General features: G+C 61.6%; 105 protein-coding genes, 2 tRNA genes, 1 other RNA gene and 1 pseudogene (1 of these 109 running past the window's edge). 47 read left to right on the forward strand and 62 right to left on the reverse strand.

Annotated features, from left to right (window positions below):
- The 3 genes from FBY03_RS11890 to FBY03_RS11900 all read right to left on the reverse strand — a co-directional run.
- Positions 1 to 136, reverse strand: partial view of an osmoprotectant NAGGN system M42 family peptidase gene (locus FBY03_RS11890; protein ID WP_147172546.1) — the start only. Its footprint begins 1,058 nt before the window's first position; only the first 136 of its 1,194 coding nucleotides appear in the window; its start codon is at positions 134 to 136; the stop codon falls past the left edge of the window.
- Between the two features lie 212 nt (positions 137 to 348).
- On the reverse strand, positions 349 to 2,088 hold the full coding sequence (gene ngg / locus FBY03_RS11895) for an N-acetylglutaminylglutamine synthetase (RefSeq protein WP_147172547.1): 1,740 nt from the start codon (positions 2,086 to 2,088) through the stop codon (positions 349 to 351).
- Positions 2,089 to 2,296: 208 nt separating this feature from the next.
- On the reverse strand, positions 2,297 to 4,066 hold the full coding sequence (locus FBY03_RS11900; protein ID WP_147172548.1) for an N-acetylglutaminylglutamine amidotransferase: 1,770 nt from the start codon (positions 4,064 to 4,066) through the stop codon (positions 2,297 to 2,299).
- A 113-nt stretch (positions 4,067 to 4,179) separates the two neighbouring features.
- Here FBY03_RS11900 and FBY03_RS11905 point away from each other — a divergent pair, with 113 nt between their 5' ends.
- Complete coding sequence (locus tag FBY03_RS11905; RefSeq protein WP_147172549.1) at positions 4,180 to 4,653, forward strand: MarR family winged helix-turn-helix transcriptional regulator; 474 nt, start codon at positions 4,180 to 4,182, stop codon at positions 4,651 to 4,653.
- A gap of 2 nt (positions 4,654 to 4,655) precedes the next feature.
- On the opposite strand, the gene FBY03_RS11910 is transcribed toward FBY03_RS11905, so the two are convergent.
- From FBY03_RS11910 to mnmC, 3 genes are all read right to left on the reverse strand, one after another.
- Positions 4,656 to 5,348, reverse strand: coding sequence for an MBL fold metallo-hydrolase (locus tag FBY03_RS11910; protein WP_147172550.1), 693 nt, complete (start codon positions 5,346 to 5,348; stop codon positions 4,656 to 4,658).
- Between the two features lie 45 nt (positions 5,349 to 5,393).
- The gene (locus tag FBY03_RS11915; protein WP_147172551.1) at positions 5,394 to 5,591 is read right to left on the reverse strand and encodes a hypothetical protein; all 198 of its coding nucleotides are present in this window, start codon (positions 5,589 to 5,591) and stop codon (positions 5,394 to 5,396) included.
- A gap of 111 nt (positions 5,592 to 5,702) precedes the next feature.
- Positions 5,703 to 7,685: a bifunctional tRNA (5-methylaminomethyl-2-thiouridine)(34)-methyltransferase MnmD/FAD-dependent 5-carboxymethylaminomethyl-2-thiouridine(34) oxidoreductase MnmC gene (gene mnmC, locus FBY03_RS11920; protein WP_147172552.1), complete on the reverse strand. Its 1,983-nt coding sequence runs from the start codon at positions 7,683 to 7,685 to the stop codon at positions 5,703 to 5,705.
- A gap of 123 nt (positions 7,686 to 7,808) precedes the next feature.
- On the opposite strand from mnmC, the gene pap reads away from it, so the two are divergent.
- Positions 7,809 to 9,296, forward strand: a complete 1,488-nt coding sequence (gene pap, locus FBY03_RS11925) for a polyphosphate:AMP phosphotransferase (RefSeq protein ID WP_147172553.1) — start codon at positions 7,809 to 7,811, stop codon at positions 9,294 to 9,296.
- Between the two features lie 548 nt (positions 9,297 to 9,844).
- Positions 9,845 to 11,029, forward strand: a complete 1,185-nt coding sequence (locus tag FBY03_RS11930; protein ID WP_147172554.1) for a thiolase family protein — start codon at positions 9,845 to 9,847, stop codon at positions 11,027 to 11,029.
- A 63-nt stretch (positions 11,030 to 11,092) separates the two neighbouring features.
- On the opposite strand, the gene FBY03_RS11935 is transcribed toward FBY03_RS11930, so the two are convergent.
- A complete protein-coding gene (locus FBY03_RS11935; RefSeq protein WP_147172555.1) occupies positions 11,093 to 11,302 on the reverse strand; it encodes a DUF6316 family protein in 210 nt (69 codons plus the stop codon).
- Positions 11,303 to 11,595: 293 nt separating this feature from the next.
- Here FBY03_RS11935 and FBY03_RS11940 point away from each other — a divergent pair, with 293 nt between their 5' ends.
- Positions 11,596 to 12,558 carry a DMT family transporter gene (locus FBY03_RS11940; protein ID WP_147172556.1) on the forward strand — a complete coding sequence of 321 codons (963 nt, stop codon included), beginning with the start codon at positions 11,596 to 11,598 and terminating at the stop codon, positions 12,556 to 12,558.
- Positions 12,559 to 12,701: 143 nt separating this feature from the next.
- Here FBY03_RS11940 and FBY03_RS11945 read toward each other — a convergent pair whose 3' ends face one another.
- The 3 genes from FBY03_RS11945 to FBY03_RS11955 form a co-directional block, all read right to left on the reverse strand.
- The gene (locus FBY03_RS11945) at positions 12,702 to 13,322 is read right to left on the reverse strand and encodes an NAD(P)H-dependent oxidoreductase (protein ID WP_147172557.1); all 621 of its coding nucleotides are present in this window, start codon (positions 13,320 to 13,322) and stop codon (positions 12,702 to 12,704) included.
- On the reverse strand, positions 13,315 to 14,709 hold the full coding sequence (locus FBY03_RS11950) for a class II fumarate hydratase (protein WP_147172558.1): 1,395 nt from the start codon (positions 14,707 to 14,709) through the stop codon (positions 13,315 to 13,317). Before FBY03_RS11950 ends, FBY03_RS11945 begins: the two co-directional genes overlap by 8 nt.
- Before the next feature lie 239 nt (positions 14,710 to 14,948).
- Positions 14,949 to 15,959 carry a DUF2804 domain-containing protein gene (locus FBY03_RS11955; RefSeq protein WP_147172559.1) on the reverse strand — a complete coding sequence of 337 codons (1,011 nt, stop codon included), beginning with the start codon at positions 15,957 to 15,959 and terminating at the stop codon, positions 14,949 to 14,951.
- Between the two features lie 266 nt (positions 15,960 to 16,225).
- On the opposite strand from FBY03_RS11955, the gene FBY03_RS11960 reads away from it, so the two are divergent.
- From FBY03_RS11960 to FBY03_RS11980, 5 genes are all read left to right on the forward strand, one after another.
- The gene (locus FBY03_RS11960; RefSeq protein ID WP_147172560.1) at positions 16,226 to 16,726 is read left to right on the forward strand and encodes a DUF2059 domain-containing protein; all 501 of its coding nucleotides are present in this window, start codon (positions 16,226 to 16,228) and stop codon (positions 16,724 to 16,726) included.
- Positions 16,727 to 16,738: 12 nt separating this feature from the next.
- Positions 16,739 to 17,038 (forward strand): BolA family transcriptional regulator, encoded by a 300-nt coding sequence (locus FBY03_RS11965; RefSeq protein WP_147172561.1) that lies wholly within the window; start codon positions 16,739 to 16,741, stop codon positions 17,036 to 17,038.
- Positions 17,039 to 17,194: 156 nt separating this feature from the next.
- Complete coding sequence (locus FBY03_RS11970) at positions 17,195 to 18,133, forward strand: rhodanese-related sulfurtransferase (RefSeq protein WP_147172562.1); 939 nt, start codon at positions 17,195 to 17,197, stop codon at positions 18,131 to 18,133.
- 3 nt (positions 18,134 to 18,136) lie between these two features.
- Positions 18,137 to 18,769, forward strand: coding sequence for a DsbA family protein (locus FBY03_RS11975; RefSeq protein WP_147172563.1), 633 nt, complete (start codon positions 18,137 to 18,139; stop codon positions 18,767 to 18,769).
- Entirely contained in the window at positions 18,762 to 20,540 is a 1,779-nt protein-coding gene (locus FBY03_RS11980; protein ID WP_147172564.1) for an ABC transporter ATP-binding protein, read from the forward strand. Before FBY03_RS11975 ends, FBY03_RS11980 begins: the two co-directional genes overlap by 8 nt.
- Before the next feature lie 140 nt (positions 20,541 to 20,680).
- Here the strand turns inward: FBY03_RS11980 and FBY03_RS11985 are convergent, their stop codons facing one another.
- Positions 20,681 to 21,265, reverse strand: coding sequence for a hypothetical protein (locus tag FBY03_RS11985; protein ID WP_147172565.1), 585 nt, complete (start codon positions 21,263 to 21,265; stop codon positions 20,681 to 20,683).
- 449 nt (positions 21,266 to 21,714) lie between these two features.
- Between FBY03_RS11985 and hppD the strand changes: the two genes are divergently transcribed.
- From hppD to FBY03_RS12020, 8 genes and pseudogenes are all read left to right on the forward strand, one after another.
- Positions 21,715 to 22,797 carry a 4-hydroxyphenylpyruvate dioxygenase gene (gene hppD, locus FBY03_RS11990; protein WP_147172566.1) on the forward strand — a complete coding sequence of 361 codons (1,083 nt, stop codon included), beginning with the start codon at positions 21,715 to 21,717 and terminating at the stop codon, positions 22,795 to 22,797.
- Positions 22,798 to 23,027: 230 nt separating this feature from the next.
- Positions 23,028 to 24,167 carry a homogentisate 1,2-dioxygenase gene (locus tag FBY03_RS11995; protein WP_147172567.1) on the forward strand — a complete coding sequence of 380 codons (1,140 nt, stop codon included), beginning with the start codon at positions 23,028 to 23,030 and terminating at the stop codon, positions 24,165 to 24,167.
- A 107-nt stretch (positions 24,168 to 24,274) separates the two neighbouring features.
- Positions 24,275 to 25,258, forward strand: coding sequence for a fumarylacetoacetate hydrolase family protein (locus FBY03_RS12000; RefSeq protein ID WP_147172568.1), 984 nt, complete (start codon positions 24,275 to 24,277; stop codon positions 25,256 to 25,258).
- The gene (maiA, locus tag FBY03_RS12005; protein ID WP_147172569.1) at positions 25,248 to 25,898 is read left to right on the forward strand and encodes a maleylacetoacetate isomerase; all 651 of its coding nucleotides are present in this window, start codon (positions 25,248 to 25,250) and stop codon (positions 25,896 to 25,898) included. Before FBY03_RS12000 ends, maiA begins: the two co-directional genes overlap by 11 nt.
- 87 nt (positions 25,899 to 25,985) lie before the next feature.
- A complete protein-coding gene (locus FBY03_RS12010) occupies positions 25,986 to 27,446 on the forward strand; it encodes a sodium-dependent transporter (protein ID WP_147172570.1) in 1,461 nt (486 codons plus the stop codon).
- A 1,255-nt stretch (positions 27,447 to 28,701) separates the two neighbouring features.
- Positions 28,702 to 28,887, forward strand: a pseudogene (locus FBY03_RS23485) (HAMP domain-containing protein); the annotation flags it as partial.
- Positions 28,882 to 29,745, forward strand: coding sequence for a methyl-accepting chemotaxis protein (locus FBY03_RS23490; RefSeq protein WP_371920772.1), 864 nt, complete (start codon positions 28,882 to 28,884; stop codon positions 29,743 to 29,745). The pseudogene FBY03_RS23485 and the gene FBY03_RS23490, both read left to right, overlap by 6 nt.
- 275 nt (positions 29,746 to 30,020) lie before the next feature.
- Complete coding sequence (locus FBY03_RS12020; protein ID WP_147172572.1) at positions 30,021 to 30,308, forward strand: hypothetical protein; 288 nt, start codon at positions 30,021 to 30,023, stop codon at positions 30,306 to 30,308.
- Between the two features lie 140 nt (positions 30,309 to 30,448).
- On the opposite strand, the gene FBY03_RS12025 is transcribed toward FBY03_RS12020, so the two are convergent.
- The 5 genes from FBY03_RS12025 to FBY03_RS12045 form a co-directional block, all read right to left on the reverse strand.
- A complete protein-coding gene (locus tag FBY03_RS12025) occupies positions 30,449 to 31,843 on the reverse strand; it encodes a HAMP domain-containing sensor histidine kinase (protein WP_147172573.1) in 1,395 nt (464 codons plus the stop codon).
- Positions 31,830 to 32,507, reverse strand: a complete 678-nt coding sequence (locus FBY03_RS12030; RefSeq protein ID WP_147172574.1) for a response regulator transcription factor — start codon at positions 32,505 to 32,507, stop codon at positions 31,830 to 31,832. The genes FBY03_RS12025 and FBY03_RS12030 overlap by 14 nt, the downstream gene beginning before the upstream one ends.
- Positions 32,508 to 32,614: 107 nt before the next feature.
- Positions 32,615 to 33,694 (reverse strand): metal-dependent hydrolase, encoded by a 1,080-nt coding sequence (locus FBY03_RS12035; protein ID WP_147172575.1) that lies wholly within the window; start codon positions 33,692 to 33,694, stop codon positions 32,615 to 32,617.
- 153 nt (positions 33,695 to 33,847) lie between these two features.
- A complete protein-coding gene (locus FBY03_RS12040) occupies positions 33,848 to 34,189 on the reverse strand; it encodes an EAL domain-containing protein (protein WP_218570778.1) in 342 nt (113 codons plus the stop codon).
- Positions 34,190 to 34,279: 90 nt separating this feature from the next.
- Entirely contained in the window at positions 34,280 to 35,122 is an 843-nt protein-coding gene (locus FBY03_RS12045; RefSeq protein WP_147172576.1) for a helix-turn-helix domain-containing protein, read from the reverse strand.
- Between the two features lie 582 nt (positions 35,123 to 35,704).
- Here FBY03_RS12045 and pqqA point away from each other — a divergent pair.
- From pqqA to FBY03_RS12095, 10 genes are all read left to right on the forward strand, one after another.
- Complete coding sequence (pqqA, locus tag FBY03_RS12050) at positions 35,705 to 35,776, forward strand: pyrroloquinoline quinone precursor peptide PqqA (RefSeq protein WP_083491836.1); 72 nt, start codon at positions 35,705 to 35,707, stop codon at positions 35,774 to 35,776.
- A gap of 46 nt (positions 35,777 to 35,822) precedes the next feature.
- Positions 35,823 to 36,737 carry a pyrroloquinoline quinone biosynthesis protein PqqB gene (gene pqqB / locus FBY03_RS12055; RefSeq protein WP_147172577.1) on the forward strand — a complete coding sequence of 305 codons (915 nt, stop codon included), beginning with the start codon at positions 35,823 to 35,825 and terminating at the stop codon, positions 36,735 to 36,737.
- A 12-nt stretch (positions 36,738 to 36,749) separates the two neighbouring features.
- A complete protein-coding gene (pqqC, locus tag FBY03_RS12060; RefSeq protein WP_147172578.1) occupies positions 36,750 to 37,502 on the forward strand; it encodes a pyrroloquinoline-quinone synthase PqqC in 753 nt (250 codons plus the stop codon).
- Complete coding sequence (pqqD, locus tag FBY03_RS12065) at positions 37,499 to 37,777, forward strand: pyrroloquinoline quinone biosynthesis peptide chaperone PqqD (RefSeq protein ID WP_147172579.1); 279 nt, start codon at positions 37,499 to 37,501, stop codon at positions 37,775 to 37,777. The genes pqqC and pqqD overlap by 4 nt, the downstream gene beginning before the upstream one ends.
- On the forward strand, positions 37,749 to 38,897 hold the full coding sequence (gene pqqE, locus FBY03_RS12070; RefSeq protein WP_147172580.1) for a pyrroloquinoline quinone biosynthesis protein PqqE: 1,149 nt from the start codon (positions 37,749 to 37,751) through the stop codon (positions 38,895 to 38,897). Before pqqD ends, pqqE begins: the two co-directional genes overlap by 29 nt.
- Before the next feature lie 19 nt (positions 38,898 to 38,916).
- Positions 38,917 to 40,797, forward strand: a complete 1,881-nt coding sequence (locus FBY03_RS12075) for a S9 family peptidase (RefSeq protein WP_147172581.1) — start codon at positions 38,917 to 38,919, stop codon at positions 40,795 to 40,797.
- Positions 40,798 to 40,991: 194 nt separating this feature from the next.
- A complete protein-coding gene (gene ercA / locus FBY03_RS12080) occupies positions 40,992 to 42,155 on the forward strand; it encodes an alcohol dehydrogenase-like regulatory protein ErcA (RefSeq protein ID WP_147172582.1) in 1,164 nt (387 codons plus the stop codon).
- Positions 42,139 to 43,878 carry a NahK/ErcS family hybrid sensor histidine kinase/response regulator gene (locus FBY03_RS12085; protein ID WP_147172583.1) on the forward strand — a complete coding sequence of 580 codons (1,740 nt, stop codon included), beginning with the start codon at positions 42,139 to 42,141 and terminating at the stop codon, positions 43,876 to 43,878. The genes ercA and FBY03_RS12085 overlap by 17 nt, the downstream gene beginning before the upstream one ends.
- A gap of 185 nt (positions 43,879 to 44,063) precedes the next feature.
- Positions 44,064 to 44,465 (forward strand): PA2779 family protein, encoded by a 402-nt coding sequence (locus FBY03_RS12090; protein ID WP_147172584.1) that lies wholly within the window; start codon positions 44,064 to 44,066, stop codon positions 44,463 to 44,465.
- The gene (locus tag FBY03_RS12095) at positions 44,450 to 45,421 is read left to right on the forward strand and encodes a PA2778 family cysteine peptidase (protein ID WP_147172585.1); all 972 of its coding nucleotides are present in this window, start codon (positions 44,450 to 44,452) and stop codon (positions 45,419 to 45,421) included. Before FBY03_RS12090 ends, FBY03_RS12095 begins: the two co-directional genes overlap by 16 nt.
- Positions 45,422 to 45,479: 58 nt before the next feature.
- On the opposite strand, the gene FBY03_RS12100 is transcribed toward FBY03_RS12095, so the two are convergent.
- Complete coding sequence (locus tag FBY03_RS12100) at positions 45,480 to 46,763, reverse strand: FAD-binding oxidoreductase (RefSeq protein WP_147172586.1); 1,284 nt, start codon at positions 46,761 to 46,763, stop codon at positions 45,480 to 45,482.
- A 183-nt stretch (positions 46,764 to 46,946) separates the two neighbouring features.
- Between FBY03_RS12100 and FBY03_RS12105 the strand changes: the two genes are divergently transcribed.
- The 10 genes from FBY03_RS12105 to FBY03_RS12150 all read left to right on the forward strand — a co-directional run bounded on the left by FBY03_RS12105 (position 46,947) and on the right by FBY03_RS12150 (position 54,715).
- Positions 46,947 to 47,023: transfer RNA gene (locus tag FBY03_RS12105), tRNA-Val, on the forward strand.
- 241 nt (positions 47,024 to 47,264) lie between these two features.
- Positions 47,265 to 49,187, forward strand: a complete 1,923-nt coding sequence (gene thrS, locus FBY03_RS12110; RefSeq protein WP_147172587.1) for a threonine--tRNA ligase — start codon at positions 47,265 to 47,267, stop codon at positions 49,185 to 49,187.
- The gene (infC, locus tag FBY03_RS12115; RefSeq protein WP_178090655.1) at positions 49,187 to 49,738 is read left to right on the forward strand and encodes a translation initiation factor IF-3; all 552 of its coding nucleotides are present in this window, start codon (positions 49,187 to 49,189) and stop codon (positions 49,736 to 49,738) included. Before thrS ends, infC begins: the two co-directional genes overlap by 1 nt.
- A 60-nt stretch (positions 49,739 to 49,798) precedes the next feature.
- Positions 49,799 to 49,993, forward strand: coding sequence for a 50S ribosomal protein L35 (gene rpmI / locus FBY03_RS12120; RefSeq protein ID WP_010489097.1), 195 nt, complete (start codon positions 49,799 to 49,801; stop codon positions 49,991 to 49,993).
- A gap of 26 nt (positions 49,994 to 50,019) precedes the next feature.
- The gene (rplT, locus tag FBY03_RS12125; protein WP_025167768.1) at positions 50,020 to 50,376 is read left to right on the forward strand and encodes a 50S ribosomal protein L20; all 357 of its coding nucleotides are present in this window, start codon (positions 50,020 to 50,022) and stop codon (positions 50,374 to 50,376) included.
- Between the two features lie 95 nt (positions 50,377 to 50,471).
- The gene (gene pheS, locus FBY03_RS12130) at positions 50,472 to 51,488 is read left to right on the forward strand and encodes a phenylalanine--tRNA ligase subunit alpha (RefSeq protein WP_025167767.1); all 1,017 of its coding nucleotides are present in this window, start codon (positions 50,472 to 50,474) and stop codon (positions 51,486 to 51,488) included.
- Between the two features lie 39 nt (positions 51,489 to 51,527).
- Positions 51,528 to 53,906 (forward strand): phenylalanine--tRNA ligase subunit beta, encoded by a 2,379-nt coding sequence (gene pheT, locus FBY03_RS12135; protein WP_147172589.1) that lies wholly within the window; start codon positions 51,528 to 51,530, stop codon positions 53,904 to 53,906.
- 3 nt (positions 53,907 to 53,909) lie between these two features.
- Entirely contained in the window at positions 53,910 to 54,212 is a 303-nt protein-coding gene (gene ihfA / locus FBY03_RS12140; RefSeq protein WP_025167765.1) for an integration host factor subunit alpha, read from the forward strand.
- Positions 54,193 to 54,549 (forward strand): MerR family transcriptional regulator, encoded by a 357-nt coding sequence (locus FBY03_RS12145; RefSeq protein WP_147172590.1) that lies wholly within the window; start codon positions 54,193 to 54,195, stop codon positions 54,547 to 54,549. Before ihfA ends, FBY03_RS12145 begins: the two co-directional genes overlap by 20 nt.
- Before the next feature lie 89 nt (positions 54,550 to 54,638).
- Positions 54,639 to 54,715, forward strand: a tRNA-Pro gene (locus FBY03_RS12150).
- A gap of 171 nt (positions 54,716 to 54,886) precedes the next feature.
- Here the strand turns inward: FBY03_RS12150 and FBY03_RS12155 are convergent.
- The 8 genes from FBY03_RS12155 to FBY03_RS12185 form a co-directional block, all read right to left on the reverse strand.
- Positions 54,887 to 55,159: a hypothetical protein gene (locus FBY03_RS12155; protein WP_147172591.1), complete on the reverse strand. Its 273-nt coding sequence runs from the start codon at positions 55,157 to 55,159 to the stop codon at positions 54,887 to 54,889.
- A 196-nt stretch (positions 55,160 to 55,355) separates the two neighbouring features.
- Positions 55,356 to 55,520 carry a hypothetical protein gene (locus FBY03_RS22970; protein ID WP_156088615.1) on the reverse strand — a complete coding sequence of 55 codons (165 nt, stop codon included), beginning with the start codon at positions 55,518 to 55,520 and terminating at the stop codon, positions 55,356 to 55,358.
- 74 nt (positions 55,521 to 55,594) lie between these two features.
- The gene (locus FBY03_RS12160; protein ID WP_147172592.1) at positions 55,595 to 56,305 is read right to left on the reverse strand and encodes a hypothetical protein; all 711 of its coding nucleotides are present in this window, start codon (positions 56,303 to 56,305) and stop codon (positions 55,595 to 55,597) included.
- 9 nt (positions 56,306 to 56,314) lie between these two features.
- Positions 56,315 to 57,997 (reverse strand): hypothetical protein, encoded by a 1,683-nt coding sequence (locus tag FBY03_RS12165; RefSeq protein ID WP_147172593.1) that lies wholly within the window; start codon positions 57,995 to 57,997, stop codon positions 56,315 to 56,317.
- The gene (locus FBY03_RS12170; protein ID WP_147172594.1) at positions 57,994 to 58,326 is read right to left on the reverse strand and encodes a hypothetical protein; all 333 of its coding nucleotides are present in this window, start codon (positions 58,324 to 58,326) and stop codon (positions 57,994 to 57,996) included. The genes FBY03_RS12165 and FBY03_RS12170 overlap by 4 nt, the downstream gene beginning before the upstream one ends.
- Positions 58,323 to 60,053 (reverse strand): hypothetical protein, encoded by a 1,731-nt coding sequence (locus FBY03_RS12175; RefSeq protein ID WP_147172595.1) that lies wholly within the window; start codon positions 60,051 to 60,053, stop codon positions 58,323 to 58,325. The genes FBY03_RS12170 and FBY03_RS12175 overlap by 4 nt, the downstream gene beginning before the upstream one ends.
- On the reverse strand, positions 60,053 to 60,577 hold the full coding sequence (locus FBY03_RS12180; protein ID WP_147172596.1) for a hypothetical protein: 525 nt from the start codon (positions 60,575 to 60,577) through the stop codon (positions 60,053 to 60,055). Before FBY03_RS12180 ends, FBY03_RS12175 begins: the two co-directional genes overlap by 1 nt.
- Complete coding sequence (locus FBY03_RS12185) at positions 60,574 to 63,861, reverse strand: phage tail tape measure protein (protein ID WP_147172597.1); 3,288 nt, start codon at positions 63,859 to 63,861, stop codon at positions 60,574 to 60,576. Before FBY03_RS12185 ends, FBY03_RS12180 begins: the two co-directional genes overlap by 4 nt.
- Between FBY03_RS12185 and FBY03_RS22975 the strand changes: the two genes are divergently transcribed.
- Together FBY03_RS22975 and FBY03_RS22980 are read left to right on the forward strand one after the other, a co-directional pair.
- The gene (locus tag FBY03_RS22975; RefSeq protein ID WP_156088616.1) at positions 63,860 to 64,030 is read left to right on the forward strand and encodes a hypothetical protein; all 171 of its coding nucleotides are present in this window, start codon (positions 63,860 to 63,862) and stop codon (positions 64,028 to 64,030) included. The two genes, FBY03_RS12185 and FBY03_RS22975, sit on opposite strands and share 2 nt — an antisense overlap.
- A gap of 7 nt (positions 64,031 to 64,037) precedes the next feature.
- Positions 64,038 to 64,196 (forward strand): hypothetical protein, encoded by a 159-nt coding sequence (locus tag FBY03_RS22980; protein WP_156088617.1) that lies wholly within the window; start codon positions 64,038 to 64,040, stop codon positions 64,194 to 64,196.
- 69 nt (positions 64,197 to 64,265) lie between these two features.
- On the opposite strand, the gene FBY03_RS12190 is transcribed toward FBY03_RS22980, so the two are convergent.
- From FBY03_RS12190 to FBY03_RS12240, 11 genes are all read right to left on the reverse strand, one after another.
- Positions 64,266 to 64,613, reverse strand: coding sequence for a hypothetical protein (locus tag FBY03_RS12190; protein WP_147172598.1), 348 nt, complete (start codon positions 64,611 to 64,613; stop codon positions 64,266 to 64,268).
- 48 nt (positions 64,614 to 64,661) lie between these two features.
- Positions 64,662 to 65,399 (reverse strand): hypothetical protein, encoded by a 738-nt coding sequence (locus tag FBY03_RS12195; RefSeq protein WP_147172599.1) that lies wholly within the window; start codon positions 65,397 to 65,399, stop codon positions 64,662 to 64,664.
- 3 nt (positions 65,400 to 65,402) lie between these two features.
- A complete protein-coding gene (locus tag FBY03_RS12200) occupies positions 65,403 to 65,606 on the reverse strand; it encodes a hypothetical protein (protein ID WP_147172600.1) in 204 nt (67 codons plus the stop codon).
- Positions 65,607 to 65,614: 8 nt separating this feature from the next.
- Positions 65,615 to 66,082 carry a hypothetical protein gene (locus tag FBY03_RS12205; RefSeq protein ID WP_147172601.1) on the reverse strand — a complete coding sequence of 156 codons (468 nt, stop codon included), beginning with the start codon at positions 66,080 to 66,082 and terminating at the stop codon, positions 65,615 to 65,617.
- Positions 66,075 to 66,518, reverse strand: coding sequence for a phage virion morphogenesis protein (locus FBY03_RS12210; RefSeq protein WP_147172603.1), 444 nt, complete (start codon positions 66,516 to 66,518; stop codon positions 66,075 to 66,077). The genes FBY03_RS12205 and FBY03_RS12210 overlap by 8 nt, the downstream gene beginning before the upstream one ends.
- The gene (locus tag FBY03_RS12215) at positions 66,515 to 66,925 is read right to left on the reverse strand and encodes a gp436 family protein (RefSeq protein ID WP_147172604.1); all 411 of its coding nucleotides are present in this window, start codon (positions 66,923 to 66,925) and stop codon (positions 66,515 to 66,517) included. The genes FBY03_RS12210 and FBY03_RS12215 overlap by 4 nt, the downstream gene beginning before the upstream one ends.
- Positions 66,926 to 66,928: 3 nt before the next feature.
- A complete protein-coding gene (locus FBY03_RS12220; protein WP_147172606.1) occupies positions 66,929 to 67,306 on the reverse strand; it encodes an HI1506-related protein in 378 nt (125 codons plus the stop codon).
- A gap of 12 nt (positions 67,307 to 67,318) precedes the next feature.
- Positions 67,319 to 68,227, reverse strand: coding sequence for a Mu-like prophage major head subunit gpT family protein (locus FBY03_RS12225; protein WP_147172607.1), 909 nt, complete (start codon positions 68,225 to 68,227; stop codon positions 67,319 to 67,321).
- The gene (locus FBY03_RS12230; protein ID WP_147172608.1) at positions 68,227 to 69,222 is read right to left on the reverse strand and encodes a phage protease; all 996 of its coding nucleotides are present in this window, start codon (positions 69,220 to 69,222) and stop codon (positions 68,227 to 68,229) included. Before FBY03_RS12230 ends, FBY03_RS12225 begins: the two co-directional genes overlap by 1 nt.
- 32 nt (positions 69,223 to 69,254) lie before the next feature.
- Positions 69,255 to 69,992: a hypothetical protein gene (locus FBY03_RS12235; protein ID WP_147172609.1), complete on the reverse strand. Its 738-nt coding sequence runs from the start codon at positions 69,990 to 69,992 to the stop codon at positions 69,255 to 69,257.
- Positions 69,993 to 70,137: 145 nt separating this feature from the next.
- Positions 70,138 to 70,935: a DNA adenine methylase gene (locus tag FBY03_RS12240; protein ID WP_147172611.1), complete on the reverse strand. Its 798-nt coding sequence runs from the start codon at positions 70,933 to 70,935 to the stop codon at positions 70,138 to 70,140.
- Positions 70,936 to 71,295: 360 nt separating this feature from the next.
- Here FBY03_RS12240 and FBY03_RS12245 point away from each other — a divergent pair, with 360 nt between their 5' ends.
- Positions 71,296 to 72,117: an RES family NAD+ phosphorylase gene (locus FBY03_RS12245; protein ID WP_178090652.1), complete on the forward strand. Its 822-nt coding sequence runs from the start codon at positions 71,296 to 71,298 to the stop codon at positions 72,115 to 72,117.
- A 262-nt stretch (positions 72,118 to 72,379) separates the two neighbouring features.
- Here FBY03_RS12245 and FBY03_RS12250 read toward each other — a convergent pair whose 3' ends face one another.
- The 5 genes from FBY03_RS12250 to FBY03_RS12270 form a co-directional block, all read right to left on the reverse strand.
- Positions 72,380 to 72,730 carry a hypothetical protein gene (locus FBY03_RS12250; protein ID WP_256677924.1) on the reverse strand — a complete coding sequence of 117 codons (351 nt, stop codon included), beginning with the start codon at positions 72,728 to 72,730 and terminating at the stop codon, positions 72,380 to 72,382.
- Positions 72,730 to 73,125, reverse strand: a complete 396-nt coding sequence (locus FBY03_RS12255) for a hypothetical protein (RefSeq protein WP_147172614.1) — start codon at positions 73,123 to 73,125, stop codon at positions 72,730 to 72,732. Before FBY03_RS12255 ends, FBY03_RS12250 begins: the two co-directional genes overlap by 1 nt.
- A gap of 218 nt (positions 73,126 to 73,343) precedes the next feature.
- Complete coding sequence (locus tag FBY03_RS12260; RefSeq protein ID WP_147172616.1) at positions 73,344 to 74,141, reverse strand: phage minor head protein; 798 nt, start codon at positions 74,139 to 74,141, stop codon at positions 73,344 to 73,346.
- Complete coding sequence (locus FBY03_RS12265) at positions 74,138 to 75,721, reverse strand: DUF935 domain-containing protein (protein WP_147172618.1); 1,584 nt, start codon at positions 75,719 to 75,721, stop codon at positions 74,138 to 74,140. The genes FBY03_RS12260 and FBY03_RS12265 overlap by 4 nt, the downstream gene beginning before the upstream one ends.
- Positions 75,721 to 77,274 (reverse strand): hypothetical protein, encoded by a 1,554-nt coding sequence (locus FBY03_RS12270; protein ID WP_147172619.1) that lies wholly within the window; start codon positions 77,272 to 77,274, stop codon positions 75,721 to 75,723. The genes FBY03_RS12265 and FBY03_RS12270 overlap by 1 nt, the downstream gene beginning before the upstream one ends.
- 62 nt (positions 77,275 to 77,336) lie before the next feature.
- Between FBY03_RS12270 and FBY03_RS12275 the strand changes: the two genes are divergently transcribed.
- Positions 77,337 to 77,834 carry a hypothetical protein gene (locus FBY03_RS12275; RefSeq protein WP_147172621.1) on the forward strand — a complete coding sequence of 166 codons (498 nt, stop codon included), beginning with the start codon at positions 77,337 to 77,339 and terminating at the stop codon, positions 77,832 to 77,834.
- Between the two features lie 6 nt (positions 77,835 to 77,840).
- On the opposite strand, the gene FBY03_RS12280 is transcribed toward FBY03_RS12275, so the two are convergent.
- The 21 genes from FBY03_RS12280 to FBY03_RS12380 form a co-directional block, all read right to left on the reverse strand.
- Positions 77,841 to 78,353 (reverse strand): DUF3486 family protein, encoded by a 513-nt coding sequence (locus FBY03_RS12280; protein ID WP_147172622.1) that lies wholly within the window; start codon positions 78,351 to 78,353, stop codon positions 77,841 to 77,843.
- Positions 78,354 to 78,356: 3 nt separating this feature from the next.
- Entirely contained in the window at positions 78,357 to 78,668 is a 312-nt protein-coding gene (locus FBY03_RS12285; protein ID WP_147172624.1) for a hypothetical protein, read from the reverse strand.
- Positions 78,661 to 79,032 (reverse strand): hypothetical protein, encoded by a 372-nt coding sequence (locus tag FBY03_RS12290; protein ID WP_147172626.1) that lies wholly within the window; start codon positions 79,030 to 79,032, stop codon positions 78,661 to 78,663. The genes FBY03_RS12285 and FBY03_RS12290 overlap by 8 nt, the downstream gene beginning before the upstream one ends.
- Positions 79,032 to 79,658: a hypothetical protein gene (locus FBY03_RS12295; RefSeq protein WP_147172628.1), complete on the reverse strand. Its 627-nt coding sequence runs from the start codon at positions 79,656 to 79,658 to the stop codon at positions 79,032 to 79,034. Before FBY03_RS12295 ends, FBY03_RS12290 begins: the two co-directional genes overlap by 1 nt.
- Positions 79,655 to 80,110, reverse strand: a complete 456-nt coding sequence (locus FBY03_RS12300) for a lysozyme (protein WP_147172630.1) — start codon at positions 80,108 to 80,110, stop codon at positions 79,655 to 79,657. The genes FBY03_RS12295 and FBY03_RS12300 overlap by 4 nt, the downstream gene beginning before the upstream one ends.
- Positions 80,107 to 80,442 carry a hypothetical protein gene (locus FBY03_RS12305; protein ID WP_147172631.1) on the reverse strand — a complete coding sequence of 112 codons (336 nt, stop codon included), beginning with the start codon at positions 80,440 to 80,442 and terminating at the stop codon, positions 80,107 to 80,109. The genes FBY03_RS12300 and FBY03_RS12305 overlap by 4 nt, the downstream gene beginning before the upstream one ends.
- A 67-nt stretch (positions 80,443 to 80,509) precedes the next feature.
- Positions 80,510 to 81,313, reverse strand: coding sequence for a hypothetical protein (locus tag FBY03_RS12310; RefSeq protein ID WP_147172632.1), 804 nt, complete (start codon positions 81,311 to 81,313; stop codon positions 80,510 to 80,512).
- 88 nt (positions 81,314 to 81,401) lie between these two features.
- Positions 81,402 to 81,863, reverse strand: coding sequence for a Mor transcription activator family protein (locus tag FBY03_RS12315; RefSeq protein ID WP_256677925.1), 462 nt, complete (start codon positions 81,861 to 81,863; stop codon positions 81,402 to 81,404).
- On the reverse strand, positions 81,860 to 82,264 hold the full coding sequence (locus tag FBY03_RS12320; RefSeq protein ID WP_147172636.1) for a gp16 family protein: 405 nt from the start codon (positions 82,262 to 82,264) through the stop codon (positions 81,860 to 81,862). The genes FBY03_RS12315 and FBY03_RS12320 overlap by 4 nt, the downstream gene beginning before the upstream one ends.
- 15 nt (positions 82,265 to 82,279) lie before the next feature.
- An RNA gene (locus tag FBY03_RS12325) (hammerhead ribozyme type II) lies at positions 82,280 to 82,351 on the reverse strand.
- Entirely contained in the window at positions 82,350 to 82,562 is a 213-nt protein-coding gene (locus FBY03_RS12330) for a hypothetical protein (protein WP_147172638.1), read from the reverse strand. The genes FBY03_RS12325 and FBY03_RS12330 overlap by 2 nt, the downstream gene beginning before the upstream one ends.
- Positions 82,563 to 82,570: 8 nt before the next feature.
- Positions 82,571 to 82,987 (reverse strand): hypothetical protein, encoded by a 417-nt coding sequence (locus tag FBY03_RS12335; RefSeq protein WP_178090654.1) that lies wholly within the window; start codon positions 82,985 to 82,987, stop codon positions 82,571 to 82,573.
- The gene (locus tag FBY03_RS12340; RefSeq protein WP_147172640.1) at positions 82,984 to 83,604 is read right to left on the reverse strand and encodes a DUF3164 family protein; all 621 of its coding nucleotides are present in this window, start codon (positions 83,602 to 83,604) and stop codon (positions 82,984 to 82,986) included. Before FBY03_RS12340 ends, FBY03_RS12335 begins: the two co-directional genes overlap by 4 nt.
- Positions 83,605 to 83,614: 10 nt before the next feature.
- Positions 83,615 to 83,941, reverse strand: a complete 327-nt coding sequence (locus FBY03_RS12345; RefSeq protein WP_147172642.1) for a hypothetical protein — start codon at positions 83,939 to 83,941, stop codon at positions 83,615 to 83,617.
- On the reverse strand, positions 83,925 to 84,305 hold the full coding sequence (locus FBY03_RS12350) for a hypothetical protein (protein ID WP_147172644.1): 381 nt from the start codon (positions 84,303 to 84,305) through the stop codon (positions 83,925 to 83,927). The genes FBY03_RS12345 and FBY03_RS12350 overlap by 17 nt, the downstream gene beginning before the upstream one ends.
- A complete protein-coding gene (locus tag FBY03_RS12355; protein ID WP_147172645.1) occupies positions 84,302 to 84,904 on the reverse strand; it encodes a hypothetical protein in 603 nt (200 codons plus the stop codon). The genes FBY03_RS12350 and FBY03_RS12355 overlap by 4 nt, the downstream gene beginning before the upstream one ends.
- Positions 84,904 to 85,626, reverse strand: coding sequence for an AAA family ATPase (locus FBY03_RS12360; RefSeq protein ID WP_147172647.1), 723 nt, complete (start codon positions 85,624 to 85,626; stop codon positions 84,904 to 84,906). Before FBY03_RS12360 ends, FBY03_RS12355 begins: the two co-directional genes overlap by 1 nt.
- A gap of 17 nt (positions 85,627 to 85,643) precedes the next feature.
- Positions 85,644 to 87,686, reverse strand: coding sequence for a Mu transposase C-terminal domain-containing protein (locus FBY03_RS12365; RefSeq protein ID WP_147172648.1), 2,043 nt, complete (start codon positions 87,684 to 87,686; stop codon positions 85,644 to 85,646).
- A complete protein-coding gene (locus tag FBY03_RS12370) occupies positions 87,679 to 87,882 on the reverse strand; it encodes a hypothetical protein (RefSeq protein WP_147172650.1) in 204 nt (67 codons plus the stop codon). The genes FBY03_RS12365 and FBY03_RS12370 overlap by 8 nt, the downstream gene beginning before the upstream one ends.
- Positions 87,879 to 88,316: a hypothetical protein gene (locus FBY03_RS12375; protein ID WP_147172651.1), complete on the reverse strand. Its 438-nt coding sequence runs from the start codon at positions 88,314 to 88,316 to the stop codon at positions 87,879 to 87,881. The genes FBY03_RS12370 and FBY03_RS12375 overlap by 4 nt, the downstream gene beginning before the upstream one ends.
- A 2-nt stretch (positions 88,317 to 88,318) precedes the next feature.
- Entirely contained in the window at positions 88,319 to 88,732 is a 414-nt protein-coding gene (locus FBY03_RS12380; protein WP_306102479.1) for a helix-turn-helix domain-containing protein, read from the reverse strand.
- A gap of 231 nt (positions 88,733 to 88,963) precedes the next feature.
- On the opposite strand from FBY03_RS12380, the gene FBY03_RS12385 reads away from it, so the two are divergent.
- From FBY03_RS12385 to FBY03_RS12410, 6 genes are all read left to right on the forward strand, one after another.
- Positions 88,964 to 89,554: a S24 family peptidase gene (locus FBY03_RS12385; RefSeq protein WP_371920771.1), complete on the forward strand. Its 591-nt coding sequence runs from the start codon at positions 88,964 to 88,966 to the stop codon at positions 89,552 to 89,554.
- A gap of 15 nt (positions 89,555 to 89,569) precedes the next feature.
- On the forward strand, positions 89,570 to 89,824 hold the full coding sequence (locus FBY03_RS12390) for a hypothetical protein (protein ID WP_147172657.1): 255 nt from the start codon (positions 89,570 to 89,572) through the stop codon (positions 89,822 to 89,824).
- Positions 89,825 to 90,135: 311 nt separating this feature from the next.
- The gene (locus FBY03_RS12395) at positions 90,136 to 90,513 is read left to right on the forward strand and encodes a transposase (protein WP_218570779.1); all 378 of its coding nucleotides are present in this window, start codon (positions 90,136 to 90,138) and stop codon (positions 90,511 to 90,513) included.
- Positions 90,510 to 90,854: an IS66 family insertion sequence element accessory protein TnpB gene (tnpB, locus tag FBY03_RS12400; protein WP_020723502.1), complete on the forward strand. Its 345-nt coding sequence runs from the start codon at positions 90,510 to 90,512 to the stop codon at positions 90,852 to 90,854. The genes FBY03_RS12395 and tnpB overlap by 4 nt, the downstream gene beginning before the upstream one ends.
- Positions 90,855 to 90,891: 37 nt before the next feature.
- On the forward strand, positions 90,892 to 92,355 hold the full coding sequence (locus FBY03_RS12405; protein ID WP_147172660.1) for an IS66 family transposase: 1,464 nt from the start codon (positions 90,892 to 90,894) through the stop codon (positions 92,353 to 92,355).
- Between the two features lie 45 nt (positions 92,356 to 92,400).
- Positions 92,401 to 92,994, forward strand: coding sequence for a plasmid pRiA4b ORF-3 family protein (locus FBY03_RS12410; RefSeq protein WP_147172662.1), 594 nt, complete (start codon positions 92,401 to 92,403; stop codon positions 92,992 to 92,994).
- Positions 92,995 to 93,421 lie beyond the last annotated feature (427 nt).

Consider the following 93,421-nt stretch of genomic DNA (forward strand, 5'->3'; position numbering starts at 1 on the left):
GGATGCCGAGCTCCTCCAGGCGTTCTGCGACGTAGCGTACGATGGTGTCGGTGAAGCCGGTCGGGCTGGGGATGGCGAGCATCTCCAGCAGTACTTTCTGCAGGTAGTCGAGATCGGGTTCGGGGAGTTGCGGCATAGAGGGCTCCTTGTGGACGGTAGGATTGAGCGTTTAGGTGCCAGCCAAAACCGGGTGGGCTGAAGCCCACCCTACAAATAGCATCGGCGCAACCCGTAGCCCGGATGCAATCCGGGGAATCGCGGTCCCGGATTGCGCCAAGGCTTATCCAGGCTACGGGGCTGCGACTGGATATCGCCAGCAAGCTGGCTCCTACAGCGGTGGTGATACAGTCAGCCGACCACCTGGCTCAGCGGAAAAAGCAAGTCGATAAAGCGTTCAGCCGTCGGTTGGGGTTCATGGTTGGCCAGGCCGGCACGCTCGTTGGCCTCGATAAACACGTGTTCGGGACGATCCGCCGCCGGTACCAGCAGGTCGAGACCGACCACCGGGATGTCCAGCGCCCGCGCCGCTTTGACCGCGGCATCGGCCAGTACCGGGTGGAGCATCTCGGTGACGTCCTCCAGGCTGCCGCCGGTGTGCAGGTTGGCGGTCTTGCGCACCGCGAGGTGCTGCCCCTGCGGCAGGATGCTGTCGTAATCGAGTCCGGCGGCATGCAGGGTGCGCAGGGTTTCCGCGTCCTTGGGAATGCGGCTTTCGCCGCCGGTGGCCGCTTGCCGGCGGCGGCTTTGCGCGTCGATCAGGTCGCCGATGCTATGCCGGCCATCGCCGATCACCTCGGCCGGACGGCGGATGGCGGCGGCGACCACCTCGAAGCCAATCACCAGGATGCGCAGGTCGTGTCCTTCGTGAAAGCTTTCGAGCAGGACCCGGCTGTCGAACGGTTTGGCGCGCTCGATGGCGTCCTGCACCTCGGCTGGAGTGTGCAGGTCGACGGCCACGCCCTGACCCTGTTCACCGTCCACCGGCTTGACCACCACCTGGCCATGTTCGGCGAGGAAGGCGGCGTTCTCTGCGGCGCTGCCGGCCAGCTGCTGCGCCGGCACGCTCAGGCCGGCGCGGACCAGGGCGCGATGGGTCAGGCGTTTGTCCTGACACAGGGTCATGCTCACGGCGCTGGTCAGGTCGGTCAGCGATTCGCGGCAGCGAATGCGTCGGCCGCCGTTGCTCAAGGTGAACAGCCCGGCGTCAGCATCGTCGACATGCACTTCGATGCCACGGCGCAAGGCCTCGTCGACGATGATTCGCGCATAGGGGTTGAGCTCGGCTTGCGGGCCGGGGCCGAGGAACAGGGTCTGGTTGATGCCGTTCTTGCGTTTGATGCTGAAGGTTTGCAGCTCGCGAAAGCCCAGCTTGGAATAGAGCCCCTTGGCTTGACGGTTGTCGTGCAGCACCGAGAGGTCGAGGTAACTCAGGCCGCGGCTCATGAAGTGCTCGATCAGGTGGCGCACCAACACCTCACCGACGCCTGGGCGGCTGCACTGCGGGTCGACCGCCAGGCACCACAGGCTGCTGCCATTTTCTGGGTCACGGTAGGCTTTCTGGTGATTGAGGCCCATCACGCTGCCGATCACCGCGCCGCTGTCTTCATCTTCAGCCAGCCAATAGGTGGGGCCGCCTTTATGGCGCGGAGTCAGCTTGGCCGGGTCGATCGGCAGCATGCCGCGCATTTGGTACAGGCAGTTGATCGCCTGCCAGTCCGCAGCGTTTTGCGCGCGGCGGATGCGGTAGCCGCGAAAGCCGCGGCGCGCCGGACGGTAGTCGCTGAACCACAGGCGCAGGGTGTCCGAGGGGTCGAGAAACAGCTGTTGTGGCGCTTGCGCCAGCACCTGTTGGGGCGCTGCGACGTACAGGGCGATATCGCGCTCGCCGGGCTGTTCGGTCAGCAGCTCCTGAGCCAGTACCGCAGCGTCAGGGAAGGTGTGGCCGATCAGCAAGCGGCCCCAACCGCAATGCACCGCCAAGGGCTGACAGAGCTCTGCGTCGCGATCTTCGGCGAAACGCGCCTGCAGGCGTTCATAAGAGGGGGGCTGGCCGCGCAGCAGGCGTTGATTGAAGGCATTGGCGCGCATGGGTGTGCTTCCTTAGCGTTCAGCTGCGCCCGGACAGTGCCCGGGCGCGTGAATGTAGTCGTGATATCCCCGGACTCGGTCCGGGCTGCGACCCTGGTCGAACAATTGCTTAGGCCGTAGGATGGATTAGCGGAGCGTAATCCGTCGTTCACTCGCGGCATTTCGCGGTAAACGGTGGAAGCCCCTGCGGGGATTCCACCCTACAGTGTTACAGGCCTTGCTCACTGAGCCACAGGTTGAGCGCCGCCATTTGCCACAGCTTGGATCCGCGCAGCGGTGTCAGTTGGCCGTGTGGGTCGGTCAACAAGCGGTCGAGCATGGCCGGGTTGAACAGGCCGCGGTCCTGGCTCGGGTCGACTAGCAGGTCGCGTACCCAACCCAGCGTCGCGCCTTCCAGGTGCTTGAGGCCGGGCACGGGGAAGTAACCTTTGGGCCGGTCGATCACCTCGCTGGGGATGACCTTACGCGCGGCCTCCTTGAGCACGTGCTTGCCGCCGTCTGGCAGCTTGAAGCGCCCGGGAATCCGCGCCGACAGCTCGGCCAGGCGGTAATCGAGGAACGGTGTGCGCGCCTCCAGGCCCCAGGCCATGGTCATGTTGTCGACGCGTTTGACCGGGTCGTCGACCAGCATCACCGTGCTGTCCAGGCGTAGCGCCTTGTCCACTGCGGCTATGGCGCCAGGCTGAGCGAAGTGCTGACGGACGAAATCGCCGGCATGGTCGTTGGTCAGCCATTCGGGCTGTACGCACTCGGCGTATTCGTCGTGCTCGCGGTCGAAGAAGGCCTTGCGGTAAGCGCTGAAGGCATCCTCGGCACCGTCCACCAGTGGGTACCAGTGATAACCGGCAAACAGCTCGTCGGCGCCCTGGCCGCTCTGCACCACCTTGCAGTGCTTGGCCACTTCCCGCGAGAGCAGGTAGAAGGCGATGCAGTCGTGGCTGACCATCGGTTCGCTCATGGCGCGGAAGGCCGCCGGCAGCTGTTCGAGAATCTCGTGCTCGCCGATGCGCAGCTGATGGTGCTGGGTGTTGAAGCGCTCGGCGATCAGGTCGGAGTACTGGAACTCGTCACCGCGTTCGCCGCCGGCATCCTGGAAGCCGATGGAGAAGGTCGAGAGGTTTTCCACTCCGGCTTCACGCAGCAGGCCGACCAGCATGCTCGAGTCGACACCGCCGGACAGCAGCACACCGACATCCACCGCCGCGCGCTGACGAATCGACACCGCCTCGCGCATGCCATCGAGCACCTTGTCGCGCCATTCATCCAGGCCAAAGGAGATTTCATCGCGCTGCGGGCCGTAGTCGAGCTGCCACCAGCTCTGCTGCTCGCAGTTGCCCTGGGCGTCGAAGCGCATCCAGCTGGCCGGTGGCAGTTTTTCGACGCCAGCCAGGATGGTGCGGGGTGCCGGTACTACGGCATGGAAGTTCAGGTAATGGTTCAGCGCGATCGGGTCCAGCGCCTTGCTGATGTCGCCGCCTTGCAGCAGTGCCGGCAGGCTGGAGGCGAAGCGCAGGCGTTGGCCGGTGCGCGACAGGTACAGCGGCTTGACGCCGAGGCGGTCGCGGGCAATGAACAGTTGCTGCGTGTCGCGCTCCCACACCGCGAAGGCGAACATGCCGTTGAGCTTCGGCAGCAAGTCGGTGCCCCAGGCGTGGTAGCCCTTGAGCAGCACCTCGGTATCGCCGCCGGAGAAGAAGCGGTAGCCGAGGGCTTCCAGCTCGCTGCGCAGTTCCGGGTAATTGTAGATGGCGCCGTTGAACACCATGGACAGGCCGAGATCGCTGTCGATCATCGGCTGGCCGGACGCTTCGGCGAGATCCATGATCTTCAGCCGACGGTGGCCGAGGGCAACTGGCCCCTGACTGTGGAAGCCATGCGCGTCTGGACCGCGCGGGGCTAAATGATGGGTGATCCGCTCGACTGCAGCCAGGTCGGCCGGTCGTTGATCAAAGCGTAGTTCTCCAGCTATTCCGCACATAGGGTTCCTTACCGGTGTTGCCGTTGGGGAGTGGTCCGGGCTTGCCGAACCGTGTACATGTGAACAAAAAAATGCTTTCATGTCAAAGTTAAATAGTTACTGTGTATAGGCTTATGGACAATAAAATAGTTTCTACTGAAATAGATTTGTCATCTGTCATCGCATTTGAAATGCCACTGTTTCAGGCCATGCGGCGACTGCAGCAAGCTGGGGAAGTACATGCCAAGCGCCTGAGCCGCTTCGGCGGGCTGACCCCCATGCAGTTGATGATCTTGCGCGTGCTGGCCGGCGAGGCGCGGCTGACCGCGAGCGACCTCAGTGGTCGGGTCAGCCTGACGGCCGCGACCCTGTCGGGAATGCTCGACCGTCTGGAGGAGCGTGGGCTGCTGCAGCGCCAGCGTGACGATAAGGATCGCCGCCGCCACTGGTTGCTACTCAGCGATGCCGGGCGCGAGCTGATGCAGCAGGCGCCAACCTTGCTGCCGCCGGAATTTCGTCAGCACTTTGCCAGCCTGAGCGATTGGGAGCGGCACAGCCTGACCGCCGCGCTGTTGCGCGCGGCGGAACTGTGCGGTGAAGTCGAGTAGTTTTATTTCTGCCCGCAGGCGCGGTTGGCCGGCACGGCGATGTCCATCAGTTTCGGGTCGGGCAGTTTCAGCTCCGCCATCAGCGCGGCATAGGCACGGGCGTTGGTAACTTGCAGGCGTGGGTTGTGCGCTGCTTCTTCGGCGATGCTCGAACGGGTCCAGCCGTGATAGTCATGGGCCGGCCACACCTCGGTGTCGCCGGGCAGTCCCAGTAAGCGTTGCAGGCTGGCCCATTGCTCGCGGGCGTCGCCGTTCTGCAAGTCGGTGCGGCCAGTGCCGCGGATCAGCAGGGTGTCGCCGCTGAACAGTTTGATCGGCCGGCCATTTGCCGCGGGTAGCAGAAAGCAGTAGGAGTCATCCGTATGGCCCGGGGTGAACCAAACCGTCAGGACGTAATTGCCGAATGGCAGGTGATCGCCGTCGGTGAAGACAAAGCTGGCGCAGGTGCTGGCGCTCTGCTCGCCAAGGCCGCTGCGGCAACCGGTTGCGCTGCGCAGATCACCCAGCGCGGTGATGTGATCGGCATGGGTGTGGGTGTCCAGGGCCAGAGTCAGGCGCAGATTGAGTTCGCCGAGCAGGCGCAGGTAATCGGCCTGTTTATCCTTGACCGGATCAATCAGTACGGCTTCGCCTGCATCTGCCAGCAGGTAGGTGTAGGTCGAGCTGGTGCTATCGAATAACTGTCGAAAGAGCATTTCAGGCACCTCCAAAGCGCTTCTGGCTGGTCAGTTGGAGTCTGATTAGGACCAGCGGGGCGAATCAGGGTTGCAGCCAATGATCGCCCGAAATTGAGCCAGATTGTTGCCGAGCAAGACGCCTAATGCGCCGCCAGCACTCAGGCCGGTGAGCCGTTGCGGCGAAAGGTGCGCGTGCTGAAGATGGCGCGCCACCGCCAGCAACACCGGCATGGCGGTGGCCATACCGGCGAGTTGGGCCATTGAGATGAACCATAGCAAAGTCAGTGTGCTGAAAAACCTACCGCGTTGCCTGTCAGCCTTGATCAGCCGATGCCCGGGGCGGGGTGCAAAGGCTTGCTCGGCAGCGGGTCCTCAGCCGTTGCGGATCAGCTTGCGCAGGGCAAAACGATTGGGGTGGCAGGCTTCGGCCACCTCGCGCGGCAATGGCAGTGGCTCGTCATTCAGCCAGGCGGCGATCAACTCGCCGGACAGCGGTGCGCTGATCAGCCCGCGCGAGCCGTGACCGCTGTTGACATACAGGCCGTCGAGCCAGGGGCAGGGGGTGTCCGGCACTTGCCGGGCATCCTTGCCGAGTACCGCGTAGGCCAGATCGAAGGGTTCGCGATCGGCCAGGGGGCCGACGATCGGCAGGTAGTCCGGGCTGGTGCAGCGAAAGGCCGCTCGACCTTCGAGCTGCTCCGGGTTGTAGTGGCTGCTGCGCAAACGCTCGGCCAGGTCACTGGAGATTTCCTCGAGTAGTCCCAGGTTGCTTGCGTGTTCGGCGCTATTGACGCGCAGGTCGTCGCTGTTGAAGTCGAAGCTGGCGCCCAGTGTGTGCTCGCCTTGACGGGCCGGGGCGATGTAGCCTTCGGCGCAGACTACGGTGCCCAGCACCGCGCTCCGTGGGGTGGCGGGCAGGCAGCTGATCTGGCCGCGAATGCGCTTGAGCGGCAACTCGGCGCTGTAAGGGAAGCGCTTGATCTCGGCGGCGCCGGCCAGCACCGCCACTGGCGCTGCGGCCAGCAGTTGCTCGCCGTTCCAGGCCTGCCAGTCTGCGCCTTCACGGCGCAACTCGAGGGCTTCTTGGTGCAGCAGCAAGTGGATATTGGCGTGTTGGCTGAGCAGGCGGCACAGCGCCGGTGGGTGCACCCAGCCGGCTTGCGGGTAGAACAGGCCGCCGGCCGGTAGCGCGACATGGGCGATGCGCTCGGCGGCGGCTCGATCGAGCGACATCAGTAAGTCGTCGGCAAAGGCGCTGTTCAGTTGTGCCTGACGCTTGGCTTCCTTGTCGTCGAAGGCCAGTTGCAGCACGCCGCAATTGTCCCAGTCGCTGCCTTTTTGCAGGCGTTCGAGCAGCCGGCGGGTGTGGCCGAAACCGCTGACGATCAGGCGCGACAGCGTCGTGCCGTGGGCCGAGAGCTTGAGGTAGAGCGCGCCTTGCGGGTTGCCCGAGGCTTCCGCCGCGATAGCGCCGTGACGCTCCAGCAGGCTGACCTGCCAGCCGCGGGCGGCCAGACTGGCGGCCGTCGCGCAACCGGCCAGGCCGGCCCCTATGACCAGGGCGTGGCGCGCGACTGGTTGGAACGTCGGACGGGCGAACCAGGGTTTTCCGGGAGGTGGCGGTTCGCCGATGAACTGGCCCTTGAGCACTTCCCACTTCTTGCCCAGACCGGGCGTGCGCTTGACCTGGAAACCGGCCTGTTTGAGGCCGCGGCGCACCACGCCAGCGCTGCTGAAGGTGCCGAAGCTGGCGCCGGGGGTGGACAGCCGGGCCAGCTCGGCAAACAGCTCGGGCGTCCACAGGTCCGGGTTCTTCGCCGGGGCGAAGCCATCGAGAAACCAGGCATCGATGCGCGCATCCAGCTGCGGCAGCAGTTCCAGGGCATCGCCGATCAGCAGGGTCAGGCTGATGCGTCCACCGGCAAATAACAGCCGTTGAAAACCCGGATGCACCGCGACGTATTGCTCCCGCAGGGCCTGGGCAAAAGGCGCCAGCTCGGGCCACAAGGCCAGGGCGCGTTGCAGGTCGTGCTGGCCCAACGGGTATTTCTCCACGCTGACGAAATGCAGTCGGGCGCCAGCAGGCGCTTGCTGCTCGAACAGCTGCCAGGCGCAGAGAAAGTTCAGCCCCGTGCCGAAGCCGGTTTCGCCAATCAGCAACTGCCCGCCTGCGCTCAGGGCAGCGAAGCGCGCGGGCAGATCGTTGTTGGCGAGAAATACATAGCGGCTTTCTTCCAGGCCATTGTCGGAGGAGAAGTACACGTCGTCGTACAGTCGCGATAACGGCTGGCCGTGGGCATTCCAGTCGAGTTGGGCCTGTTGCGTGCCGGGAAGGTCGGGCGGGGTGGCGGGCATGTTGGTTACCGAGTTGAGCAGGCGCGCATTCTAGCCGATTGCCGGGTGGCTATCGCGCGGCGGGCGCGGACAAAGGCGTGGCCGATCCGCTAGGCTGGCAGCAGACTATTCAGGGAGCTGCGCATGTTCGAATCCGCCGAGCTGGGCCATAGCATCGATAAAGCCACGTTCGAGGCCGCCGTGCCGGCGCTACGCGAGGCGTTGCTGGAGGCCCAGTACGAGTTGCAGCAACAGGGACGCTTTGCGCTGCTTATCCTGATCAGCGGCATCGAAGGTGCGGGCAAGGGCGAGACGGTCAAGCTGCTCAACGAGTGGATGGACCCGCGGCTGATTCAGGTCAGCACCTTCGACCAGCAGGGCGACGAGGAGTTGGCGCGTCCGCCGGCCTGGCGCTACTGGCGGCAATTGCCAGCCAAGGGGCGCATCGGGGTTTTCTTCGGCAATTGGTACAGCCAGATGATTCAGGGGCGGGTGCGTGGACGCTTGAAGAAGGCCGCTCTGGATCAAGCGATCGATGGTGCCTTGGGCTTGGAACAGATGCTCTGCGACGAGGGCACGCTGATCTTCAAGTTCTGGTTCCATCTGTCCAAGGCGCAGATGAAGGCGCGTCTCAAGGCGCTGCAGGATGATCCGCTGCACAGTTGGCGCCTCAGCCCGCTGGACTGGCGTCAGTCGAAAACCTACGACAAGTTCGTGCGGGTCGGCGAGCGCGTGCTGCGCCGAACCAATCGAGATTATGCACCCTGGTATGTGGTCGAAGGGGTGGACGAGTACTACCGTAGCCTGACGGTCGGGCGCATTCTCCTCGAAGGTCTGCGGGCGGCGTTGAAAGCGAAGAACCGACCGTTGGCGCAGCCGCATGCCGCGCCGCTGACCGCCAACCTGGATGAGCGGGGTCTGCTCGACAGCCTGGACATGGGGCAGTCATTGGCCAAGGCGGAGTATCAGCAGCAGCTGGCCAGCGAGCAGGCGCGCTTCTCCAGACTGATGCGTGACAGACGCATGCGGCGTCACGCCTTGGTGGCGGTGTTCGAAGGCAATGATGCAGCGGGTAAAGGCGGCGCCATTCGCCGTGTGGCGGCGGCGCTCGACCCGCGTCAATACCGTATCGTGCCGGTGGCCGCGCCGACCGAGGAAGAACGTGCACAGCCCTATTTGTGGCGTTTCTGGCGGCATATTCCGGCGCGCGGCAGCTTCACCGTATTCGATCGCTCCTGGTACGGGCGGGTGCTGGTCGAGCGTGTCGAGGGATTTTGCGGTGTGGCCGACTGGATGCGCGCCTACGACGAAATCAACGATTTCGAGGAGCAGCTGACCGATGCCGGGGTGGTGCTGGTGAAGTTCTGGCTGGCGATCGATCAGGACACCCAGTTGCAGCGCTTCAAACAGCGCGAAGCAATTCCCTTCAAGCGGTTCAAGATCACCGAGGACGATTGGCGCAACCGCGAGAAATGGCCGCTCTACCGCGACGCGGTGGGCGATATGGTCGACCGTACCAGCAGTGAAATCGCCCCCTGGACCTTGGTCGAGGCCAACGACAAACGCTTCGCCCGGGTCAAAGTGCTGCGCACGATCAACGCTGCGCTGGAGGCGGCGTTTGCCAAGGATTGAGGTGACTGCACTAGTGTGCTGCCTCAGAAATAACGATCAGTTCCGCTGGGTTAGACGCGTGCGCGGTGGTCCGCTCAAGCAGCCGGATCTGGCGCGGCGTAACCCAGCATTGGCAGCGCGATTACCGACGCCGTGCTGGGTTACTCGGCGTTCGGAAAATGTATCGCCTGTACCTCGGTGGCATGCGCCGCTAACCCAGCCTACGAGTTTGCTGCGCTTGCCTGCCAACCACTACTTTGTTTCAGGCTAATCCGTGAAGAACCTTTATTTAGAGACGGCACCCTAGGGTCTGTTGCCGTTTCATTGCGAATGAAACGGTAACAGACCCTAGGCAGGGTAGGCGTGCTTGAGGCCCAGGCGGTACCGAAATATTCGGCATTCGAGAGCTGTAGTGAATGTGCATCCAGAGAGATGCGCCGCTAAACCCAGTCTTGGGGGGGCTGGATTGCCAGGATGGCTGCGCATACGGCTGGTGAATGATCGTCGCCGCCTTAGATTGTCCGGTTTTATGCTCTTGGTCTGTTCAACATCAAACAATGAGGTGCCTCATGCGTGAAGTGGTGATAGTCGAAAGCGTACGGACTGGCTTGGCCAAATCTTTTCGCGGCAAGTTCAATCAGACTCGCCCAGACGATATGGCAGCCCACTGCGTGAATGAGTTGCTGGCGCGCACCGGCGTGGATCCGGCGCTGGTTGACGATTGCATCGTCGGTGCCGGCTCCAACGAGGGCGCCCAGGGCATGAATATCGGCCGCAATGTGGCGGTGCTCTCCGGGCTGGGCACTCAGGTGGCCGGCATGACCCTCAACCGCTTCTGCTCCTCGGGGTTGCAGGCCATCGCCATCGCCGCCAACCAGGTGGCCTCGGGTTGCAGTGAGATCATCGTCGCCGGTGGCGTCGAGTCGATCACCATGACCATGAAGAGCATGAACACCGACCACCTGTTCAACCCGATCCTGCAGCGCGACGTACCGGGCATCTACTACCCTATGGGGCAGACTGCCGAGATCGTCGCCCGCCGTTACAACGTCAGTCGCGAGGCCCAGGATGCCTATGCCCTGCAGAGCCAGCAGCGCACCGCGCAGGCTCAGGCCGCTGGTCTGTTCGACGATGAAATCGTGCCGATGCAGGTCAAATACCTGGTCGAAGACAAGGCCACTGGCGAGAAGCAGATCGTCGACGGCGTGGTTGATCGCGACGATTGCAATCGCCCCGACACCACCCTGGAGAGCCTGACCGCACTCAAACCGGTATTCGCCGAAGATGGCTCGGTGACCGCCGGCAATGCCTCGCAACTCTCCGACGGCGCCTCGATGACCCTGGTAATGAGCCTGGAGAAAGCCATCGAACTGGGGCTCAAGCCCAAAGCCTTCTTCCGCGGCTTCGTCGTCGCCGGTTGCGAGCCGGACGAGATGGGCATCGGCCCGGTGTTTTCCGTGCCTAAGCTGCTCAAGGCCAAGGGCCTGAGCGTTGCCGACATCGACCTGTGGGAGCTCAATGAGGCTTTCGCTTCGCAGTGCCTGTATGCCCGCGACCGCCTGGAAATCGACAATGCCAAGTACAACGTCAACGGCGGCTCGATTTCGATCGGTCACCCGTTTGGCATGACCGGCTCGCGCCAGGTCGGTCACCTGGTGCGCGAACTGCAACGGCGCAACCTGCGTTACGGTATCGTCACCATGTGCGTGGGCGGTGGTATGGGTGCTACAGGCTTGTTCGAGGCCGTGCGTTAACTGCGGCTCCCCCCCATAAAAAAACCGCGCTTCGAGCGCGGTTTTTTTATGGGAATGCTGCAACTAAAATGATCGGCTCTCGATGATGTCGCTGGCCTGATTCATGCGACGAACATAGAAGGCAATCTCCCGTTCGGCATCGACCCGGGTGAAGTAGGGACCTTCGAGGGTGCCTTCACGGGTGGCAAAAAAGTATTGGCCATTGACCGTACTGACCCGCTCGCTGCGGTAGTGCGTGCCGGGGGTTGGATCGATGGTGCGCTGACCAAACATGGCGAAACCTCACGCATTAAGCTCAATGGCTTTAGTCTAGCTCCTCTGTTCTCGAGTGTTGGGGTTGGCGACAAATGGCCGATTTTACCGCTCTTAACGGTTGTTTTCCGTATTTTTACTGAATTTTGGCGTCATTCGCCTGGCGGATTGATGCGTGTCGACAGTACAGTTTTCGCCCGCAACTCAGTCGAACTGTGACTGTGTAGTTTCTCGAGGCGAACCTAAAATGCCGTTTTACGGTGTCAGCTCGCTGTCTTTCAGGCTTTGGCTGCTGCCGTGCATTCGAGGCTGTCATGCATATCTCTTCTGGACGTTGGCTCTACGGCATGCTCCTGGCGTTGCTTACCGCGGTGCTCTGGGGTGTATTACCGATCAAACTCAAGCAAGTGTTGCAGGTGATGGATCCGGTCACCGTGACCTGGTATCGCCTGCTGGTGTCGGGCTCGATTCTGCTGGCCTATCTGGCCGCGAGCCGGCGTTTGCCGCGTTTTCGACCGCTGGGCAGGAAGGGCGGCTGGTTGCTGGCGTTGGCGATTGCCGGGCTGAGCGGCAACTACGTGCTGTATCTGGTCGGCTTGAACCTGCTCAGCCCAGGGACTACCCAGTTGGTGATTCAGGTTGCGCCGATCTTGCTGTTGATTAGTAGCCTGTTCGTCTTCCGTGAGCGCTTCAGTCTGGGCCAGGGCATGGGTTTGCTGGTGCTGGTGACGGGTTTCGTGCTGTTTTTCAATCAGCGGCTGGGCGAGTTGCTGACTTCACTGAGCCAATACACCGCCGGGGTGCTGACGGTATTGCTGGCGGCCTTCGTTTGGACCTTCTATGGCTTGGCGCAAAAGCAGCTGTTGACGGTGTGGAATTCCCTGCAGGTGATGATGGTGATCTACCTGGCCTGTGCCTTGCTGCTGACACCCTGGGCGTTGCCGCAACAAGTGCTGCAACTGAGCCCGTTGCAGGCCTGGCTATTGCTGGCCTGTTGCCTGAATACCCTGGTCGCCTATGGCGCTTTCGCCGAGGCACTGGCGCACTGGGAGGCCTCGCGGGTCAGTGCAACCCTGGCGATTACCCCGTTGGTTACCTTTGCCTCGGTGGCGCTGGCGGCTAGCTGGTGGCCGGACTATGTGCTGCCCGAGCAGATCAACGGCATCGCGTACGGCGGCGCGGTAATGGTGGTGCTGGGTTCGGCGTTGACGGCACTCGGTCCGTCGTTGATGGCGCGCTTGCGTGCGCGCCGCGCGCGTTTGGCCGCGCAGCTGTAGTTGGCTCGAGCCCGCGTAGCCCGGATGAAGTCCGGGAAGATTGTTCATCGCTCCCGGATTTCATCCGGGCTACGGGATGAACAACCTACTGAGAGATCACTGCTAGCCGAGGCCGGCTAGCTCGGCCTGGCGTCGCCGCTCCGTCAGGCGCGGCTGCCGAGTGTTTCGGCCCGGCGTAACCAGCTCTGCCGCTGCGCCTCGGAGGAGGGCCGCACCGGCGCGAACTCGGCTAAGTGGCGGGTTTTGATGCCGCTGAAGCCTAATATGCTGCGGGTCATCTGCCGATGTGCCGGTGCGCCGTAAATCCAGCGGAAGTACCAGGGCGGCGTGTCTAGGGTCACCAGTAAATCGGCGGTGCGCCCACTCAGCAGCCTGTTCTGCGGCTGCGAACGACCGTGGTGTTTGAAGGCGAAGCCCGGCAGGAAAATACGATCGAAGAAGCCCTTGAGCAGGGCCGGCAAGCCGCCCCACCAGACTGGATAAACGAACACCAGGTGCTCGGCCCAGTGAATCTGCCGCTGCGCCTCGAGCAAGTCCGCTTCCAGCTGTTGGCTCTGCTCGTAACCGTAGCGCAACACCGGGTCGAAGCGCAGTTCGCCCAGCTTCAGGTGGCGCACCACATGCCCCTCGTTACGCGCGCCTTGGGCGTAGGCTTCGTAGAGGGCGTGGCAGAGGCTGGTGCTTTTCGGTGTGCCCAGAATCATCAAGATGCGTTTGCCGTCACCTTCCAGTGGGGTAGCGCCGCTCTTGTTCGCTTCAGTCATGCTGGCCGGCCTCGAGCATGGATTCCGGGCGCACCCAGGCGTCGAACTGTTCTGCACTGAGGTAGCCCAGCTGTAATGCGGCTTCGCGCAGGGTACTGCCGTCGCGATACGCCTGCTTGGCGATTTCCGCGGCTTTGTCGTAGCCGATGTGCGGGTTCAGCGCGGTCACCAGCATCAGGCCGCGTTCCAGGTGCGCGGCCATTTGCCTGGCGTCTGGCTCCAGGCCAGCGATGCAGTGGCGCTGGAAATTGCGACAGCCGTCGGCGAGCAGGCGAATCGATTGCAGCAGGTTGTGGATGATCACCGGCTTGTACACGTTCAGTTGCAGGTGTCCCTGGCTGGCGGCGAAGCCGATGGCGACATCGTTAGCCAGTACCTGGCATGCCAGCATCGACAGGGCTTCGCATTGGGTCGGATTGACCTTGCCCGGCATGATCGAGCTGCCCGGTTCGTTGGCCGGCAACCTGACCTCGGCAAACCCGGCACGCGGGCCGGAACCGAGCAGGCGTAGATCGTTGGCCATTTTCATCAGGGCCACGGCAAGGGTCTTCAGGGCGCCAGAGAGGCTGGTCAGCGGCTCATGCCCGGCCAGGGCGGCGAACTTGTTGGGCGCACTGACCAGTTGCAGGCCGCTCAATGCCGCCAATTCGGCGGCCATGGCTTCGCCGAAGCCTGGCGGCGAGTTGAGTCCGGTGCCGACTGCGGTGCCGCCCTGAGCCAGTTCGCACACCGCCGGCAGGGTGGCGCGTATTGCGCGCTCGGCATAGTCGATCTGTGCGATGAAGGCCGAAAGCTCCTGGCCGAAGGTGATGGGCGTGGCATCCATCAAGTGCGTGCGTCCGGTCTTCACCAGCTGGCTGTGGCGTGCGGCCTGTTCGGCCAATCCGCCGGACAGCTCGGCGATGGCCGGCAACAGATCCTGCTGCACGGCGCTGACTGCGGCGATATGCATGGCGGTGGGAAAGCTATCGTTGGAACTTTGCGCACGGTTGACGTGATCGTTCGGGTGCACCGGGCTCTTGCCGCCGCGGGCACCACCGGCCAGCTCGTTGGCGCGGCCGGCGATTACTTCATTGACGTTCATGTTGCTCTGGGTGCCACTGCCGGTCTGCCACACCACCAGGGGGAATTGATCATCGTGCCGGCCGGCGAGTATCTCGTCGGCGGCCTGCTCGATCAGCCGGGCGATGTCCTGTGGCAGGTCGCCGATACGGTTATTCACGCGTGCCGCAGCCTTCTTGATCAGCGCCAGGGCGTGCAGTACGGCCAGTGGCATGCGCTCTTCGCCGATGGCGAAGTTGATCAGCGAACGTTGGGTTTGCGCGCCCCAGTAGGCAAGTTCAGGGACTTCGACTGGGCCGAGGCTGTCGGTTTCGGTGCGGTTCATAAACGCTCTCCGGTGACGGTCTAGCAAGTTTAGGCCGCTGCTACCGGCCTTGGGTTCCCCAGTGGCCTGCGCGACTCGTTCAGTTAGTCACTTTCGGCGTCTGCGGCCCTGATACATCCTTACTGCTCCTCACCATAGCGCGCTATGACTCGTCGTAGCGCCTTGCCTTAGCGTCACAGTGATCCGAACTCGAATTAACCAACTAAGCGTAGAGGCCATCAGCCGTTCGGTTTCAACGCTTACCAGCGGGTGTGGGTTGCACCGAGCCAGCCGACCGCTGCATCCACCGGCACGCGCTCGCCAAGTGGGCCGCGGAGTACGCCGTGAAAATGGCCGAACAACTGCCGGGTGTCGGCGTAGAACGGCCCCAGACGTCGGCAGGCATGATGCTGCTGGCGCGGGGTGAAGGTCAGGGCGACGCGTTCATCGTCGGTGCTCAACTGCCACGGAGCCAGCGGGTTACCTGGGGTTGGCTGAATATGCACCGGGGTGTTCAGGTGCAGCAGTTCACCACCAAACCACAGGGCATTCTCCGAGAGGCCGCTGTGGTCGGTCCAACCTGAGCCGAAGTTGCCGGCAATGCCACCCGATGCGGCGAACGCGGCGCGCGTCCAGTGGCTGCGCAGCGGCCAGACGCCGCGACCAAAATCCATGGCAGCAAAGCTTTGTCCGGGTACGCACGCATAGTGCCGGCCTCCCAGCTGCAGGCTGCCGCTGGTGGGCAGGCCTAGCTGTCGGCAGGTGGCGTGAAAGCTGTGCTTGCCGAGTGGTGCGACCAGATTGACCGAGTCGAGATGGGCAGGACGCTGGATATCCAGCGCCACGTGCAGTGGCTGCCCGCCGATGTCCGGCGCGGAGACTGTCACGCGCAGGCGGCCCGGGTATTCGGCAAAACTCAGTTGCAGGCGTGGATGCTCGAATTCATGGCTGTGTTGCGGTTGGTCCGGCAGTTGTTTGCCGCGTGCAATCGCTCGCGCCTGGCTATGCGCGACTGCCTGGCCGCTTTGCAGGTCGAGAAAGTAGGCGGAGCCGTAGCTGAGGTAATCGAAATCCGCCTGGGTCAGCGACAACATCCATTGCGGGGTGGTAATGCACCAATGGTTCCAGCGTTTGCGTCGGCCTAAGTGACCGGGAATTGCACAGTTGATACGAGGACGAGGCGACCAACCGATGGCCTGCGGGTTGAGGCGACCATGGGCATCGCACAGCGCTATCGATGCGGGGGGCTGCGGCTGAGTGAGGCTGTTCATCTGACACGTCCATGTGTGTACTGCTGGCAGCGTAGCTGGGTGCCGGCAAAAGAGCATAAAACCGAGTGATGGCGCAGAGCATGCACGGGCATTCATGGCCAGGGCAAGTACTGGCATTTTGGCCTGGGTACAGGCCGTGCGCCAGTCAACGGTTCTGCGGTGATGGCGAGTATTGCGGCGAGTACTTGAGTGGTAGAGGGGCTAGGGCACAAAATGACGCCCTTTAGGGTCTAACCAGCCTCGTGCCATTCGCTTAGGAGTACCCGATGCCCCGTCTATCTGCCCTCTGTGCCAGCTTACTGTTGGCCTGCAGCAGCGCCCAGGTACTGGCCGATGCCAGCAGCCATGCGGCCGATGCCGAGCGTTTCTTGCAGTTGGCGCGCGCCGACAAGCTGGCCGTGCCGGTATATGCCCAGGTGCAGCAGATGTTTGCCCAGCGTTTTGCCGAGAGCCAGGCAGCGGAAAATCAGCAGGCGCTGTTGGAAACCTATCAGGCCAAGGCCAATGCGGCGCTGGATCAGGCCGTCGGCTGGGACAAACTCAAACCGGACATGGTCAAGCTCTATACCAGTAATTTCAATGAGCAGGAGCTCAAGGAACTGATCGACTTCTATCAGTCGCCACTGGGCCAGAAAGTCCTGCAGAAAATGCCGACCCTGACTGCGCAAGCCGCGCAACTGACCCAGGGCAAACTGCAAGCGGCCGTGCCTAAAGTGAACAAGATGCTGGCGGATATGACTGCCGAGCTGGAACCGAAAAAGCCGTAAACGGAGCAACGAATGTCGAAACTCGCACAACTCCAGGCGGCTTTTGCCGCGCTGGAACCCCAGCACCTCGAGGTGCTGGACGAAAGCCATATGCACAGCCGTGGCCTGGAAACCCACTACAAGGCGGTCATCGTCAGCCCGCAGTTCAGCGGTCTGAATGCCGTTAAGCGGCATCAGAAGGTGTATGCCGCGCTGGGTGAACTGATGAGTCAGTTACATGCCTTGGCCTTGCACACCTACACGCCCGAGGAATGGCTGGCGCAGGGCGCAGTACCGGATTCGCCGACCTGCCGTGGCGGCAGTAAGGACTGAGGCGAGCGCGTCTGCCGACTGACGGATGCGGCAATCCAGCGCTACACCTTGACCGCCAACAAACGTAAACTGTGCGACGCGCCGGCCCTCGCCGGCGCCCTGATTTTATGTACCCAGTCCGCCCTTTACGTGGGCGACTACTGAAGGACAATCCCCATGACCGACAAAATCGTCGTAGCGGCGCTGTACAAATTCGTCTCCTTGCCCGACTTCGAGGCGCTGCGTGAACCGCTGCTCGACGCAATGCTGAAGCATGGCATCAAGGGCACGCTGTTGCTCGCCGAAGAGGGCATCAATGGCACCGTCTCCGGTAGCCGCGCCGGCATCGATGGCCTGCTGGACTGGTTCAGGCTCGACCCGCGCCTGGCCGATGTCGATCACAAGGAATCCTATTGTGACGAGCAGCCGTTCTACCGCACCAAGGTCAAACTGAAGAAAGAGATCGTCACCCTGGGCGTTCCCGGCGTAGACCCCAATCAGCAGGTGGGCCGCTATGTCGAGGCAAAGGACTGGAACGCGCTGATCAGCGACCCCGAGGTGTTGTTGATCGACACGCGCAACGATTATGAAGTGTCGATCGGTACCTTCGAAGGTGCGCTCGATCCCAAGACCAAGTCGTTCCGCGAGTTTCCCGAGTACATTCAGGCCAACTTCGACCCGAGCAAGCACAAGAAAGTGGCGATGTTCTGCACCGGCGGTATCCGTTGCGAGAAGGCCTCCAGCTTTATGCTCGGCCAGGGCTTCGAAGAGGTGTTCCACCTCAAGGGCGGCATCCTCAAGTATCTGGAAGAAGTCCCGCAGGAACACAGCAAGTGGCAGGGCGACTGTTTTGTCTTCGACAACCGGGTCACCGTGCGCCACGACCTGTCCGAGGGCGATTACGATCAGTGTCACGCCTGTCGCACGCCGATCTCCGTGGAAGATCGCCAGTCCGAGCATTACGCGCCCGGCATCAGTTGCGCGCATTGCTGGGATTCGTTGCCGGAGAAGACCCGCGCCGGTGCGCGTGAACGGCAGAAGCAGATCGAGCTGGCGCTGGCGCGCAAGCAGCCCCATCCGCTCGGTTATAACCCGCGTCAGGTCAACGAGGATTAAGCCATGCAGGCCCGCTTGCTCTATGTGATGGACCCGATGTGTTCCTGGTGCTGGGGCTTCGCTCCGGTCATCGAGTCTCTCGCTGAGCAGGCGGCCGCCGCCGGTGTGCCCCTGCAGCTGGTGGTCGGCGGCCTGCGCCGTGATCGCATCGCCATCGACGCGGCCGCGCGGGTGCGTTACCTGGGTTACTGGCAGGCGGTGAATGCCAGTACCGGCCAGTTGTTCAACTTCGCCGATGGCCTGCCCGAAGGCTTGGTCTACGACACCGAGCCGGCCTGCCGCGCACTGGTCACCGCCCGTGAACTCGCCCCGGACCTCGCCTGGCCATTGACTCGGCTGATCCAGCAGGCGTTCTACACCGAAGGTGTCGATGTGACCCAGGCTGGAGTGCTGGTGCAGTTGGCCGAGCAGGCGGGAATTCCTCGTATCGAATTCGCCGAGGCCTTCGACAGTCCGGCCATGCATGCGGCTACGGCGGCCGATTTCACCTGGGTGCAGGATCTCGGCATCGCCGGCTTCCCGACCCTGTTGGCCGAGCGCGAGGGGCAGCTGGCCCTGCTGACCAATGGCTACCAGCCACTAGAGACCCTGGCACCCCTGCTGGGGCGCTGGCTGGAGCGAGCAACGCATGGCTGACCGGCTGAGCTGGGCGGAGATTCGCCGCCTGGCCTTGCATCACAAGAAGGCCTTGCTGCTGGCCAACGGCGTGGCGGTACTGGCCACCCTCAGCAGCGTGCCGATTCCGTTGTTGCTACCGCTGCTGGTCGATGAAGTGTTGCTGGGGGACGGCAACGCGGCGTTGCAGGTGATGGATCGCTTCCTGCCAGCCGGCTGGGAAACGGCCGCCGGGTATATCGGCCTGATGCTGTTGCTGACCCTGTTGCTGCGCGGCTCGGCGTTGATCTTCAACGTGCTGCAGGCACGTCAGTTTGCGCGCCTGTCCAAGGACATCGTCTACCGCATCCGCATGCGCCTGATCGAACGCCTCAAGCGCATTTCCCTCGGCGAGTATGAAAGCCTCGGGGGCGGCGCCGTGACCACGCATTTAGTCACCGACCTGGACACCCTGGACAAGTTTGTCGGTGAGACCCTCAGTCGCTTTCTGGTGGCGGTGCTGACCCTGGCCGGTACCTCGGCGATCCTGCTGTGGATGCATTGGCAGCTGGCCCTGTTGATCCTGTTATTCAACCCCTTGGTGATCTACGCCTCGGTGCAATTGGGCAAGCGGGTCAAACACCTGAAGAAGCTGGAAAACGACAGCACCTCGCGCTTCACCCAGGCCTTGACCGAAACCCTGGAGGCCATTCAGGAGATCCGCGCCAGCAATCGCCAGGGTTATTTCCTCGGCCGCCTCGGCGGGCGCGCCCAGGAGGTGCGCGACAACGCGGTGGCCTCGCAGTGGAAGAGCGATGCTGCGAACCGCGCCAGTGGCCTGTTGTTTCAGTTCGGTATCGACGTGTTCCGCGCCGCGGCCATGCTCACTGTGCTGTTCTCCGACCTGTCGATCGGCCAGATGCTCGCGGTGTTCAGCTACCTGTGGTTCATGATCGGCCCGGTGGAGCAGTTGCTCAGCCTGCAATACGCCTTCTATGCGGCGGGCGGGGCGCTGCAGCGGATCAACGAACTGCTGGCGCGCGCCGACGAGCCGCAATACCCAGGCCGTGCCGATCCCTTCACCGGGCGTGAGACCGTCGGCATCGAGGTGCAGGGGCTGACCTTTGCCTACAACGACGAACCGGTGCTGGACCAGCTCAACCTGAGCATTGGGCCGGGGGAGAAGGTGGCCATCGTCGGCGCCAGTGGCGGCGGCAAGAGCACGCTGGTGCAACTGCTGCTCGGTCTCTATACGCCGCAGGCCGGCAGTATCCGCTTTGGTGGTTACAGCCAGCAGGAGATTGGCCTGGAGACGGTGCGCGATCAGGTCGCGGTGGTGCTGCAGCATCCGGCGTTGTTCAACGATACGGTGCGCGCCAACCTGTGCATGGGCCGTGAGCGGAGTGACGAGGCCTGTTGGCGCGCCCTGGAAATCGCCCAGCTGGTTGAGACCATCCGCCTGCTGCCACAAGGACTGGACAGCATCGTCGGGCGTTCCGGCGTGCGCTTGTCCGGCGGTCAGCGCCAGCGTCTGGCCATCGCCAGAATGGTCCTGGCCGAGCCGAAGGTGGTGATCCTCGACGAGGCCACCTCGGCCCTGGATGCCGCCACCGAATATGCCCTGCACCAGGCTCTGGCCCGTTTCCTCAACGGTCGTACCACCCTGATCATCGCCCATCGCCTGAGTGCGGTGAAGCAAGCCGACCGGGTGCTGGTATTCGACGGCGGCAGCATCGCCGAAGATGGCGATCACCAACAGCTGATCGCCGTCGGCGGCCTGTATGCCAAGCTGTATGGGCATTTGCAGCATTGACGACAGGCTGTTTGATCCGCGCAGGCTGCGCGCGTAATTGGCAGGGGCCGAATCGCCGGAAAAACCTGCGCCGGTAATCGCTGCAAGCCAGACCTCTCTTGACGTAGCCGGCGCCAGTCATTATCGACCGGGTGCTTCGCTTAGGGCTTTTTGGCAGCGGGTACTGCAGGCGCTGACCACTGCTGCAACTCTTTGACCCGAGCGTTGCTGCCGGCCAGGGGCTTGTCCAGTGCCTCCTGGTAGAAACTCAGCCAACTGCGCGAGCCAGCGATCATCCCGGCCAAGTCGCGCATACCTGTCTTGAGGGCGACCAGGCTCTGCTGAAAACCCTGCTCCTGGCCGATCAGGGTCTTGGCCAGCTGCCGCCGCAACTCACGGTCGTCGTAGCGCTCGACAGTGGGCATGGTTGCGCCGGGTGTGCTGGCTGGCAATGCGCTGAGCCGTGTGCTTTGCGTGTCCACTTGTTGCTGCAGGGTCGCCAGTTTTTTCTCCAGCAGGCTTAGCTGGTCCTGCAGTGCGACAAGACTGTCGGCGTCGTCGTTGGACTCTTTTTCATGCAGCAGGTTGAACACGCTAGCCGTCAGCCAGCTGGCAAGAATCATGGTGAGTACGGCGGTAAGCGTGAAAAACAGAATGCGGTCGAGCTTGCGGCCCTTTTCCAGTTGCAAGAGCCGTTGCTCATCGCCCGGCGCCTCGGTGTTATCGACTTCGCTCTCGCTACTCATGCCGGCTCGCTTCTTATGGTTATTGTTGAGTGGGTTGGTGCTTCCTATATCGGCCCATATCCGCACCCCTGAACAGCTCTGTCGGGCACTTTTCTGTGGCCTCGATTCAGGCGCAACCCTAACACCAAAGATATTCGGCGCGGAACTGCTGGGCTTGGGGGCGGTAGCCGGCCTGGGAAAGGGCGATAAAGCGTGCCAGGGCGAGCACGGCTGGCAGCTTCCTAAGCCACGCTGGCAATAAATCGTTACGCGTGCTCGGCCGTTTGGGTGGTGATTTATCGGGCTTCGATGGGTGTAAGGGAAACTTGCCATTCGCCCTTGGTCGGGTCTGGTTGACGCTCGGGTAAGGCGCTTGTTCAGCCCCCGTCCCTCGGTTGTTATGAAGCTATCCACACCACACTGCCACGAGGGCAGGGCGGTGGTACCCACAACAATAACGAGGAGGCTGAATGAACGCCGTGAACAAGATCGAACAGCACAACCCAATTGGTACCGACGGCTTCGAGTTCGTCGAATACACCGCGCCGACGCCCGAGGGCATTCAGCAGCTGCGTGAACTGTTCACCGCCATGGGCTTCACCGAAACCGCCAAGCACCGTTCCAAGGAAGTCTTCCTGTTCCAGCAGAACGACATCAACTTCGTGCTCAACGGCAGCCCCACCGGTCACGTGCGCGAGTTCGGCCTGAAGCACGGGCCAAGCGCCTGCGCCATGGCCTTCCGGGTGAAGAACGCGGCCCAGGCCGCCGCCTACGTCGAAGCCCAGGGTGCCACGCTGGTCGGCAGTCACGCCAACTTCGGCGAGTTGAACATCCCCTGCGTCGAGGGTATTGGCGGCTCATTGCTGTATCTGGTCGACCGCTACGGCGACAAGAGCATCTACGATGTCGACTTCGAGTACTACCCAGGGCGTACGCCGCAGGACAATGCGGTCGGCCTGATGGAGCTGGATCACCTGACTCACAACGTCAAGCGTGGGCAGATGGATGTCTGGTCGGGCTTCTACGAGCGCATCGCCAATTTCCGCGAGATTCGCTACTTCGACATCGAAGGCAAGCTCACCGGCCTCTTGTCTCGTGCCATGACCGCACCATGCGGCAAGATCCGCATCCCGATCAACGAGTCCGCCGACGACAAGTCGCAGATCGAGGAATTCATCCGCGAGTACCACGGCGAAGGCATCCAGCACATCGCCCTGAGCAGCGAAGACATCTACGCCACCGTGCGCAAGCTGCGCGCCAACGGCGTGGACTTCATGAAAACCCCGGACACCTACTATGCCAAGGTCGACACCCGCGTCGCCGGGCATGGCGAGCCGACCGATGTGCTGCGCGAGCTGAACATCCTGATCGACGGGGCGCCGGGCGATGACGGCATCCTGTTGCAGATATTCACCAACACGGTGATCGGCCCGATCTTCTTCGAGATCATCCAGCGCAAGGGCAACCAGGGCTTCGGCGAAGGCAACTTCAAGGCGTTGTTCGAGTCCATCGAGGAAGACCAGATCAAGCGCGGTGTCATCAAGGCCGAATGAGCCGAAAACCGTAGGGTGGGTTAGCGGCGCAATATACGAAGCTTATGGCCGGCACGGTGCACGGGCGGCGCGTAACCCACCAAGCCGAATCCCGGCCTACATCGTGGTGGGTTATGGCGCGTTGCGCCAGCCGGGCGCAGCTGTTGTTAACCACCTGATAGATCCGGCGCAATGGTTGAGAGGTGGGGTGGGCGGCTGCCCATTCCAGGTCGAATTGAGGAGACACCGGCATGAGCCGCAAATGGATCAGCTTCCCCCTGCGTGAAGGCGAGTGCTCGCGGCAGGCGCACTGCGACTTCCCCCAGGACACCTATGAGCGCGAGATGGGCCGCGAAGGTTTTTTCGGGCCTACCGCGCACCTGCATCACAAGCACCCGCCCACCGGCTGGATCGACTGGCAGGGGCCGTTACGCCCGCACGCCTTCAACTTCAACGATATTTCCAGCGAGCGCGATTGCCCGCTGGAGGCGCCGCTGACGTTGCACAACCGTGATATGCAGCTGCGCGTGTGGCGCACCCATGGCGCCATGCGCCACCTGGTGCGCAACGCCGATGGCGACGACCTGTTGTTCATCCATGAAGGGGCGGGGCACTTCTATTGCGACTTCGGTCACCTGGAGTACCGTGATGGCGATTACCTGGTGATCCCGCGCGGCACTGCCTGGCGTATCGAAACCCGCGAACCGACCTTCATGCTGCTGATCGAGAGCACCGATGGCGCCTATCAGTTGCCGGAAAAGGGTCTGGTCGGACCACAGGCGATCTTCGATCCGGCGGTGCTCGATCACCCGAAACTGGACGATGCCTTCAAGGCGCAGCAGGACGAGAACACCTGGCAGCTGCGGATCAAGCGGCGCAACCAGGTCAGCACCGTGACTTACCCCTACAACCCGCTGGATGTGGTCGGCTGGCATGGCGACAACACTGTGGTGCGCCTCAACTGGCGCGACATCCGCCCGCTGATGAGCCATCGCTACCACTTGCCGCCGTCGGCGCACACCACCTTCGTCGCCAATGGCTTCGTGGTCTGCACCTTCACCCCGCGGCCGGTGGAGAGTGATCCGGGTGCGTTGAAGGTGCCGTTCTACCACAACAACGACGACTACGACGAAGTGCTGTTCTATCACCGTGGCAACTTCTTCAGTCGCGACAACATCGAGGCCGGAATGGTCACCCTGCACCCTTGCGGCTTCCCCCATGGCCCGCACCCCAAGGCGCTGAAGAAGAGCCAGGAAAGCCCGGCGACCTTCGTCGAGGAAGTGGCGGTGATGATCGACAGCCGGCGTGCCCTGGAGATCGATCCCTCCGCTGCGCAAGTCGATGTCCCCGAATACGTGAACTCCTGGCGCGCGCCGGGTAAACCAGGCTGAACAACTCCCTGTAGGAGCCAGCTTGCTGGCGATGCGTTTGCTGTTGCATCTCACAGTCGCTAGCCAGCTGGCTCCTACAACCTGTGCTGACTTACGGAACTCTGTCTATGAAACTCGCATCGTTGAATCAAGGCCGTGATGGCGTGCTGGTCGTGGTCTCCCGCGACTTGAGCCACGCGGTGAAAGTCCCGCAGATCGCCGCCACCCTGCAGGTCGCCCTGGACGACTGGGCGATCAAGCGTCCGCATCTGGAGGCCACCTACCAGCGCCTGAATAACGGGCTCTGCGAAGACGCCTTTCTCTTCGATCAGGCCGACTGCCACAGCCCGTTGCCGCGCGCCTACCACTGGGCCGACGGCAGTGCCTACGTCAACCACGTCGAGCTGGTGCGCAAGGCGCGTGGCGCCGAGATGCCGGAGAGTTTCTGGCACGACCCGCTGATGTACCAGGGCGGCTCCGACTGCTTCATCCCGCCGCGCAGCCCGATCCGCATGGCCGACGAGGCCTGGGGCATCGACCTGGAAGCCGAACTGGCGGTGATCACCGATGACGTGCCGATGGGTGCCACCCCGGCCGAGGCGGCGCAGCACATTCAGTTGCTGATGCTGGTCAACGACGTGTCGCTGCGCAACCTGATCCCCGGTGAGCTGGCCAAGGGCTTCGGCTTCTACCAGAGCAAGCCGTCGTCGAGCTTCTCGCCGGTGGCGGTCACCCCGGACGAACTGGGCGACTGCTGGACCGGCGGTAAGGTGCACCGGCCGCTGGTGTCGCACATCAATGGCCAGTTGTTCGGCCAGCCGGATGCCGGCACCGACATGACCTTCAACTTCCCCACACTGGTGGCGCATGCCGCCAAGAGTCGGCCGCTGGGCAGCGGCACCATCATCGGTTCGGGCACAGTGTCCAACTACGACCGCAGTGCCGGGTCTTCCTGCCTGGCCGAGAAACGCATGCTGGAGATAGTCGAGCACGGCGAGGCGCAGACGCCGTTCCTCAAGTTTGGCGACCGGGTGCGTATCGAGATGTTCGATGCGCACGACAAGAGCATCTTCGGCGCCATCGATCAGCTCGTGGAGCGCTATGAACACTGAGCTGAAGCTCTACGGTTACTGGCGCTCCAGCGCCGCCTACCGGGTGCGCATCGCGCTGAACCTCAAGGGACTGGCTTATCGGCAGGTGCCGGTGCACCTGGTCAAGGACGGCGGTCAGCAGCACGCGCCCGAATACCGGGCGCTGAATCCGCAGCAGCTGCTGCCGCTGCTGGTCGACGGTGAGACCAGAATCGCCCAGTCGCTGGCGATCCTCGAGTACCTCGAGGAAGTCTTCCCGGTGCCGCCCTTGTTGCCCGCCGACCCGGCGCTGCGCGCCCAGGTGCGCTCGCTGGCGCTGCATATCGCCTGCGAGGTGCATCCGCTGAACAACCTGCGCGTGCTGCAGTATTTGACCGGCGAGCTGGGTGTCGATGACGCGGCGAAGAACACCTGGTATCGGCATTGGCTGCACACTGGCCTGACGGCGGTGGAGCAGGGCTTGGCGGTGTTCGCCGGGCGTCTGTCGCTCGGCGAGCAGCCCGGTTACCTGGAGGCCTGTTTGGTGCCCCAGGTGTACAATGCGCGCCGTTTTAACTGTGACCTCGATGCGTACCCACGCATTCTCGCTATGACGGCGCGTTGCGAAGCCCTGGAAGCCTTTAAGCAGGCGGCTCCCGAGGCGCAAGCCGACGCCCAATAAGGTTTATCCGCCTTGTTCACTCCACTCCGCCGCACCACAAGTGCGGCGGGTTCGATCCTGTCACAGATAAAAACAAACAGGTGACGCATGACCCGTGAAAAACCCAAGAACCTCTGGCTGTCGCGCTGGGGCTTCATCCTTGCTGCAACCGGCTCCGCAGTGGGCCTGGGTAATATCTGGAAATTCCCCTACATCACCGGTGAGTACGGCGGCGGCGCCTTCGTGCTGATGTACCTGGCCTGCATCCTGGCCATCGGCATTCCGGTGATGATGACCGAGATCGCCCTCGGTCGCCGTGGCCGTGGCAGTCCGATCGATGCGATTGGCCGGGTGGTCAAGGAGAACAACGGCAATCCACTGTGGAAGGCGGTGGGCGGCATGGCCATGCTCGCCGGCTTCATGATCCTGTGCTTCTACGTGGTGGTGGCGGGTTGGGCCTTCGCCTACACCTGGAAAATGCTCGACGGCTCCCTGGCCGCGACCAGCGTCGATGCGCTGGGCCAGGTGTTCGGCGAGCACAATGCCAACCCTTGGCAGCTCGGTGGTTGGAGCGTGTTGGTGGCGCTGCTGACCCTGTGGATCGTGGCCAAGGGCGTGCAGAAAGGCATCGAGAATGCGGTGCGCTGGATGATGCCGGGTCTGGCGCTGATGTTGCTGCTGCTGGTCGGCTACGCCTTCACCAGTGGCAGCTTCGCCGCCGGTTTCGATTTCCTGTTCAGCTTCGACGCCTCGAAAATCACCGGTGAGGCCTTGCTGGCGGCCCTGGGCCATGCCTTCTTCACCCTCAGTCTGGCCTCCGGGGCGATCCTGACCTACGGCTCCTATATTCCCGATGGTCAGTCGATTGCCCGTACCACCTTCATGGTCGCCATCGCCGACACCGCCGTGGCGCTGCTCGCCGGCCTGGCGATCTTCCCGATCATCTTCGCCAACGGCATGAGCCCGAGCGCAGGGCCGGGGTTGATCTTCATGAGCCTGCCGCTGGCCTTCCAGCAGATGCCGTTCGGCACCCTGTTCGGCGTGCTGTTCTTCGCCATGGTGTCGATTGCCGCATTGACCTCGGCGATCTCGATGATCGAGGCGACCGTCGCCTACCTCAACGAAAAGCACGGCGTCAGCCGGCTCAAGGCGGCGCTGGGCGCGGGCGCGGTGCTGCTGGTGATCAGCCTGTTGGCGATGCTTTCGTTCAACCTGCTGGAGGGCTGGACGCCACTGGGCAAGAACTTCTTCGACTGGCTGGATTACCTGACCTCGCGCTGGATGATGCCGCTCGGCGGGATCTTCCTGGTGCTGCTGGCCGGTTACGCCTTGCGCGGCGAGATCATGCGCGACGAGTTGAACCTGCCGCCGCTGGGCTATGCCCTGTGGTTGTTCATGGTGCGCTACGTCTGCCCGGTGCTGATCAGCATGGTGTTCCTGCATGCCCTCGGCTGGCTGGGCTTCGACCCCATCGCCAAGTGGTACTGGATCGCTGGCGCCATCGGTGCGCTCGCCGTGCTCGGCGAGCTGCTGCGGCCGCGGGTCGTGCCGGTGCTGGCCGGGCGCTGACCCAGCGAGGTCCGAGCGACTCTCAAACCGAGGCGCACGTTCGCAAGGACGTGCGCCTTTTTTGTTTTGCTCAAATAGTTGGCGCCACATTGACGGCGAGAATCCGCCGTGCGGATGGAAGTTTTAGGCGGAAATATGCCGATTGTCGGGCCTCGCCAACCCTGGGTGCGGCGCAGGACACCAGCAAGTCGTTGCCCGCCGATGCCTCCGGGAGTGACCGGCATAGCTGGCACGGGGCTTGCCAATGTCAGTGGTTGAGATCCCGATGCCGTTGCCCGGCATGCCAGCCGATCCGTCTGCCACTGAGCAGCGGGCGGCACATAACAACAATGGAGTCGTCTTTATGTTGCAGTCTGCTGCCCGCCTGTTCAGCGATCTGGCCGTGGCCAAGAAGCTGTCTCTTGGTTTTGCCCTGGTGCTGTTGCTCACCGCCGCCATGACCGGCGCTGGCGTGATCGCGGTCCAGGACGTGTTGGGTGGCCATGAGCGGGTAGGTCAGCTGGTGGCGGTGAACATGGAGATTCTCCAGGCGCGTCGTTTGGAGCGTAGTTTCGCCATCGAGCCCAGCCCAGAGAGTGCCGGGCGGGTACGTGACAGCCTGGCGCAGGTGCAGACGCTGCAAGGCCAACTGGCGCAGAGCGCCGCGCCGAGCGAGCGTAAACGCTTGCAGACCATGGGCCAGGCGGTGGCTGACTACCTGAGTCAGTTCGACAGCTATGTCGATCTGCAGGACAAGGCCCGCGAGGCCCGCACGGACATGGGCAATGCCGCCGGCGAGGCGCGGGATCAGTTCGAGGTGATCGAACTGGACATGTACGACGCCGTACGCGAGTTGCGCCTGCAGGGCGACCGGCTGAAGGGCAGCGACCCGCTGACCCTGGCAGAGACCGCATCCGGCCTGAGTAAGCGCATGCTCGACCTGCGCAGCCAGGAGAGCCTGTACATCATCGATGGTTCGACCAAGGCTCTGGAGGAATGGAATTACCTCGCCGAGGACCTGCAGGGCGTGGCGCGCAGCCTGACCGTGTGGCTCAACGAGCAGCAGAAGGGCGCGATCGAGAAGGCCTTACAGTCCCTGGATCTGTACCAGCGCTCTTTCCTCTATTACCAGCAGATCAGCGCGCAGAAGCGCACCACGGAGGGCGCGATGATCGAGCGCGCACAGGCGGTGTTCGACCTGGCCGAGGCGGCGCAGCGTAGCGCCGAGCAGAGCATGCTGGAGACCAGTGACCGCGGCTTGGCCACTCTCGCCGTCATGGGCGGGGCAGCTGTGGTGTTGGGGCTGCTGGCGGCGTTGCTGATTTCCCGTTCGATCGTCAGCCCCTTGCGTCAGGCTGTGGCCTTTGCCCAGCGCATTGCCGAGGGCGATCTGAGCCAGGACCTGGCGCAGGATCGCCGCGATGAGCCCGGACAGTTGATGGCGGCCATGCAGCGCATGACCCTGAGCCTGCGTTCCCTGGTCGGGCGTATCGGCGGCGGTGTTGGGCAGATCGCCGCGGCGGCCGAGCAACTGTCGGCGATCACTGCGCAAACCAGCGCCGGGGTGCAGACGCAGAAGCTGGAGACCGAGCAAACGGCCACCGCCATGCACCAGATGGCCGCCACCGTACAGGAGGTGGCGCAGAGCGCCGAGCAGGCTTCCCTGGCAGCGCGTAACGCCGATCAGCAAGCGCAGCAGGGCAATCAACTGGTGCAGCAGGCGGTCAGCCAGATCGATGACTTGGCCGTGGAAGTGGAGCAGTCGGCAGCCGCGATTCAGAGCCTGAATCAGGAGAGTACGCGGATTGGCAGCGTGCTGGAGGTGATTCGCAGCGTCGCCGAACAGACCAATTTATTAGCGCTCAACGCCGCCATCGAAGCGGCCAGGGCCGGCGAGCAAGGGCGGGGTTTTGCCGTGGTCGCCGATGAGGTCCGCGCCTTGGCGCGGCGTGCGCATGATTCGACCGAGGAGATCGAAAGCCTGATCGCCAGCTTGCAGCGCATGGCGCAGGGGGCGGTGCAGCAGATGGACAGCAGCCGCGAGCTGACCCGGCGCACCGTCACCCTGGCCGACCAGGCGGGCGATGCTTTGGGACGCATCACCCAGGCGGTGAGCACCATCGAGCAGATGAACCAGCAGATCGCCGCTGCCGCCGAGGAGCAGAGCCTGGTGGCGGAGGGCATCAGCGAAAGCGTCACGCGGGTACGTGACATCGGCGAGCAGAGCGCCAGTGCCAGCCAGCAGACCGCGGCCTCCAGCGCCGAATTGGCGCGTTTGGGTGTCGAGTTGCAGGAGCTGGTGCGGCAGTTCCGCACCTGACATACCGTCGCTCTGCTGGAATGTGCAGCCTGCTATCTGGGTCCGCCGAGGTAACGGCCACGCGACTAACCTGCTCGCGTGGCTCGCACCATGGAACCGGCGCAAGCTGTATTTCTGGACAAGGTCGATAGCCACCCGGACGACAGCCTGCCGGCGTTCATTACAGCGATTTAACCTTGCATTAATCACCCGGCAAACCGCGCGGCGAGACAATCATTCCTGCCCCCAAGAGAAAAGCTGAGGGCGTCCCTTCCGCGATATGGAGTGATTGAATCATGAAAAAGTCCTTGATCATGCTACCGGCGCTATTGGCCATGGCGATGGCGGCTACGGTTCCGGTGTTTGCCGCCACTGCGAGCGCGAAAGCCAACGAGGCGACCTGTACCTCCCTGGAACACCAGTATGATGCCGCGGTGGCCAGCCACAGCAGCGCGAAGAACTTCAAGCAGGCACAAATGATGCGCACCGACGGCGGGACGGCTTGTAAGGCCGGCAATTTTGCCGACGGCGCTAAAAAGCTCAACGCTGCGCTGAGGGATCTGGGCGTTAAGGCGACTAAATAAGACTCTGCCACTCCGAGTCTGCTGGGCGGCGCGAAATTATTTGCCGCCCGCGGCTCGGTTCTCACGCAGGCTCCGCCTGGTATTCCGGGGCGCGTCGCAGCAAGCCTGGGAATACGCGTGGCTCCTCGACTAATTCTCGCTCAGGCATCCTTTGCATCCCTTTCATCCAGAGCCGGGAAGTGCAGGCTGATACGCAGGCCTGGTTGATTGTCTGCCAGGACTAACTGAGCGTGGTGCAGGTGGGCAACGGCTGCCACCAGGCTCAAGCCCAAGCCACTGCCGGGGGTGCTGCGACTGCTGTCCAGTTGGACGAAGCGCTGGAGCACCTGCTGTCTATCCTGCGCGGCGATGCCTGGCCCTTGATCGGCCATTTCCACGCACACCCGCGAGCCCTCCAGGCGAAGTGCGCAGCGTATGACCCCGCCGCGGGGGGAAAACTTGATGGCGTTTTCCAGCAGATTGATCAGTGATTGCGCCAGCAGTTCACGATTGCCATTGATCAGCGCTGGTCCGGCGATCTCGCTGACCAGGCGCATCTGCTGTTCCTCCACAACCGGTTCGTAGAGTTCGGCGATCTCTTCCAGCAGGCGTGCGAGATCCATGGCGTCAGTTGGCACTATGCCGGCCTCGGCCCGGGCGATTTGCAGGAGTAGAGTGAAGGTGGCCAGCAGTCGGTCGACCTCTGCCAGGGCGGCGCTCAACGCCGTCCTGCAGACGTCCACATCTGCTTCGCCCAGCAAGGTCAGTTCAATATTGCTGCGCAGCCGGGTGAGCGGCGCGCGCAAGTCGTGCGAGATGCTGTCCATGGCAGTACGCATACCGGTGGTCAGCCGTTCGATTTGCTCCAGCATGTCGTTGAGTCGCGCCGACAAGCGATCGAACTCATCGTCACGACCGCTCAACGGTATGCGTTTCGCCAAGTTGCCGGCGATTATCTCGGCGCAGGTACCGCTAATGGCATTGACCCGCGCCAGCAGCCAGCGGCTTAGGACCAGTCCGCTGAGCAGGCTCAGTGCGGCCGTCCCGCTCAACGCCCAGAGCAGGGCGCGGGCGATCAGCCGCTTGAAGTTCAGACGCTCTTCGATATCCCGCCCGACGAGCAGGCGATGCTTGCCTGGCAGGATGAACTCCCGGGCCCGGACCTGGTGTTCCGTGGCCTCGGCGCCGCGCTGCGGCACCGAAATCGCAAACCTGAGCCATGTGCCGTCGCTGTCGAGCTCCTGAGGCCAGGCGCCGATATTGCCGGCCAGAATGCTGTTGTCCGGGGCCAGTAACAAATAGAGCTCGCCACTTACGCCGGCATCGTTGGAGCGTTCCCCGATCTCTTCGCGCAAGCCATCGATGCCGAGCTCGGTGTATTTCTCCTCTAAGGCACGTATTTCCGCGTCGATAGCCGCGTTGGTGACCTGATCGATGAGGATGACGCTATCCAGGTAAACGAAGGAGAGCAAGAGCGCTGCCAGGGCGCCGAACAGCACCATCGCCAGCAGTGCCAGGCGAAAGGCCAGGCTGTGGGGGCGTCTAGGTCTCTTCACGCAGCATGTACCCGGCGCCACGAATGGTGTGCAGCAAGGGCTTATCGAAACCCTTGTCGATCTTCTGGCGGATACGGCTGATATGCACGTCGATCACGTTGGTCTGCGGGTCGAAGTGATAATCCCATACCCCCTCAAGCAACATGGTCCGCGTCACCACCTGGCCGGCGTGGCGCATGAGGTATTCCAACAGCCGGAATTCCTGGCTCTTCAACGTGATGGCCAGGCCGGCGCGGCGCACATCGCGCGAGAGCAGGTTCAGTTCTAAATCGGCGACTCGTAGCGTCGTGGGGTTGCCGTCGGGTGTGGCCCGGCGCAACAGGCTATCGGCGCGTGCCAGCAACTCGGCGAAGGCAAAGGGTTTGACCAGATAGTCGTCGCCGCCTTCCTTGAGGCCGCAGACGCGATCATCGACCTGGGCCAGGGCCGAGAGAATCAGCACCGGCGTACGTACGCCGCGGCTGCGCAGGGAGCGGATCACCGATAAACCGTCCAACCCTGGCAGCATGCGGTCGGTGATGATCAGATCCAGGCCAGGTTGTGAGGCGGCGAACAGGCCGTCCACCCCATTGTCGCAATGATCCACCGTGTAACCCTGTTCACGGAAACCCTTGGCCAGATAATTGGCGGTGGTGGGATCGTCTTCGATGATCAGCAGATGCATGGCAGATGGCTAAACACCCGGAAAGAAGTGTCTTGAGAATATCAGTAGTTCGCGTTTCTGCAGGTTGATCGGCTTGGCGATTGGGTTTTTCGGCGGCCCAAAGCGGGTCAGTATGGATCGTCCGTCCTCTGCAACGCAGTCTCCGGGACCGTTTTGGTCAACTCGCTGGCCCAGGCAACCAGTGGCACCTCAAGCTCCGGTTGCCAGATCCGCGCCCATAGCAACCACAGATGATCTAAATCGCCACGTCCAACCGGCCAGCGCTGGATCTTCTGCTGCACCTGCCAGGCGCCGTTTTCCCAGTGGGCGAAGTCGAAGCGAAAGGGGTGAAAGCCGGTCATGCCCAGGCGCAGATCGGTGACCACCAGGTGTTGGTCGATCTGGTCGTAGCGCAGCACACCATCGGTAAACCACAGCAGGCGCTGGTGCGCCGGGACGTCACTCAGCGCCTGCGCCAGCCGAGTGCCGCGGGGGATGCGGGCGAGCTGTGGGGGTTGCTGGTCGAACCAGCCGACCAGGGCCTCGTGGTAATAGTCGCCATCCAGCACTAGGATGCGCCAGAGCAGGCTGTTGAGCGGCGTCGGGCTGCTGAACAGTGCTTGCGCGTGGATGCCCTGGCGCGTCAGTTCGGCCTCCAGCCGTTGCTCGGCCATGTATTTGCCCGCCAGGGTAAAACCCAGGTACAGGGTCGACAGCGCCAGGGCGATAGCCGGCGCTTTCGAGGTTTTATCTGCCAGGCCAAACAGCAGTCCGAGTAGCACCGCTGTGAGCAAGGGCAGGGTATAGAGCGGGTCGATGATGAAGATGCTTGACCAAGCGGTCGGCGTTGGCATCAGCGGCCAGAACAGCTGGGTGCCGTAGCTGGTGAAGCTGTCCAGCAGTGGATGGGTCAGCAGCGTCAGACCGATGGCGAGGAGCAATCGGCGCGCCGAATATCCGGGATGTGGATGCCGCCACCGGACCAGCCAGGTCAGGAGCAGGGCGACTGCACTGAGCACCAACAACGAATGGCTGAAGCCGCGGTGATAGGTCATATCCGCTACTGCATCACCGTAATCGATTACTACATCCAGGTCGGGCAGGGTGCCGAGCAGCGCGCCGTACAGCAGTGCCCTACGCCCTTGCCAGCGGCCGAGCAGGGCGCCTTGAATAGTGGCGCCGAGCACCGCCTGGGTAATCGAGTCCATGGCTGGACCTCATGGGAAAACAGGCAATTAACTTAGCCGAGCTGGCTGGCAAATACTGCGGGTAAATTTCAAGGAAAAGTTTCAATCCCTGTGTCTGCGCGAGCAGGAACCGCGTACCCGCACACGACTCGGCGACAACTGCTGGCCGGATGACTAGTTCACCGTATGCAGGGCAGACTGGCCTTCACGGCTTAGCCGGTACAGGTGTTCCTGATTGGCCCGCCACCATGCCAGTAGCGTATCGCCGGGCATGGGCCTGGCCACGAAATAACCCTGCACCTCGCCGCAGCCCAGCTCACGCAGCAGCACCCAATCTTCAAGGGTTTCCACCCCCTCGGCCACCACGCCAAGGTTCAGTTTGCCGGCAATATCCAGCGCGCTTTCCAGCAGAATGCACAGGTGCCGACTCTGGCTGGCACCATTAACGAAGGCGCGGCCCACCTTCAGTTCCGTGCAAGGCACCCGCGCCAACTGCAGCATGGGTATCGAGTTCAAAAAAGCATGCCTGTTGCGAAGGCTAAGGCTGTCGCTACCAAAGTGCTGATTGTTCCAATGGCGTTAGCCATGCGGTTGAGCAGCTGCCACTCAGTAGAACAGCAGGGGATGTTCTAGGGGGTTAAGCAGCAGCTTTTCAAGGCTCAGTGCGGCATCTTCGGGATAGGGGGTGTTGATGCTGAGCCTAGGTTCGGTCATGTAGGCTGCCGGGTCAGGTGCGCCAACCGTCTGGCTGACACTGTAGATGCCCCTGACCATTTCCTGATGCTGAATTTTGACTTTGAAGCTGGCTCTGGGCTCAAGCCTAGAGGCGCGTATCTTCCAGTCTCTTGGAGTACTGGGGTAGCCAAGAATTCGCTTCAGGGTCTGCTTTTCCTGATCGCTGCCGTTGAGCATGACATGCTGCTTGAATACCATGATCACTAGCGACAATGTGTCTTTCCATTCCTCGCTCAGCGCGCCATCGCTGTCGTCGTTGAACAGAAAGTTATACAAGTTGACGGTCTGCCTAAGCCGCTCGGTATCGACTTTGTCCTGATAGAAGCCAACCCAGGCCTTGTTGACCATCAGGATGTTGCCCGCGCCATCAGTCAGGGTGGATGGATATGGGGCCAGCGCCTGCAATGTTCTGAGCATTGCCGATCTTAACCATTTGAGATCTGGGCCGTTAAAATTCTGCGCTATTTCGTTGGTCGCATAGCCCGCAGCAATGCGCAGATGGCTGCGATCCCTCCGGCCAAGCTTTAGCGCATCGGCGATATGGTCGGTCAGCACCTCACTTGACCTGCTTATCCCGTTTTTCAGGCGAGTGACATGTCGGGTTGAGGTGCCGACCATTTCGGCCAGTTGCTCTTGGCTGAGCCCGAAGACTCCGCGCCAAAACTTAAGATAATCAGCAAAGCGCTGTAAGTGCTGTGTCTCGGTCCTGTCCATTGTTGCGAAAAATCCTTTCGATCAGACATCGCATGTCGTGGTGACTGGGGCAGGCCTCGGCAAAACGGGCGGGTCCCGTCCATTCTTAGTGGAGAAGTAGCATGGAGGCCCCCATCCTAAACGTCGTGGCGCAACTGGCTTCCTAACTGGTGATGCCAATGGGGGCTGCTTATCCGAAGACCAGAGACCAGAGACCTGCTGGGTGAACCTGCTGAGTTTGTTCGGGCCTGTGTAGCCCGGATCTAAACCGGGAAGACTGTAGGCGACTGTCCCGGATTAGATTCGGGCTACGGACGACCGTTTACCCCTATCCGCGGCCAAGGCCGCTCCCACGAAGCAGCGTGCGGTCGTCCTGTGGCAGTGGCCTTGGCCGCGAAGCTGTTGGCTCTGTCAGTGCTCCCCAGGCGTTCGCTAAAGCGGCGGGTCAGGCCGCATCCACTGACACCTGCCCTCAGCCGTAGAAAGGGCGTTCCTACCAAAGCCAGCCCGACTTCCTCCCAAAGTACCATTCTGTTGAATCTTCTTCGGGTGCATAACTAGCAGGGCCGGAATCTCCCGGCTTTATAAGAAGAGGACCGCAGCATGTGGACTAAACCCGCCTTTACCGACCTGCGCATTGGTTTCGAAGTCACCCTGTACATCGCCAATCGCTGATCCGTCCTGCCCCGGTCATGCCGGGGCATCTCACGGGGGACTCTCCATGCATATCCAGATTCTCGGTTCCGCTGCCGGCGGTGGCTTTCCCCAGTGGAACTGCAATTGCCGCAATTGCCGTGGCGTGCGCGATGGCAGCCTGCGCGCACAAGCGCGCAGCCAGTCTTCGATTGCCCTGAGCGACAACGGCAAGGACTGGATCCTGTGCAACGCCTCGCCGGACATTCGCAGTCAGCTCGAGTCCTTTCCGGCCTTGCAGCCGGCACGCCAGCTGCGCGACACGGCCATCGGCGGGATCATCCTGCTCGACAGCCAGATCGATCACTGCACCGGCCTGCTGACCCTGCGCGAGGGCTGCCCACATCAAGTCTGGTGTACCGAGATGGTGCACCAGGACCTGAGCAGCGGCTTTCCGCTGTTCAACATGCTCGAACACTGGAATGGCGGCCTGCAGCACCGGCGCATCGAGCTGGACGGCGCGCCATTCAGCGTTCCGGTCTGCCCGGACCTGGCAATCACCGCGATTGCCCTGCGCAGCAGCGCGCCGCCGTACTCGCCGCATCGCGGCAACCCGCACCCCGGTGACAACATCGGCCTGTTCGTCGAGGATCGCCGCAGCGGCGGCAAGCTGTTCTACGCACCGGGCCTGGGCCAGGTGGACGACAGTCTGCTGGCCTGGATGCGCCGCGCCGACTGCCTGTTGGTCGACGGCACCCTGTGGCGCGACGATGAGATGCGTGTCTGCGAGGTCGGCGACAAGCTCGGCAGCGAGATGGGGCATCTGTGCCAGAGCGGTCCCGGCGGCATGATCGAGGTGCTCGACGGCCTGCCGGCCGCGCAGAAGATCCTCATCCACATCAACAACACCAATCCGATCCTCGACCTCTATTCGCCGGAGCGCGCCGAGCTGCGTGCCCATGACATCGAGGTGGCGTGGGACGGCATGAGCATCCAGTTGTAAGGAGCCAGGCAGATGAGTCAGATCGCCATGAGCCCTGCCGAATTCGAGCAGGCGCTGCGCGCCAAGGGCGCCTACTACCACATTCATCACCCGTTCCATCGGGCGATGTACGAGGGCCGCGCCAGCCGCGAGCAGATCCAGGGTTGGGTCGCCAATCGCTTCTACTACCAGTTGAGCATTCCGCTGAAGGATGCGGCGATTATGGCCAACTGCCCGGATCGCGATACCCGCCGCGAGTGGGTGCAGCGCATCCTCGACCACGACGGCGCGCCCGGCGAGGAGGGCGGCATCGAGGCCTGGCTGCGCCTGGCCGAGGCCGTGGGCCTGCAGCGCGAGCAGGTCTTGTCCCAGGAGCTGGTGCTGCCGGGGGTGCGCTTCGCCGTCGACGCCTACGTCAACTTCGCCCGTCGCGCCAGCTGGCAGGAAGCGGCCAGCAGTTCGCTGACCGAGCTGTTCGCTCCGCAGATCCACCAGTCGCGCCTGGACGCCTGGCCGCAGCACTACCCCTGGATCGACGCCGGCGGCTACGACTACTTCCGCACCCGCCTGGGCCAGGCACGCCGCGATGTCGAGCACGGTCTGCGCATCACCTTGCAGCACTACACCAGCCTGGAGGCCCAGCAGCGCATGTTGGAGATTTTGCAATTCAAGCTGGACGTGCTGTGGAGCATGCTCGACGCCATGAGCATGGCCTATGAACTACAGCGCCCGCCGTACCACACGGTGACGAGCGAGCGCGTCTGGCACAGAGGAATAGCGCTATGAGTGCACTGACCACCAGCCAGGTCCCCACGCTGCGCCGCGGCTTCCGTCTGCAATGGGAACCGGCGCAAAGCTGCCACGTGCTGCTCTACCCGGAAGGCATGATCAAGCTCAACGACAGCGCCGGGGAGATCCTCAAGCAGGTCAATGGCGCGCACAGCGTCGCCGAGATCATCGATACCCTCAGCTCGCGCTTCCCCGATGTACCGGGAATCGATGAAGACATTCTTGCCTTTATGGAGGTCGCCAATGCCCAGTTCTGGATCGAGCTGCACTAGCCGCCAACCGGGGCCGCCCTTGTGGCTGCTGGCCGAACTGACCTACCGCTGCCCGCTGCAGTGCCCGTACTGTTCCAACCCGCTGGATTTCAGCCAGCAGGGGCAGGAGCTGAGCACGGCCGAGTGGATCGAGGTGTTCCGCCAGGCCCGTGAACTGGGCGCGGCGCAGCTGGGTTTCTCCGGTGGCGAACCCTTGGTGCGCCAGGACCTGGCCGAGCTGATCAAGGCGGCGCGGGACATGGGCTACTACACCAACCTGATCACCTCGGGCATAGGCCTGACCGAGGCGCGCATCGCCAGTTTCAGCGAGGCCGGGCTGGATCATATCCAGATCAGCTTCCAGGCCGCCGACGCGGAGGTCAACAACCTGCTGGCCGGCTCCAAGAAGGCCTTCGCCCACAAGCTGGCCATGGCGCGTGCGGTCAAGGCCCACGGCTATCCGATGGTGCTCAACTTCGTCACTCACCGGCATAACATCGACAACATCGAACGGATCATCGACCTGTGCCTGGAGCTGGAGGCGGATTTCGTCGAGTTGGCCACCTGCCAGTTCTATGGCTGGGCCGAGCTGAATCGCGCCGGCCTGCTGCCGACCCGCGCACAACTGGAGCGGGCCGAGCTCATCACCAACCGGTACCGCGACCGGCTGGCCGCCGAGAACCATCCGTGCAAGTTGATCTTCGTCGTGCCGGACTATTACCAGGAACGGCCCAAGGCCTGCATGAACGGTTGGGGCAACCTGTTCCTCGACATCACCCCGGACGGCACCGCGCTGCCGTGCCACAGCGCGCGCCAGCTGCCGGTGCAATTCCCCAACGTGCGCGAGCACAGCATCGAGCACATCTGGCGCGACTCGTTCGGCTTCAACCGCTTTCGCGGCGACGACTGGATGCCCGAGCCCTGTCGCTCCTGCGACGAGAAGGACAAGGACTTCGGCGGCTGTCGCTGCCAGGCCTTCATGCTCACTGGAGACGCCAGCAATGCCGACCCGGTATGCAGCAAGTCGGCCCATCATGAGGTGATTGTGCAAGCCCGCCGCGAGGCCGAAGAGGCGCCGGGGGCCTTGGATACGTTGCAGTTTCGCAACGAGCAAGCCTCTAAACTGATCTGCAAGGTCTGAAACTGGAGTAGCTATCGTCTTGAGCGGCACGATCGCAGCCTATGGGTTCTGGGACAGCTCCTGGTCGAGCGACCGGGCGGCTGCGGCCGGTCGCGATTTCGCCGAGCTGCGCGCCGGCCTGGGTGGAGTGGTATGGCTGCAATATGACCCGGCCGACGCCCGCTCGACGCTGTGGCACTGCACACCGCAGCAGCGTGAGTGCCTGACGCCAGACAATATGTCGGTGCGTAGTCGGGTGTATGAATACGGTGGCGGCGCGTTCTGTTTGACCGATGAGGGTCTGGCGTTCGTCAACGAGGTCGACCAGCAGATCTATTGGCAGCGCCTTGGGGCCGCCCCGGCGCCGCTGACCCGGCAAGACAACTGCCGCTTCGGTGATCTGCAATTCGATCCGGTGGCCCAGGCGATAGTCGCCGTCGAGGAAATGCATGAGGCCGAGAGAGTCACGCATCGACTGGTCAGCATCGCCCTCGCCGATGGCACGCGACAGGTGCTGGCCGAGGGCTGCGATTTCTATGCCGCGCCGGTACTCAGCGCCGATGGTCAGCGTCTGGCCTGGATCGAATGGGATCGGCCACACCAGCCCTGGCTGGCCACGCGCCTGTGCAGCGCCCAGCGCGATGCCAAAGGAGCTTGGCGCGATGTTCGGGTGGTCGCCGGGCAAACGGCCGCAGAATCGCTGCAACAGCCCTGTTTCGATGCCCAGGGCCGCCTGCTGGTGCTCAGCGATCGCCACGGCTATTGGCAACCCTGGCGTGAAGCGGCCGAGGGCCAACTGACGCCGTTGTCCTGCGCGGTCGCCGACCACGCCAGTGCGCCCTGGCAGCTGGGCAATCGCAATTTCCTGGCGCTGGATGGCGGCAGCTTGCTGCTGAGCTGGTTCGAGGAGGGTTTCGCGCGGCTGGCCGAGTGTGAACCGGGTGGTGACAACGGGCAGTGCCTGGCTCAGGACTACAGCCGCTTTCGCCAACTGGCTGCCGATGCGACGAACTTCTACCTGATCGCCGCCTCGCCCGAGCGTGGCAGTGAGGTAGTGGCGATCGATCGCTGCAGCCGCCAGCTCCGGGTGCTGGCCGGTGCCGAGGTCGGCTTGCCGCTGGCCGAGGTCTCGCGCCCGCAGCCGTTGTCGTTTACCAGTGGCAGTGAGGAGCGCTGCCATGGGTTCTTCTATCCGCCGCATAACGGCGGCTTTCGTGGGCCGGCTGGGGAAAAGCCGCCGCTATTGGTGTTTCTGCATGGCGGGCCGACTTCGGCCTGTTATCCGGTGTTCGACCCACGCATCCAGTTCTGGACTCAGCGCGGCTTCGCCGTGGCCGACCTGAACTATCGCGGCAGCACCGGCTATGGCCGTGCCTATCGGATGCGCCTGCATGAGCAATGGGGCGCGCTGGATGTCGAGGATGCTTGCGCGTTGGTCGAGCACCTGGCCGGCCGCGGCCTGATCGACCCGGCCAAGGCCTTTATTCGTGGCGCCAGCGCCGGCGGCTACACCGCCCTGTGCGCCCTGGCCTTCAGCCGGACATTCCGCGGCGGTGCCAGCCTCTACGGTGTCAGCGACCCGCTGGCCTTGCGCCAGGTGACGCACAAGTTCGAGGCCGATTACCTCGACTGGCTGATCGGCGACCCCGAACAGGATGCGCAGCGCTATGCCGCGCGCACGCCGTTGCTGCATGCGGAGCGGATCGAGGCGCCCGTGATCTTCTTCCAGGGCGGGAGGGATGCCGTGGTGCTGCCGGCGCAGACCGAATCCATGGTCGGCGCCCTGCGCGCGCGCGGCATGGCGGTGGACTACCACCTGTATCCCGAGGAGGGTCACGGCTTTCGCCAGGCACGCAACCAGGCCCATGCCCTGGAGCAGGAGTGGCATTTCTACCAGCGGCTGCTGACGACGCCCGCCTGAAGACCCGGGCGTCACTTGTGGGAGCGGCCTTGGCCGCGATGCTTTTGTAGTGGTTTGGAGACTTCGCGGTCAAGACCGCTCCCACAAAGAGTTCGATCGGCACCTCCCGTGCCACCCGACTCAGGTTGCATTGCATTGACAGGCCAATGCAGTAGGCTGGGCGTTAGTTAAAACAACAAGCAGCAGGCCGTAGTGTGAGCCCCGATATCAGTCTTCACCGCAAATTCGTTTCGCCGGAAATCATCTTCGGCGCCGGTTGCCGCCACAGCGTCGGCAACTACGCCAGCAACTACGGCGCGCGCAAGGTCTTGCTGGTGTCCGACCCGGGTGTAGTGGCCGTTGGCTGGGTCGCCGATGTGCAGGCCAGTCTGCAGCGCCAGGGCATCGAATACTGCCTGTTTACCCAGGTGTCGCCCAATCCGCGCTCCGAAGAGGTGATGCTCGGCGCCGAGTTGTACCTCAGTCAAGGCTGCAACGTGATAGTCGCGGTCGGCGGCGGCAGCCCGATGGACTGCGCCAAGGGTATCGGCATCGTCGTGGCCCATGGTCGCAACATCATCGAATTCGAGGGCGTCGATACCCTGCGCGTGCCCAGTCCGCCGTTGATCCTGATTCCCACCACCGCCGGCACCTCGGCTGACGTGTCGCAGTTCGTGATCATCTCCAACCAGGACGAGCGGATGAAGTTTTCCATCGTCAGCAAGGGCGCGGTGCCCGACGTCTCGCTGATCGACCCGGAAACCACCCTGAGCATGGACCCGTTCCTCTCCGCCTGTACCGGCATCGATGCGCTGGTGCACGCGATCGAAGCATTCGTCTCCACCGGCTCCGGACCGCTGACCGACTCCCATGCCCTGGAGGCCATGCGCCTGATCAATGGCAACCTGGTGGCGATGATCGCCAACCCGAACGATATCGCCCTGCGCGAGAAGATCATGCTCGGCAGCATGCAGGCCGGTCTGGCGTTTTCCAATGCCATTCTCGGTGCGGTGCATGCCATGGCGCACAGTCTCGGTGGCTATCTCGACCTGCCCCACGGCCTGTGCAACGCGGTGCTGATCGAGCACGTGGTGGCGTTCAACTACAACGCCGCGCCGGAGCGCTTCAGGATGGTCGCCGAAACCCTGGGCATCGACAGCCGCGGGCTGAATCACCAGCAGGTGCGCCTGCGCCTGATCGAGCACCTGATCCGGTTCAAGCACGCGGTTGGCTTTCAGGAAACCCTGGCCTTGCACGGGGTCAGCACGGCCGACATCCCCTTCCTGTCGCAGCATGCGATGCAGGACCCGTGCATCCTCACCAACCCGCGCGAGTCGAGCCAGCGGGATGTCGAGGTCGTCTATGCCGAGGCCCTCTGACCAGCAGCGTCAGGCGCTCACCGAACTGCTCGGGTTGGGCAGCCACTCGGTGCGCAAGAGTCACTACCCGGAGCTGCTGGCGCGTTTGGAAGAGCTGGAGACCGAGCGCAACCGCTACAAGTGGCTGTTCGAACACGCGGTGCACGGCATCTTTCAGGCCAGCCTGCAGGAAGGCTTACGGGCCGCCAATCCTGCCTTGGCGCGGATGCTCGGCTACGATGACCCGCAGGATGTGCTCTGGTCACTGACCGACTTGGCCAGCTACATGTTCGTCGGTGGCGCAGAGGAAATGACCCGTATTCGTCAGATGCTCAGTCGAGACTCCGGGCTGTTTGGCTATGAAACACAACTGCGGCGCAAGGACGGCAGCAGCATCGACGTGTTGATGAACCTGTTGCTGAAGCCGGATGAGGAGGGCTTGTTCGAGGGGTTCGTCGCCGATATCACCGAGCGCAAACAGGCACAAAAGCGCTTGCAACAGCTCAATGATGAGTTGGAGCAGCGAGTCAGTTCGCGCACTGCCGAGCTGCAGGAAGCCAACCGCAACCTGTTGCAGCAGATAGTCGAGCGCAAGCGTATCGAACAGGCCCTGCGTGAGGCGCGCGACGCCGCCGAAGCCGCCAACCACAGCAAGGACAAATACCTGGCTGCGGCCAGCCATGACTTGTTGCAACCGTTGAACGCCGCACGCCTGTTGATCTCCACTCTGCGCGAGCGCAGTCTGCCAGAGGCCGAGCGCACACTAGTCGAACGCAGCCATCAGGCATTGGAGGGGGCCGAGGATCTGCTCACCGACTTGCTGGATATCTCCAAGCTCGATCAGGCGGCGATTCAGCCGGATATCGATGTGTATCGCCTGGAGGAAGTGCTGGCGCCCCTGGCCTCGGAGTTCCAGTCGGTGGCCGCCGCCGAGGGTCTGAGTCTGAGGGTGCGTACTCCAAGCTATGCCATCAGCACCGATTTCCGTTTGCTCACCCGTATTCTGCGCAACTTCCTCAGCAATGCCTGTCGCTATACCGAGCAGGGGCGCATCCTGCTCGGTGCGCGCAAGCGTGGTGAGTATCTCGAGCTGCAAGTATGGGACAGCGGCCGTGGCATTCCCGCCGACCAGTTAGGCAGCATCTTTCTGGAGTTTAACCAGCTCAACGTCGGCCGCGCTGCCGAGCGCAAAGGCGTCGGTCTTGGTTTGGCAATTGTCGATCGGATCGCGCGGATGCTCGGTTACCCGGTCACGGTGCGCTCGCATCCAGGCCGTGGCTCGGTGTTTGCTATCCGGGTGCCATTGGCGCAGCAGTCTATCCAGACGCCCCCTGCTGCACTAGTCATGCGCTCGCCGGTCGGTGATCCGCTGCCAGGGCGACGCGTGTTGGTGTTGGATAACGAGCTGAGCATTCTGCACAGCATGTCCGCTTTGCTCGAACAGTGGGGTTGCGACGTTGTCGTTGCGGTGGACCAGACAGCCGCATTGCAGGTGCTTGGCGAACAGGTCCCGGATTTGATCTTGGCGGATTTTCACCTCGATCATGGGGTGATTGGCTGCGACGTGGTGGAGCACTTGCGCCGACATTTCGCCTCGGCCATTCCTGCGGTGATAATTACCGCGGATCGCAGTGATCAGTGCCGACGCGATCTGCAGCGCATGGGTGTGCCGCTGTTGAACAAACCGCTCAAGCCGGGAAAGTTGCGCGCCGTGCTCAGCCAGTTGTTGCGCGATCCATTGTAGTTACCGCCATAAGATCGTTCGCAGTCGTTACTTCTGCGAGTTGCTCTGATCATAATGAGTGCCGGGAAATGTACGGCGGGCTGCCAGCAACTTTTTAGTGGCTGCCTGGTCGATTGACTATGCTGTTTGGAACCCCCTTGCTCCTTACGGGTCAAGGGTTATGGTCGACTAAGGAGATAAGCACAATGTACAAGCATTCGATCTTTCGGCGTTTGGCTGTCGCGTTAGCAGCGTTGCATATCCTTATGGTTGTGCAGGTCCCGATGGCCAATGCCGCGATGATAGGCACGTCCGAAGTTTTGCAGCAGCAACAGCAACAGGTGGACCGTCAACAGCTGATGAGCATGCTCGATGATCAAGGCGTGCAAGAGAAGCTGCAGAGCATGGGGGTCGAGCGTTCGCAGGTCGAACAGCGGATCAATAGCTTGACTGGTGCCGAGCTGGCGCAATTCAATCAGCAGTTGCAGGATGCGCCGGCGGGCAGTGGTGTGGTCGGTATCATCGTGCTGTTCTTGGTGATTTTCATCATTACCGACCTGCTCTGCGCTACTAATATCTTTAGCTTCGTCAAATGCATAAATCGTTGAGCATTGCGCGGTTTCTTCCCGCTGTACTCGTTCTACTGCTAGGCGCGTGTGCGAGGTCTCCGGTGTTGCCGCCGGAGACCTCGCGGCTGCCCGAGCGTGTTGAGCTCACTAGCGTGCCGTTTTTTCCACAGACGGCTTATCAGTGTGGGCCGGCGGCGCTGGCGACCATGCTCAATCAACGTGGGGTCGTGACCAGTCCCGGCTTACTCAAGGATCGGGTATTCATTCCTGAGCGTGAAGGCAGTCTGCAGGTCGAGATGGTCGCCACTGCCCGGGCGCACGACATGCTGGTGTATCCCGTGCCGCCACGTTTGGACGCTCTTTTGGCGGAGGTGGCAGCGGGTAATCCGGTATTGGTGTTGCAGAATCTGGCCTTCGATTGGTATCCCCGTTGGCATTTCGCGGTGGTGGTCGGTTATGACCAGCGCGAGCGCACCTTGATTCTGCGCTCGGGTACGACGCGACGCTGGCAAAGCGATTTCACTAGCTTCGACAGCACTTGGGCGCGTGGTGGGCGCTGGGCGGTATTGACCTTACCTGCGGACAAATTACCGGCCCAACCTGAGTTGCGACCCTGGCTCAAGGCTGCCAGCGATCTTGAGGAAACCGGGCATATCGAGGCGGCGCAACGTGCCTTCCGTGCGGCTACCCAGCATTGGCCTGAGGAGTCCCTGGGGTGGTTTGCTTTGGCCAACAGTCATTATTCCCGTGGTGATACGCGCGAGGCTGAGGTAGCGCTGCGCAAGAGTCTGGCACAGGAACCCGATTTCGCTGTGGGTTGGTTCAACCTCTCGCAGATATTGGGTGAACGCGGTTGCCAGCAGAGCGCCAAGCAGGCACTCGCTTGCGCTCAGCGCTTGGCCCCTGACGACAAACGTTTTGCCGTGGGGGCAGGTCAAACCCTGGTTGCTTCCGGGCAGTGCGCGTTACCTCCGGTGTGCCCCCTGGCTAACTGATAAAAGCTGCATAGCAAAACGGCGCCTGAATGGGCGCCGTTTTGCTTTTGGCCAATGGTTAGAAGCCGAGCTTGTCACGCAAGCTGTAGTACCAGGCCCCCATCGCGGTGAAGGGCACCCGGAACAATTGACCGCCGGGGAAGGGGTAATGCGGTAGCCCGGCGAAAGCGTCAAAACGCTCGGCCTGGCCGCGCAGCGCTTCGGCCAGCACCTTGCCGGCTAGGTGGGTGTAGGTTACGCCGTGACCGCTGCAGCCTTGCGAATAGTAGATATTGTCGCCGAGCCGGCCAACCTGAGGCAGGCGTGACAGCGTCAGCAAGAAGTTGCCGGTCCAGGCGTAATCGATCTTTACATCCTTCAGTTGTGGGAAGGTCTTGAGCAGGTTCGGCCGGATTATCGCCTCAATATCGGCCGGGTCGCGTGCGCCATAAACCACGCCGCCGCCGAAGATCAGGCGCTTGTCGCCGCTGAGGCGGTAGTAGTCGAGCAGGTAGTTGCAGTCCTCGACGCAATAGTCCTGAGGCAGGAGGCTTTTCGCGAGTTCATCGGAGAGTGGCTCAGTGGTGATCACCTGGGTGCCGCACGGCATCGATTTAGCCGCTAGCTCGGGGATCAGGTTGCCCAGGTAGGCGTTGCCGGCGACCACCACGAACTTGGCTTTGATCCGCCCTTGCGGGGTATGTACCACTGGGTTGGCGCCACGCTCGATACGAATGGCCGGGGACTGCTCATAAATCACACCGCCGAGGGATTCAACCGCCGCCGCCTCACCCAGTGCCAGGTTGAGCGGGTGCACATGCCCGCCACTCATGTCGAGCATGCCGCCTATATAGTTGTCGCTCGCGACGACTTCTCGGATGCGCTTGGCATCCATCAGTTCCAGCTGGGTATGGCCATAGCGTTCCCAGAGTTTTTTCTGCGATTCCAGGTGGCCCATTTGTTTGTCGGTGATTGCCGCAAACACACCACCGTCTTTCAGGTCGCACTGGATGTTGTACTTGGCGATGCGCTCACGAATGATCCGGCCGCCTTCGAATGCCATTTGCCCAAGCAACTGAGCCTGCTTGGGCTCGACGGTGCGTTCAATGACATCGATGTCGCGGCTATAACTGTTGACGATCTGTCCACCGTTGCGGCCTGAGGCGCCAAAGCCGACTTTTGCGGCTTCCAGCACGCTGACCTTGAAGCCGCTTTCCAGCAGAAATAGCGCAGTGGATAGGCCGGTATAGCCAGCGCCGATAATACAGACGTCCGTTTCGACCTCGCCGTTTAGCTCTGGGCGGAGTGGAACTGGATTGGCTGAAGCGGCGTAATAGGATTGTGGATAGGCCGTGTGCGTCATTTTTTAATACCTGTTCTTTATTTTTTACGAATGGCGCGATGCTACCTGAGTTAAAAATCCTCGGCTAGTGCCCTGTGCAAAATCCTAAACGTTCGGTTAGCAGTAAAAAATTCGCTTATTCAGTCAGTTAGCGAAAAAAGTGTTGACTCTTTTTAGCGCCTCCGTAGAATGCGCACCCATCGTAGGCACGTAGCTCAGTTGGTTAGAGCACCACCTTGACATGGTGGGGGTCGTTGGTTCGAATCCAATCGTGCCTACCAAATTTGGTAGAAAGGGTCGCTTAAGCGACCCTTTTTTATTGGGCGACTTGTCAGGGCTGCACCTTTCTGGAAGCATCCTGCAATCGCTTTTCGTGCGTTTAAACCTCCAGTGACTCTGGTTCGGTTCAGGTTGGCTCTTGAGCTCCTGCCACTGTAAGGCAGGCACACCGCCGAATCACTTACTGGCTCATCCCAACCCACGTGGCCTTTGGTAGAGGTCACCACTAGGAGAGGAGGCGCCATGCCCACTATCACTCTTCCCGACGGCAGTCAGCGTTCATTCGATCACCCGGTATCCGTTGCCGAGGTGGCGCAATCCATTGGTGCGGGCCTGGCCAAGGCCACGCTGGCCGGTAGGGTCAATGGCCGGTTGGTCGATGCCAGCGATCTAATCGACAGCGATGCGACCCTGCAAATCATCACGCCGAAAGATCAAGAGGGGCTGGAGATTATCCGTCACTCCTGTGCGCACCTGATCGGCCATGCAGTCAAGCAACTGTTTCCGACCGCCAAGATGGTGATCGGGCCGGTGATCGAGGGAGGCTTCTATTACGACATCGCCTCCGAGCGTCCTTTCACCCTGGAGGATGTCGCTGCGATCGAGCAGCGCATGCAGCAGTTGATCGAGAAGGACTACGATGTCATCAAAAAGGTGACGCCGCGTGCCGAGGTCATCGATGTTTTCCAGTCTCGCGGCGAAGACTACAAGCTGCGTCTGGTTGAAGACATGCCAGACGAGCAGGCCATGGGTCTGTACTACCACGAAGAGTACGTGGACATGTGCCGTGGTCCGCACGTGCCGAACACCCGCTTCCTTAAAGCCTTCAAGCTGACCAAGCTATCCGGCGCCTACTGGCGTGGTGATGCCAAGAACGAACAGCTGCAGCGGGTCTATGGCACGGCCTGGGCCGATAAGAAGCAATTGGCGGCTTACATTCAGCGTATCGAAGAGGCTGAGAAGCGCGACCATCGCAAGATCGGCAAGCGCCTGGATCTGTTCCATACCCAGGAAGAAGCACCGGGCATGGTGTTCTGGCACCCGAATGGCTGGACCTTGTATCAGGTGCTTGAGCAGTACATGCGCAAAGTGCAGCATGAGAACGGCTATTTGGAGATCAAGACGCCGCAGGTGGTCGATCGCTCGCTGTGGGAGAAGTCCGGGCACTGGGCCAACTACGCCGAAAACATGTTCACCACTGAGTCGGAAAGTCGGGATTACGCGATCAAGCCGATGAACTGCCCTTGTCACGTGCAGGTGTTCAATCAAGGCCTGAAGAGCTACCGCGAACTGCCGATGCGTCTGGCCGAGTTCGGTGCCTGCCATCGCAATGAGCCGTCTGGAGCACTGCACGGCATCATGCGCGTGCGCGGCTTTACCCAGGACGATGCCCACATCTTCTGCACCGAAGAGCAGATGCAGGCTGAGTCGGCTGATTTCATCAAGCTGACCCTGGCGGTCTATGCCGATTTCGGCTTTACCGACATTCAGCTCAAACTCTCGACCCGTCCGGAAAAGCGCGTGGGCTCTGATGAGTTGTGGGACCGCGCCGAGCAGGCGCTGGCCGATGCGCTGGAAAGCGCTGGCCTGTCCTATGATTTGCAGCCGGGTGAGGGGGCTTTTTACGGTCCGAAGATCGAATTCTCGTTGAAGGATTGTCTGGGGCGTGTCTGGCAGTGTGGTACCCTGCAGCTCGATTTCAATCTGCCGATCCGTTTGGGTGCAGAGTTCGTCAGCGAGGACAACAGTCGCAAGCATCCGGTGATGTTGCACCGTGCGATTCTCGGTTCCTTCGAGCGGTTTATCGGTATTTTGATCGAACACTATGAAGGGGCATTTCCGGCTTGGCTGGCGCCTACGCAGGCTGTGGTGATGAATATCACCGATAAACAGGCTGAATTTGCTCAAGAAGTCGAAAAAACCCTCAATCAAAGCGGGTTTCGTGCCAAGTCTGACTTGAGAAACGAAAAAATTGGCTTTAAAATCCGCGAGCATACTTTGCTCAAGGTTCCCTATCTCTTGGTTATCGGAGATCGGGAGGTTGAAATGCAAACTGTCGCCGTGCGTACCCGTGAAGGTGTTGATTTGGGCTCGATGCCCATCAGTCAGTTCACCGAGTTCCTCGCACAGGCGGTTTCCCGGCGTGGTCGCCAAGATTCGGAGTAATAATTATTAAGCGTGAAATGAGACAAGATAAACGAGCTGCACCTAAAGCGCCGATCAATGAGAATATCTCGGCACGCGAGGTTCGGTTAATTGGCGCTGAAGGCGAGCAAATTGGCATCGTCTCGATTGATGAAGCGCTTAGAATTGCTGAGGAATCCAAGCTGGATTTGGTGGAGATTTCCGCCGATGCGATTCCCCCGGTTTGCCGGGTCATGGACTACGGCAAGTCGATCTTCGAAAAGAAGAAGCAGATTGCTGCTGCAAAGAAAAACCAGAAGCAGATCCAGGTTAAAGAAATCAAGTTTCGTCCAGGGACGGAGGAAGGGGATTACCAGGTAAAACTACGCAACCTGGTACGTTTCCTTAGTGATGGGGACAGGGCCAAGGTTTCATTGCGATTCCGAGGCCGTGAGATGGCGCATCAGGAGCTGGGCATGGAGTTGTTGAAGCGGGTTGAAGCTGACCTGCTTGAATACGGCACCGTTGAACAGCATCCAAAGATGGAAGGACGCCAGCTGATCATGGTCATCGCCCCCAAAAAGAAGAAATAACCACCAGGGCACGGCAGGCCTTGCGGTTATGTTTATCAACTGAATGCGGAGTATCCGAACATGCCAAAGATGAAAACTAAGAGTGGTGCAGCGAAGCGTTTTCTGAAGACTGCTTCAGGCTTCAAGCACAAGCACGCTTTCAAGAGCCACATCCTGACCAAAATGTCCACCAAGCGTAAGCGTCAACTGCGCGGGAGCACCATGGTGCATCCGTCTGACGTGGCAAAGGTGGCGCGCATGCTGCGCGTTCGTTAATTCGGTCAAGATAGAGGAAGTTACTCATGGCTCGTGTAAAGCGCGGCGTTATTGCTCGTAAGCGTCACAAAAAAATTCTGAAACTCGCTAAAGGCTACTACGGTGCGCGTTCGCGCGTATTCCGCGTTGCCAAGCAGGCAGTGATCAAGGCAGGCCAGTACGCCTACCGTGACCGTCGCCAGAAGAAGCGTCAGTTCCGTGCACTGTGGATCGCCCGTATCAATGCTGGCGCTCGTGTAAATGGCTTGTCCTATAGCCGTTTCATTGCTGGCTTGAAAAAGGCAGCAATCGAGATCGACCGCAAGGTATTGGCTGATCTGGCAGTGAACGAAAAAGCGGCGTTTGCTGCGATTGTCGAGAAAGCGAAAGCCGTACTGGCTTAAGTCCCCGACAATCACCGGGCTCGCCCGGTGCTAAACGTCACCAATAGGGGAAGAGCCTTTAAGCTCTTCCCCTATTTCGTATCTGGAGTCTGTAAATGGAAAATCTGGATGTGCTGGTCTCGCAAGCGCTAGAGGCCGTGCGCCACACCGAAGATGTGAATGCCCTGGAGCAATTACGGGTTCACTATCTGGGTAAGAAAGGCGAGTTGACCCAGGTGATGAAGACTCTGGGCAATCTGTCTGCTGAGGAACGCCCTCAGGCCGGTGCTTTGATCAATGCCGCCAAAGAGCGTGTTCAGGGGGCGTTGAACACCCGTAAAGAAACGCTTGAGCAGGCGGCCTTGAGTGCCAAGTTGGCGGCAGAGCGCATTGATGTGACGTTGCCGGGGCGTGGTCAGACTTCGGGTGGATTGCATCCAGTGACTCGCACGCTTGAGCGTGTGGAGCAGTTTTTCACCCGGATAGGCTACGGCATCGCCGAAGGCCCTGAAGTGGAAAACGACTACCATAACTTCGAGGCACTCAATATTCCCGGCCACCATCCGGCGCGGGCGATGCACGATACCTTTTATTTCAACGCGAATATGTTGCTGCGCACCCATACCTCGCCGGTCCAGGTGCGCACTATGGAGTCTCAGCAGCCGCCGATCCGGATTGTCTGCCCGGGCCGGGTGTACCGCTGCGATTCCGATATCACCCACTCGCCGATGTTTCATCAGGTTGAAGGCTTGCTGGTTGATGAGGGGGTCAGCTTCGCGGACCTCAAGGGCACCATCGAAGAGTTCCTTCGGGTGTTCTTCGAGAAGCCTCTCGGTGTGCGTTTCCGGCCGTCCTTTTTTCCATTCACCGAGCCATCGGCCGAAGTCGACATGCAGTGCGTGATGTGCAGCGGTAAAGGTTGCCGGGTCTGCAAGCAGACCGGCTGGCTGGAGGTCATGGGCTGCGGCATGGTGCACCCTAATGTGCTGCGCATGTCCGGCATCGACCCTGAAAAATATCAGGGTTTTGCCTTCGGCATGGGTGTGGAGCGTCTGGCTATGTTGCGGTATGGCGTTAACGACTTACGCCTGTTCTTCGATAACGACCTGCGATTCCTGGCGCAATTTCGCTAGAGCCGCACGACCGTAACCGAATTGTTTTAGGAGAGCAGGATGAAGTTCAGTGAACAGTGGCTGCGTAGCTGGGTAAGCCCTCAGGTATCCCGTGATGAGTTGGTGGCGCGCCTGTCGATGGCGGGTCTCGAGGTTGATAGCGTCACGCCGGCTGCCGGTGTTTTCAGTGGCATAGTTGTGGGCGAAGTGCTGAGCACTGAGCAGCACCCTGACGCTGATAAGCTGCGCGTGTGCCAGGTCAGCAATGGCAGCGAAGCGTTTCAGGTCGTGTGCGGCGCGCCGAATGTGCGCCCCGGTCTGAAGATTCCATTCGCGATGATCGGTGCCCAGCTGCCGGGTGACTTCAACATCAAGAAAGCCAAGCTACGTGGCGTCGAGTCCAATGGCATGCTCTGCTCGGCGTCCGAGTTGCAGATCAGTGAAGACAACGATGGCCTGATGGAGCTGCCGGATGATGCGCCTGTGGGGCAGGATATCCGCGTCTACCTCGATCTGGATGACGCCAGCATCGAGGTTGATCTGACTCCTAACCGAGGCGACTGCTTGTCTTTGGCTGGGCTGGCGCGCGAGGTTGGTGCCTTGTACGCTGCTCCAGTCACGCGCCCTGTGGTTGTTGCGGTCGTGGCCAGCCACGATGAAGTCCGCCCGGTAGACGTGCTGGCTGCGCAAGCCTGTCCGCGTTATCTCGGTCGGGTAGTGCGCAACGTCGACTTGTCCAAGCCGACACCGTTGTGGATGGTTGAGCGTCTGCGACGCGCCGATGTCCGCAGTATCGATGCGGCTGTCGACGTGACGAACTACGTCATGCTTGAACTGGGTCAGCCGATGCATGCGTTTGATCTGGCCGAGATCAATGGTGGTATTCGTGTGCGTATGGCCGAGGACGGCGAAAAGCTCATTCTGCTTGACGGCCAGGAAGTAAGCCTACGCGCTGATACTTTAGTCATTGCCGATCACCAGCGAGTCCTGGCGATTGCCGGTGTGATGGGCGGTGAGCACAGCGGTGTGAGTGGCAAGACGCGTGACTTGTTCCTCGAAAGCGCTTTTTTCGACACCATCGCGATTGCCGGCAAGGCTCGCACCTATGGCTTGCACACGGACTCTTCGCACCGTTTCGAGCGTGGCGTCGACTGGCAGTTGGCTCGTGAGGCAATGGAGCGGGCGACTGGATTGTTGCTGGATATAGTGGGTGGTGAAGCTGGGCCGATCATCGAGGTGGTCAATCAGGAACAGCTGCCGAATCTGGTGCCGGTCACCTTGCGTGCAGATCGAATCGAACAAATGCTTGGCTTGAAAATAGGCGACGAAGAAATCGTCCGGTTACTGACTGCGCTGGGATTGGGGATTAGCTCTAGTGGGGAAGGGCAGTGGCAGGTCGAGGTGCCGAGTCACCGTTTCGATATCAGTTTGGAAGTCGATCTGATCGAAGAGCTGGCGCGTTTGTATGGTTATAACCGCTTGCCAGTACGCTATCCGCAAGCGCGTTTAGCGCCGCAACCGAAGGCCGAAGCCGCTGTTGAACTGCCGGCACTGCGTCGACTGTTGGTGGCGCGAGGCTACCAGGAAGCGATTACCTACAGCTTCATCGATCCCAAGTTGTTTGAGTTGTTCAGCCCAGGTGTTGAGCCGTTGCTGTTAGCCAACCCCATTTCTGCCGACATGGCGGCCATGCGTTCATCGCTATGGCCAGGCCTGATCAAGGCGCTTGAGCATAACCTCAATCGCCAGCAGTCACGTGTGCGGCTATTCGAAAGCGGTTTGCGCTTTGTTGGTCAGTTGCAAGACTTGCAGCAAGAGCCAATGCTGGCGGGGGTTATCTGCGGCAGCCGTTTGCCTGAGGGGTGGGCGCATGGTCGCGATAGCGTCGATTTTTATGACGTAAAAGCCGATGTCGAAGCGTTATTGGCCAGTGCTGGGGCTGCGGATAGTTTCAGTTTTGTGCCGGATGAACATGCGGCTTTGCATCCGGGGCAAACGGCGCGTATTGAGCGTGATGGTCGCTTGGTTGGTTTTCTGGGCGCTCTTCACCCCGAGCTGGCTAGCGTGCTGGGCCTCGATCAAACGGTGTATATGTTTGAACTGGTCTTGAGTGAAATCGCCGTGGGGCGCATGCCTAAGTTCCATGAGTTGTCGCGCTTCCCGGAAGTACGTCGCGACTTCGCTTTGTTGGTGGATCGCGAGGTGCCGGGGGCAGCGTTGCTGGCGGCTATCCGTGATGCCGCTGGTGAGTGGCTGACAGACCTCAGGTTATTTGACGTATATCACGGTAAAGGTATTGATCCGCATAGAAAAAGCCTTGCAGTCGGCTTGACCTGGCAGCATCCATCGCGCACTCTTAATGACGATGAGGTGAGTACCACAACGCAGAATATTCTTGCCTCCCTGGAACAAAGGTTCAACGCCACGTTAAGGAAGTAGCGTATGACGGCTCTGACGAAAGCTGAAATGGCGGAACGTCTGTATGAAGAGCTGGGCCTGAATAAACGGGAAGCCAAGGAATTGGTGGAACTGTTCTTCGAAGAGATCCGCCAAGCGCTGGAGCTCAACGAACAGGTCAAGCTCTCGGGGTTCGGCAACTTTGATCTGCGCGATAAGCGTCAGCGCCCCGGTCGTAACCCAAAAACAGGAGAGGAGATTCCTATCACGGCGCGCCGTGTGGTGACTTTCCGTCCAGGCCAGAAACTTAAAGCCAGGGTCGAGGCGTATGCTGGAACCAAGTCATAACGACGAATTACCTGTCATACCCGGAAAACGGTATTTCACGATCGGTGAGGTCAGTGAACTCTGTGCGGTCAAACCGCACGTCCTGCGTTATTGGGAGCAAGAGTTTCCTCAACTCAATCCAGTCAAGCGCCGTGGTAACAGACGATATTACCAACGACAGGATGTGTTGATGATTCGTCAGATCCGCGCGCTGCTGTATGACCAAGGCTTCACCATTGGAGGCGCGCGTCAGCGTCTCTCTGGTGATGAAGCAAGAGATGATACGACTCAGTACAAGCAGCTCATTAGGCAGATGATCACTGAACTGGAGGATGTTCTGCTGGTGCTTCGTAAGTAACGAGCAGAGTCAAAAAGTTTCCATATTTCAGAAGCTTAATGTATAGTTCGATCCGTTTTCGGTTACTCGGAAACGGATTAACGCCTAGTCGGGGCGTAGCGCAGTCCGGTAGCGCACTAGCATGGGGTGCTAGGGGTCGAGTGTTCGAATCACTCCGTCCCGACCATATTTGTCAATGAAAAGCCCGGTTCGGAAACGACCGGGCTTTTTCATGCCTGCGGTTTTGGTGCCTATAGTGTAAGCGCGCGTCGGCTTTGGCACTGGCTTACGGGATGCTTGGCATAGCCATGAGCGCCAGGCTTCGCGGGATGATTGGCATTGTAGTTAGGTGCCTTTGCTATTTCACCGCATGCAGGTGAATCTCTACCATCGCATCAATGCGTTCTGGCGTTTCTTCCCCGGTCAGTTCGGCAATTAGCTTCCAGTGCTGATCCAGCTCCTTGCTCACTGCCTCCATGCGGGCAATCATTTTGGAAGCCGCCGCACGTACGCTCGGATCGGTACTGCGTAGCAAGTCAAAGGACAACGTGGCCATCGACGCCGTCAGGTGGGTAATGCTTCGCGAGGTAAGCGTAAGCAGTTCAGCGAGCAGGTGTTCCTTGTTTGTCATGTCGGCCGTCCTTGCCGTGAAGATCAGAGCTGGGGTGGTACTGCAAACCACGGGATGACGTAGCTGAGCACAAGCAGAGTCGCTGTCGAAATTACGAGTGTGCGGGTCAGGGCGATATCCTTTCGCGAGAGTGGCGCCGCTATGCGAAGGGCTTTGTATTGTTCATCTACAGGCAGTCGAAGGCGCGGGGTGCGCGTCAAATTGCTCGCGGCTCCATCGGCACAACCGGTTCACACTCGGCTGCAGGCTGATGGATGAGCTTTAGTTCGGAAGCCTGGTTGAAGCCGATATAGGTGCCGATGAGGCCGGCGGCTACGATGGCTGCTGAGGTAAGCAAGATGCGGGGGATGGGGCGAAGCATTGCAACTCCTTATGCATGATTGCCGTCCTGGCCCAACTAGCTTAACACTGCATTACCGGCACCCTGCAACAGGGTCAAGCTAGCTGCTGATAACTCTCAAAGGTCCTGATGTTCACCCGCACATAGTCGAGGCCGCGAATCTCGATAACGTACAGTTCCGAGGCTGGAAGGGTCAGCACGTAAGGCGCCTCGCCCGTGCCGTTGACCGCAGTGCCGGCCGGGAGGTCGCATAGCACGCCCCAGCCTTCAGGAATGGTCAGGTCGAATGTCTGGCTGCTGTTAAACGGGTACAGGTCAATGCTGATATTCAGCGCCCTGTAGTTAATATTCGCGTAACTGAACTCGAACAACAGTGCGGCGGCATTGCTGGCGGGTGAAAAGATGTGGGCGCTTACCTGGTCCGCGAGCGTTAACTGTTCGGACTCCGAAAACTTCGCGAACCTGCCCAGTGCATGTACATCAGCGAGAAAGCTCGTAATCGATCCGGCGGTCAGGCGCCCGCTGATCTGAGTGCCGGCGGGCAGGTCAAGCGCGGAGGTACCCTCTTGGGCTCGCTGAACGAGTAGCTCGCCATCGGTATTGCTGAAGACATAGAGCACCTCCCAGGCTATTTCCGCGCCATGCTCGTCGGTTAGCGCTGCAGTAACGGCATAAAAGCCCCCGCCAAGGTAGCCGACCAAGCCCACCAGTTCAGCGGCAAGCATGGCATCAATTGTCATCTGGCCGTCTGTGGCCGTGGCCGGCGCCGTCAAGGTTGCCGCCCAGTTGTTGAGGAATAGCTGCATGGTGACTCCTTAGATGTGGATGGCGGTGACCGAGTCGACGTACAACTCATGCGTGACGGGGTTGTAGCTTCCGGTCAGCGAGAACGGGTCAGACTCGGCGACCGGGTTGTCCCACAGGGCCTGGCTGGCGATGAACCGGTGCTCCTTACTGAACTGCGAGCCGGTCTGTGGGTTGTACAGGCTGTGCTGGGCCTTGATGAGTTGGTTTCTGACCCGCCGCAGGCCGTAACTCGCCTGGCTGTACTGCCCGCCGGTGTAGACCGTGAAGTTCGCGGCGCTGCCCCAGGCATAGGGCGTCCACTGGGCGATAAACGACTGGTTGGCTGGGCTGGTATAGCTGTAGGCCTGTGCGCCGTTGATCGTGAATGAGTCGGTGCGCGTGCGTCCGTCCGTCCAGACCGGCGCCATGGTTTTGGCATCGATATGGGCAGGCGACAGCGTGGCCGCGTAGCCACCAGCCGCCTCGAAGAACAGCACCTCCGTTTTGCTGCCGGCGTAATCGCGGCGCAGGCGGCCCTGGTCCACGGTGCTGCCATTGCGCTTGACCAGCACCTCGTGGGTCTCCGAGGCAGTCGCCGTGCGCTCAACTGAAAAATCTATGCGGCCGTGCGCTTCCGAAGCGTTCTGCCCTTCGGGAAAGCCCGCTACCAAAGTGCCGCTGGCGCTGACGAAGCTCGGCGCGTCATAGGTCTCGTCGAGCGTCCACAGCAGGTCGGCGCTCAGCGTGACGATCTGGTCGGCATCGTCGTAGACCAAGTTCAGAATGCGCTCGGATCGGTTGCTGATCGCTGTGCGCGTACCCACCGGCCAGAGGTTCGGCGTGCCGGGGGGCGGCACAACCAAGTCAACGCCGATCATGCTACCGGTCAGTGTGCGGTCGGCCACGGCATAGCTCATGCCGGCCGCGAGTAGGTAGCCAATCCGGCCATCCGCGTCACTGGTCTGCGCATTGCCCAGGCAGTCGGCGCGGCTATGCACCACCGAGAGGCTCAGGCCGAAGTCCGGGCCGACGCCGGTACACTCCAGTTTCAACCAGCCGCAAGCGAAGTCGCGCGTCGTTTCGGCGCCCTTTGCATACAGGGCGATCAGCACTTCACGCCCGTGGCTGGCGATGCTGGCCGTACGCAGGAGCACTTTTGGCTCGGTGGTGCCGAGCGGCTCGCCGTCTTGCTGCAGGTCGGCCAGGGTGGCTTCGATCTGCACGGGGGCGACCGGCGCCTGGCCGAGATAGCCGAACGGCACCACGTCGAACTTCAACGTCAGCGCCTCGCCGATATCGATCAAGCTATCGCCGCGCACGTTTGGCACCGCAACCGGCTTCACCAGCCATCGGTCGCCGGCAGCGTCGATGCACACCCAGCCGCTCATGCGCAGCCCATTCGCCGCCGACCAGTGGTCACGCGCAATGCTCGTATGCAACAGCGTGTAGTTCTGCCAGGTGCGCCCAAGGGCCGCCTGCTCGGTAGTTTCCTCGGGCGTCAGGCTCAATGGTGCGATGCCCGGCAACCGCAACACATGTAAGTCGCCGCCGCCGAAATAATACTCGCCAATGGCGCCGTCCAGGTTGGGCGGGAAAGGTGGTTGATTGATCGGCAACTCTGCGCCGCCCGCATCGCCCACCCGCAACTTGGTCTGATAGCCAGGGCTGATCAGCAGGCCATGCCACGGAAAGCCCCACAGTGGCTGCGTCATAGAGTCCCCGGCGTGGCGAAGTCCATGACCACCTCGGCGCCATTGGCGTCGGTAAAACTCTGTTTCTTGAGGGCTGGTAATACGAACAGGCCGTCACTCGACACCAAGCCGGCGGGGTAATACTCGCGGTCCGCCACCTGGCTGCCGCCTTGATCCTTGGTTTTCTCGGTCAGCGGGCTGGCAATGCCGCCGCTCGTGGGCGCTGACGTATAACCCGCCTGCACGCGCTTGCCCTTGAGCGGCCCGCGCGGCTCTAGCTGGCGCAGTTCTTTGCGTGCTCGCGGTTTCAGCAAGGCGTTAAGGTTGCGGACTAGATCGGCGTCGCTCATGCCACCTCCGTTATCAGTAGGTCGGTCGGGATGTTCAGTCGGTAGAGAGAGGCGCCCTCGGCCTCGGTGGGGTCGCGGTAGGCCGCGTCGATATCCGGGGTGGCGATCTGCAGGCGGCGCGGGCAGGTTTGGCTGCCAGGCCAAGGCACGGAATAGTTGCCCGCGAAGCCGTCCAGCGCTTCGTCGTAGGGCGGGCTCAGTTGATCGCCGCCGAGCTGGGTGGCCAGCACAGTGGAGCCTGGCGGCGCGGCGCCCAGGTCGATCTCGGGCCGGGGCGGCTGCACCAGCTCGTCGGCCGTGGCCGCCTCGCCACCGCGATAGATGGCCAACTCAATGGCGGCGATCTCACTACCGCTGTCCAAGTCCCAGGTCTGCTGAATGGCCGCCACCTTACCTCGCGCCTGAATACCGCCGGCATCCACCTGGCAGGTATGGGCCGTGTCGTACACCGCGTCGGTGATCGGCGTTAACCAGGTCACGCGGGTACGCCGATGGCTCTCCTCGATGCGCACCGCCTCGCGGTGCAGCCCGGTCAACAGCACGGCACTGCGGCGCGCCGCGTCGTCCTGGTCAACCACCCAATCATTGAGGCTGTCCTGGGTCGCGCCGGTGGGCCGCGCCGAAGCCGGCAGGGCTTCCCAGCTGCGGCTGTCGTAGTCCACGTCATCGTTGTAGCGCTCGCGCTCCAGGCGCTCACCAAAGGTAGCGATGGAGCCGGGAGCCTCCAGCACCAGGCTGTAGCGCTCGGTCAGGGTCTGCGCCGTGCGCCGTGCCACCTGGACGGTAAAGCCGAGCATGTGCGGGTCGGCGGTGAAGGTATTGATCCAGGCCCCGCCGTTGCCGCAAGGGTCGGGCATGCTGGGCGGCAGTGCTTCAATCGAAGGCTCGCCTAGCAGATCCCAGTCGGCCTGGCTGAGCGCATCGGTCAGCATGCTCAACGTCGGCAGTTCACTCGAGCGACTCAGCCACACACAGAAACTGCCCGCCGGGTGCTCCCACACATAGCCATGCTCACGATGGCGCAGGCGCACATAGCGGTACTCCAGCGTCAGCTCCAGCTTGTTCAATGGCTGCTCGGTAGCGGGCACCACCCGCAGGCTGCCGGCAATGATCGCATCGGCCCCGAAGGCGAAATGCGGCACGGCCGCCGCGCGCCAGGAGGTGACGCGCAACGCACCGTCAGGCGCACAGTCGAGGTCTATCGGCAGGGTCTGCCGCCGCGCCTCAGCGTACTCATAGTGGCTGGTCAGCTCGCCGGACACGGCCGTCGCATAGTGCCCTGGCACCAGCGCATCGATCTGCTCGACGCTCATCTGCTCCAGGCGGTTCTGCCGATCACAGCTGGCGCTCAGGGCGATGACGTTGCGCCAATGGTCGTACTGCGCGGGCAAGGTCAGGCCGGTGAAGCGCAGGGTCTCGCTGACCAGGCTCTCGCCCTCATAGCGACGGCGATACACCTGCAGCGTCTTGCCAGACCAGCTGTCCAGGTCGATCAATCCCGGTTCTGCCACCAGGCTCAAGTGGCAGAAGCGGGCGGCGTTTGCCTCGATGTCCAACTTGACGCGGCCGGTCAGGCGCGCCGAGATATCGACCGAGCCGAGCATCACCCGCAGGCTCCAGCGCGCGCCTTCCGGCAGCACCACCACTTCGGTCTGAATAGGCGCCGTCGCCCGGCGTGCACCGGCATTGATCGCCGCAGCATTGATCAGGGCACCGTTGATCAGCATCAGCGCTCCCTCGCCTCGAATGCCCAGTCATAGCGGCCGGTGCTTTCGTCCAGCTCGGCGACCACGCCGCCTGGCATCACCACACTGAAGCGCGGCAGCCAGCACACCCGATAGCGCGCGGCACCGGCTATCGGGCTAAGCGTGGCCAGATCATCGGTCATGACCACGTCAGTATCGATCCAGCGAGAACCGACCTGGGCAATTGCCCACGGCTCCACATCTGGCCGGCGCTTCGCGGCTGGCGGCAGTTGGTACTGCAGGGCAGTGCCAACCATCGCGCGAAGCTTGATGCCCCACAGGTCGACGGGCTGCGATCCATCGACCTGAAGCAAGGCCGGCTCTAACTGGCCGGCCCCGCTGACACTGAAACGAAACCGCCGCCAGTGCTCCTGGACATACGCCGTGCCGTCCATCATGCGCAGCTCTTCAAACCCGCCGAATGCCTCCTCGCGCCAGCGGATCGTGCCGCAGTCAGGCTCGATGGCGATGCCATCAACCAGTACGGCAATAGGCACCTGGATCATCTAGGCCCTCCAAACTTGATGGCCGCACGCTCCAGGTCATCCTGGAAGCGCTGCACCTCGGTCGGTGAGCCCTCCAAGGCATAAGAGCCGCCCCAGGGCATGGCCAAGTTGAGCGGCTGGCGCTCGCCAACACGGTCTAGGCCGCGCGGGATGGCAGGGATATCGGGAATCAGCGGGTCGCGGGCCGGCAGCTGGCCGGTGCGGTTCATAAAGTCCAGGTTGGCGGCGCCCAGGCTGCGCGCCGAGTTGGCGTTGAGCATGAACTCACGACGCGAGGCGGCGACCAGAATGCTGTCGCTGGTGGGTGAACCCGGCCCGTCGATCCAGCCGCCTGTGGCGCGCTTAACGGGCTCGCCGTTGATGATGTTGCCGGCCTGGCCATTCGCTGCAGCGCTAGCCTTGGCCTGGTCGGCATCGGCACCGATGTAGTTGACCGGAATTACCATGTATTGCTTAAGTCGCTCGGCCAGGTCGCGGGCCTGCTGCTCCAAAGCGGCAGACGACTGCTCAAAACCGGTGAACTCGATGTCGATGCGCTTGAACGCCTCGGCCTGCGCCAGCAGGTCATCCATGCGCGCCTTGATCTCGTCGACCCTGCCCTGGGCGTCGATGCGTTCCACGTCGGCCTGCAGCTCATCGAGGCGCGCGGCCTGGTCGGCGATTTGCCCCAGCTCGCCAGCAATGCCGGCAAAACCATAGGTATTGGCGCCGCTGTCCTTGAGTTCGCGGAGGATCTCCGCCGCCTCGCGCGCCTGACGGATCGCCTCTTCCGAGTCACCACGCTGCAGCGCCTGGCGGGCGCCTGCCTTGAGCGCAGTGACGTCGCCGAAGGTCGCCGGGCCGTCATCAGCCGGGGCGTTCATGTCCTTGACCAGCTGCGCGAATTCCTTGGCCAGCGCCGCCCGCGCTTTCATCGCCGCCTGGGTTTGCTGGTTGGCAGCTTCCAGCTTCTTGTTGGCCGCCTCGTAGGCCAGTATCTCGCCCGCTAGCGCGGTCTGGATGTCCTTGAGCTGCTCGCTCTTGATCTTGGCCAGGGCGGCCTTGTGACGGCTTTCGGCGGCCTCGCGCTCGGCCTGTTCATTCTTGATCGCACTCAGCGCCTTGCGGAACTCCGTGGCGCGACGTTGCGAAGCGAGGGCGTCCTGGTTGATTTCATTGGAGGTGTCCTGGCGGCTCAGCAGCTCGCCCTGGGCGCGGTAGTGCTCCTCGGCCAGACGCAGGCGTTCGGCGTAAGCCTGGCGCTCGCTCTCAGTCATCCGTGCCAGGCTCTCGGCCGGCAGGATCATCGCGTCGGCGTACTCGGTGGTTTTGTCGATGGTCTGCTGCAGGCTCTGCTGGTAGTCGGCCTGGCTCTTTTCCAGCTCGCGAATCGCCTGGATCGAGTCATACAGCTCGACCAGGTTGCCGCCCGTCCAGCTGACCACGCCCAGGGCCAGGGCGCCTTTCGCCAGCTTGGCCACGTCGGCCAGGGTTTTCAGCTGCGGGATCAGGCCCGAGGTGGCGGCACCGACGCCGCCCATGCCCTGGGCGGCCCCCGCAGCGGCGCCAGGGGTGGCGGTGAGGTGTGCCAAAACCAGGCCGAAGGGGTTGCGCAAAGCGAGCATGGCCGCACGCATGCTTAACGAGGCGGCAACCACCGCAACCAACCCGGCAACGACGTTTCGGATTGGCGCTGGCAACTCATTAAAAGCAGTCAGCGCGCCTCGACCCATCTCTACGATAGGGAGAAAGGCTGTCGCGGCCTCGCCCAGCTGCAACTTGAGTTCGCTCCAGGAGGCGTTGAACCGGTCCAGCTCTGCCTGCGGCGTGGCGGCCATCTTGGCGTAAGCAGCATCCAGCGAGCCGCCGGCGTCGCCCATGGCCACCACCTCGGTTTTGAGCCCGGCCATGTTCTGCGTCAGTGCCAAAACCGCCGTGCGTGCCTCCACATCCGGCAGAATCTCGCGCATGGCCGCCAGGCCCAGGTTGCGACCCGCGATGTCCTCCAGAGTTGCAGTCAGGCCGCGCCACTCAATACCCAACTCGACCATGGCGTCTTTGGCCACACCGCTGGGCGCGGCCAGGGCGTTGATCGCGCCCTTCAGCGCGGTGGTGGCCTGCGGCGTGCGGATGCCCGCCTTGGTCATCAGGGCGATGGCGGCCGCCACCTCGCCGAATTCCACCCCGGCCGCCTTGGCAGTGGGCAGGGTGTCGCCAATGTAGTTGGCCAGCTCCGGGAAGGTGGTCACCCCGTCGCGCACCGCCAGGAACAACTGGTCGTAGCGGGCACCCAGGTTCTCGATGCCCTCGCCATAAGCGTTGACCACCGCCAGGCCACCACGCACGGCGGTGGCGGTGTCGGTCACGCCGGCCACCGCTGCCTTGGTCGCCTGCGCCAGAGTGCTGATGCTGTTATCCGGCGATACGCCGGACGAAAGAATGTCGTACAGCGCGGAGGCCGACTGGGTGGCATCGCGGCCCATGTCCTGGCTGAGCTGACGCACGTCGGTGGAGAGCGCCTGGAACTGCTGCTGGTTGAGGTCGGTGATGCTGTTGACCTCGCCCATGCGCTGGGCGAACTGGGCGTAGAAGCGCAGCAGACTGCCGCCGGCATAGGCAATAGCGCCCATGCTGGCGATGGCCGCGCCGGCTTGCAGGCGTACCTGGCCCAGGCTGCGCGCCCAGCCGTTGGTGCTAACCTCCAGCTCGCCCACCCGCTCGCGCAGGCGCACTTTGGCCTGGGCCAGCTCGGCCGTGGTCAGCATGCCGGTGCGCTGCAACAGTTGATATTGGCGCTGCAGCTGGACGATCTCGCCACGAATCTCGCGGTGCGGACGCACGCCCAGCGCCTGGCGGGCACCGGCCAGCCGTGCCTGCTGGTTAGCGGCTTTGCTGACCTGGGCGAAGTCGGCCGCCAGGCGCTTCTGCTCGTTGCCCAGGCGATTGGTGTCGACGCCGGCACTTTTCAAGGCGCCGGACAATTGGCTGAACTGGGTGCGCTGGCCAGCAATCGCCTGTTCCAGGGCTTTCGCCTCGGTGGTGGCGGCCCGGTAGGCTTGCTGCTGCGCCTTGGTCGGACGCTCGGTGCTGATCAGCTCATTGGCCAGCTCGCGTAGCTTGTCTCGCGTCGCATTGAGTTGCTTTTGGTTGTCGACTAGGCTGTTCTGCAGGTCACGCAGCGAGGCGATCTGCCCCAAGGGCTTGCGCAGCTGCTCCACCAACGCCACATAGCCCGCGCGGAAGTCCTGGATCTGACGGCGGCCTTGGTTGGCATCAACGGATATTGAGAGACGGACATCAGTCATGAAACTCGCTCACTTTGTTTTACTTGCGCTGCTGGTAATAGCGTTCGTGCTGCCAAAACTGATGTGGTGGCTTATCGGAGCAGCGTTCGTTGTGGCTTTTGCCCTTCTGCTTATTTCAGGGCCGGCATATTTCGCGGGCCTGTTCCTACCGCGCCCACCCAAGCGCTAGCGCGGCCGTGAAAGCCTTCTTGCTTGTCCTCGGCCTGGCGCTCTGCTGGGCGATGTTCCCGCGCTTCGTCGCCTCTGCATTCGCCCTGGTGCTGCTCGGCACCTTGCTAGTCACCAGCGTGGCGCTGTATCTCAGCGTCCTTTTTGCACCGCCTCGGCCGCGCTGATCGCTTCCTCTAACGCCGCCTGCCACATGCCCCAGGAATAGCCCCACAGGTTGCTGTGTCCATGGCGGATCAGGGTGCTGGCGTTGCGCTCGAGTCGCCCGAGAGCTGCCCGAGGAGATGTTTTCCCATTCCTTCGATGCGCTCCCTCAGGGCGAAAAAATCGCTGTTCACCTCTTTGCAGTCGGCGGCCAGCACGCGCAATTGGCTCGGCGGCAGGCTGCCCAGCTGTTCCGGGGTGGCATCACTCATGCGCATCAGGTCGGCCAGGCTGACCGCTTCGATCAGGGTGTCGCCCACCGGGTCGGGCTCATCAACGCCCTGCGCCAGGCTCTTCAGCCAGTCGCGGATCTCCTGCACGCTCAGTTCGCGGCAGGTAATGCCCAGGCCGCCGGCCGCGCTCTTCTTGGTCAAACTCATGAATTGCTCCAAAGCCGGGCCATAACGGCCCGACGCGGTGGTGGGTGATTACAACCAGGTGATGCGGTAGAACGGCGACTCGGCAGAGCCCTTCGCCGGGTCGGCGAGGATCTCGCCCTTGCTCAGCAACTTGCCGGGGTTCTCGCCGTCGATCAGCGCCAGCTCCTCGGCCGGCGGCGCCTTCCAGCGGAATACCTCGACAATGCACGGCCGCCCGCTGTCCGCCTCGTTGAGGCCGTCGAATACCAGGCGGTATTCCGCGCCAGCTTCGATCAGCGGCTCGATGCGCGTGGCCTGAGTGCTGGTGTAGGCGATGGTCGCAGGGGTAACAGCTGTGATCTCCGTGCTGTCGGCCGGCACGCTCACCCCGGCCGCCGATACCGTTACAGCCGTCAGCGGAATATCCGAGCTGTCGGAGGTTTTGGTCAGGGTGATGCTGGTCGCCCCAGGAAACTCGGTCATGCTCAGGCCGCCGGGCTGCAGCACGATGGCCTCGCCGGTGACGGTTTCCGGCGGCAGGTCGATCACCTTGCCCTGCAGCACCATGGCCTGGTTTTCCGGCGTCCATTCCTGCATCTGCACGCTCAGGTCGGCACCGTCCAGGATGTCCAGGCGTGCCAGGTTGCCACCGCCAGGGCGACGGTGTTGCTTCCAGGTCGTGGAGTTGCTGCGGTGGGCCACCTTCAACTGCTCTACGTCGCCCACGTCCCGCAGGGGTGCATCCGCTACACCCAGGCGCTGGGCGTGGACGATACCGACCCCCTTGAATACTTTCGGCTGTGCCATGGGTTACTCCCCCTTTACCCGTTCGCCGACCTTGAGCCGGTCGACGATGATTTCAGCGTCGCGCGACGAGACGCTGATAACGGCGTCCTCCGCACGTTTTTTGCCCGCATGGCGATGGCCTTGCTTGCTGGTGATCTTCACCTGCACGGTTTTGGCCGCCGGCTGGGTGGTGTCCGCCGAGCCGGCGGGGGCTGCTTGCTTGCTCATGTGTCCTCCTAACGGACGCGGGGATGGTTGAACTTCACCGGCCAGGTCAGCACCCAGGCGGCGGTACCGGCTTTGTCCAGGCCGGCGTGATACAGGTTGGCGCTGCGCAGATCCTTGGCGTTCACGCTGTCCTCCAACGCCAGGCCGCACTTGCTGCCTGGCAACGCGGCCTGCAGGGTGCCGCCCACCGCCAGTACGTTGAGGGCGCGGCTGCCGGCCTTGCTGCCATCACCGGCCAGCACCACCACCACGACATGACCGTGGGCAATCAGCCGGCCGGCGCCGTTGACCTCAAACTTGAGGCCCTCCAGAGCGATGCGGCAGGCCAGTGTTCTGGTGCTGTAGCGCTCCAGGTCGGCGACGCTGAAACGGCCACCGTGCAGGGCCACCTCGACCTTTTGCCCGGCTTCCTGATATTGCTGCTGCGCCCATGCCTGGATGCCTGCCAGAACCTGGGCCGGGGTCAACTCAGCCATCGGCCAGTTCCTCCAGGTAGTCCTCGATCATGCCCACCACGTCCTCGTGGTCCTCGCCTTCCAGGCCCAGGTATGGCCGGGCTTCAATGCCGCGATCCGGGTCGCCGAACTGGTGAGTCGCGGCATACACCAGCGGGCTGCCCACCAGCACGCTGTCGCCTTCCACCTGGTAGGTGATGCTGTCCTGCAAGTGGCCGGTGCCCTGCAACAGGCTCTGGCCGCTGTGCCGGGTCTCGGCGTAGTCCGCCGACCATTCCGGCCAGGCCTCACCGGCCGGGCCGTGCTTGTCCACCTGAATGCGCCGCCGCGTCTGGCTCTCTACCTCGGCGCCAATGCCTTCCAGCAGCGGCTCGACATCGAGCTGCACCAGGCGCTCCAGCCGCCGCGCAATGCGCGGATCGGTGGCCAGGTCGGCACGAATGGCGGCCCCTGTCACAGCAGGTCACCAAAACGCTTGGGCTGGCCCTCGAACCAAGCCTCGCCGCTGCTTTGCTGCTCCACCGGGGTAGGCAAACCGAGGGAAACACTGCCGCCCGCGATACGAATCAGCAGGGACACTGCATCCTCGAAGCGCTTGCGCTTTTCCTCGGTATTGCTGCCGGCATCTGCGGATAGGCGATAAAGGCTGATGTCGCAACACAGGCGCACCAGCACCTCGGGTACCGACGGCAGCGGTAGCCGGTGCCGGGCGCCGACGTAAGTGTCGATTTCGGCGGTGGCATCGGCTAGAGCCTTGGCCACCACCGCAGCATCGACCACGCCGTCGTCGTCACGGTCGGCGACCAGCAACACGGCATCCAGGCCATGCCGTTCGATCAGTGCGTCCTGCGTTGCGTAGGCCATGGGTTATGCCTCGCTGCCTTGCTGCTGGTTTTCCTCTTGTTGCTGCGCAGCAGGAGGCGTTTCTGCAGCCGGCTTAGCGACAGGTTTGCTGCTTGCGACCGGCTTCTTTGCGGCAGGTTTGGCACTGGTGCCGGTCTTGGCCTTCGCCGGTTTTGCCGACGCTGGCTTGGCTTCCTTGCTTACCACCGGGGAGGACTGGTGCAACTCGCCGTCATCCTCGGGCTCGCCATCGAGCAGCTCGACGATAAGCATCGGCTCGGCCTGCAGGCGTTTCAGTTCGGCGACGCTGAACTTGTCGTAGCGGTGCGAGGTAACGACCGCCGGGTGGGCGACGCCACAGCGGCGGAAGCCGTCCTGTTTTGAGGTGATACGGATAGTCATGGCGGCGCCCCCTTATGCGAGCCACGGGCAGACCAGCACCTTCGCGGTGTGGTACCACTCGTTGCCGGCGTCGGTGTCTTTCTCCAGAAGCTTGCGCGCGGCGCCTTCCAGGCGCGGCGGCACCACCAGCAGATTGGGCGTGATGCCCAGCGGGCGGCCGCCATCGGCCTTGAACTCGCCCATGGCCGCACGGGCGTTGCCGTAATGCTCGCCGGTCAGCGGCTGCTGCGAGGCAAAGGCCATCTGCCAGAAACCGAAGCCACCGTTATTGCGCGCCCGCACGCCATGCACGTACTCGTCATGGTCGAACACGTGATCGCTCTTGGTCGGGTCGGTCTTGCTTTCCAGCTCAGGCTTGAGGCGCTCCTGATAGATCAGCGGCTTGATCGCGCGGCTGGTGTCCAGCAGGTACCAGGACGGACCAGGATCGACGCCGGGAATGTCGACGTTGCTGACGTTCACGGCCACGCCGGTACCGTCCACCTCCGGGTACACCGGGTGGTCGGTATCGAAGAAGTACTGGCCGTCGAAGCAGGTAGTGCTGAAGCCGGCTGCCAGCAAGGCGAAGATCAGCTCGTCTGGGTGGCTTGCGGCGGAGCGGCCCATTTCTTCAAACATCGGCCGATAGATGCCGGCGGTGTCGTCTTCAACGGCGGTACGCGGAATCGCGACAGTGCCCTCGAACAGCTTGTTGCTGATGGAGTAGCCATGCGCGGCCATGTCCTTGAGCACGCGGGCGCCTATCCACTCGCGCAGTTTGGGGAACTGTCCCAGCCAGCCATAGGTGTTGCTCGCGGTGGCGCTGGGCACGACCGTGGCGATTTCCTTGTACTGGCTGGGGGCGGCTGCCAGACCGCGCTGGTAGTCGGCACGGAAGCCAACAAACAGCGCCTGCAGCAATGCGGGGGTTACAACGGCCATTATTTAGCCTCCTGGTTGAGTAGCTTGAGGTAGTCCGCATCGGCCATGCCGAGCAGGCGGGCAGCCTCTTTTTGCTCGGAGTTGAGTGCGGTGGTGGTTTTCGGCAGCTCATCGCTGAGCACTGGCTCGGTGACCGAGGGCGCGGCTTTGACGAAGTCGCGGAAGCGCTCCAGGCCGCCGTTCTCCTGGCAGGCCGCGACGTGGTAAGCCTTGGTGGCCGGGGTGATCTTGCCGGCCTTGAGCGCCGCCTCGATCTCGCCGTTGATGGCGGTCGCCAGTTGATCCTTGTCACGCTGGGCGAGCGTCTGCTCGGCGTTAACTGCGCGCTGTTCCAGGCTGTTGTAATCCGCACGCGGCACATACAGCGCCAGCGACGGGGCTTTCTCGCTGTTCAACGCCGTTTTTTCGGCATCTTTCAGCGCTTGAATGGCCGCCACGGCTTGCTCCTCCGTGGCGTTTTCAGGCAAGCCGAGGGCTGCCCGGATGGCTGCTGCGAGCATCGGGATGTTCTCCGTGGTGGTGGTTTGTTCGGCGTTGAGCGCCTTGATGACCAGGTTCGGCTTGTTGACCAATCCGAAGCTGGAAAAGCGGTGGATGCGGCCGCTGTCGTCATAGAGGAACACGGGCGACAGGTAGCGGTATTCGCGCTCGCTGATGGCGTTGCGGGCTTTCTGCGTCCACTCGGCACGGGCGTCGATGCCGCCCTGGGCGTTGACGCGGTACTCGCGCGCCCAGCCGGCAGCCGGTGCTTCATCGCCTTGCGGCGCCTTGAGTTCGGTGGCGTGCAGGTAGTCGAACGGCAGGTCGGCGCCCTGAACGTGCGCCTGGGTGTTGGCCAACACCTCGGCCGCGTCATAGGACCAGGTGCGGCCATCGCGGCCAACCACGGACGGGCCAGGCGGCAACACCTCGACCCACTCGGGCACATCGGCGCTCAGCTCAAAGCAAAGGGCCGTGGAGGTGGTGCGATTGTGTGGGGCGTTTTGTGTGTTCATGCCGCCAGTTTCGGCGGTATGAGGGGGCGGGATTAGAGGATGGGGTTCAGTAGTTGCCAGAGATATGGAATACCCTTCAGGACGGCAGATGAGCCAAAGATAGCGAGTAATGCAGCCAGCACAATCATTTCCCACGGTGTTAAAAGATGCTCGACCTTTTCCCCGATACCTTTTCTGTTTCGCACATCAATAAAGCGCCACCATCGCACTCTCCAGCGCTCAAGACGCGTACTACTTTCGAGTACGCTTTCCACCCGATTGAAGATCAGCAGTTTTCTAATCATCTTGACCGAGTATTCTGGTGTCAGATTGTCCATATTGAACGAAAAATCAATCAAAATACCGCGCTTTTCTTTGACTAATGTCGAGCACTTCGGCGGAAACAGGAAGGTCTGAAATACTCCATTGTGCTCACTAAAATGAATGGCAAGTGATGCACCCGCTTCGCTCTCTCTCTTGCTATAAACACCTCCCCCCCAGCTCTGCGTCACCGTTAGCTCTCCAGTGGGCCGCGACGGAAATATCAAACTAACGTGGTCTTGCCCATAATGAAAAATACCAACCTCGTCGGGCGCTTCCGGTTTTCTGATCTGGTCAATCACACCGAAGGACTGGCCATGCTCTCGCGCAGCATGTGCGAAACACTCAAAAACGGCTAAGGCACGCATTTTGTGAATGGGCCAGTTCCTGATATTCCGCTTCTTATGCCAGAGATGACGCTCCCTAGCCTTCTGGTCTGCGCCCCAAATTTTTTTGATTTTTATATCCATGAGTAACCTCCGCTTGCAAACCTCTAGCGTGCCTGTTCCTGCGCCAATCCGGCAACGGCCGCCCCAATTTCGAAAATCGCAGACTCGCTTTCTTGAAGCGCGCACCAGCTCGGCTTGATCAGGTACGTGTGACGATTCGAAAGCATCAGCAGAATAGCCCCCCTAATGCGCTTGGCTCCCAGTTCATTATCACCAGTTCGCCCGACCTTTCGCCCTTGCCCTTACGCTGATTACCGACGCTGTAGCTGATATCGAGTTCCTCCATATGAAAACCGGCGAACGCCCGGCGAATGTCCGGGTGGTCGTTGATGCTGACCATCACCTTACCCTTGCAGCGCCGCATAAAGTCGGCCATGCGCTCGTACTCGGAGAACGGGAAGTCGACACCGTACCCCTCGGTTTGCCAGTACGGCGGGTCCATGTAGAGGAAGGTGTGCGGACGGTCGTAGCGTTCGGCGCAGTCGAGCCAGGGCAGGTTCTCCACATAGGTGCCGGCCAAGCGCTGCCAGGCAGCCGACAGGTTTTCCTCAATGCGCATCAGGTTGATGGCCGGTCCGGTGGTGGCGGTGCCGAAGTTCTGCCCGCTGACCTTGCCGCCGAATGCGTGGTGTTGCAGGTAGAAGAACCGGGCGGCGCGCTGGATGTCGGTGAGCGTCTCCGGGCGGGTCTGCTTCTGCCAGTCGAAAAGCTGGCGCGAGGACAATGCCCATTTGAACTGGCGGACAAACTCTTCCAGGTGGTTCTGCACCACGCGATAGAGGCTAACCAAGTCGCCATTGATATCGTTGAGCACCTCGACCGGTGCTGGCTGGGGCCGCATGAAGAACAGCGCGGCGCCTCCGGCGAACACCTCGACATAGCATTCATGGGGTGGAAACAGGGGAATCAAACGGTCGGCCAGGCGGCGTTTGCCACCCATCCAGGGGATTATTGGGGAAGTCATAGCGCAAGCCTTTACTGTATGGATAGCCAGGTGATACGTTGCCCGCGCTTCGTCGACGAGGCGAGGGCCTTAGCTGGGCTTGCAGGCGAGTTCTGCGGGTTTGGCGGCCGGCTGGGGTGGTGGTACACCTTGGCCGGTCGGTCCTTTTTAGATTTCAGGAGTAGTTTTGATACCGTCATGGTCGGCGGCATCGGAGGAGGAAGTTAGAGGAAGGGGGTCAGTGGTGCTTATTGATCCGTAAAGGCTGTTGACAACTTGCTGCATGCGGCCATGAACAGGCGCGCGGAGTAGGGAAAATAAATCTGTCCCATTTCCCGTCCCATTTCCCGCACCGTCCCATATCTAAAATGGATGAATAATATGTTTTCTTCTGATATTTATGATGACGAAATCAGGAACAGGATTTCGGATTTTCGAAGTTGCGCAGAAGCTGGAATCAGTGACAAGGGTTGCATGGAAGCTGTATCGTCAATATTCGGAAATATGTATTCGTTTGCGGCGGAGACCAAACAGTACGAGCAAGGAACAACCTTTTTTCGCGCAAGAGCAATTCCGCCACACGACACTAGCATTCCATTGCAGACAATTCGACAAGTTGGGGATGCGTGGGAGCCACCTGCTCATGTAGTGAAAGTGCAAGGGCGTATTAATGCGGTTAACCAGAGTATCCTATACTGCTGCGCGGGCGATCCTAGTTTGGCAATCGACGAGGCTAGGGCAAGTGAAAGTAAACATGTCGCCATCATGGTTTACAGGTCGTCTCGTCCAATTAATACTGCCGTTCTTGGCGATTATGAGAATTCCAGTCTACCCAAAGACCATAGGTCAAAGTTGTTCTATTCGTTTCTAGATGAAGAGTTCTCAAAGGCTGTTCCGCCAGGGAGCGAGGGTCGGTATTCCATAACTCGTGCAATAGCGGATACGTTCTTCAATTATCCAGAGCAAGACGCTTGGTGCTACCGCTCCGTTCAGTCATCGGAAAAGTTCAACGTGGCATTTTTGCCTGGAAAATCGAAACTGTGTCTTGACTTGCTTGGTGTGATGATTTGCGATCTTACCGTCTCGACCCCTGGCGCCCTGAACGTCAAATTCGTCGTTGATTTCGACGAAGTATCAGGAAATGCTCGCTATCATCAAATTGGCTCAGAAGAGCAGAGAAGGATATTCCCGGAGATAAAATAAAAGTGGATAGGGCATCATATAAATTCGACCACATTTGGTAGTTTCTTCGATGCCCTATTTTCTGGTGAGGTTTTTGTCTCCCCGTCCTGTGGTCGTGGCAAAGGGGGTGTGTTTCTTTAACGCCCGCTCTGGGGCGAGAGTTGCCAGTCGCGAATAACTAGCACCGACGCGGCCAATCGTAGAGGCTGGTGGAGAACAGCGGACCGTTTTCCGCTAGCGGTCATCAAGGTTACTTCACATATCTCATGTGTTTGTGAACTATTCAGCCCCCCTTACCCGAGTCCTTTCCCAGTAGATATCCCACAATCGCACCAAACAGACCAACAATCGGAGTGAGTTGGTCATCACTATAACCGGCCACCAGCAAGAAGCTGGAAAGGCCAACGATCAGGATGACTCCAAAAAGCCGCAACATATCAAGCGCGGAGGACTCCTTTTTCCAAAGAAGGACTGCTGCAAGGAGAAGGGCGAAGAAAGTGAAGAATAGAATCGAGGTTGCCAAAGACGGCATCAGTGCATGCCATGCACTCTCGCTCCCGCTGGTAGTGCTGGAGTTTGGCAGCCATTGTTCGTTCATTTCATCGAAGATGGTTTTGTCTCTATTTTCGCTCACTACTTAGCCCCCGACTCAAGCGCCTTGACACGAACTTCGAGCGCTTCATAGGACTCAAGCTTTTTCTTCATATTATCAAGTTGCGTCTTAAGCTCGTTGATGGCATTCCTCTGCAAGGAAATTTGCTTGGAGAGCTTATTCTCGTTCAGCTCCCATTCCTTAGGGATAGAAAGACGTGCTACGTTGCCCTGGGAGGTGGAGTACGGTTGTGTGCCTTCACCAAATTGAACCGGGACTAGTACCCCGTCTTTTTGGAGCAAATACAGGGGCAGGGTATACGCTGCCTCGGGAGCTGCAGCCTTTCCATTGGTGACTTCGCTATCTGGCAAGGATGCGGCGAAAATATCAAGATGAGGCGTGAGGATGAGGCAAAGAAGGAAGATTTTATCCCGCATAAGAGCCTCCTACGTGAACGTTTTACAGTAACTGCAGTTAGCCCGTACTTGCATGTACCACGGGGTATTCTCGATTTGATAGTAGTCCGGTTTAACAAAACATCCAGACGATGGGGCTTGGACCGGACCCAGTCCGCGTTAGAGCCGCGTTAGAAATCGAAAAAAACTCTGCCCCGTCAAGTGGTAGCTGCTACACAAAGAGCGGCGCTTATGCGGCCTTACAGGCGGTCGTCAACTTCCGCCGCTACTGCGACCCTTCTCTCCGCCAATAACTGCTCGGCCCGCGCCAACCGCGAAATAACCCCAGGGTTATAGGTCCAACCCGGCTCGATCCCCACCGGCACACTGATGACCTGCCCAGTACGCTTGTTGATGTACTCGCGCTCGCCCAGGTCAGGCGCCTGGCTGCTGACCTTGCCACCAGCCTGCAAGCGCTCGGCCTCGCGGCGGCTGACTTGGCGCACGTGGCACTTACAGCCCCAGCCGTTAGGCGGGAAGTGCCTCTGCCACCACGGATCATCGGCCGGCAACAGAATGCCAGCCCAGCCGACATGCTCCTGTCGGTGTTCGCGGCTGGGGCCAAGCTGGTACAGCAAATAAGGGTGGGTCTTGCGTGTGCGTTGGATGCGCTGCCATTGCCCGGCGGCATGGGCCGTACGCAGGTTCACGTCATAGATAATGCGCAGTCGTCGCGGGCTGCCCAGTTGCACCTCGCGCACGCCGCCTTCCAGCGGATCGAGCAGTTCCTGCCGGCCCCACCAACCGAGTTTTTCCAGCATGGGCTGCAGCTCGCGCTGGAACTCGGCGAAGCTGCGTCCCTCGAAGATGGCGGTGTCTACCTGCTCGCGGATCGCCTCCAGAATGTCCAGGCGCATGGCCTTGGCCACGGTAAAGGCGGTGGCGTGCTCCTCCTGCCACACGTCGCGGTGGTCGAAACCAACTTTGTAGCCCTTGGCCCGGAAGTAATCGAGCGCCTCCTTTGGCACTGGCCCCGGCGTTACGGCCCCGACACTCATGGGTCCACCTGGTCGGTGGCGTCACCCAGGCCGCGCGCCTTGAACGCTGCGCGCGCCAGCTGCTCGACCAGGGCGGCATCGTCCATCTGCGCCAGTAGCTCGGGCAGACGGGCACGAAACTCCGCGAAGTCCTGGGCTTGCTCGGCCAGCTGCAGCACCGGGTCGAGAACCGGCGTCAGCACCTCTTGCCAGTCCGCTGCCGCCTCATCGGCCAGCAGATCCAGGGTGTCGCGCGGGCTCTGCTCCTGGTTGAGCGCACGACGCTGGCCACCGCAGTTGGAGCAGGCGCACGGCTGCTGGGTATTTAGGCCGGGCGCCAGCGGCTGGCCTGCACCTTTCGGCTGCAGCAGCCTGCCCCCATCGGCCGGGGCGGCAAGGCCGAAGCGATCCAGGATTGCCGACTGCTCCACCTGCAGGCCGCGATCAATGAACGGGGTCAGGGCGTCGGCCAGGGACTTGAGGTCTTCTGGCTCGCTGACCTGCAGAACGATGCGCGGGTAGTTCGCCTGCGGACCGTAGTTGAGGTCGACGAACAGCCGCACCAGGTAGCGGTTGAGGGTGGCGGCCAGTTGCTTGGCGTCGGCCTTGAGGATGTCCAGGCGCACGTCATTGTGCACGGTGGCCTGGCTCTGGCTCGACCCGTCGTCGGTGGTCATGGTCTGGCCGAGCACGGCCTTGCTGATCTGCTTGTCCAGCCACTCGGCGAGCTTCTCGAACAGCTCAGCGCCGCCCGTGGAATTGGCGATTTCCTGGAAGTCGATGAGCATGTCTTTCGGCAGGATGGCTGCCGCATCGGCGGCCAGCTGGGCCACGGCGCGACGCAGCACGGCAATGTCGTCCGGCTTGGCACCGGGGCCATAGCGACCGATGCGCATGGGCATGCCGTATAGCTCGGCATAGCGCATCCAGTCCTTGAGGCTGAACGCCTTGCACATATAGGCCACGGCCACCAGGCGCGCCAAACCGCCGCGGATCGGAATACCCGATTTCAGCTTGGGCGTGTGGATGATCAGCTTGCCTGGCGGGATCTCGCGGCCGGCACCGCCTTCCTCGCGGATTAGCAGCTTGCGCCCTGTGAGCTTGTCGAACTCGAACCAGCGCGGGTCGCGGTGCTCGTAGCGCACCGGCCACAGCTGGGCGCCTTGCAGCTCCCAGATCGGCTCGACCGCCGAGAACCCCTTGCCCAAGGCATCGAGCAGGTCGCTGAGCAGCTCGTCGAACTCGGGCGCCTCGACCAGCTTGCGCACTGCGTCGGCTATTTCCTCGTCGCGAGTATCGTCGCTACCAGCCTCGACGCTGACCGGTACGCCCGACACGGCACGCTTGCGGGTACCTAGCACGGACCCGTAGTGGAGGTCCTTTTCCTCCATCTCTTCGGCCAGCACCAGGTAGTTGAGGATATTGCCGGTGGCGGCGTCCTGCAGGATGGTGCGCAGCCTGGCCGGATCGAGCGTCGAGGATATCGAGTCCACGCCCCAGGCCTGGTGCACACCCGTGGTCGTGGCCTGAATCGCCTCCTGCAGCAGGCTTTGTTTCTGGAACGGCTTACCGTTTGCGTCCAGGATCGGCGAGTCAGCCATTACAGAACACCTCCCGCTGCCCAGGTATTGACCGGGGCAGCGTCGTCATCGAATCCGGGTTTGTTGTTGCGATCGGGGCGGACTGGCTCGTAGCCGTACTGCTCGATCTCCATACGGCTTGCGAAGCGTGCCAAAGCCAAGGCGATGCCGGCATCGCCGTGGCGCTTGCCACCGTCCTTTTCCGTGGTGCGCACCTCGGGGATGCGCGCCACGCCCTTGACCATCTTGAATGCGCGCAGATCGGCGATTACATCGCGGTCATTGGGCAGGTCGTAAAGACTGCCGTCTTCCAGGTCGGCCTTGAGGCCCGGCATGTTGTCGCGGTACCAACCCTCGGTGAGCATCACCTGGCTGATGCGGTCGTGGCCGTACTTGACTGCCGCCGCTTCGGCCAAGGCCTGGCCATTACCGCGCGCATCGTTGGCACCTGCCATGAAGCTGGGTAGGCGGTCGATGATGTAGAAGAGAATCTGTTCCTGCTGCTTGAATGGAACATTGCGCAGCTCGACGTGAAACGGCGGGCGCTTGCGCCGATCCTGCTCCTGGATCAGGGGGATGATCACCGACAGGTCGCCGCTCCGGGCGAAGTCCATGCCGTAGAAGCTCCAGACGTTGTCTGGAATCTGCACCATCAGCGGCTTGAGTTCGCGCTCGCACCAACCGAGGCTGTCGGCCAGGCGCAGGTGCTCGCCGATGGTCTCGTAGCCTTGCGGGTAGGCCAGGCGTAACACCGGAACGCCCGAGCGGCTGCGGTGTTCCAGCAGCCCCAACGGCAGGTAGGTGCCACCGCCTTGTGACGGCACGCAATCCAACTCTTCCTCGGCGGCATCGCCATAGACGTCGTACACGTCCTGCACCCAGGCGGCTTGCTCTTCGGCCGACCAGGGGATGCCCTTGCGCAGGCACACTCGCTTGTACAGGCCTTGCACTACCGCCTCCTTGAAGGTGCAGCGGAACAGTTCGCCTTTGCGCTTACCGGCGCGGATCTCTTCGATCAGTTCGTTGAACGGGTTGTCGGTGCCATTGTGGGTGCTGATCACATGGACCTCACCACCCCAGATCAGCAGCGCCAGGGCGGCTTTCAGCAGCTCGGCCAGATCCGGGTGGAAGGCGGCCTCATCGATCACCACGATGCCCTGGCGGCCGCGCAGGTTGGACGGCCGGCTGGTCAGGGCAACTATGCGGAAGCCCGAGGGAAATGTGATGGTGTAGGTCTTGATGTGCTTGTCGGGATCTTCGTCCGGCCAGATTCCTTCCTCGATCTCGCCAGCGGCATAGTTGAAGGCTCGCGCCCACATTGCGCACGCCTGGATGTACTCCACTGTCATGTCCTGGTTGTAGCCCAGGTAGTAGACAGTTTGCCCGCCGGCCTGGCTGCTGGCAGCGGCGATCAGCACGTTATCCGCGGCCTCGGCCCAGGTCAGGCCAATTCGACGGGATTTTTCGCCGACCTTGAGCGGCGAACGGATACCGATCCAGTGCTGCTGGTAGCCGAGTAGCACCGTCGGAACGTCGATTGCGGCGGTGTTCTCCAGGGCGGCGGGCAAGGTCATAGCCCGCCGCCTTTCTTGGCGCTACTCTGATTGGCGCATTTATCCTCAAAAGGAGTATGTCCATGATGGACTGGGTTATGGGTGCTTACGGTGGCATCAAGACTGCTACGGATATTACGCAGAGCATGCTCACGCTCAAGACGGATGCGGCGGTAACTACCAAGGTCATTGAGCTGAACGGCGTGTTGCTGGGGCTGCAGGGACAACTTAATAACGCCCACACGGAGCATACGGCTCTCGCAAGCCGCATACGCGACCTTGAATCTGAAGTTGCTCAGTTCAAACGCTGGGAAGAAGAGAAGGGGCGCTATCAGCTGCACCAGTTTCCCTTGGGGGCGTTGGCTTACTGTATAAAACCAGAGATGCAAGGCACCGAACCGCTGCATTATCTGTGTTCCAACTGTTATCAAAAGACCGTCAAGTCGCTGCTGCAGGCCTGCGAAGACGGATGGTACAAAGCGCTTAAGTGCCATCACTGCGACTCCTTAATTCGAACTGAGAAAATCCCTGACAGCGGACCCAACTTCGCCTTTTTTGACAACAATGGAGGAGCCTTCTAGTCGGCCTCACCCAGCCACCCCCAGAATCTCTCGGCGGATCTCGGCCACGGTGGAGGCATCCAGGCCGCCTTTCTTGGCGATCTTTTCCACCTGGCTGGCAGCCGCCTCGGCCTTGCTGCGCACCTCGGCCTGCCACTTCTTCTGTACCACGCTGGCGCGGCCCAGCTCGGCCACGGCTTTGGCCACTTTGGGTAGGTCGATCTGGTCGCCGTCGGACATCAGCAGCTTGAACAGATGCTCCTGCACCAGGCGCATCAAGGCCTCGTTGACCGCGCCACCTTCATCCGGCGCGGCCGCGACCATGGCCTTGGCCTGTTCGCTGGCCATGCGCAGGGCGGCCAGACGTTCCTCGAAGTTTTGCCCGTACTGATGCAGCGCGGACTTGCCGATGGTATAGCCGCGTCCAGACAGCTCGGCCGACAGTGCCTCGTAGCCGCTGAAATTGTTCTCGACCAGGCTCTGATCCAGCCAGGCTTTCACCTCGGCCGGCAGCGCCAGCACCTTGCTTTTAGGCGGCATGGCTCAAGCGCTCCAGTACTTTTCCGGGCGGGCAATGCCGGGGTGGCAGTCGATGGTGTACTCGGCGATGTCCACGCCGTAGTGGGTCAGCCCGGCGATCCACTGGCCGCTGGGTTGCTTGTTCAGCGTGACCAGGCTGCGGTCTTTCAGGTAGTCCAGCTCGCGGCGCAGCTCCAGGGGAGTGGCGTCGGGATAGATGCCCTGGATGGTGGACAGCACCACCGCTTCATGTGGATCTACCGGACGGGAGGTGTTGAGGGTCAGCAGGATGTACCAGCGCAGGGACTCCCGGCGGGCTTTGGCTGCATCAATCATTGCGCGCTCCTTTGAGCAGGATGTTTTCAAACTTCAATGCCAGGCCATCGAGCTTGGCCTCGATCACCGACTGGCCACGTACCCAGTCCTCGCGACGCACGTATTCCAGCGGCAGCTCGGCCTGGAAACGCAAAAAATTGTTCTCCAGTTGCCTCAGGGCTTCGGCGTCCTTGTCCTGGCGACTCAGCACCTTTTCAAAGTTGCTTTCCCAGTGCTGACTGGCGGCCACGCGTGCGGCCTCCTGAGCGGCAAAGCGCTCGCCGAGGCGCTTCTCGAACTGCACCAGGAGCAGCTTGACCAGACCGGTGATAATCCCGGTGAAGATGCCCAGCAGGCTGGCAACGGTGCCAAGGTCCATCTGCATCACTTGCCCTCCACGGCGTCGATCAGAAGGTCCAGCTGCGCGGCGGTGTTGCGACACTGCTCGGCGTAGCGGACGTGGTGATCCAGGAAAGCACCTTGGCTGAGGCCTGAGTCGAGTTGCTCAGTGGCTTGGCCTTCGGCGACTTGCGCAGCAGCTCGGCCGGTATTTTCGGCTTCGGGCACTCGGGCTCCAGTGGCTTCGTCCCACACGCGGACAAAGCCGCGAGTGAACACGCAAGCAGGCAGAGGCTTAGGCGGCGCATCGAGCGCCCCGCGATAGAGGTCGTTAACACGGGCGATCTCCCCTGTGAGTCGGTCGGTGGTGGCGCGGTGTTGGCGTTGTTGCGCGGCCAGGTCGTTGGCGAGCTGGTCATTGCGGGCCTGCTCGGTTTGCAGTGCCTTGGCGGCTTGTTTGGCACTGGCCTCGGCGCTCTGGGCGCGCTCGGTTTCGGCTTCGGCGTGCTGGCGGCGCAGTTGCTCCAGGGCCTGGGCGCCTTCGCTCTGTGCCAACTGGTAGCCCTTGCGGTATTCGGCGCGCTGCATGGCCTCGACCATCAGCACGGCCGCGCCGATCAGCAGTAACGGCGCCAGGCCGGCCAGGACGCTACGCAAGGTCAAACCGCTCAAAGACCCACCTCGCACAGCTGGCGCTCGGCGGCGCGGCGCTTGACCAGGCCGGCGAGCTTTCTGCCCTTGGCATAGACCCAGCGGCTCAGCTCTGCGCAGGCTCCGGCAATGTCGCCGGCATTCAGCTTGCGCAGCAGTGTGGAGCCGGAGAACGCGCCAGCACCGACGTTAAAGACGAAGGAGCCGAGGGCGGCGCGGCGGGTGTCCGGCTGCGGGCGCTGGATCAGACGGTCGACACTGGTAATGGCGGCCCCCAACTCGGCGGCCAGCAGGGCATCGCACTCGGCGACGCTGGCGGTTTGGCCTAGCTCGACGCCCTTAGTTATGCCGTCGCAGATGGTGGGGATACCCACCGGGTCGAGGTAGGCCAATAAACTGCGGCCCTCGAAGTAGCCGACCAGGGGCACGGCGATGGCGAGAACGCCAGCCAGGGCACGGGTTTTCAGGCTCATACGGCCCCCATATTGATAGAGGCACGTAGCTCGGCCAGGTGCTGGTTGCCGACTTCTGGCGTGGACTTCTTGTGGTGGTTGGCGCGGTTGGTGGCCTCCCGGCGCGGGGCGGCGGGCGGCTTCTCTCGGGCCAACTGGGCGCGGCTAGCCTGGTGCTGGCGGTAGGCGGCAATCTTGCCGAAGGCGCTTTCGACATGCTCGCGCACCGTGCTGCGCCAATGCGCCGGGCAGGCTTCCAGCAGCTGCGCGCGCCGCTCCCGCATCGGCTCGGCCAGAATGGCGGCGGCATAGTCGCGGGGGCTGCGCGGTGGGTGGGGCGCTTGAGTATTCATGCCGCCATGGTGCGGCGGCATGTGGGGTGGGGATTAGAGGATGGGGTTCAGTAGCGTTGCACTATTCTTAGGCCGTTTGGTCTTCGTTACCGGCCTCACCTTTCCACTCATAGCACCTCATGAGAAAAACATGGGGCTGCTCACAGCTTACGCACTGCTTGATAGCCCCATGCTCGGGTAAATCAAGACTGCTTTCGTTACCACACGCTTTGCACACAAAGGTGCAAAGCGTGTGGGACCTAATTTCGAATTGTTCGTTATCGACTCTTTTGACAGCGTACTTCGCTTCGCACTTTTGATTGTAGCATTCGACAATGCTGCCACTGTCTATCTGGCTTTTACTTACGTATACCGGATGCCTACAAAACTTACACTCTACATTGTTGATGCTATTGACGCTCACGACTATGGTTGCTTCTGCCACTCGCTTAATTTCCTCTAGCACATCACTGATCATCGCATGTGTGAGCGGCTGTAGAGTGTCATGCTCCTTCAGCGATGGAGTGTGGAGGTATTTTCCGACTTTGTTATATAGGGTGTTAAGTCGTTTGGCAGAGAACATTCGGTACTCACCGAGATGAATCCAATCCCCTGCTGGTGTGCCATCAGCGTTGTTTTGTCGAATATCTATAGTGTTGTCTTGGTCGGCTCTGGGCTCAAAGCTGAGTAGGAGCTTCAATGCCTTTTGCGGCTGCCATGTTCTATAAACTGCTGGAGGGATTTTGTCTTTAAGCTGCGCGAGCTTTTGATAGACGATTTTCTCTAAGCTGAGTCTTAGCTCAAGGCATGCGTATCGGAGGGAGACTTGGTCACCAGCGTCCATTAGCTTCTCAGCTCTCTCCAAGAACTCACCGACAGCATAAACGCCCATACGCCTTTCCCTCTGATTGAACGCTATCCCAAAGTCGAAAAGCATACACGGTGTCTCAGCTCTCTGCTTCTGGCGGTATCCCGCATCATCAGAGGGAAAACAGATCCTTGAGTTCGAGCGCGGCACCTGATGGGGCTTTCAGCACTTTCCACACCCTCCTATCACTCAGCCCGTAAGCCCTGGCCAGCTCCGCTACGACGGTATTGGCACTGACACCCTCGCGCACGGCCTGCTCGAACTGGCGGTGAATCTCCAGATCCCGCAGCCGACGCAGCGCGGCGGCGCAGCGCGGGATATAGATTTTCTCGCCGCCGAGGTGGCTAGTCAGCCGTTGCGCCGCCTCCTCACCGAGGATGTCGCTCAGGGCGGCGACGCGGATCTGGCCGTTGCGGTTGGCGCCCTTGGCAAACTCCCAGGTGGTGCCGCCCAGCTCCTGCACCAGACGCAGGGCGCTGGGCAAGCCGACCACACGGGCGATCTCGCGTACGTGCGCGGGCAACGGCAGCTGCTCCTGCAGCGCCTGCAGCTGCTCAATGTCCTTGGGCTTCACTGTGTCGGCCTCCCGTGGCGCTTCGCATCGTAGGCCAGGGCGGCCACTAGGCGGCGCAGCTGGTCGCCGTCGAGCCATTCCACCCGCTCGACCTTGAACATGCGCAGGGCCATGGCATCCGCATAGGCCCAGGGGCGACGGGCTTCGGCCAGGAAGGCCTCGATCTTGCCGACCTGCGCCTGGCGCTCCGCTGCCGGCTTGGCCACCTTGCGGCCGGCTTTTTTCGCCGACTTCGGTTGCCAGCCCAAGCGCTCAAACTCGGCCAGCACGGCGCCGACTTGGCGTGGGTTTAGCTCCTTGGCCGAGCGCACGCCGGTAATGCGGGCCAGCAGCGCGCGGTAGGTGTCGTCATCAAGGCCGAGCTGCTGCTTGGCGATGTGGATTTTGGCGAGGCTACTCATTGCTGTTTTTGCTCATCTTGGCTGCTCATCAGTACCAGGCAACCACGCCTGGCAGACCGTCGCCCCTTGCGGGGCTAGGTTTCGCTTAGTGAATGGTCTGGCTTGGCGGCTGGCGCCTGCAGGCGGGTAGCTCATTGAGCTTCGCTTCGGCCGCTGCTATATCGAATAGGCTCTGCGACATGCGCACAGCGGCGGTCTGCTTCAGCGCGCCAAGCAGGTTGGTGGGGGCTGAGCCCATGTCCATGGACAGGGTGACGCTGTCTTGCTGGTCTTCCAGGGTGATGACGATCTTGGCCATGGGCTCTCCTAGCGCTGCCGCTTGAATTGAATGTGGAAGTCGCGCGCCAGCTGGCGGGCCTGCTTTTCGCCGATGCCCACTGCTTGCGCCGCCTGTTTGGGGGAGGCGCCCAGGGCCGCCTGGACGATCAACCTGGCGGCGAGTTGCTCGCCGGACAGCAGCTCGACCGGCTCGGCCTCTAACGCCTGCTTGGCCTGGGCAGTGATGCTGGACGGTTGGAACAGGGGCGCGTAGACCGGTGACTTGCTGGCGTCGATGACGAAGCTGTATTTGTCCTTCATCTGATAGCCGATCTGTTCGATCTGCCCGCCCTCGGCGAGGAAAGCCAGAGTCGCCTGCTCAAGGCGCTGGCGCTCGGCATCAAGGCCGGGCGAGCGGATCGGCAGCGGGTCGCGGTTGGTGTCGTGATAGCGCTGCATACTCATACCCCCGCAATATCCAGGCTGATCGCCTGGTACTGGTCGGTGTCGCGCACCCGCTCATAGACACGGATGTAGGACTTGGAGCCGACCACCTGGCAGGCTTCGCCAATGGCCGTCATCGCCCGCTGCCAGCGTTCGTCAGCGATCTCCAGGCGGCGCAGGGCCAGCACGCGGGCGGTGCGGATCTCGCCCTTGGTGTCGGCGCGGAAGGCGTCATTGACCAGGGTCACCACTTCCGGCCTGGCGCCTTGCGTCCACTCGCGCAGGCATTCGTCGATCAGCGAGCGCGCGGCCTGCAAGCGCTCGTCCAGGGCGATGCTTTCCTGCACGGCGAGCTGGATCTTGTAACGGCCGTCGAAGCTCAGCAGGGTGACGTTGCCCTTTTTGCCACCAACCTTGGCGCCGTATTGCTCGAAGCTCAGCTCGATGAAGGCCTTGATGTCGCCGAAAGCGGCGGTCTTGAAGTCGGTCAGCTTGCTGCTCAGCGCGCTGGCGCGGTCGACCAGCTGATTGACCAGGTGGTCGCGCTCGATGTCGATGGGTTTGATCATGCTTTCAGGGATCAAACGACCCTGACCGTCTTGCCGGAAGCCGGCGGGGATTTGCGGTTGTGCATTCATGCGGGTGTCCTCAATGAAAAGTCAGGTCAATGCCGGCGTAATCGGCTGGGCGGTTGTGGCTGATCGGTTCGCGCCATTCCAGGGTCACGCCCTCGAACGTCACGGTGTAACGAGTGCTGCCGGCAGTGGCGTGGCGCTGGTAGCCCTCGGTCAGGCGTTTGTGTTGCAGGCGCTGGCCGTCTTGCGGGCTAACCTCCAGGAGGTTTTCCGCCGGGGCGATCCGTAGCAGGCGGATGCCCATGCTCTGCAGCGTGCGGGCGGCCTGGTTGAACACCCGCAGGCGTTCGCCAAATTGTGGGGTCAACACTTTCAGGGGGCGTTCAATGGAGCCTTGCATGGTGCTTCTCCTGGGCGTTGCAGCTGGGGTTGAAGGCGCAGTGCTGGCAGGCTTTCCAGTGCTGCATGGCGTTGGGGTTGTGGGTGGGGGCTGGCTTTTCGCGATAGCTTTGGCATTGCTCGACGTTGATCTCTTCGCCGAGTGCCACGCATTCGAGGCGGCCCAGGGCGTCCATTACCCGGCGCTCGACACCTGCCGTGCTGGGCGATGGGTAGCGGTTGGCGAGTACCAGGCTGACGGTGCTGCGGCTCATGCCGATGCGCTTGCCGGTTGCGGTGATGTTGCTACGCGCCACTTCGGCGCCCAGCAGCTGGACGAACAGTGGCGGCTGCTCGCCCCAGGCCTGCAGATGCGCGGCGCTCATGCCTCCACCTCCGGGGCTTGGCGGTACACGACTGCGTCCAGGTTCGGGTCGAACACCTGGCCGATGCGCTGGATCATCGGCGGGCGCGGGCCGGTGTATTTGCCTGGTGCAAGCCGGTAGCGTGCCGGACGCCCAGGCTTGCCCTTGCGGACAACCTGTACATAGCCAGCTAGGTTCAGCCACTTGAGGTAAGAGCGTGCGGTCATGAGGGTAGTGGGCGCCGCAATCGAGGCCTGCGCGGCCAGTTGCTCGGCATCCAGCTCGCCGAGAATACGCAGGGTGCGCCACATGGCCTCGGTGCCTTTGCCGGCGGTGCTGGGTCTGCCGTCACGGGTGACCGCCGGGGCCTCGGCCCCGACATCCTTGAGCAGACGTAGGGTCTGCTCCTCGAAGCGCTCACCGCTGACCACCTGTAGATACTCGGCGCGAACCAGAGACTGCAGGTAGCTGCGCACCGTGGCGTCGTGAGTGTTGGCTTGGCGTGCAACCGAGTAGGCAGTGAAGCCTTGGGCGTTGGCGCGGATGGCTTCCCAGATGCGTTGGCGGTTACTTTTGCCGCCCTGCATTTCCAGGTGAATCTTTTTCCGCCCTTGGGCCATCAGGCAGCCCTCCGCGCAGGGGCTTCGCCAGTGAACCAGCCGCGCTTGCCCCACTGCGCCAGGTCGATGCTATCCAGGCACAGGGCCTGGGCTTCGCTGTGTACCCGGTACAGGTTGACCGCTACCCGGCGCAGGCAGCCGCGCACCTGGTGGCGCAGGTTGTCCAGCAGATCATCGGCGATGTGCAGGTCCGGGTAGCTGGCGGCGGCCAGTTGCTGCATGTCGGCCAGGGTGGCGGGCTGCGCCGGCACCCACTCCAACACCCGATTGTGCAGGCGCTCCAGCTTGGCCAGGCTGGCCGGCACACGCTCTTCGCCGATCAATACGATGGTGCCCTGGCTGGCGTTGTAGATGTCGGTCAGGATGTTGGCCACGGCCTTGTCGAGCAGGTACTGCACATCGTCGATCAGCAGCGGGCGGCCGCTGCGGCTGAGCTGTTCGGCCACTTGGTCGACCATTTCCGACAGGGTGCGCTGCGGCGCGATGCCCATCTCACGCAGGATGGCGAGCAGGAAAGCCTTCTTACTCCAGGTGTCGCGGCACTCGACGTAGTAGGCGCGGTGCTGGTTGGCAGCCCAGGCGGCGGCCACGCTTTTGCCCATGCCGCTGGGGCCGTACTTCACCACCAGGCCGGGCAAGCCTTGCGGGCGCATCATGGCGCGCTCGATGGCACTGGCCAGCAGGCCGACGTTAGTCAAAGGTACGATCTTGGTTACGCTCATTGGTATAGCTCCCTTGGTCAAGCGCGGGCCTGTTCGTCCGCGAATTCAAACATGCGCTGGATGGATGCGAAGTCCGGGTGGTTGGGGTAGCGCCCGTGCCACCTGGCTTCGTCTTCGGTGAGTGCTTCGCCACCGGTCTGGCGGCTGTCGAGTTGCTGCCACAGGCGGTAGCGGGCCATGGCGTCGCCCGGCACCACGAACGCCTCGGCTTCTGCGGCCATCAGCTGGACGGCGTACTGTTGGGCGCTGATGAGCTGGGCCGGCTCCAGGCTGGCGCTGGGTGCCGAAGTCGGCGCGATCATTTCCACGCGGGTACCGGTCAGCGTCTCGATCTTGTCGATGCCGCGCTTGATCTGGCCCTGGGCACGCTTCTCGCGGGCCTGCTCGACCCGGTTGAGCGGCATGTAGTCGCTGGCGTTGCCATCGAGTAGGGCTTCGCCCAGCAGCTCGCCGTCGAGGGTGCGCACCCACACTCGCGAGGCGTCGCGTACGTCGTAGGCCACTCGTACTTGTTCGCCCTGGTAATCGCGCAGCGCGTCGAGGAAATAGCGGTTGTTATCCCAGGCGACCTCGCCCCGATGGGTTTTGCGGATCACCTGTGGGCGCATCAGGTCGCTCACCAGCTCGGGTGGCGCGATCATTGGCTCCCAGCCTTGGGCGCGGGCGGCGTCCCAGGCTTCGTTGGGGCTCATGTGGCACATGCGACCGGTCTGCGGATCGCGCATCTTGGCCAGGCCACGGTGCGGGCGGTTGTTGTAGTCCTCAATCTCGACTTCCGCTGCGGCCATGAACTCGGCGAAGGTCGGCAGCAGGCGGGTGGTGCCGGTGTCGCGCAGCTGCTGGCGGCTGATGCGGTGCACTTTGGTGCCGGCGTGTTTATCCATGTCGGCGCCGATAAAGCTGGTCAGCTTCTTCGCGGCACGCACCCACAAGCTCTGGTGGCTGCGCTCGACCAGGCCACGGGCCTGGCTGTTATAGGGCAAGGCGTGGGTCATTTCCCCGCCCAGGCGGTCGACCACTTCGCGCACCGTGTCGTTGGCAAAGCCTGAGCCGTTGTCCACATAGAACATGGCGAACATGCCGCCGCGCTCGATGGCATCGCGCAGGGCGAACATCACGTCGATGGTGTTCTCCGCCTCACCGATGGACACGCCCAGCACCCGGCGCGTGGTCACGTCGAGAACGGTGGTGATCTCCGGTCGGTACGGCTTGCCGGTGTGCGGGTTGATCACCTCGGCGTCGAACTTGTGGCCGTCGGCGGTATACACGTCGCCCGGCAACAGATTTTTGGTGGTGCGGCGGCGGAACGGCTGGAAGGCTTTCAGCTCTTGTGGGCTGTAGCGGCCTTGCTCGCGGGCTTCCACGCTTAGCTTATTAAGGAAGCGGCGTACCTGGTGAATGCTCGGCCGCTCGCCCTGGCACTTGGCGGCGAACTCGGCATAGCTGGCCTCGACGCTGGGTTTGGTCGGCCGCTGGAAGCAGCGCAGGAAGTCCTTGGCCCAGCTCGGCACGGCCATGTCTTTCTGTCGGCGGGCCGGCGCCAGGCCGATTTCGCCCTGCTTGCGATAGTCGGCCAACCAACGTTTGAGGGTGCGTTCAGAAAGGCTGCGATCTTCGGTCTTGCGGTCGTTGGCGCGGATCACCCGGTCACTCAGGTAGGGGCTCAGGTCGCCGCTTTTGGCCAGACCGACCAGGGTCATGATCGCCCGCTGCTGGCTGGTCACCTGGCTCATTCGCTCGATTTCGCGGACGAAGGCCAACCGCGCAGTCATCACCGAGCGTTGCTCATCGGTCAGGCGTGACGCGGAAACGGCGTCACGCTCAGCAATAACTGGCAAGGGCGCGGCGACAGGTTCTGGTTGCGCGTTGGCTACCGAGGCGGCAATCAGGGCAGCTTGGGTTTCCTTGGGCAGCACGGCGAAGGCGTACTCGATGGCTTTGCTGCCAAGGCGGCGCTGGCCTTCCCAGCCTTCGCGGTCGGCAGTCTTGCGCACGCCTTGGACGGTGCCGGGCATACCAGACACGCCAGCCAACTCCTGGGCGGTGTACCAGTTACGCATGGTTGCCTCCCGCCGCGCGCGCCAAGTCGTGGCGAGCACGCTTTAGCTTCAACGCATAGATAAAGAGGGCTTGCCATTCATGCTCACTGAGCTGAGCCGTTTGGATGTACTCGCGAAACGCCGCCTCAGGGTTGCGTTCGGCTACTTCGATTTGCGGGATGGCCCGTATCGCTGCATTTACCTGCGGAGCTTTCATTGCTGTTCTCCCATCAGTCGTTTCAGCTCTCGCGCTCTGCGGCTGGCGTCTGATGCCACGCGCTCCAGTCGACCCAGTTCGGCATCCAGCGCTTCGCGGCCATAGGCCACACGCCCGCCGCGCAGGTTCACTTGCCAGTCGGTCAGCACATGGCTGGCGCACACCTCTTCCAGCAGCGCGGCTCTATATAGAGGTAGGTTGTGGTCGGCGCGGGCTGGGCTGGCCCAGGCGTCGAGCATGTGTTTGCTCACGTCATCGCCAGACAGGCGCGACATGCGCGCGGCGATTTCGTAGCGATCCAACTCAGAGCCCTTGAGCATTTCGCCCACCAGTTCACTGACCTGGACGGCATAGTTGCCGCAGCCCGGTACGGCTAAAACAGGTTGGGGGACTTCGAAGATGTCTAGCGTGCGGTCGTCCTTTCCGTGACGCATGTCTAGGCCTCCTTGCCGCTTATACGGTGCGGAACAGGACAGTAACGGCTATCCTTCGCGGACCCGGTACAGTGATATTGCATCGAGTGTTCGGCCCGATTTGGCCGCTGACGCATGGGGGTACCGTCGTTATTCCAACGCTCCGGCCATAGCATCTCGGGTGTGGTTCCGAGTGCAGCGGCAATGGCGCGCTCAACGCGAGGGTAAGAGCGCTCTTTGGTGGCGCGGATAGCCCGGTCGGTTATCCCGAGTTGGCGGGCTAGGTTGGCAGCGGAGCTACCCCGGACGCGCAACTGGTATTTGATCCACTCCCAGCGGCGAGCCGGATCGTGAGGTACGTCTTTAACGTTCATCGCAACAACCATCTTGGCGGGTGGTTTTTTTAGGCTGTCTAACGGCCTGTTGCGGATAAACATATCCCAAAAACGGGAATGCGAAAACCGTATTTGAGAGTTTCCATTCCTGTTTTCGGTTTGATTTGCCCGAAAAGTAGATCGAGAGCTTTAAAATCAATGACTTACGGCGAAAAGAAACAACGCACTCAATCCGAAAAAGAAGTTTCCTTTCCGTATTCGGGAATAGAAACTCGAATCGCTGCGGTTGCTGACCTGTACGAGTCTCGAAAACAGGCCGCCGGTGCGGCAGGAGTGGCCCTTTCTTCCCTGCAGCGCTGGATTGCGGGTGAGGGCATGCCAGCCTTCGACTCAGTGGCAATGCTTGCGACCGGTAAGGGTGTGGCGCTGGACTGGATAGCCACGGGGGCGGGAGAGATGTTTCTTGCCTCGCAGAGCAACTCCGAACCTGTCGCACCTGAGGACGACAAATATGTCTACGTCCCGCTCTACGATGCCCGTTGCAGCGCCGGCAGCGGCTCCTGGAACGAGGGAGCCAAGATCTGGACCCAGCTGGCGTTCACTCGCTACTCGCTGCAGCGCAAGGGCCTGATCCCGGAAAGCCTGTCAGCCATCCAGGTCAGCGGCGACTCCATGGTTCCATTGCTGGACGACAGTGACACCGTCCTAATCGACCACAAGCGCAACAGCCTGGAGGGCGAAGGTATCTACGTCATCCACCTGGATGACCACCTGTACGCCAAACGCCTCCAGCGCCAGTTCGACGGCTCGCTGAGCATCATCAGCGAGAATAAGGCTTACCAGACCATGGCCGTGCCCAAGGAGCGCCTAGATGAACTGCAGATCATCGGCCGGGTCGTGTGGGCAGGCGGCTGGATGGTTTAAGGAAAGGGGAAAGTTATGGCAGCGAGCAACGAGTGGACCGAATGGCATCTGACTCCAAGAGGCTGGGAGCGCGGTACAGAGAAAGAGGACTTCCGTAAGATTGAGCGCGACCCGCCTGCCGACCGAGTGCTTTCTTCCAAATACGGGCAGTACTTGTCCTCCATTTACTCAAAGCTTGAAGAGTCCAACCCGATCACATGGCGCGGTGCAGACTCGGCGTTAATCGATGCACTGCTCAGCAAGTTCGGCCCGCCGCCGGACCACCTCTGATTGCTGTGCCATATGTCTCGTTAAATTGGGCTAACCTGGTTCGCGCGCACCTATTTGCGTTTCGCAGGGCTTTGGCACTGGTTAACGCATGCGCCTGTCACCAAGACCCGCGCCGGCCGGGCCTTTCCGAACTCTTCCGGCATCATCCAGGCTCTTCCGGCATCCTTCCGGCCCGGTGCCAAACCTAGAACCTCCCCACATATAGATAGAGTGGTATTGCGGCATCGGTGTAACCGTCCGGTCAGCACCCACTCCTGACTGCCATCTAAATCAGCAAAGATAGTGTCCACCATTTTTTAGTGGACACTATCTTGGATACAACCGCCCCCGTCCGCCGAACAGGCCGACGCCCCAACTTCCCACGTGAGTTCAAACGCAAGGTCGTTGAGGCCAGCTTCCAGCCTGGCGCTTCCGTGTCGTTGATCGCTCGCGAGCATGACGTCAATGCCAACTTGGTGTTTCGCTGGCGGCACCAGTATCAGGAGGGGGCCTTCGGCCCGGTTAATCACAGTGCAACGTTTTTACCTGTCCAGATGATCGAGTCGTCGACGGATGTCCCGCAAGCCGCTCAGCCTCTGCTTGAGTTTCATTCCGAGCTGGTTGTAGAAGTGGGTAAAGCCACGCTACGCATCACTGGCACGCCTGACCTGCAGACGATGCAACTCGTCTTGCAGCAGTTACTGCGGTGATTGCCCCGCCCGCTGGAACCCGTATCTGGATCGCCGCCGGCGTCACGGACATGCGCCGCGGCTTCGATGGGTTGGCGGCGTTGGTACAGACTCAGCTGGAAGCCGACCCCTTCTCGGGTCAGATCTTCGCCTTTCGCGGACGGCGCGGTGACCGTATCAAGCTATTGTGGTGGGACGGCGACGGTTTGTGCCTGTTTTGCAAACGGTTGGAACAAGGACGCTTCGTCTGGCCGCAAGCAACCAGCGGCAGCGTGTCACTGACGGCTGCGCAGTTGTCGATGCTGCTGGAGGGCATTGATTGGCGCAGGCCAATTCGTACAGCACCCGTCCTCGCGGTCTGACTTGCCGCGCTGAAAAAATCCCAAGTAAGATTCGGTCATGACGCTCGCGACCGACTCCCTGCCTAACGATCTTCAATCCTTGAAGGCTCTAGTCTCTGCCCAGCGGGCAGAGATTGAGCGCTTAAAGATGATGATTGCCAAGCTGCGTCGTACGCAGTTCGGCCGCAGCTCCGAGCAACTGGAAGCGATGATCGACCAGCTCCAGTTGAGCCTTGAAGAACTGCAAGTCAGCCAAGCCGAAATGACACCTCCAGTCGAGCCGGCACCTCGCGCAGTTTCGCGCCGTAAACCATTGCCCGAACACCTGCCTCGCGAAACCCGCGTTCATCAGCCCGAGTCGCAGTGCACTGGTTGCGGTGGGACACTTCGCCATTTAGGTGAGGATGTGTCCGAAGTGCTGGAGTACGTTCCGGCACGCTTCAAAGTCATTCGCCATGTCCGTCCGAAGTGGGTTTGCCGCTGCTGCGAGCACATCGCTCAGGTGCCGGCACCGAGTCGCCCAATAGCCCGAGGCCTTGCCGGCGCGGGTTTACTGGCCCATGTGCTGGTCTCGAAGTTTGTCGATCATTTGCCGTTGTACCGACAGTCCGAGATCTACGCCCGTGAGGGCGTGGATCTGGAGCGCTCAACCCTGGCCGACTGGGTCGGCCAGAGCAGCCGGTTGCTCCGACCGCTGATCAACGCCCTCGGGCACCACGTCATGAGCGGTCATAAAGTCCATGCCGACGACACGCCGATTGGCGTGCTCGCGCCAGGCAACGGCAAGACCAAAACGGCTCGCCTGTGGACGTACGTGCGCGATGATCGACCTGCGGGTGACTCGACACCGGCCGCGGTATGGTTTGCCTACTCGCCGGATCGCAAGGGGCAACATCCCCGTGTTCATCTCAAGAGTTTCAGCGGGATCTTGCAGGCTGACGGCTATGCCGGTTTTGCTCAGTTGTATGCCACGGGTGCTATTGCGGAAGCCGCGTGCTGGGCTCACGCCCGCCGCAAATTTTACGATGTCTACACAGACCAGGCTTCGCCACTTGCCGGCGAGGTGTTGCAACGGATTGCGGCCCTGTATGCCATCGAGAGCGAGATTCGAGGGCAGCCGCCCGACCAACGAAAAGCGGTTCGACAAAGCCAGGCCAGTCCGCTGCTGGAACAACTGCACGCATGGCTTAACCAGACGCAGACTCAAGTATCGAAAAAATCGGCATTGGGCGGTGCGATCCTCCATGCCCTCAATCGGTGGCAGGCGCTGACGCGCTACTGCGATGATGGTCGGATCGAAATCGACAACAATGCCGCCGAACGCGCATTGCGCGCCGTCGCATTGGGTCGCAAAAATTACCTGTTTGCCGGATCCGATGCGGGAGGAGAACGAGCGGCGGCGATCTACAGCCTGGTGGGTACTGCCAAGCTAAACGGGTTAAATCCGCAGGTCTATCTGACCTACGTGCTTGAGCACATCGCCGAACATCCAGTTAACCGGGTGGGCGAACTGCTGCCCTAGAATATTTCCTTGAACCACACTGACCACTGCGAGGCCGCCTGATCCATGGTTAAAACTGTCAGCCTACCCAAACCTGCACCTGATCTCTTGCTGTTGTACATTGAGCTGAAGTGGATCACACCGACGATCTGGCGTCGTTTCGTAGTCCCTGAAAACATTACTTTGGGCAAGCTGCATCATGTGATTCAGGTCGTGATGGGCTGGAGCGACAGTCATCTGCATGAGTTTGAAATAGCAGGTGAAAAATACGGGATTCCCGATTCTGATGGCTGGGGGCCGCCGGTGAATCCAGAAGCTCGCAAGACATTGGTCAAAGCGCTGTTCGGTAAAAAGACGTTTGACTATCTCTACGACTTTGGTGACAGCTGGAATCACCGAATCAAAGTCGAGAAAAGGCTACCTGCCATCACAGCCCCTCAACTGCCGTATTGCATTGAAGGTGCCAATGCTTGCCCGCCGGAAGACGTAGGTGGGGTGCCGGGTTACGAAGGTTTTCTAGAGGCCATGGCAGACCCCAAGCATCCAGAGCACGACGACATGGTGGGTTGGTACGGTGAAATCTTTGAGCCGGCGGCATTTGATTGCGAGCGCGTGAATCAGTGGTTTAAGGATCAAGGTTTGAGTTGCAAGACGGTGTAGCTCGGACGCTTACGCATCGGTTGCCAGTTCCGCGTATGGGTGGCTGAGTCGCTGGGCTCTGTGACACTGTTTCCATGGCTCAGGTAGTCCTGCAGTACACCGGCGTGATTTATGATGTCTTGCTCTCTCTTCAGTCATGCCTGTTTTTTTTGATTGGATGCTGCTTGGGAATTACTGCCTAGCTTCTGTGTGACGCAGCCCAGGCCGTCGAGCGCTACTATAAAGGGTAAGTGCATAAGGTAGGTGCGCCGCATGGTTATCAGGCAAGCAAGAAAGCCTTTGCGCGTATTTCGCTAAAAGCCGAATAGGCTGCGAAATAACAGTTGACGTCAAATCTGCTGGGCCTATAATGCGCACCACTTCCGGCGCAGACCTCTCGGAAAACCTCTTGTAAAACAAGAAGTTAGCTTAAAAAGAGGGGTTGCAA

Origin of the sequence: Pseudomonas sp. SJZ079, from assembly GCF_007993865.1 — a bacterium.
GTDB lineage: Bacteria > Pseudomonadota > Gammaproteobacteria > Pseudomonadales > Pseudomonadaceae > Aquipseudomonas.

Coding starts and splice junctions, on each gene's coding strand:
- ngg (WP_147172547.1), bottom strand. CDS start 2,088: ATGCGCGCCAATGCCTTCAATCAACGCCTGCTGCGCGGCCAGCCCCCC.
- FBY03_RS11900 (WP_147172548.1), bottom strand. CDS start 4,066: ATGTGCGGAATAGCTGGAGAACTACGCTTTGATCAACGACCGGCCGAC.
- FBY03_RS11905 (WP_147172549.1), top strand. CDS start 4,180: ATGGACAATAAAATAGTTTCTACTGAAATAGATTTGTCATCTGTCATC.
- FBY03_RS11910 (WP_147172550.1), bottom strand. CDS start 5,348: ATGCTCTTTCGACAGTTATTCGATAGCACCAGCTCGACCTACACCTAC.
- FBY03_RS11915 (WP_147172551.1), bottom strand. CDS start 5,591: ATGGCCCAACTCGCCGGTATGGCCACCGCCATGCCGGTGTTGCTGGCG.
- mnmC (WP_147172552.1), bottom strand. CDS start 7,685: ATGCCCGCCACCCCGCCCGACCTTCCCGGCACGCAACAGGCCCAACTC.
- pap (WP_147172553.1), top strand. CDS start 7,809: ATGTTCGAATCCGCCGAGCTGGGCCATAGCATCGATAAAGCCACGTTC.
- FBY03_RS11930 (WP_147172554.1), top strand. CDS start 9,845: ATGCGTGAAGTGGTGATAGTCGAAAGCGTACGGACTGGCTTGGCCAAA.
- FBY03_RS11935 (WP_147172555.1), bottom strand. CDS start 11,302: ATGTTTGGTCAGCGCACCATCGATCCAACCCCCGGCACGCACTACCGC.
- FBY03_RS11940 (WP_147172556.1), top strand. CDS start 11,596: ATGCATATCTCTTCTGGACGTTGGCTCTACGGCATGCTCCTGGCGTTG.
- FBY03_RS11945 (WP_147172557.1), bottom strand. CDS start 13,322: ATGACTGAAGCGAACAAGAGCGGCGCTACCCCACTGGAAGGTGACGGC.
- FBY03_RS11950 (WP_147172558.1), bottom strand. CDS start 14,709: ATGAACCGCACCGAAACCGACAGCCTCGGCCCAGTCGAAGTCCCTGAA.
- FBY03_RS11955 (WP_147172559.1), bottom strand. CDS start 15,959: ATGAACAGCCTCACTCAGCCGCAGCCCCCCGCATCGATAGCGCTGTGC.
- FBY03_RS11960 (WP_147172560.1), top strand. CDS start 16,226: ATGCCCCGTCTATCTGCCCTCTGTGCCAGCTTACTGTTGGCCTGCAGC.
- FBY03_RS11965 (WP_147172561.1), top strand. CDS start 16,739: ATGTCGAAACTCGCACAACTCCAGGCGGCTTTTGCCGCGCTGGAACCC.
- FBY03_RS11970 (WP_147172562.1), top strand. CDS start 17,195: ATGACCGACAAAATCGTCGTAGCGGCGCTGTACAAATTCGTCTCCTTG.
- FBY03_RS11975 (WP_147172563.1), top strand. CDS start 18,137: ATGCAGGCCCGCTTGCTCTATGTGATGGACCCGATGTGTTCCTGGTGC.
- FBY03_RS11980 (WP_147172564.1), top strand. CDS start 18,762: ATGGCTGACCGGCTGAGCTGGGCGGAGATTCGCCGCCTGGCCTTGCAT.
- FBY03_RS11985 (WP_147172565.1), bottom strand. CDS start 21,265: ATGAGTAGCGAGAGCGAAGTCGATAACACCGAGGCGCCGGGCGATGAG.
- hppD (WP_147172566.1), top strand. CDS start 21,715: ATGAACGCCGTGAACAAGATCGAACAGCACAACCCAATTGGTACCGAC.
- FBY03_RS11995 (WP_147172567.1), top strand. CDS start 23,028: ATGAGCCGCAAATGGATCAGCTTCCCCCTGCGTGAAGGCGAGTGCTCG.
- FBY03_RS12000 (WP_147172568.1), top strand. CDS start 24,275: ATGAAACTCGCATCGTTGAATCAAGGCCGTGATGGCGTGCTGGTCGTG.
- maiA (WP_147172569.1), top strand. CDS start 25,248: ATGAACACTGAGCTGAAGCTCTACGGTTACTGGCGCTCCAGCGCCGCC.
- FBY03_RS12010 (WP_147172570.1), top strand. CDS start 25,986: ATGACCCGTGAAAAACCCAAGAACCTCTGGCTGTCGCGCTGGGGCTTC.
- FBY03_RS23490 (WP_371920772.1), top strand. CDS start 28,882: ATGACCCTGAGCCTGCGTTCCCTGGTCGGGCGTATCGGCGGCGGTGTT.
- FBY03_RS12020 (WP_147172572.1), top strand. CDS start 30,021: ATGAAAAAGTCCTTGATCATGCTACCGGCGCTATTGGCCATGGCGATG.
- FBY03_RS12030 (WP_147172574.1), bottom strand. CDS start 32,507: ATGCATCTGCTGATCATCGAAGACGATCCCACCACCGCCAATTATCTG.
- FBY03_RS12035 (WP_147172575.1), bottom strand. CDS start 33,694: ATGGACTCGATTACCCAGGCGGTGCTCGGCGCCACTATTCAAGGCGCC.
- FBY03_RS12045 (WP_147172576.1), bottom strand. CDS start 35,122: ATGGACAGGACCGAGACACAGCACTTACAGCGCTTTGCTGATTATCTT.
- pqqB (WP_147172577.1), top strand. CDS start 35,823: ATGCATATCCAGATTCTCGGTTCCGCTGCCGGCGGTGGCTTTCCCCAG.
- pqqC (WP_147172578.1), top strand. CDS start 36,750: ATGAGTCAGATCGCCATGAGCCCTGCCGAATTCGAGCAGGCGCTGCGC.
- pqqD (WP_147172579.1), top strand. CDS start 37,499: ATGAGTGCACTGACCACCAGCCAGGTCCCCACGCTGCGCCGCGGCTTC.
- pqqE (WP_147172580.1), top strand. CDS start 37,749: ATGCCCAGTTCTGGATCGAGCTGCACTAGCCGCCAACCGGGGCCGCCC.
- FBY03_RS12085 (WP_147172583.1), top strand. CDS start 42,139: ATGCCGAGGCCCTCTGACCAGCAGCGTCAGGCGCTCACCGAACTGCTC.
- FBY03_RS12090 (WP_147172584.1), top strand. CDS start 44,064: ATGTACAAGCATTCGATCTTTCGGCGTTTGGCTGTCGCGTTAGCAGCG.
- FBY03_RS12095 (WP_147172585.1), top strand. CDS start 44,450: ATGCATAAATCGTTGAGCATTGCGCGGTTTCTTCCCGCTGTACTCGTT.
- FBY03_RS12100 (WP_147172586.1), bottom strand. CDS start 46,763: ATGACGCACACGGCCTATCCACAATCCTATTACGCCGCTTCAGCCAAT.
- thrS (WP_147172587.1), top strand. CDS start 47,265: ATGCCCACTATCACTCTTCCCGACGGCAGTCAGCGTTCATTCGATCAC.
- rpmI (WP_010489097.1), top strand. CDS start 49,799: ATGCCAAAGATGAAAACTAAGAGTGGTGCAGCGAAGCGTTTTCTGAAG.
- rplT (WP_025167768.1), top strand. CDS start 50,020: ATGGCTCGTGTAAAGCGCGGCGTTATTGCTCGTAAGCGTCACAAAAAA.
- pheS (WP_025167767.1), top strand. CDS start 50,472: ATGGAAAATCTGGATGTGCTGGTCTCGCAAGCGCTAGAGGCCGTGCGC.
- pheT (WP_147172589.1), top strand. CDS start 51,528: ATGAAGTTCAGTGAACAGTGGCTGCGTAGCTGGGTAAGCCCTCAGGTA.
- ihfA (WP_025167765.1), top strand. CDS start 53,910: ATGACGGCTCTGACGAAAGCTGAAATGGCGGAACGTCTGTATGAAGAG.
- FBY03_RS12145 (WP_147172590.1), top strand. CDS start 54,193: ATGCTGGAACCAAGTCATAACGACGAATTACCTGTCATACCCGGAAAA.
- FBY03_RS12155 (WP_147172591.1), bottom strand. CDS start 55,159: ATGACAAACAAGGAACACCTGCTCGCTGAACTGCTTACGCTTACCTCG.
- FBY03_RS22970 (WP_156088615.1), bottom strand. CDS start 55,520: ATGCTTCGCCCCATCCCCCGCATCTTGCTTACCTCAGCAGCCATCGTA.
- FBY03_RS12160 (WP_147172592.1), bottom strand. CDS start 56,305: ATGCAGCTATTCCTCAACAACTGGGCGGCAACCTTGACGGCGCCGGCC.
- FBY03_RS12165 (WP_147172593.1), bottom strand. CDS start 57,997: ATGACGCAGCCACTGTGGGGCTTTCCGTGGCATGGCCTGCTGATCAGC.
- FBY03_RS12170 (WP_147172594.1), bottom strand. CDS start 58,326: ATGAGCGACGCCGATCTAGTCCGCAACCTTAACGCCTTGCTGAAACCG.
- FBY03_RS12175 (WP_147172595.1), bottom strand. CDS start 60,053: ATGCTGATCAACGGTGCCCTGATCAATGCTGCGGCGATCAATGCCGGT.
- FBY03_RS12180 (WP_147172596.1), bottom strand. CDS start 60,577: ATGATCCAGGTGCCTATTGCCGTACTGGTTGATGGCATCGCCATCGAG.
- FBY03_RS22975 (WP_156088616.1), top strand. CDS start 63,860: ATGAAACTCGCTCACTTTGTTTTACTTGCGCTGCTGGTAATAGCGTTC.
- FBY03_RS12185 (WP_147172597.1), bottom strand. CDS start 63,861: ATGACTGATGTCCGTCTCTCAATATCCGTTGATGCCAACCAAGGCCGC.
- FBY03_RS12190 (WP_147172598.1), bottom strand. CDS start 64,613: ATGAGTTTGACCAAGAAGAGCGCGGCCGGCGGCCTGGGCATTACCTGC.
- FBY03_RS12195 (WP_147172599.1), bottom strand. CDS start 65,399: ATGGCACAGCCGAAAGTATTCAAGGGGGTCGGTATCGTCCACGCCCAG.
- FBY03_RS12200 (WP_147172600.1), bottom strand. CDS start 65,606: ATGAGCAAGCAAGCAGCCCCCGCCGGCTCGGCGGACACCACCCAGCCG.
- FBY03_RS12205 (WP_147172601.1), bottom strand. CDS start 66,082: ATGGCTGAGTTGACCCCGGCCCAGGTTCTGGCAGGCATCCAGGCATGG.
- FBY03_RS12215 (WP_147172604.1), bottom strand. CDS start 66,925: ATGGCCTACGCAACGCAGGACGCACTGATCGAACGGCATGGCCTGGAT.
- FBY03_RS12220 (WP_147172606.1), bottom strand. CDS start 67,306: ATGACTATCCGTATCACCTCAAAACAGGACGGCTTCCGCCGCTGTGGC.
- FBY03_RS12225 (WP_147172607.1), bottom strand. CDS start 68,227: ATGGCCGTTGTAACCCCCGCATTGCTGCAGGCGCTGTTTGTTGGCTTC.
- FBY03_RS12230 (WP_147172608.1), bottom strand. CDS start 69,222: ATGAACACACAAAACGCCCCACACAATCGCACCACCTCCACGGCCCTT.
- FBY03_RS12235 (WP_147172609.1), bottom strand. CDS start 69,992: ATGGATATAAAAATCAAAAAAATTTGGGGCGCAGACCAGAAGGCTAGG.
- FBY03_RS12240 (WP_147172611.1), bottom strand. CDS start 70,935: ATGACTTCCCCAATAATCCCCTGGATGGGTGGCAAACGCCGCCTGGCC.
- FBY03_RS12245 (WP_178090652.1), top strand. CDS start 71,296: ATGTTTTCTTCTGATATTTATGATGACGAAATCAGGAACAGGATTTCG.
- FBY03_RS12255 (WP_147172614.1), bottom strand. CDS start 73,125: ATGCGGGATAAAATCTTCCTTCTTTGCCTCATCCTCACGCCTCATCTT.
- FBY03_RS12260 (WP_147172616.1), bottom strand. CDS start 74,141: ATGAGTGTCGGGGCCGTAACGCCGGGGCCAGTGCCAAAGGAGGCGCTC.
- FBY03_RS12265 (WP_147172618.1), bottom strand. CDS start 75,721: ATGGCTGACTCGCCGATCCTGGACGCAAACGGTAAGCCGTTCCAGAAA.
- FBY03_RS12270 (WP_147172619.1), bottom strand. CDS start 77,274: ATGACCTTGCCCGCCGCCCTGGAGAACACCGCCGCAATCGACGTTCCG.
- FBY03_RS12275 (WP_147172621.1), top strand. CDS start 77,337: ATGATGGACTGGGTTATGGGTGCTTACGGTGGCATCAAGACTGCTACG.
- FBY03_RS12280 (WP_147172622.1), bottom strand. CDS start 78,353: ATGCCGCCTAAAAGCAAGGTGCTGGCGCTGCCGGCCGAGGTGAAAGCC.
- FBY03_RS12285 (WP_147172624.1), bottom strand. CDS start 78,668: ATGATTGATGCAGCCAAAGCCCGCCGGGAGTCCCTGCGCTGGTACATC.
- FBY03_RS12290 (WP_147172626.1), bottom strand. CDS start 79,032: ATGCAGATGGACCTTGGCACCGTTGCCAGCCTGCTGGGCATCTTCACC.
- FBY03_RS12300 (WP_147172630.1), bottom strand. CDS start 80,110: ATGAGCCTGAAAACCCGTGCCCTGGCTGGCGTTCTCGCCATCGCCGTG.
- FBY03_RS12305 (WP_147172631.1), bottom strand. CDS start 80,442: ATGAATACTCAAGCGCCCCACCCACCGCGCAGCCCCCGCGACTATGCC.
- FBY03_RS12310 (WP_147172632.1), bottom strand. CDS start 81,313: ATGGGCGTTTATGCTGTCGGTGAGTTCTTGGAGAGAGCTGAGAAGCTA.
- FBY03_RS12320 (WP_147172636.1), bottom strand. CDS start 82,264: ATGAGTAGCCTCGCCAAAATCCACATCGCCAAGCAGCAGCTCGGCCTT.
- FBY03_RS12330 (WP_147172638.1), bottom strand. CDS start 82,562: ATGGCCAAGATCGTCATCACCCTGGAAGACCAGCAAGACAGCGTCACC.
- FBY03_RS12335 (WP_178090654.1), bottom strand. CDS start 82,987: ATGAGTATGCAGCGCTATCACGACACCAACCGCGACCCGCTGCCGATC.
- FBY03_RS12340 (WP_147172640.1), bottom strand. CDS start 83,604: ATGAATGCACAACCGCAAATCCCCGCCGGCTTCCGGCAAGACGGTCAG.
- FBY03_RS12345 (WP_147172642.1), bottom strand. CDS start 83,941: ATGCAAGGCTCCATTGAACGCCCCCTGAAAGTGTTGACCCCACAATTT.
- FBY03_RS12350 (WP_147172644.1), bottom strand. CDS start 84,305: ATGAGCGCCGCGCATCTGCAGGCCTGGGGCGAGCAGCCGCCACTGTTC.
- FBY03_RS12355 (WP_147172645.1), bottom strand. CDS start 84,904: ATGGCCCAAGGGCGGAAAAAGATTCACCTGGAAATGCAGGGCGGCAAA.
- FBY03_RS12360 (WP_147172647.1), bottom strand. CDS start 85,626: ATGAGCGTAACCAAGATCGTACCTTTGACTAACGTCGGCCTGCTGGCC.
- FBY03_RS12365 (WP_147172648.1), bottom strand. CDS start 87,686: ATGCGTAACTGGTACACCGCCCAGGAGTTGGCTGGCGTGTCTGGTATG.
- FBY03_RS12370 (WP_147172650.1), bottom strand. CDS start 87,882: ATGAAAGCTCCGCAGGTAAATGCAGCGATACGGGCCATCCCGCAAATC.
- FBY03_RS12375 (WP_147172651.1), bottom strand. CDS start 88,316: ATGCGTCACGGAAAGGACGACCGCACGCTAGACATCTTCGAAGTCCCC.
- FBY03_RS12380 (WP_306102479.1), bottom strand. CDS start 88,732: ATGTTTATCCGCAACAGGCCGTTAGACAGCCTAAAAAAACCACCCGCC.
- FBY03_RS12390 (WP_147172657.1), top strand. CDS start 89,570: ATGGCAGCGAGCAACGAGTGGACCGAATGGCATCTGACTCCAAGAGGC.
- FBY03_RS12405 (WP_147172660.1), top strand. CDS start 90,892: ATGACGCTCGCGACCGACTCCCTGCCTAACGATCTTCAATCCTTGAAG.
- FBY03_RS12410 (WP_147172662.1), top strand. CDS start 92,401: ATGGTTAAAACTGTCAGCCTACCCAAACCTGCACCTGATCTCTTGCTG.